The 115,343-nt window shown below is 44.4% G+C and carries 105 protein-coding genes (2 of these 105 only partly in view); 69 read left to right on the forward strand and 36 right to left on the reverse strand.

Annotated elements, in window-relative coordinates; genetic code table 11:
* The 3 genes in view from GJQ68_RS06240 to GJQ68_RS06250 are tightly spaced (at most 29 nt apart) and all read left to right on the forward strand, a layout consistent with a single transcriptional unit that may run on beyond the window.
* Positions 1-903, forward strand: the 3' portion of a protein-coding gene (locus GJQ68_RS06240; RefSeq protein ID WP_162416441.1) for an aspartate kinase. It extends 423 nt beyond the left edge of the window; 903 of the gene's 1,326 nt are visible here — the last part of the coding sequence; its start codon lies beyond the left edge, outside the window; its stop codon occupies positions 901-903.
* Positions 904-1,245, forward strand: coding sequence for a DUF6787 family protein (locus GJQ68_RS06245; RefSeq protein ID WP_162416442.1), 342 nt, complete (start codon positions 904-906; stop codon positions 1,243-1,245).
* Positions 1,246-1,274: 29 nt separating this feature from the next.
* Positions 1,275-3,086 carry an ABC transporter ATP-binding protein gene (locus GJQ68_RS06250; RefSeq protein WP_162416443.1) on the forward strand — a complete coding sequence of 604 codons (1,812 nt, stop codon included), beginning with the start codon at positions 1,275-1,277 and terminating at the stop codon, positions 3,084-3,086.
* On the opposite strand, the gene nadC is transcribed toward GJQ68_RS06250, so the two are convergent.
* Positions 3,043-3,921 (reverse strand): carboxylating nicotinate-nucleotide diphosphorylase, encoded by an 879-nt coding sequence (gene nadC, locus GJQ68_RS06255; RefSeq protein WP_162416444.1) that lies wholly within the window; start codon positions 3,919-3,921, stop codon positions 3,043-3,045. The genes GJQ68_RS06250 and nadC overlap by 44 nt on opposite strands.
* Before the next feature lie 45 nt (positions 3,922-3,966).
* Positions 3,967-4,368: a DUF4783 domain-containing protein gene (locus GJQ68_RS06260; protein ID WP_162416445.1), complete on the reverse strand. Its 402-nt coding sequence runs from the start codon at positions 4,366-4,368 to the stop codon at positions 3,967-3,969.
* Positions 4,369-4,622: 254 nt separating this feature from the next.
* Between GJQ68_RS06260 and gpmI the strand changes: the two genes are divergently transcribed.
* Positions 4,623-6,149 carry a 2,3-bisphosphoglycerate-independent phosphoglycerate mutase gene (gene gpmI, locus GJQ68_RS06265; protein ID WP_162416446.1) on the forward strand — a complete coding sequence of 509 codons (1,527 nt, stop codon included), beginning with the start codon at positions 4,623-4,625 and terminating at the stop codon, positions 6,147-6,149.
* Positions 6,150-6,151: 2 nt separating this feature from the next.
* Positions 6,152-6,721 carry a hypothetical protein gene (locus GJQ68_RS06270; RefSeq protein WP_162416447.1) on the forward strand — a complete coding sequence of 190 codons (570 nt, stop codon included), beginning with the start codon at positions 6,152-6,154 and terminating at the stop codon, positions 6,719-6,721.
* Positions 6,722-7,086: 365 nt separating this feature from the next.
* On the opposite strand, the gene GJQ68_RS06275 is transcribed toward GJQ68_RS06270, so the two are convergent.
* The 3 genes from GJQ68_RS06275 to GJQ68_RS06285 form a co-directional block, all read right to left on the reverse strand.
* A complete protein-coding gene (locus GJQ68_RS06275; RefSeq protein WP_162416448.1) occupies positions 7,087-8,607 on the reverse strand; it encodes a sodium:proton antiporter in 1,521 nt (506 codons plus the stop codon).
* 178 nt (positions 8,608-8,785) lie between these two features.
* The gene (locus GJQ68_RS06280) at positions 8,786-10,012 is read right to left on the reverse strand and encodes a Glu/Leu/Phe/Val dehydrogenase dimerization domain-containing protein (protein WP_162416449.1); all 1,227 of its coding nucleotides are present in this window, start codon (positions 10,010-10,012) and stop codon (positions 8,786-8,788) included.
* A gap of 27 nt (positions 10,013-10,039) precedes the next feature.
* Positions 10,040-11,131 (reverse strand): anhydro-N-acetylmuramic acid kinase, encoded by a 1,092-nt coding sequence (locus tag GJQ68_RS06285; RefSeq protein ID WP_162416450.1) that lies wholly within the window; start codon positions 11,129-11,131, stop codon positions 10,040-10,042.
* 103 nt (positions 11,132-11,234) lie between these two features.
* Between GJQ68_RS06285 and GJQ68_RS06290 the strand changes: the two genes are divergently transcribed.
* From GJQ68_RS06290 to GJQ68_RS06350, 13 genes are all read left to right on the forward strand, one after another.
* A complete protein-coding gene (locus tag GJQ68_RS06290; RefSeq protein ID WP_162416451.1) occupies positions 11,235-11,966 on the forward strand; it encodes a type III pantothenate kinase in 732 nt (243 codons plus the stop codon).
* Positions 11,967-11,973: 7 nt separating this feature from the next.
* Complete coding sequence (locus tag GJQ68_RS06295) at positions 11,974-13,242, forward strand: hypothetical protein (RefSeq protein WP_235941143.1); 1,269 nt, start codon at positions 11,974-11,976, stop codon at positions 13,240-13,242.
* An 11-nt stretch (positions 13,243-13,253) separates the two neighbouring features.
* A complete protein-coding gene (locus GJQ68_RS06300) occupies positions 13,254-14,558 on the forward strand; it encodes a hypothetical protein (protein ID WP_202927890.1) in 1,305 nt (434 codons plus the stop codon).
* 239 nt (positions 14,559-14,797) lie between these two features.
* Positions 14,798-15,385 (forward strand): LPS export ABC transporter periplasmic protein LptC, encoded by a 588-nt coding sequence (gene lptC / locus GJQ68_RS06305; protein WP_262888100.1) that lies wholly within the window; start codon positions 14,798-14,800, stop codon positions 15,383-15,385.
* A gap of 9 nt (positions 15,386-15,394) precedes the next feature.
* A complete protein-coding gene (locus tag GJQ68_RS06310) occupies positions 15,395-15,616 on the forward strand; it encodes a hypothetical protein (RefSeq protein WP_162416454.1) in 222 nt (73 codons plus the stop codon).
* On the forward strand, positions 15,609-16,868 hold the full coding sequence (locus GJQ68_RS06315) for a hemolysin family protein (protein ID WP_162416455.1): 1,260 nt from the start codon (positions 15,609-15,611) through the stop codon (positions 16,866-16,868). The genes GJQ68_RS06310 and GJQ68_RS06315 overlap by 8 nt, the downstream gene beginning before the upstream one ends.
* A gap of 96 nt (positions 16,869-16,964) precedes the next feature.
* Positions 16,965-19,079: a SurA N-terminal domain-containing protein gene (locus GJQ68_RS06320; RefSeq protein WP_162416456.1), complete on the forward strand. Its 2,115-nt coding sequence runs from the start codon at positions 16,965-16,967 to the stop codon at positions 19,077-19,079.
* 99 nt (positions 19,080-19,178) lie between these two features.
* Entirely contained in the window at positions 19,179-19,445 is a 267-nt protein-coding gene (locus tag GJQ68_RS06325) for a DUF493 family protein (RefSeq protein ID WP_162416457.1), read from the forward strand.
* An 11-nt stretch (positions 19,446-19,456) separates the two neighbouring features.
* The gene (locus tag GJQ68_RS06330) at positions 19,457-19,687 is read left to right on the forward strand and encodes a 4a-hydroxytetrahydrobiopterin dehydratase (protein ID WP_162416458.1); all 231 of its coding nucleotides are present in this window, start codon (positions 19,457-19,459) and stop codon (positions 19,685-19,687) included.
* Entirely contained in the window at positions 19,687-20,373 is a 687-nt protein-coding gene (rsmI, locus tag GJQ68_RS06335; protein WP_162416459.1) for a 16S rRNA (cytidine(1402)-2'-O)-methyltransferase, read from the forward strand. The genes GJQ68_RS06330 and rsmI overlap by 1 nt, the downstream gene beginning before the upstream one ends.
* A gap of 5 nt (positions 20,374-20,378) precedes the next feature.
* Positions 20,379-21,173, forward strand: a complete 795-nt coding sequence (locus tag GJQ68_RS06340) for an inositol monophosphatase family protein (RefSeq protein ID WP_162416460.1) — start codon at positions 20,379-20,381, stop codon at positions 21,171-21,173.
* A gap of 229 nt (positions 21,174-21,402) precedes the next feature.
* Positions 21,403-22,011 carry an NADPH-dependent F420 reductase gene (locus tag GJQ68_RS06345; RefSeq protein ID WP_162416461.1) on the forward strand — a complete coding sequence of 203 codons (609 nt, stop codon included), beginning with the start codon at positions 21,403-21,405 and terminating at the stop codon, positions 22,009-22,011.
* A gap of 160 nt (positions 22,012-22,171) precedes the next feature.
* Complete coding sequence (locus GJQ68_RS06350) at positions 22,172-25,177, forward strand: AsmA-like C-terminal region-containing protein (RefSeq protein ID WP_162416462.1); 3,006 nt, start codon at positions 22,172-22,174, stop codon at positions 25,175-25,177.
* Positions 25,178-25,179: 2 nt separating this feature from the next.
* Here GJQ68_RS06350 and GJQ68_RS06355 read toward each other — a convergent pair whose 3' ends face one another.
* Both GJQ68_RS06355 and GJQ68_RS06360 read right to left on the reverse strand, forming a co-directional pair.
* On the reverse strand, positions 25,180-26,103 hold the full coding sequence (locus GJQ68_RS06355) for an AEC family transporter (protein WP_162416463.1): 924 nt from the start codon (positions 26,101-26,103) through the stop codon (positions 25,180-25,182).
* 59 nt (positions 26,104-26,162) lie between these two features.
* On the reverse strand, positions 26,163-26,534 hold the full coding sequence (locus tag GJQ68_RS06360) for a UDP-glucuronosyltransferase (protein ID WP_162416464.1): 372 nt from the start codon (positions 26,532-26,534) through the stop codon (positions 26,163-26,165).
* A gap of 158 nt (positions 26,535-26,692) precedes the next feature.
* On the opposite strand from GJQ68_RS06360, the gene GJQ68_RS06365 reads away from it, so the two are divergent.
* The 5 genes from GJQ68_RS06365 (at position 26,693) to rpiB (ending at position 32,222) form a co-directional block, all read left to right on the forward strand.
* Entirely contained in the window at positions 26,693-27,052 is a 360-nt protein-coding gene (locus GJQ68_RS06365) for a hypothetical protein (protein WP_162416465.1), read from the forward strand.
* A 118-nt stretch (positions 27,053-27,170) separates the two neighbouring features.
* Entirely contained in the window at positions 27,171-29,438 is a 2,268-nt protein-coding gene (locus GJQ68_RS06370) for a TonB-dependent receptor (protein ID WP_162416466.1), read from the forward strand.
* Between the two features lie 210 nt (positions 29,439-29,648).
* Positions 29,649-30,917 carry a serine hydroxymethyltransferase gene (locus GJQ68_RS06375; protein WP_162416467.1) on the forward strand — a complete coding sequence of 423 codons (1,269 nt, stop codon included), beginning with the start codon at positions 29,649-29,651 and terminating at the stop codon, positions 30,915-30,917.
* 13 nt (positions 30,918-30,930) lie between these two features.
* Positions 30,931-31,776 (forward strand): twin-arginine translocase subunit TatC, encoded by an 846-nt coding sequence (tatC, locus tag GJQ68_RS06380; RefSeq protein ID WP_162416468.1) that lies wholly within the window; start codon positions 30,931-30,933, stop codon positions 31,774-31,776.
* An 11-nt stretch (positions 31,777-31,787) separates the two neighbouring features.
* Positions 31,788-32,222, forward strand: a complete 435-nt coding sequence (gene rpiB, locus GJQ68_RS06385; protein WP_162416469.1) for a ribose 5-phosphate isomerase B — start codon at positions 31,788-31,790, stop codon at positions 32,220-32,222.
* Between the two features lie 42 nt (positions 32,223-32,264).
* Here the strand turns inward: rpiB and GJQ68_RS06390 are convergent, their stop codons facing one another.
* Positions 32,265-33,632 (reverse strand): hypothetical protein, encoded by a 1,368-nt coding sequence (locus GJQ68_RS06390; protein ID WP_162416470.1) that lies wholly within the window; start codon positions 33,630-33,632, stop codon positions 32,265-32,267.
* A 121-nt stretch (positions 33,633-33,753) separates the two neighbouring features.
* Between GJQ68_RS06390 and rbfA the strand changes: the two genes are divergently transcribed.
* The 4 genes from rbfA to purU all read left to right on the forward strand — a co-directional run bounded on the left by rbfA (position 33,754) and on the right by purU (position 39,320).
* Positions 33,754-34,137: a 30S ribosome-binding factor RbfA gene (rbfA, locus tag GJQ68_RS06395; protein ID WP_162416471.1), complete on the forward strand. Its 384-nt coding sequence runs from the start codon at positions 33,754-33,756 to the stop codon at positions 34,135-34,137.
* A gap of 11 nt (positions 34,138-34,148) precedes the next feature.
* Positions 34,149-35,372 (forward strand): FtsX-like permease family protein, encoded by a 1,224-nt coding sequence (locus GJQ68_RS06400; RefSeq protein ID WP_162416472.1) that lies wholly within the window; start codon positions 34,149-34,151, stop codon positions 35,370-35,372.
* A gap of 110 nt (positions 35,373-35,482) precedes the next feature.
* Positions 35,483-38,419, forward strand: coding sequence for a DEAD/DEAH box helicase (locus tag GJQ68_RS06405; RefSeq protein WP_162416473.1), 2,937 nt, complete (start codon positions 35,483-35,485; stop codon positions 38,417-38,419).
* 46 nt (positions 38,420-38,465) lie between these two features.
* Positions 38,466-39,320, forward strand: coding sequence for a formyltetrahydrofolate deformylase (gene purU, locus GJQ68_RS06410; RefSeq protein WP_162416474.1), 855 nt, complete (start codon positions 38,466-38,468; stop codon positions 39,318-39,320).
* Between the two features lie 37 nt (positions 39,321-39,357).
* On the opposite strand, the gene GJQ68_RS06415 is transcribed toward purU, so the two are convergent.
* The 4 genes from GJQ68_RS06415 to GJQ68_RS06430 form a co-directional block, all read right to left on the reverse strand.
* Entirely contained in the window at positions 39,358-39,765 is a 408-nt protein-coding gene (locus GJQ68_RS06415) for an META domain-containing protein (RefSeq protein WP_162416475.1), read from the reverse strand.
* A gap of 82 nt (positions 39,766-39,847) precedes the next feature.
* The gene (gene alr, locus GJQ68_RS06420; RefSeq protein WP_162416476.1) at positions 39,848-41,002 is read right to left on the reverse strand and encodes an alanine racemase; all 1,155 of its coding nucleotides are present in this window, start codon (positions 41,000-41,002) and stop codon (positions 39,848-39,850) included.
* A gap of 4 nt (positions 41,003-41,006) precedes the next feature.
* Positions 41,007-42,140 (reverse strand): amidohydrolase, encoded by a 1,134-nt coding sequence (locus tag GJQ68_RS06425; protein WP_162416477.1) that lies wholly within the window; start codon positions 42,138-42,140, stop codon positions 41,007-41,009.
* Positions 42,141-42,166: 26 nt separating this feature from the next.
* Positions 42,167-42,838 (reverse strand): peptidoglycan DD-metalloendopeptidase family protein, encoded by a 672-nt coding sequence (locus GJQ68_RS06430; RefSeq protein WP_162416478.1) that lies wholly within the window; start codon positions 42,836-42,838, stop codon positions 42,167-42,169.
* A gap of 143 nt (positions 42,839-42,981) precedes the next feature.
* Between GJQ68_RS06430 and GJQ68_RS06435 the strand changes: the two genes are divergently transcribed.
* Positions 42,982-43,938, forward strand: a complete 957-nt coding sequence (locus GJQ68_RS06435) for a pyridoxal-phosphate dependent enzyme (protein WP_162416479.1) — start codon at positions 42,982-42,984, stop codon at positions 43,936-43,938.
* 33 nt (positions 43,939-43,971) lie between these two features.
* Here the strand turns inward: GJQ68_RS06435 and GJQ68_RS06440 are convergent, their stop codons facing one another.
* From GJQ68_RS06440 to GJQ68_RS06450, 3 genes are all read right to left on the reverse strand, one after another.
* Positions 43,972-45,120 (reverse strand): cysteine desulfurase family protein, encoded by a 1,149-nt coding sequence (locus GJQ68_RS06440; RefSeq protein WP_162416480.1) that lies wholly within the window; start codon positions 45,118-45,120, stop codon positions 43,972-43,974.
* A gap of 7 nt (positions 45,121-45,127) precedes the next feature.
* On the reverse strand, positions 45,128-46,519 hold the full coding sequence (glmM, locus tag GJQ68_RS06445) for a phosphoglucosamine mutase (protein ID WP_162416481.1): 1,392 nt from the start codon (positions 46,517-46,519) through the stop codon (positions 45,128-45,130).
* A 62-nt stretch (positions 46,520-46,581) separates the two neighbouring features.
* Entirely contained in the window at positions 46,582-46,812 is a 231-nt protein-coding gene (locus GJQ68_RS06450; RefSeq protein WP_162416482.1) for a hypothetical protein, read from the reverse strand.
* Between the two features lie 75 nt (positions 46,813-46,887).
* Here GJQ68_RS06450 and mazG point away from each other — a divergent pair, with 75 nt between their 5' ends.
* Positions 46,888-47,691 carry a nucleoside triphosphate pyrophosphohydrolase gene (gene mazG, locus GJQ68_RS06455; RefSeq protein ID WP_162416483.1) on the forward strand — a complete coding sequence of 268 codons (804 nt, stop codon included), beginning with the start codon at positions 46,888-46,890 and terminating at the stop codon, positions 47,689-47,691.
* Positions 47,692-48,023: 332 nt separating this feature from the next.
* Here the strand turns inward: mazG and GJQ68_RS06460 are convergent, their stop codons facing one another.
* The 6 genes from GJQ68_RS06460 to GJQ68_RS06485 all read right to left on the reverse strand — a co-directional run bounded on the left by GJQ68_RS06460 (position 48,024) and on the right by GJQ68_RS06485 (position 54,481).
* Entirely contained in the window at positions 48,024-49,541 is a 1,518-nt protein-coding gene (locus tag GJQ68_RS06460) for a GH3 auxin-responsive promoter family protein (RefSeq protein ID WP_162416484.1), read from the reverse strand.
* 16 nt (positions 49,542-49,557) lie between these two features.
* Entirely contained in the window at positions 49,558-50,289 is a 732-nt protein-coding gene (gene lptB / locus GJQ68_RS06465) for an LPS export ABC transporter ATP-binding protein (protein WP_162416485.1), read from the reverse strand.
* 2 nt (positions 50,290-50,291) lie between these two features.
* A complete protein-coding gene (recJ, locus tag GJQ68_RS06470; protein ID WP_162416486.1) occupies positions 50,292-51,992 on the reverse strand; it encodes a single-stranded-DNA-specific exonuclease RecJ in 1,701 nt (566 codons plus the stop codon).
* Between the two features lie 108 nt (positions 51,993-52,100).
* Complete coding sequence (locus tag GJQ68_RS06475) at positions 52,101-52,691, reverse strand: SPOR domain-containing protein (protein ID WP_162416487.1); 591 nt, start codon at positions 52,689-52,691, stop codon at positions 52,101-52,103.
* A gap of 133 nt (positions 52,692-52,824) precedes the next feature.
* Positions 52,825-53,703 (reverse strand): lipoyl synthase, encoded by an 879-nt coding sequence (gene lipA / locus GJQ68_RS06480; protein WP_162416488.1) that lies wholly within the window; start codon positions 53,701-53,703, stop codon positions 52,825-52,827.
* A 55-nt stretch (positions 53,704-53,758) separates the two neighbouring features.
* Positions 53,759-54,481: a hypothetical protein gene (locus tag GJQ68_RS06485; RefSeq protein WP_162416489.1), complete on the reverse strand. Its 723-nt coding sequence runs from the start codon at positions 54,479-54,481 to the stop codon at positions 53,759-53,761.
* A gap of 304 nt (positions 54,482-54,785) precedes the next feature.
* Here GJQ68_RS06485 and GJQ68_RS06490 point away from each other — a divergent pair, with 304 nt between their 5' ends.
* Genes GJQ68_RS06490 through GJQ68_RS06500 form a run of 3 tightly spaced genes read left to right on the forward strand, consistent with a single transcriptional unit; the run spans position 54,786 to position 57,631 of the window.
* The gene (locus GJQ68_RS06490) at positions 54,786-55,334 is read left to right on the forward strand and encodes an RNA polymerase sigma factor (protein ID WP_162416490.1); all 549 of its coding nucleotides are present in this window, start codon (positions 54,786-54,788) and stop codon (positions 55,332-55,334) included.
* Positions 55,315-56,643 (forward strand): outer membrane beta-barrel protein, encoded by a 1,329-nt coding sequence (locus GJQ68_RS06495; protein WP_162416491.1) that lies wholly within the window; start codon positions 55,315-55,317, stop codon positions 56,641-56,643. The genes GJQ68_RS06490 and GJQ68_RS06495 overlap by 20 nt, the downstream gene beginning before the upstream one ends.
* A 28-nt stretch (positions 56,644-56,671) precedes the next feature.
* Complete coding sequence (locus tag GJQ68_RS06500) at positions 56,672-57,631, forward strand: FKBP-type peptidyl-prolyl cis-trans isomerase (protein WP_162416492.1); 960 nt, start codon at positions 56,672-56,674, stop codon at positions 57,629-57,631.
* A gap of 52 nt (positions 57,632-57,683) precedes the next feature.
* On the opposite strand, the gene GJQ68_RS06505 is transcribed toward GJQ68_RS06500, so the two are convergent.
* The 4 genes from GJQ68_RS06505 to GJQ68_RS06520 form a co-directional block, all read right to left on the reverse strand.
* Positions 57,684-58,142 carry a hypothetical protein gene (locus GJQ68_RS06505; protein ID WP_162416493.1) on the reverse strand — a complete coding sequence of 153 codons (459 nt, stop codon included), beginning with the start codon at positions 58,140-58,142 and terminating at the stop codon, positions 57,684-57,686.
* Positions 58,139-59,065: a calcium/sodium antiporter gene (locus GJQ68_RS06510; RefSeq protein WP_162416494.1), complete on the reverse strand. Its 927-nt coding sequence runs from the start codon at positions 59,063-59,065 to the stop codon at positions 58,139-58,141. Before GJQ68_RS06510 ends, GJQ68_RS06505 begins: the two co-directional genes overlap by 4 nt.
* A gap of 14 nt (positions 59,066-59,079) precedes the next feature.
* Positions 59,080-59,730, reverse strand: a complete 651-nt coding sequence (gene upp, locus GJQ68_RS06515) for a uracil phosphoribosyltransferase (RefSeq protein WP_162416495.1) — start codon at positions 59,728-59,730, stop codon at positions 59,080-59,082.
* A gap of 70 nt (positions 59,731-59,800) precedes the next feature.
* Positions 59,801-61,075, reverse strand: a complete 1,275-nt coding sequence (locus GJQ68_RS06520; protein WP_162416496.1) for an OmpA family protein — start codon at positions 61,073-61,075, stop codon at positions 59,801-59,803.
* 182 nt (positions 61,076-61,257) lie between these two features.
* Between GJQ68_RS06520 and GJQ68_RS06525 the strand changes: the two genes are divergently transcribed.
* The 11 genes from GJQ68_RS06525 to GJQ68_RS06575 all read left to right on the forward strand — a co-directional run bounded on the left by GJQ68_RS06525 (position 61,258) and on the right by GJQ68_RS06575 (position 72,352).
* Complete coding sequence (locus tag GJQ68_RS06525) at positions 61,258-62,169, forward strand: aminopeptidase (protein ID WP_317174415.1); 912 nt, start codon at positions 61,258-61,260, stop codon at positions 62,167-62,169.
* 73 nt (positions 62,170-62,242) lie between these two features.
* Positions 62,243-62,776 (forward strand): hypoxanthine phosphoribosyltransferase, encoded by a 534-nt coding sequence (hpt, locus tag GJQ68_RS06530; protein WP_162416498.1) that lies wholly within the window; start codon positions 62,243-62,245, stop codon positions 62,774-62,776.
* A 26-nt stretch (positions 62,777-62,802) separates the two neighbouring features.
* Complete coding sequence (locus GJQ68_RS06535) at positions 62,803-63,375, forward strand: adenylate kinase (protein ID WP_162416499.1); 573 nt, start codon at positions 62,803-62,805, stop codon at positions 63,373-63,375.
* Between the two features lie 118 nt (positions 63,376-63,493).
* Positions 63,494-64,483 (forward strand): GTPase ObgE, encoded by a 990-nt coding sequence (obgE, locus tag GJQ68_RS06540; protein ID WP_162416500.1) that lies wholly within the window; start codon positions 63,494-63,496, stop codon positions 64,481-64,483.
* Between the two features lie 81 nt (positions 64,484-64,564).
* Positions 64,565-65,152, forward strand: coding sequence for a nucleotide exchange factor GrpE (locus tag GJQ68_RS06545; RefSeq protein WP_162416501.1), 588 nt, complete (start codon positions 64,565-64,567; stop codon positions 65,150-65,152).
* A gap of 6 nt (positions 65,153-65,158) precedes the next feature.
* Positions 65,159-66,268 (forward strand): molecular chaperone DnaJ, encoded by a 1,110-nt coding sequence (dnaJ, locus tag GJQ68_RS06550; protein WP_162416502.1) that lies wholly within the window; start codon positions 65,159-65,161, stop codon positions 66,266-66,268.
* Positions 66,269-66,340: 72 nt separating this feature from the next.
* Complete coding sequence (locus GJQ68_RS06555) at positions 66,341-67,228, forward strand: hypothetical protein (protein WP_162416503.1); 888 nt, start codon at positions 66,341-66,343, stop codon at positions 67,226-67,228.
* 53 nt (positions 67,229-67,281) lie between these two features.
* Positions 67,282-68,184 carry an ABC transporter ATP-binding protein gene (locus GJQ68_RS06560; RefSeq protein ID WP_162416504.1) on the forward strand — a complete coding sequence of 301 codons (903 nt, stop codon included), beginning with the start codon at positions 67,282-67,284 and terminating at the stop codon, positions 68,182-68,184.
* Positions 68,174-69,487: an ABC transporter permease gene (locus tag GJQ68_RS06565; RefSeq protein ID WP_162416505.1), complete on the forward strand. Its 1,314-nt coding sequence runs from the start codon at positions 68,174-68,176 to the stop codon at positions 69,485-69,487. Before GJQ68_RS06560 ends, GJQ68_RS06565 begins: the two co-directional genes overlap by 11 nt.
* A 131-nt stretch (positions 69,488-69,618) precedes the next feature.
* The gene (locus GJQ68_RS06570; RefSeq protein ID WP_162340904.1) at positions 69,619-70,821 is read left to right on the forward strand and encodes a sensor histidine kinase; all 1,203 of its coding nucleotides are present in this window, start codon (positions 69,619-69,621) and stop codon (positions 70,819-70,821) included.
* A 22-nt stretch (positions 70,822-70,843) separates the two neighbouring features.
* Positions 70,844-72,352, forward strand: coding sequence for a glycoside hydrolase family 32 protein (locus tag GJQ68_RS06575; RefSeq protein ID WP_162416506.1), 1,509 nt, complete (start codon positions 70,844-70,846; stop codon positions 72,350-72,352).
* 318 nt (positions 72,353-72,670) lie between these two features.
* Here the strand turns inward: GJQ68_RS06575 and pruA are convergent, their stop codons facing one another.
* The 3 genes from pruA to GJQ68_RS06590 form a co-directional block, all read right to left on the reverse strand.
* Entirely contained in the window at positions 72,671-74,302 is a 1,632-nt protein-coding gene (gene pruA / locus GJQ68_RS06580) for an L-glutamate gamma-semialdehyde dehydrogenase (RefSeq protein ID WP_162416507.1), read from the reverse strand.
* Positions 74,303-74,378: 76 nt separating this feature from the next.
* On the reverse strand, positions 74,379-75,074 hold the full coding sequence (locus tag GJQ68_RS06585; RefSeq protein WP_162416508.1) for a YjjG family noncanonical pyrimidine nucleotidase: 696 nt from the start codon (positions 75,072-75,074) through the stop codon (positions 74,379-74,381).
* Between the two features lie 6 nt (positions 75,075-75,080).
* Positions 75,081-75,464, reverse strand: a complete 384-nt coding sequence (locus GJQ68_RS06590; RefSeq protein ID WP_162416509.1) for an ArsR/SmtB family transcription factor — start codon at positions 75,462-75,464, stop codon at positions 75,081-75,083.
* Positions 75,465-75,647: 183 nt separating this feature from the next.
* Here GJQ68_RS06590 and GJQ68_RS06595 point away from each other — a divergent pair, with 183 nt between their 5' ends.
* Together GJQ68_RS06595 and pafA are read left to right on the forward strand one after the other, a co-directional pair.
* Positions 75,648-76,256, forward strand: coding sequence for a carboxypeptidase-like regulatory domain-containing protein (locus GJQ68_RS06595; protein WP_394351281.1), 609 nt, complete (start codon positions 75,648-75,650; stop codon positions 76,254-76,256).
* A 123-nt stretch (positions 76,257-76,379) separates the two neighbouring features.
* Complete coding sequence (gene pafA, locus GJQ68_RS06600) at positions 76,380-78,020, forward strand: alkaline phosphatase PafA (protein WP_162416511.1); 1,641 nt, start codon at positions 76,380-76,382, stop codon at positions 78,018-78,020.
* Between the two features lie 168 nt (positions 78,021-78,188).
* On the opposite strand, the gene GJQ68_RS06605 is transcribed toward pafA, so the two are convergent.
* Together GJQ68_RS06605 and GJQ68_RS06610 are read right to left on the reverse strand one after the other, a co-directional pair.
* Positions 78,189-79,184, reverse strand: coding sequence for an IS110 family RNA-guided transposase (locus GJQ68_RS06605; RefSeq protein WP_162416512.1), 996 nt, complete (start codon positions 79,182-79,184; stop codon positions 78,189-78,191).
* Positions 79,185-79,591: 407 nt separating this feature from the next.
* Entirely contained in the window at positions 79,592-79,819 is a 228-nt protein-coding gene (locus tag GJQ68_RS06610; protein WP_235941145.1) for a hypothetical protein, read from the reverse strand.
* Between the two features lie 279 nt (positions 79,820-80,098).
* On the opposite strand from GJQ68_RS06610, the gene GJQ68_RS06615 reads away from it, so the two are divergent.
* The 10 genes from GJQ68_RS06615 to GJQ68_RS06660 all read left to right on the forward strand — a co-directional run bounded on the left by GJQ68_RS06615 (position 80,099) and on the right by GJQ68_RS06660 (position 89,080).
* A complete protein-coding gene (locus GJQ68_RS06615; RefSeq protein WP_162416513.1) occupies positions 80,099-81,199 on the forward strand; it encodes a BF3164 family lipoprotein in 1,101 nt (366 codons plus the stop codon).
* A 402-nt stretch (positions 81,200-81,601) separates the two neighbouring features.
* Positions 81,602-81,823, forward strand: coding sequence for a hypothetical protein (locus tag GJQ68_RS06620; protein ID WP_162416514.1), 222 nt, complete (start codon positions 81,602-81,604; stop codon positions 81,821-81,823).
* Positions 81,824-81,912: 89 nt separating this feature from the next.
* Entirely contained in the window at positions 81,913-82,971 is a 1,059-nt protein-coding gene (locus GJQ68_RS06625; protein ID WP_162416515.1) for a BF3164 family lipoprotein, read from the forward strand.
* A gap of 5 nt (positions 82,972-82,976) precedes the next feature.
* Entirely contained in the window at positions 82,977-83,696 is a 720-nt protein-coding gene (locus GJQ68_RS06630; protein WP_162416516.1) for a hypothetical protein, read from the forward strand.
* A gap of 839 nt (positions 83,697-84,535) precedes the next feature.
* Complete coding sequence (locus GJQ68_RS06635; RefSeq protein WP_162416517.1) at positions 84,536-84,769, forward strand: hypothetical protein; 234 nt, start codon at positions 84,536-84,538, stop codon at positions 84,767-84,769.
* Positions 84,770-84,872: 103 nt separating this feature from the next.
* Complete coding sequence (locus tag GJQ68_RS06640) at positions 84,873-85,904, forward strand: BF3164 family lipoprotein (protein ID WP_162416518.1); 1,032 nt, start codon at positions 84,873-84,875, stop codon at positions 85,902-85,904.
* A 393-nt stretch (positions 85,905-86,297) separates the two neighbouring features.
* Positions 86,298-87,392: a BF3164 family lipoprotein gene (locus GJQ68_RS06645; protein WP_162416519.1), complete on the forward strand. Its 1,095-nt coding sequence runs from the start codon at positions 86,298-86,300 to the stop codon at positions 87,390-87,392.
* Positions 87,393-87,438: 46 nt separating this feature from the next.
* A complete protein-coding gene (locus GJQ68_RS06650) occupies positions 87,439-88,206 on the forward strand; it encodes a 6-bladed beta-propeller (protein WP_162416520.1) in 768 nt (255 codons plus the stop codon).
* A complete protein-coding gene (locus GJQ68_RS06655; protein WP_162416521.1) occupies positions 88,203-88,589 on the forward strand; it encodes a hypothetical protein in 387 nt (128 codons plus the stop codon). The genes GJQ68_RS06650 and GJQ68_RS06655 overlap by 4 nt, the downstream gene beginning before the upstream one ends.
* Positions 88,586-89,080 (forward strand): hypothetical protein, encoded by a 495-nt coding sequence (locus GJQ68_RS06660; RefSeq protein ID WP_162416522.1) that lies wholly within the window; start codon positions 88,586-88,588, stop codon positions 89,078-89,080. The genes GJQ68_RS06655 and GJQ68_RS06660 overlap by 4 nt, the downstream gene beginning before the upstream one ends.
* A gap of 708 nt (positions 89,081-89,788) precedes the next feature.
* Here GJQ68_RS06660 and tnpA read toward each other — a convergent pair.
* The gene (gene tnpA, locus GJQ68_RS06665; RefSeq protein ID WP_162416523.1) at positions 89,789-90,250 is read right to left on the reverse strand and encodes an IS200/IS605 family transposase; all 462 of its coding nucleotides are present in this window, start codon (positions 90,248-90,250) and stop codon (positions 89,789-89,791) included.
* Positions 90,251-90,614: 364 nt separating this feature from the next.
* A complete protein-coding gene (locus tag GJQ68_RS06675; RefSeq protein WP_162416524.1) occupies positions 90,615-93,023 on the reverse strand; it encodes a glycoside hydrolase family 95 protein in 2,409 nt (802 codons plus the stop codon).
* Positions 93,024-93,255: 232 nt separating this feature from the next.
* Here GJQ68_RS06675 and htpG point away from each other — a divergent pair, with 232 nt between their 5' ends.
* From htpG to GJQ68_RS06715, 8 genes are all read left to right on the forward strand, one after another.
* Positions 93,256-95,139, forward strand: coding sequence for a molecular chaperone HtpG (gene htpG, locus GJQ68_RS06680; protein WP_162416525.1), 1,884 nt, complete (start codon positions 93,256-93,258; stop codon positions 95,137-95,139).
* A gap of 688 nt (positions 95,140-95,827) precedes the next feature.
* The gene (locus tag GJQ68_RS06685) at positions 95,828-96,751 is read left to right on the forward strand and encodes an endonuclease/exonuclease/phosphatase family protein (protein ID WP_162416526.1); all 924 of its coding nucleotides are present in this window, start codon (positions 95,828-95,830) and stop codon (positions 96,749-96,751) included.
* A gap of 223 nt (positions 96,752-96,974) precedes the next feature.
* Positions 96,975-97,391 carry an RrF2 family transcriptional regulator gene (locus GJQ68_RS06690; protein WP_162340891.1) on the forward strand — a complete coding sequence of 139 codons (417 nt, stop codon included), beginning with the start codon at positions 96,975-96,977 and terminating at the stop codon, positions 97,389-97,391.
* Positions 97,392-97,510: 119 nt separating this feature from the next.
* Positions 97,511-98,236 (forward strand): phosphoadenylyl-sulfate reductase, encoded by a 726-nt coding sequence (locus GJQ68_RS06695; protein WP_162416527.1) that lies wholly within the window; start codon positions 97,511-97,513, stop codon positions 98,234-98,236.
* 37 nt (positions 98,237-98,273) lie between these two features.
* Positions 98,274-100,379: a HEPN domain-containing protein gene (locus GJQ68_RS06700; protein WP_162416528.1), complete on the forward strand. Its 2,106-nt coding sequence runs from the start codon at positions 98,274-98,276 to the stop codon at positions 100,377-100,379.
* A complete protein-coding gene (gene cobA / locus GJQ68_RS06705) occupies positions 100,376-101,167 on the forward strand; it encodes a uroporphyrinogen-III C-methyltransferase (protein WP_162416529.1) in 792 nt (263 codons plus the stop codon). Before GJQ68_RS06700 ends, cobA begins: the two co-directional genes overlap by 4 nt.
* Positions 101,160-101,735, forward strand: coding sequence for a precorrin-2 dehydrogenase/sirohydrochlorin ferrochelatase family protein (locus tag GJQ68_RS06710; RefSeq protein ID WP_162340887.1), 576 nt, complete (start codon positions 101,160-101,162; stop codon positions 101,733-101,735). Before cobA ends, GJQ68_RS06710 begins: the two co-directional genes overlap by 8 nt.
* A gap of 257 nt (positions 101,736-101,992) precedes the next feature.
* Positions 101,993-103,432, forward strand: coding sequence for an aldehyde dehydrogenase family protein (locus tag GJQ68_RS06715; RefSeq protein ID WP_235941150.1), 1,440 nt, complete (start codon positions 101,993-101,995; stop codon positions 103,430-103,432).
* A gap of 488 nt (positions 103,433-103,920) precedes the next feature.
* Here the strand turns inward: GJQ68_RS06715 and GJQ68_RS06720 are convergent, their stop codons facing one another.
* From GJQ68_RS06720 to lysA, 3 genes are all read right to left on the reverse strand, one after another.
* Positions 103,921-105,450, reverse strand: coding sequence for a cryptochrome/photolyase family protein (locus tag GJQ68_RS06720; protein WP_162416530.1), 1,530 nt, complete (start codon positions 105,448-105,450; stop codon positions 103,921-103,923).
* A gap of 92 nt (positions 105,451-105,542) precedes the next feature.
* Positions 105,543-105,782 carry a hypothetical protein gene (locus GJQ68_RS06725; protein WP_162416531.1) on the reverse strand — a complete coding sequence of 80 codons (240 nt, stop codon included), beginning with the start codon at positions 105,780-105,782 and terminating at the stop codon, positions 105,543-105,545.
* A 396-nt stretch (positions 105,783-106,178) separates the two neighbouring features.
* Positions 106,179-107,411 carry a diaminopimelate decarboxylase gene (gene lysA / locus GJQ68_RS06730; RefSeq protein WP_162416532.1) on the reverse strand — a complete coding sequence of 411 codons (1,233 nt, stop codon included), beginning with the start codon at positions 107,409-107,411 and terminating at the stop codon, positions 106,179-106,181.
* Between the two features lie 188 nt (positions 107,412-107,599).
* On the opposite strand from lysA, the gene GJQ68_RS06735 reads away from it, so the two are divergent.
* The 6 genes from GJQ68_RS06735 (at position 107,600) to GJQ68_RS06760 (ending at position 114,112) form a co-directional block, all read left to right on the forward strand.
* Positions 107,600-109,315 (forward strand): sensor histidine kinase, encoded by a 1,716-nt coding sequence (locus tag GJQ68_RS06735; protein WP_162416533.1) that lies wholly within the window; start codon positions 107,600-107,602, stop codon positions 109,313-109,315.
* Positions 109,312-110,001: a response regulator transcription factor gene (locus GJQ68_RS06740; protein WP_162416534.1), complete on the forward strand. Its 690-nt coding sequence runs from the start codon at positions 109,312-109,314 to the stop codon at positions 109,999-110,001. The genes GJQ68_RS06735 and GJQ68_RS06740 overlap by 4 nt, the downstream gene beginning before the upstream one ends.
* Positions 110,002-110,073: 72 nt before the next feature.
* Positions 110,074-110,454, forward strand: a complete 381-nt coding sequence (locus GJQ68_RS06745) for a RidA family protein (protein ID WP_162416535.1) — start codon at positions 110,074-110,076, stop codon at positions 110,452-110,454.
* A gap of 24 nt (positions 110,455-110,478) precedes the next feature.
* Positions 110,479-110,985 carry a hypothetical protein gene (locus tag GJQ68_RS06750; RefSeq protein WP_162416536.1) on the forward strand — a complete coding sequence of 169 codons (507 nt, stop codon included), beginning with the start codon at positions 110,479-110,481 and terminating at the stop codon, positions 110,983-110,985.
* Between the two features lie 104 nt (positions 110,986-111,089).
* Positions 111,090-112,490 carry a class II fumarate hydratase gene (gene fumC / locus GJQ68_RS06755; protein ID WP_162416537.1) on the forward strand — a complete coding sequence of 467 codons (1,401 nt, stop codon included), beginning with the start codon at positions 111,090-111,092 and terminating at the stop codon, positions 112,488-112,490.
* A 311-nt stretch (positions 112,491-112,801) separates the two neighbouring features.
* Entirely contained in the window at positions 112,802-114,112 is a 1,311-nt protein-coding gene (locus GJQ68_RS06760) for an ATP-binding protein (protein ID WP_162416538.1), read from the forward strand.
* 69 nt (positions 114,113-114,181) lie between these two features.
* On the opposite strand, the gene gcvP is transcribed toward GJQ68_RS06760, so the two are convergent.
* Positions 114,182-115,343 carry the 3' portion of an aminomethyl-transferring glycine dehydrogenase gene (gcvP, locus tag GJQ68_RS06765; RefSeq protein WP_162416539.1) on the reverse strand. The gene runs 1,736 nt beyond the window's last position, so 1,162 of the gene's 2,898 nt are visible here — the last part of the coding sequence; its start codon lies beyond the right edge, outside the window; its stop codon occupies positions 114,182-114,184.

The following is a 115,343-nucleotide window of genomic DNA, read 5'->3' on the forward strand; positions in this document are numbered from 1 at the left end:
CCTGCCCTGGAATTTATGAGTATCGATGAAAACGACGAGCCGGAATTATCACGGATAAGAGAGCGACTGGAGGCCATAATGGCCAGGTACCCGGAGGATAGTATTTTCATTACCCAGGGTTACATATGTAAAAACCATCGAAACGAGGTGGATAACCTGAAACGAGGTGGCAGTGATTATTCTGCCTCCCTGATTGGCGCAGCCGTTTCTGCCTCCGTTGTGGAGATATGGACCGACATCGACGGTATGCACAATAACGACCCCCGAATCGTAGAACAAACCAGACCCATTGCGCACTTATCCTTCGATGAAGCGGCGGAACTGGCTTATTTTGGCGCAAAAATCTTACACCCAGCTTCTATTTGGCCGGCACAATTGCACAACGTGCCGGTGAAATTGCTAAATACCATGGCTCCCGAAGCTGCGGGTACGACCATTACGGGAGCCGGAGAAGGTACCGTAGGCGTAAAAGCCATCGCAGGAAAGGATGGGATCACCGCGCTCAAAATCAAGTCCAGCAGAATGCTTCTGGCTTATGGGTTTTTAAGGAAGGTGTTCGAAATTTTCGAAAAATACCGCACCTCCATTGACATGATCACTACCTCGGAGGTGGCTATTTCCCTGACGCTGGATGATGTGACGCATTTGAAAGAAATTACCGCAGAGTTGCAAAAATTGGGTAAAGTGGAGGTAGATCACCACTTATCCATCATTTGCATTGTTGGAAATACCATCATGGAGGAACCTGGGGTACTCAACAAAATCATGGGTAGCTTGGAACAGTTTCCACTACGTATGGTTTCATATGGGGGTAGTAGGCATAACGTTTCTATCCTGATAGACGGAAAACATAAAGAACTGGCGTTGAAACGTTTGAATCAGGGTCTCTTTGATTTAGAATAAATGCAAGGTAGCACAGACGAAAAATCCGGCAATTTCCTGGAACGGTTGAAATCCAAGTGGAAACTTAGAAGTTTGTGGCAGGTCATACTTGTATTGGTCGTTTTTGCTTGTACGGGATTTACGATTCTAATCGTCAAAAAGCCCATTTTCGATTTCCTGGGGGTAGATACACAGGAGGGTGGTTTTTTTAAGACCTTATTGTATTTACTGCTGGTACTCCCTTTATATCAGGTATTTCTGTTGGTATATGGTTTTATTTTCGGACAGTTTTCCTTTTTTTGGGAAAAAGAAAAGCAGTTTATCCGCCGGATGGGAAGGCTTTTTACCGGAAGGAAAAATTAAATAGTATAGGTTTTGAACAAATCATATAGATGGCCAAACAACGAGGTTTACCCTTAGACGAAAGCGAAAAAAGAAGATTAAATAAGAAGAACCTGGATAAGCTATCTGGTATTTTCAGGTTTGCACTTCCCTATAAAGGATCTTTTATCCTGGGAATGTTATTTCTTTTCTTTTCCAGTTTGATGCTCCTTACGTTTCCTTTTGTGGCGGGAAAACTCATTGACGCTGCTTCAGGAAAAGACTGGATCATCAACGACATCAATGGAATTGCTTATATCTTGCTTGCTATATTGCTAGTGCAAAGCGTTTTTTCATTTTTCCGCGTTTGGCTTTTTGCACAGGTGAGTGAGCGGTCCATGCGGGACATTCGGGTGGCCCTTTACGACCGGTTGGTCAGACTTCCCATGACATTCTTTGACCAACGGCGCACGGGAGAATTAATCAGCAGGATCACCTCAGATGTGAGCATGCTGCAGGATACGTTTTCCATCACCCTGGCCGAGTTACTGCGCCAATTGATCACCCTGATCGTTGGTATTGGATTTCTTTTTTACACCACTCCGAGACTTACCTTATTTATGCTGGCCACGATCCCGGTTTTGGTTATCATAGCCATGGTGTTTGGCAGGTTCATTCGAAAGCTTTCCAAAACCACACAGGACGAACTGGCTGCTGCTAATGTGGTGGTGGAAGAGACACTTCAATCAATCATCACGGTCAAGTCGTTTACGGGAGAGGCCTATGAATCCAACCGGTATCGAAACCGGCTGGAGCGAGTGGTTACCATTGCCCTGAAGGCAGCCGGATTTCGGGGAGCGTTTATTTCCTTTATCATATTCGCTTTATTTGGCGGAATTGTTGCCGTAATCTGGTATGGAGCCACGTTGGTAAGTGCAGGCGAAATGAGCATCGGCGATTTGGTTTCCTTTGTACTGTACACCACTTTTATTGGCGGATCCATAGCCGGACTGGGAGATATTTACGGGCAGGTACAGAAAGCCATCGGCTCATCTGAAAGGGTGCTGGAAATCCTGGAAGAAGAAGCCGAACCAGAGTTGCCTACAAGTGAAGAAAAGCGGGTTTCAGGGGCAATATCATTTGAAGATGTGGTTTTTCACTACCCGACGCGTCCGGAGTTCCGGGTTTTGGACGGCCTGAACTTTTCCATCGCACCGGGAGAAAAGGTGGCACTGGCAGGACATAGTGGTGCCGGTAAATCTACGGTAATCCAATTGCTGCTTAAATTTTACAATGTCGGCCAGGGTGCCATTTTAGTAGACGGGGAATCCATCGGTCAATGGGACCCTCAGCGCTTGCGAAAAAACATTGGCATTGTACCGCAGGAAGTATTGCTTTTCGGCGGCTCCATCCGGGAAAACATTCTGTATGCCCGACCCGGCGCCAGTGAACAGGAGGTAGTCGAGGCTGCCCGGCAAGCGAATGCCTGGGAATTTATCGAACGGTTTCCAGAAGGATTGGACACGCTGGTAGGAGAACGGGGGATCAAATTGTCTGGCGGGCAGCGTCAGCGAATTGCCATCGCCCGGGCCATACTCAAGGATCCGGCCATACTGATTTTGGACGAAGCCACTTCTTCTCTGGATGCAGCCTCGGAAGCACTGGTGCAGGAAGCCTTGGATCAATTGATGCAGGGAAGAACGACGATCATTATTGCGCATAGGCTGGCTACTATTCGGAAAGTAGACCGGATATACGTATTGAAGGCCGGTAAAATTATCGAACAAGGAAACCATGAGGAGCTCTCAGCCAAACAGGGCGGACATTATGCCCATCTGGTTAACTTGCAGTTTGTGGATGATATCGCAAAGCCTTCAGACTAATATCCAGGCTTTTCACCTGGTGCGTCAGAGCACCGACAGAGATGTAGTCTACGCCCGATTCGGCTACAGGGATGATGGTCTGCTCGTCTATGCCTCCGGAAGCTTCTGTTTGATAGCGGTCTCCAATAAGGGCCACCGCTTCTTTCATTATTTTAGGAGCCATGTTGTCCAGCATGATGATGTCAACGCCTCCCGTTGTCAATACTTCCCTTACCTCATCCAGACTGCGGGTTTCGATTTCAATTTTCAAATCCAGCTGTTTCTTTTCCAGGTACTGCTTGGTAGCTTTAATGGCTTGAGCGATGCCTCCTGCAAAATCGATGTGGTTATCTTTAAGCATGATCATGTCATACAGTGCAAAGCGGTGATTCTTTCCTCCTCCGATGGCAACTGCCCATTTTTCCAGCATACGGAAGTTAGGAGTGGTTTTCCTGGTATCCAACAGCTTGGCTCGGGTATGGCTAATCAATTCATTCATCTGTTTCGTTTTGGTGGCAATGCCGCTCATGCGCTGCATGCAGTTCAGGACCAATCGTTCGGTAGTCAGGATAGAAGCTGCTCTTCCCGATACTCGAAGGCCAATTTCACCGGGTTGCACCCGATTACCGTCTTCCAGTAGCAAGTCCACATGAAGCTCCGGATCATGGTAGTTAAAAATTTTTTCCGCCAGAGACAGCCCGGCAATGATTCCACTTTCCTTAATAAGGAGCTGCGCTTTGCCCAGCTGCTCGGAGGGGACGGCGGCCAGGGTGGAATGATCCCCGTCTCCCACATCTTCCAATAGGGCGGACGCTATAAAATTAGTTAGCCGATCTTCCGTTACGTATTCCTGCATATTGCTCTAAAATTACGAAATATTTTGTAACCGGACAGCTAAAATTTAATGTCGGATAAAATCCATGCTGTAAATAAGAAATGGCTGGCCATCCTTCTTTTTACCGCGGATCAAAAGGCGAAAATCACCTTCGGCAGACTGATAGGTACCGATCAGATAAGAGAGGTTGGCACTGGATTTGCCTTCCTGCTGTAGCTGAAATCCTTTGGAAGGGTTATTTTTGAAAAAATCCCTTAGTACGATTTGCGCCTGACTTTTTGAAAAATCACGTTTGTCGTTATTAAAACTGATTTCGACTCTGTCATCCAGGTAGTTGACGATTTCCTGACTGGAGCCTTCCTGCAGTGCAACGGCTAGTGCCTTTCCTTCCTCCTGAGCTTGGACAAAGGAGAAAAGGCAACACCAAAATAGGCCCGCTACAAAGAGTTTGGGGATTAAACGTAACATGGTTTCAGTTTTTACAAATTTCAGGCCAAAAAAGAGTTCCTGTTTTATTAATACGGACCTTTTTTACCTGGGAGGGGACTAGTAATGTGACGGGGTAGATTATTGGGTTATTTGCTGACCGCTATGCTTAATTCTCTTATATTTGCGGGGCAATGAGCATACCCTGGTATGTTAAACTTTAGCGTGGTGCGAAAGGATTTGTAATCCTGGAATTCGCCGGTATTTTTGTTTGATTGTAACCAATTAGAAAAGTCATGAATAAAAAAGTTTTATTAATGATCCTGGATGGGTGGGGATTAGCCCCGAACCCGGAAGTTTCTGCGATAGATAAAGCCAAGACTCCTTTTATCGACAGTTTGTATGAAAAGTATCCCCATTCCAGACTGGATGCTTCGGGATTGGCAGTAGGCCTCCCTGAAGGACAAATGGGAAACTCAGAAGTAGGTCATATGAACATCGGAGCGGGCCGGGTTGTGTATCAGGATTTGGTTAAAATCAATAAAGCCGTAGAAGAGGGGGCATTGAAAACGGACCCTGTCTTGAAAGCGGCCTTTGCTGAGGCAAAAGCTTCCGGCAAAAAAGTACACCTAATAGGCCTGGTTTCTGACGGAGGAGTTCATGCACATATCAATCATCTAAAGGGCCTTTGTGACGCAGCCAAAGCAAATGGATTGGAGGATGTTTTCATTCATGCATTTACGGATGGCAGGGATACCGACCCTAAAAGTGGGTTGGGATTTTTGGAAGAATTAAAAAATCATTGCGAAGGATCGGTGGGAAAAATAGCTTCCATCGTCGGCAGATATTATGCAATGGATAGGGACAAGCGCTGGGAACGCGTGAAATTAGCCTACGACGCCATGGTACTTGGAGAAGGAGAAAAATCCAAGGACATGTTATCTGCTATTCGGAAGTCATACAGCAATGGCGTTACGGACGAATTTATCCGCCCCATCATTCAGGTGGATGAGGAAGGAAAACCGCTGGCTCCCATAGAGGAGGGGGATACGGTGATTTGCTTTAATTTCAGAACGGATCGGGGAAGGGAAATAACCGAGGTGCTTACGCGAAAGGATTTTCCAGACTACAATATGAAAAAACTTACCCTGAATTACATAACCCTTACCCTCTACGATGAAAATTTCACAGGAGTACCGGTTGTTTTTCAGAAAGATAATTTGAGTAATACCCTTGGCGAGGTATTGGAAAGGAATGGTAAAAAGCAGATCCGAATAGCGGAGACTGAAAAATACCCCCATGTGACATTTTTCTTTTCAGGCGGAAGGGAAAAGGTTTTCGAAGGGGAAAGTCGCATTTTATGCAATTCACCGAAAGTAGCGACTTATGATTTGCAACCTGAAATGTCGGCAAATGAAATTGCAAAAAAGATCAATCAGGAATTGCCCAGGAAAGAAGCAGATTTTATCTGTCTCAACTTTGCCAACGCCGACATGGTAGGACATACAGGGGTGTTTGAAGCGGCAGTGAAGGCTTGTGAGGCAGTGGATGAGTGTGCTTCTTCGGTTATTGAAACAGCACTTGAAAACGATTATACCGTAATTGTTATCGCCGACCATGGCAATAGTGATTGCATGATCAACCCGGATGGCACACCCAATACCGCCCATACAACCAACCTCGTTCCATGTATCATGGTAGATAAAAACGATCGGCTGGAAGTGAATGATGGTAAGCTGGGGGATTTGGCTCCGACTATCCTTAAATTGATCGGGCTGGAAAAGCCGGCAGAAATGACCGGTAATATCCTACTGAAAAGCTAATCATGATTACAGGGTACCGGAATTCACTACTGTTGATGCTGGCAGGGATGCTACTCCTTTCTTGTAAAGAGGAAGAATCCAGGCCATTTGCTAATCCTACCCAAATAGACACCTACTTTCCGGTTTCGGATTTTCTGGAGGAAAAAATTAAAAAGAGTGAGGGAGTGGCGGTTTCCAAAGTCATCCAATTCAATGAGGAATCGGAAGAAGTCCGCTTTCAACCGGATCAGGAAACCTGGAGAAAAGAACTGGATTTTTTTTTTCAGGCGGATATTAATAAGGCAGCTTTCGCCACGGCTTATTCCACCAGGGAAGAAGAGGGCCTATTGGTACATCGCCTTAAACCCGGAGAAAAGGGCACGATAAAAGAGATTCGTGTTCAGAAAAGAGGAGAGCAGGTAGCGTCCATTCGGATTGAAACATTGAATGATAATTTGTTTTACCACTCGGAGGTAAGCGGGGAAATCAGGTTGGATGCAGAGGAAAACCTGACCGCTTACCAGCTTTCGGGAAATCAAAAGGTATGGTTTATGTCCCCCACCCGCTTGATGGTAAATGCTGAAATAGAATAAGGTCTCCTCCTGCATCACTTGGAAAAGCCGGTGAATCCTTCATATTGGGGAAGCTTCACCGGCTTTTCCATTTTTACCAACCTTCTCATCCGTCGACGCTACCGAACTTGTTCTGTACCAGCGAGAGTTCGAGTTAAGAAAGTACTTAAAACCCGGCTATATCGTCAATTGTAATCTTTTTTTGTGGGCACGATGATCTGGCAGTCCCGTTTTACTAAAGATTCCCGCGGCTTCCTCCGCACATACCCACTTTGAGAGCCTCGGAATGACGGTTTTATTATGAAAATAGGTCGAACTCACACGTTACCAAATTGGCAGGCAAGGATGCTGCAGCACTGAAGGATGAACCTTGTGATTTATACAGGTTACCCGGCAAAGGCAAAAAACACCAGCCAGGTGATAAATAGAATGGGAAGCAAAATAGGGATAGAATACCTCAATATGTATCCAAAAAAAGAAGGCATCTTAATCCCACTTTGTTCGGCGATGGACTTGACCATAAAGTTGGGGCCATTGCCGATATAGGTCATGGCACCAAAAAACACGGATGCGATGGAGATGGCCATCAATTCGAAGGAAGAATCCAGGTAGTTATCCAGCGCAAAATCTTTTACCTGCTGGATGACATTAATATCAGCTCCCTGTGAAGCCATGGCAGCTGCGAGGAAATTGAGATAGGTAGGGGCATTGTCAAGAAAGCCGGACAACAGGCCCGTTCCCCAATAGAGGGTATTGTAGGTGATCATCGCAGCTCCTTCTTCCGATTGCGCGAATGTCCCTACCAATTCCAGGGCAGGCATCATGGTACCAAAAATGCCAATAAAGATGAAAGCGACCTCCCGAATGGGTTCAAAATTAAATTCATTTCCGGCAAGAGCCTTTTTGTCAGCAAACCGGAAGGAAAGATAGGCCACTGCAAACATGATGGTTTCCCGGATAAAGCTAAATTTTTGCCCGTCATAGTGAATGGCAGGAACCCATTCGAGTACGTTTGGGTCCAGAAAAACCGAGATGATGATCAGCAGCAACCACAGAAAATTCCGGGTGCCTGTAAGGGTAATTTTATTGGAATACCTAATTTCCTGATCCAGTTCCTGAACGGTCGCACCTTTTCCCATTTTCCGGTCAACAAGGTAAAAGAGAATGGAAAGGATCGTCAGGGCAAGGATCCAGGCTGGCCAGTTATGTTCCAAGGTCCAAAAGAATGGTACACCTTTAAGAAAACCAAGGAACAGTGGCGGGTCGCCTATGGGTGTCAACGATCCCCCAACATTGCTTACCATAAAAATAAAAAATATAATATGGTAGGGTTGAATGTTATTATTATTAAGTCGAATAAACGGGCGGATCAGCAGCATGGATGCCCCGGTGGTGCCGATAAGATTGGAAATCAGTGCTCCTATAATTAGAAGGATAACATTGGCCAGCGGCGTGGATTTCTTATCCACTTCGATCAGAATTCCTCCGGAAGCGATAAATAGAGAAGCGAGTAAAGCGATAAATTGAACGTATTCGGCCAGGGCATGTACCGGATTGTGCACATTGTGCAGAACAAATAAATAGTAGAGCACCACGATGATGGCAAGGCTTACGGCTATTTTGGGGTAGTTGTGGTGCCAGAAGTGTTCGTAAAACAGCGGGCCGGTGGCAATCATCAATAACAAAGCCACAAAAGGAATGACAAGCCAACCTGGTGCGTGGCCATGAGCAGCTTCGTGTTCCGGCTCGGCCACGACTTCCGAACTGACTTCATCCAATTGCTGGATGTCCTGTTGTCCTGTCAGTACAGTTAGGTCAGCGGCGGAAGCAGATTGAGCTTGAAGTGGGGTTGAAAGCAGGAGTACGCATCCTAATAGCAGGAACCATGAAGCTAAATAGTTCTTCATTCACTTAAAATTAACGTTTCAAGAATGGTTAAGTCTTGCGTTTCCAAGGATCTTGGAAGAACGGCCGGTTACAATAAATTTCCCTAAACTAGTTATTTTGTACCGTAGGAAGCAAATAAATAATGCAAGACGGTCAAAAAATGTGATATTTTTGACCGTCTTGCTTCACTAAAAAGTATCAACTAAGCTGCTCCAGGGCAATTTCTAACCCTTTCTGTGCGATCTGATTTTTTTCTGGATGAGCCTGATGGCATTTTTTCAGTGCCTTGTATATCGTCTGGCTTACATCCTGAAACAAAGCCTCATCGGTAAACACTACTTTTTCTGACATCAGGTAGGCTGCTAACCTTGAAATCCCCACGTTGGCGATGAAGTCCGGGATAAGAGACAAACTGTTATCCACCAAGGTGCTGACCGGCCCCATAAAAATATCATTTTCCGCAAAAGGGAAATTGGCTCCACTGACAATTAACGATACCCCGCCAACCATCAACTTCTCTAATTTTCCCTTGTCCACAAGACGAGACTTAGCAGCGGGAATAAACAGGTCCGCAGAAAGATTCCAAATTTTTTCATTTCCTTCCTCGAATGGAATGCGTTTCTCACTAGCCAATTTGTTTTTTTCCTTTGATAGAAATAATTGGGTAATGTCTGATTCATCCAAACCGTTTTGGTCAATAATGGCTCCCTCCAGTGATAAAATACCAACGATTTGAACCCCTTCTTTGGCAAGAAAATAGGCGGCTGCAGCTCCTACATTTCCCCAACCCTGAATAATGGCCTTTTTCCCTTTTGGGGATCCTCCCCATAGCTTATAGTAATGGGTCACCGCAGCAGCCAACCCGAAACCGGTAATCATGTCACTCACCCGGTATTTGGCAGTACCTGCCGGATAATAGGCTGGGTTTTCGATAATCTTGGCTAACCCTTGCCTCAGTTGACCGATTTTTCGGATTTTCTGCGGTTCTTTAGACTTGTAATGCCCGTTTACAATCCCTTCCTGCGGATGCCAAAGCCCATAGTTTTCGGTATGGGGTATCAATTCCCTATTTTCATGGATATGGATACCGGCACTGGTGCCAAAATAGCTCTTTAAGATGGGGGAAACCACTTTAAACCACCTATCCAGTACCGCATCTTTTCTCGGGTCATTGGGATCAAAATTGATTCCTGCCTTGGCACCTCCGATCGGAGGCCCTGAAATAGTGTATTTGATAGCCGTATTTTTGGCTAGCTGGATGACTTCTTTTTTTTCCAGCCCTTTTTTCATCCGGGTGTCCCCACCGGCAGCTCCCCCTCGGAGGGAGTCGATTACCAACCAGCCTTCTGCTTCCGTCTCGCTATCACTCCATTCAAAAACAATTTCAGGCTGACGGTTCTCAAATTTTTTAAGAAGTTCTCTCATTAGTTTTTAGGTTTTTTAAATTTAGTCTTACGGAAAAAGTCCAAAAACAGTGCCACCGCAGGAATCCCGGGAGGCACCGGTTACGGATGCCAGGCAATTGACTTCACCTTGCAGGCGGAGTACACCTAAAAAAGCAAATACCAAGGCCTCTTTAAAATCGATAAGTTGATTTTCCGGCAGGGTAAGGGTCACTCGGTGCCCTATCTTTTTGGAAAGGGTTTCAATAAAACAGGCATTGTAGGCGCCTCCTCCGGTAATTAAAAGTTTTTGTTTCTCTGAAGCGAGCGGGTTATCCGCACCAATAACCTCCGAAATACAATCGGCATAGTGCTCGATTAACGTCGCTAGTACATCTGGAACGGAATAATCCGCTTTTTCCAGTAATGGCAAAAAATCACGCTCAACATGTTCCCTTCCCAGGGATTTTGCTCCCGTTTGGGTATAATAGGGGAGTTGGCGCAGCGAGGTAAGTAATGCGGGAATCGCTGTGCCTTTTCGTGCGATATCGCCATTAGCATCAAAGGATTGTCCGACTTTTTTAGCAAAATGATTCATCAGCAGGTTAAAGGGACAGGTGTCAAAGGCAATCCGATGACCGTTTTTTTCCAGTGAAATATTGGCAATACCTCCGAGATTCAAGGCAAAGTCATATTGAGGAAAGAGAAGGGCATCACCTATCGGGACAAGTGGCGCACCCTGCCCGCCCAGAATCACATCCAGTTTTCTGAAATCGTTGATCACCGGTATTCCGGCGGCTTGGCAGAGGGCATACCCGTCACCGATTTGTCGCGTCATCCCTTTTTCAGGTCGGTGAAATACGGTGTGCCCGTGGGAGGCGATAGCGGTAGGCCGAATTCCCTGTACCTGGCAAAACTTCTGGACGACTTCCCCCATCCATGTTCCAAATTGAATGCTTAGCAATTCCAAAGATTCCGCATCTATCTGATGGGCAGCAGAAAGGGACTGCTCCAGGCTTTCAGGGAAAGGAACGGTTTCGGCATTTAAAATTTCAAAACGCCAACGGGTGTTTTTCTCAAAGGAGCAATAGGCCAGATCCAGTCCATCGCCTGAAGTGCCGGACATCAAGCCGATCAGCTCGTACCTATGAGGTTCTATCATGGGTTAAAGTTTGTTAAAAACAAGTTCATAAACTTAAAAATAGTATTTCGTCAAGCAGCCTCCAAAGTAAAATGACTAATTTTGAAAGGGTTTTTGGAATGACATGGTACCAGACAGCAAACATTGGGTAATAGACATCGGAAATACCAGAATCAAGCTGGGTATTTTTAATCAGGGGAAACTCCTGGAATCAACTACCCTTACCGATTTTGCATCCCTGGCCCCGAAACTTACTCCGGACGAATGGGATAAGATGTTGATTGCATCGGTAACCTGGTCAGAGCAAGAACTAAGGGAAAAAATAGCCTTTCCTTTTTTGTATTTTGACCATCAGACCCCTTTGCCGATTCAGAATGAGTATCAATCACCGGGTACCCTGGGATGGGACCGGCTGGCAGCCGTTATGGGAGCCAGGGCATTCGAATCCAAAGAACCGGTATTGTGCATCGATATGGGTACTTGTATTACCTATGATTTCCTGGACAGGGCGAACAGGTACCAAGGAGGAGCCATTTCCCCGGGGCTTGGTTTACGCTCAAAGGCCATGAATGCCTACACCGCCAGACTCCCCCTGGTGGAAGTGGCGAAGCAAATCCCACCGTTTTTGGGAACGGATACGATGGGAAGCATTAAATCAGGGGTTTATTACGGAGTCTTGGGAGAGATGAAGGAATACATACACCGGTTTACAGCCCGCTATGGTCAGGTGACCGTCTTTATTTGTGGTGGAGATGCTGAAATCTTTGAAAGCTTAACAAAAGACCACATATTTGTAATCCCCAATTTGGTCCTGTACGGATTGGACAGAATTTTAACATACAATGTCGAAAAATAAACTAGTCATGACAGCCCTGGTATTTACCCTGGGTTTTGCAGTCATTCACCATACCAGCTTTGCACAGTTTTCATCCTCTACCTACAGTTCCCTGGGGGTTGGGGTTTTCAATAATTCCGGGCTCACCCAAAACCAGGGAATGGGTGGAATGGGGATCAGTTTTGGTAATAGTTATAGTGTAAACCATGTCAATCCTGCCATCTCTGTAAAAAATGCGGCATTTGGCTTTCAGGCTGCCCTGAACTACAATCAATTATCCGCTGCTACAGAAGCTAACTCGGAAGTACTGGATGGAGGAGGCTTAAGTTACGTAGCCATGTCTTTCCCGGTGGTACCCCGAAGATTCACCATGGGGCTGGGGCTGAACCAATTAACCGGCGTGGATTATAACATTACCGTTAATTCGCCGGTTACCAATACAGAATTAACGTCTCAGAATATTATTGAAGGAAGGGGCGGTTTGAGTCAGGTATACCTGCAATCTGGTTTTCAGCTATACAAAGGCTTGAGTTTAGGCCTGGAGGGAGCATACACCTTTGGTTCAACGATTCGAAGCAATCAGCTGGACTTGCTGGACGAAGAGATGAACAGCGTGGGAATATCCTCCGAATATTACGAAAGGTTAACCTTTAGTGATATTACGTTTAAGGGAGGCGCTTACTATGCGCAACCGCTGGGAGACGAGAAATACCTGAATCTGGGTGCCATTTATCAGGTATTTGGAGATATTAATGGAAAAGAGTTTGCAAAAATGGGAGAATCGGGGCAAGCTAGCATTCCAAATTCACCTGGAGATGTCATCGCTGATAACGTTTCAGGAAGTGTTTTTCTGCCTAATAAGATAGGTTATGGTGTAACTTATGAAAAAATTAATAAATTTGCTATAGGACTTGAAGCGCAGTTTCAGGATTTTACCGAATATAGGGGCTTTAATGCTACTGAGGGAAATCTCGGAAATGCCTACAAACTATCACTGGGAGGCCAGTATATACCAGATGCCTTTTCATTGGGTAGTGTGTTTAGCAGGTCTACTTTCAGGGCGGGACTGGAGTATGAGCAGCTTCCCTTCCTGTTGAACGATAACCAGATTGATGATATTGGCATTAATTTTGGTACCTCCATACCAGTATACAGTTTATCGCTCCTAAATGTGGCGGTAAAGCTTGGTACCAGAGGAACCGTCAATGACGGCTTGGTGAGGGAAAATTATTTTAAAGTTTCGTTAGGAATATCTATAAATGACAACAGTTGGTTTTACAAAAAAGTATTTGAATGATGTTGACAACCATGAAAATTAAATCGGCAATTATCGGATGTTTGTCCTTCCTCGTGGTTGGACTGGCTCAGGCGCAGGATAACTGGAATTGGCCATCTGATCCTCAGATGGAGGACAAGGCCAGAGAATACAATGCAGCCTACAATGATTACATGAAATCAGGAGAGTTTTTAAAAGCCAAAAAACCGCTTCACTGGTTGCTAACGAATGCTCCCGATCTGAACGAGGCACTTTATATCAATGGTGTCAAAGTGTATGAAGGTGCGGCAGAGCAGGCAACTGATGAATCGGAAATCAGCAGTTTTCAGGATTCGGTGTTGACCGTTTATGACCTGAGGAAAGAGCTTTATGATAATGAACCGCGATGGATTGCCAACAAGGCTTATTATGCCTACAAGTTCTACAAAGGGAACAAGGATAAAGTCGATATTGCAACCAAACTTTTTGAGCGCACCATTGAGATTCATGGCAAGCTAGAGCCTTCATCTTTAAATGGGGCCTATTTCGATGCCATTTACCGAAATTTCGCCTACAATAAGGCCTATACGCCGGAAGAAGTGATAAACAAATACGAGTTTATCATGAGCAAGCTGGATGAAGACGAGGCTGCCGGTACCAACGTAGCAACGTCCAAAGCAACCTTGGATCAATTGCTTGCTGCGATGGAAATCATCAACTGCGACTTCATTGAAAATAACATGGGGCCAAAACTGGCTGAAGACCCCACCAATCTTAAGTTGGCGAAACAAATCTTTCAGTATGCAGTGAAGGAAAAGTGTACCAACAGCGATGTATTCCTGCTGGCACTTGAGACGATCGATAACGATAGTCCTACCTTTAGTACCTCTCAGGTAAGGGGCATGCGATACATGCAAAACTCAGAGTACGCCAAGGCTGGTGAATTGTTTGAGAAGGCCTTGACCCTGGCAGAGACAGACGAACAGAAAGCCGAAATCCACTGGGACATGGCAAAAGTGCATGCGAATTTGGGCAGAAAGAGCCAAGCCAGATCCTCTGCCCTGAAAGCAGGCGAATTGAACCCTGAGAGAGAGTCTGATGCACATTCTTTCATTGGCGGATTGATCATGTCTTCTTCCAATGATTGTAGAGGTGGTGAGAGCCGCGTAAAAGATTATTCTATCTTTATCGCCGCATACAACGCATATGCAAAGGCTGGCGATAGTCAGGGAATGGCGCAAGCCAAATCACGATTCCCTTCCAAAGAGGAGCTCTTTACTGAAGGTTATCAGGTAGGCGATACCATTAATACCGGCTGTTGGGTAGGCCAATCCGTAGCGTTGGCCACCAGGGACTGACAAACGAAGCACTCCCAACTCCGAAAAACAGATAATTCCAAGATTAGAGCGAAATTAAAAGGCGGTGTAACTACCGCCTTTTTTAGGTTTAGTTGCGGTTGGAAAAAAAAATTGTTTGCTTGAATATAACCTTTGCTGAATGGCAGCGTCGAAGGATACAGGAATGCAGTACAAAGATGTGCATTCCTCTTAAAATTGTGCGTACCTTTGCATTTGGTTAAATGGTGAGAAGGAAGTTCATGTCTAAAATGTCAGCGGGCAGTAATAAGCAATTCTGTAGCATAAAAGATTCCATCCGGTTTCTTTGCATCTTTTTGGGGATGGCCCTGCTTGCGGGCTTATTGTTTTCCTGTCGGGAGGATCTGGATAAAAGCCAACTGGAGAATTACGAAGGGCCTTACCGGATCAGCCATAACATTGAATTACTGCATAGTGACTCCGCTTTGGTAAGGACCAAGCTAATGGCTGCGAAACAGCTGGAGTATCTGAATCAGGATACGGAGTTTCCGGAGGGAATTCTCATTCATTTTTTCGAAAAGGATGGCACGCTGAGTACTACTATTCGGGCAGACAGGGGATACTATGATCGAAAAAACAACCTTTACCGGGGAGAGGGAGATGTACAGGTAGAGAATCTTCAAAAGGACCAGAAGTTGTCATCAGAAGAATTATTCTGGGATCCGGGAAAGGAAAAAATTTACACGGAGAAGTTTGTGACGGTGGAAGAACCTGATCGAATCATAAAAGGTACCGGCATGGAAGCCGATGAAGGTTTTAATGAGTATACCTTCACCAAAGTAACAGGGACAATTGATAATGCGCTTTAAAACTAAAAAATGAAATTAGCGAGTACCATTTTGTTGTCATTAGCCGCAGCCATGGTGGTGATAGGTGCGCACCTTACCATGAAGGCAGGAATAATGGCATCCTATCCCTTTTTTATGTTTGCCGTGTTGCTCTTGTTCTGGCACATGTATCGAAGAAATCAATCGGAGGAAGAAAGTAAGGAGCAAGAAAAAAAAGGAGGGAAACGAAAAAACAAAAAGTCCAATGGATGATCAGTATTTACTCTTAGTACTGGTAAGCCTGGTTTTTTCCGCCCTGTTTTCAGGGATGGAGATTGCATTTGTTTCTGCCAACCGCCTGCACATCGAGCTGCAAAGCAAACAAGGCAAAATATCCGGAAAGATTTTGGCCACTTTTATTCAGAATCCAGGACAATTTATAGGTACTACCTTGATGGGCAATACCATCAGTCTGGTTCTTTATGGCATTTTCATGGCCTATCTATTGGGGCCTCCGCTAGGGTACCTGTTGCCAGAGGCTTTTAATACGCAGGCTGGGGTAATGATCGTACAGACGGTGGTGTCTACCATAGTGGTGTTGATCACGGCGGAATTTATCCCCAAAAGTATTTTTATTTTGAACCCCAACAGCATGTTGACGGTTTTTTCGTTTCCTTTTGTGATTATTTATTACCTGCTATATCCGGTGGTATGGGTAGTGGTAGGCTTGTCGAAGATAGTCATTACCAAGGTGCTGAAATTGGAATACAATGAGGATAGGCCTGCATTTACCATCACGGACTTGAACAGTTTCATACAAAATTACCTGGATCCCAAAGGCGAGGATGTGGATATTGATGCCAAGATTTTCGACAATGCGGTGGATTTCAAAAAAGTAAGGGTAAGGGAGTGCATGGTTCCCCGAACAGACATCGTGGCGGTAGAAGCGACAGACCCCATCGGAGAATTGAAACAGGTTTTTGTGGAAAGCGGACATTCCAAAATCATCATTTATAAAGAGACCATTGATGATGTAATCGGGTACTGCCATCATCTGGAGCTGTTTAAAAAGCCAAAAGCGATCGAAGATATTTTAACCCCGATAATTATTGTTCCAGAATCTGCTCTGGCTAATGAACTACTGGTTCAATTTATCAAGGACCGAAAAAGCCTCGCCCTGGTGGTGGATGAATTTGGAGGGACCAGTGGAATTGTGAGCATGGAAGATATCATAGAGGAGATCTTTGGAGAGATTGAAGACGAGTATGATAGCGACGATTTGATCGAACAACAGGTTTCCGAAAACGAATACCTTTTAAGTGCCCGACATGAAATTGATTACATCAATGAAAAATACGAATGGAACCTGCCGGAAGGAGAATTCGAAACCCTGGCAGGGTTTATATTATCCCTTACGGAAAGCATTCCTCAAAAAGGAGAGTCGGTAAGTTTTGGGCCTTTTACTTTTACAGTGGTGTCCAAACAGGATCACCGGATAGATACAATCAAAATAAAAATAGAATAAAACCCGTGTAGCAGAAATACTTGATTTATAGATGGGGTAATATTTTGAATTTACCTTTAGATGTAATTATTTTGCGACACTGCAAAAAACAGGAGAATGGCATTAATAAAACAAATTAGACAAAGAACAGGTCTTGCAATCGGAGTGATTGCGGTAGGACTGATTTTCTTTTTGGTGGGAGGAGATATTCTGGGCCCCAATTCAATGATTTTGGGTTCCAGTCGGACCACCGTGGGAGAAATCGCCGGTGAAGACATCTCATATGATGAATATGTTCAGAAAATTGAACAAACCAAGATGAGGTTTCAACAAGAAACCGGCAGAAATCCAAGTGAAAACGAGCTATCTAGCATACGGGAACAAGCCTGGCAGGCACTGATTGTCGAAAAGATCTTCTCCGAGCAATACGAAGAATTGGGAATGGTAATATCCGATGAAGAACTTGTGGATATGGTCCAGGGGAAAAACATTATCGGCGAACTCAGAAGGCAGCTTACCAACCCTGAAACCGGTGAGTTTGACAGGGATCAGTTAATTACCTTCCTTCAATCCCTTCAGGATGCGGACCCACAGCAGCAAATGTTCTGGGCGCAGCAGGAGCAATTGTTTGCAGATTCCCGCTTACGCATCAAATACGACAACATGCTGGCAACTTCCGAATACGCTACCACAGCGGAAGCTAAACTACAGCACAAAATGGCGAATACCATTGCTGATGTGAGGCATATTCAGATACCCTATTATGTGGTTTCGGACTCATTGGTTCAGGTGACGGATTCGGAAATAAGGTCGTATATCAACAGCAATCAGGAAAAATTTCAGGTGGAAGAAAGCAGGGCGATACAGTACGTACGGTTTCCACTAGATCCCAGCCCAGAAGATTCAGCGGCCACGTTGGACCAAATCAACGGTTTGGTGGCAGAACTACGGGAAGCCTCCAATGATTCCGCTTTTGTCATGAGAAATTCCGAGGCTCAAAACCCATTCCAGACCCTAAATCCGGGCGATCCCCTTCCATCCAATTTCACCAATAATGTAGAAGAGCCTGAAGAAGGAGTGGTGTATGGTCCGTTTTTAAGTAATAATTCCAGTTACGTTGCCTATAAAATCAGCGAGCAATTTGAAGGTGATCCGCGTATGAGGGCCAGCCATATCTTGCTAAGTACAGAAGGAATGGAAGGCGCGGCCAAAGAGCAGGTAAGAGCTAGGGCGCAGGAAGTATTGGAAGAGGTGAACGAAACAGGCAATTTTGAAGTAGCGGCATCCCAATACGGGCAGGACGCTACCGCTCAGCGGGGAGGCGATTTGGGTTGGTTTTTTAGAGATGATTTTGTGACCGAGTTTGCAGATGCAGTATTCGATGCCAATTCCGAAGGGGTCATCAATGAGCTGGTGGAAACCGAATACGGGTTTCATATCATTAAGGTCACCGAGATGCCTCAAACGTTAACCCGAAAACTGGCCGTGTTAGAGCGGGAATTATTAGCGAGTGATATTACCAGAAACGATATATTCAGGAATGCAGATTATTTTGCTGCGAATTCTTCCAATCCAACCACCTTTGAGGCTAACGCTGAAAAGGAAGATTACGAGGTGATGGCGGCCAATGGTGTAGGGCCAACAGCGCGTTCCTTAAATAACATGGGCGGTGCGAGAGAGGTCATCCGATGGGCATTTAATGACGCTTCAATTGGTGCAGTTTCTCCTGTTTTTGAATTAGACGATGCCTACGTGGTGGCCTTACTTTCCAACAAAACGGAAGCGGGTGATGGCAGCATTAATGATCCAATCATCAAGGCCCAAGCCAGTCAGGAATTAAGGAACGAGAAAAAGGCTGCCTATATAAAGGAACAAATTGCCGGTGCGGAAAATTTGGAAGCCATAAAAGAAGTATTTCCGGACGCTTCCATAGGAAGCACTCCGGATCTTAGGATGAACGCGAGTGTATTGCCGGGAGTTGGATTTGCCCCCAAGGCAGTAGGTGCCATTTTCGGTCTTCAGGATGCCGGGCAAATGACAGATCCTATTCAGGAAGACATAGGTGTCATCGTGGCAGAACTGAATAGCATCATCCCCGCCTCTGAAATTGCGGATTATACCCGCTATCAAAATGAAATTACAGATAATGCCTCCCAAAGAACGGCCTACATGATCATGATGGCTATGGAGGAATTAGCGGAGGTAAAGGATTATCGGTATAAGTTCTTTTAAATCACTTGTGATACCGTATATAAATCCCATTCCGACTAAGGAATGGGATTTTTTGCTTTTAAGGGATTTAATTTCCCTGAAAAATGGTTGTTAGGATATATGAGTAGTAAATTCAATGCTATTTCCTTCAAGGAAAAACTGGAAAATCAAACCAGTTTCCCGGCCTTGTATATGTTTAAATTTATCGTTCCGAGTGGTAAGGAGGGAGAAGTAGCCGCCCTACTGCCGGGTAACGAGATGAAATTGAAAGTGTCATCGAAAGGCAAATACACCAGCGCCACCATCAAGGCCATGATGCCTGACAGTCAATCCATCATAGATATATATATAAAGGCCGCGGAAATTGAAGGAGTAATCGCATTATAAAAATCAATAATATGTGGAAAGAAGAAGATAGTAAATTAATTCAGACGTTTGAGTTTAAAGATTTTCAGGAGGCCTTTGCTTTTATGACGAGAGTAGCCTTTCTGGCAGAGGCGCATCAACACCATCCCAACTGGAGCAACGTGTACAACAAGGTGCAGATAGAGTTGACGACACACGACAAAGGAAACACCATCACCGAAAAGGATAGAAAATTGGCTAAGGCCATAGATGAAATAAACTAATGGAAGAAAGTACTTCCATTAGTTTGTATTTAGTACCTACGCCTATTGGAAATCTGAAGGATATTACCCTTAGGGCATTGGAAACCCTGCAAGAGGTAGATGTCATTTTAGCAGAAGATACCCGGACATCTGGGAAACTGCTAAAGCACTACGACATCAAACGTCCTTTGGAGAGTTATCATATTCATAACGAACACCAGAGCATTTCCAGGCTGTTGCACAGAATGGGAGAAGGGGTGGTTTTTGCACTTATCACGGATGCCGGTACACCAGGTATTTCTGATCCTGGCTTTCTCTTGGTCAGGGAGGCACTAGCCGCCGATTTAGAAGTCTGTAGCCTTCCCGGAGCGACCGCTATTATCCCTGCACTGGTTAATTCGGGATTGCCAAACGATCGGTTTGTATTTGAGGGTTTTCTTCCTCATAAAAAGGGAAGGAAGACTAGGGTTGAGTCTTTAAAAGAAGAAACCCGTACCATGGTTTTTTATGAATCTCCGTATCGTTTGCTAAAAACCCTGCAACAGTTTTCGGATGTATTTGGCCCGGAGAGACAGGTCTGTGTAAGCCGGGAGTTAACCAAGATTCATGAGGAAAACGTTCGAGGCAGCCTACGGGAAGTAATAACTTATTATACTGAAAATACCCTTAAAGGAGAAATCGTGATCACATTGTCAGGAAAACAATGAAAAGCATGGAATTGGAACGTATTACAGAGCAAGTAGCCAATCTAGCCCGGAAAGCCGGGGCCTTTATCAGGGAGGAAGGGAAGAATTTTAGCCTTGAAAAAGTAGAACAGAAAGGGTTCAATGACCTGGTTTCTTACGTGGATAAGGGAGCGGAGGAAATAATCGTCAAAGGCTTATCAGAAATTTTGCCCGAGGCCGGTTTCATTACGGAGGAAGGTACCAAATCGGATACGGATCAAGAGCTGACCTGGATTGTCGACCCCTTGGATGGAACCACTAATTTCGTTCATGGAATACCGATGTTTGCGGTATCCATAGCACTGGCGCAGGGGACCGATATTTTGTCGGGGGTGGTCTACGAAATTAATTTGGATGAATGCTTTGTTGCGTATAAAGGAGCAGCATCCACCTGCAACGGAAAACCTATCCGGGTTAGCAAGGCAGATCAGCTTGCAGATAGTTTGGTAGCAACCGGCTTTCCCTATAATGACGGGGGTAAGACAGCGAGGTACCTGGAATTGCTTTCTTATTTTCTAAAGAATACCCATGGGCTTAGAAGGCTTGGTTCTGCGGCTGTAGACTTGTGCTACGTTGCCTGTGGAAGGGTGGAGGGTTACCTGGAGTATAACTTGCAGTCCTACGACATTGCGGCGGGTACCTTCATTGTAAAACAAGCCGGTGGAGAAATTAGCGATTTCAGCGGAGGAAATAATTACCTCTTTGGAGGGCAGATATTGGCGAGTAATGCGAAGATTCACAAAGACCTACTCGCAGCAATTGAGTCACATTTTGAACTTTAGGAAGAATTAATTGACCTATTAAATTTGTGATTAACTACAAAAAACATAATTCAAAAAAAATAATTCAGTCTGTGAAAAAAAAATTTGTATTTTCGCTATAATTGATTAGCTTTCAATTATTTAAAGTATTATTCTTTTTGACAACCAAATCACCCAGTCCTTGATTGTATCAAGGTTTAAAAACAAACGGTTGTCAAATTAGTTTCACTGACATAATAACATAGATAAAATGAATATAGGAATTTTAGGAGGCACCAACCTGGCGACCAACTTGGGAAATAAGTTTATCGCGAGAGGAATGGATGTGGTGTTTGGCGTTCGTGAAGGATTCAGTACCCGTAAAGTGGAGTGGAAAATTCTTAAAATGCAAAACCACTACGTGCTCAATTACGCAGACGCTATTTCCGCTTCCGACGTGGTGATTATCTGTTGTGAAAATGAGTTTTTGCCAGTTGTTTGCACCTATTTAAAGGAATATGGGTCGCCCGATAAGTTGTACATCGATAGCACCAACGGAGTGCACGATGAGACCCTGGGCTGTAATACTACCTATATTCGAGAGGAAACCGGACATCAAAAAATATTTAAAGCATTTAATAATTTAGGGTTGGATTATCCCAAATCCGATCCGCTGGAATTAATAAAGGAAACCTACTTTTGTGGAGATAGTCCTAAAGACCGGGTGCTACTCAAGAAATTAATCGAACTCATCGGATTCAAAGCCATCGATGCAGGTCTTATCAAAAATGCTTGTCTACTGGAGGCAGTATACCATTTAAGTAAGGAAATCTCTATGGCCAAATCAGGTGACTGTCATTTTCGGTTAATGTCAGTCTAACCCTTTGCCTGGAAAGTGATTTTTTTACTCTTATTGTATCATTTTTATTGCAACCGTTAATCGGTATCGTTTTTGCAACCATATTATATAGCTGCTAGTTACGGATTCCCGTATACATAGACAGTACCCTTTTATTCTAATTTTTAAGATTGATAATACCATGAGAAAAATCTTATTTGTCGGCTTTGCTTTATTTGCCTTTGTGCTTTTGGCACTGGCAGCGGTTCCTTTTTTCTTCAAAGACAAGATTTTTGATAGTTTAGATAAGGAACTAGCCAATGCAGTGAATGCCCAGGTATATTACGACCGGGATGAAATCGGCTTAAGTGTTTTCCGAAGTTTCCCACAGTTATCTGCTACCATGGGTGATTTTGGGGTCAGGGGAAACCCTCCTTTTCAAGGGGATACCCTGATCCATGTGGGATACCTGCAGGTAGATATAGATATCTGGTCTGTATTGTTTGATGATAATCCCAGTTTGAAAGGCGTTCATTTGGAAGACGGGCAGATCTATGTGAAAGTGATGGAAGATGGACAGGCCAATTACGATATCGCCAAAGCGGTAGAAGAGGAAGTCGATCAACCGGATCCGGACTCATCATCGTTTCAGCTGGGGGTGGATTTTATCGAGGTAAATAACCTGGACCTGATTTACGATGATCGTTCACTGGATTATTTGATGGTGCTTTCCGACATGAACCTGCAAGGGAGCGGTGATCTGACCCTGGATGTTTATGACTTGATGGTAAGAGGAGACGCACAGGTGGTAAACGTTACCTATGAGGGAGTGGAGTACCTTTCAAATAAGCTCCTTACTCTGGATTCAAAAGTCAATGTGGATCTTGAAAAAATGCGTTTTGCTGCGAATGATGCCTTTCTAAAATTAAACGAATTTGGCTTTGAAATAGAGGGTTACCTGGCAATGCCGGAAGAAGACATAGAAATGGATTTGGCCTTTTCCGGCGAAAACAATGATTTTAAGAGTGTTTTATCGCTGGTTCCGGGAATTTACTCTGATTCTTTTGATAACCTGACTACTTCAGGACAGATGGATTTTTCAGGTAGTGTCAATGGCCTGTATAACGAGACCAGTTTTCCAGGATTTCAATTTGCACTTTTGGTAGACGATGGCATGTTCCAATTTCCGGACTTGCCAAGACCCGTTCAGCATGTCAATCTGGACTTAAAAGTATCCAACAGTAGCGGAAATTTGGACCTGACCACCATTGATCTATCCCAATTTTCGCTCGAATTTGGAAATCAACCTGTTTTGGGCCGCTTCTATTTAAAGGACCTGGTGAGTTACGAAATGGATGCCGGACTCAAAGGAAATATCAACCTGTTGGAACTCACCTCTATTTTTCCTCTGGAGGGACTTGAACTCAAAGGAAAACTTTCACTGGACATGAGTGCGAAGGGCAGGTACGATAGTGCGGCGCAGATTATTCCCACTATCAATGCGCAAGTCGGACTGGATGACGGATATATAAAGACCAGCGAATACCCAGCGCCCATAGAACAGATTAATTTCCGGGCAGAGGCCTCAAATTCCACCGGGCGCATGCGCGATTTGAGTCTGGATGTGCCTTCTTTTGGCTTTAAACTGGAGGAAGAGACGGTTACGGGAAGTTTGCAGGTATCAGATCTGGAGGATTTAAATTACAATTTTTCCTTGCATGGAGCAGTGGATCTGGCCAAAATGGCTTCGGTATTACCCATGGAGAACACCCTACTGGAGGGCAGGATTCAAGCCGATATTGATGCAAAGGGGAGTTACGATGCCATAAAGACTAACCGTTTTGCTCAGTTGGAAACCAGTGGAGAAATGCAGGTTAACGATTTTTATTTTGCCGATAAAGATTATCCTCAGGGAGTCCGGATACACGAGGCACGTAGCAATTTCAGTCCACAATCCATCAATTTGACCAAATTTGACGCTCGATTGGGGGAAAGCCCCGTCCAGGCCAGCGGTTCGCTTTCGGATTACATGGCATATCTGCTTGGAGACGAAGCAGAAAGTCTGAAAGGAAATCTTGATATCTACTCCAGTAATTTCAACGTCAACGAATGGATGACCTCCTCAGAAAGTCCGGAAGAGGATACGACTTCATTGGAGGTGGTAGCTTTGCCAGAGGATATTGACTTTACCATGAGAGTAAAGGCAGACCGGATTATTTATGACAACCTGTCCCTGGCAGATGCCAGTGGTGTAGTACGTCTAAAGGATGGTGTGCTGAATCTGGAAGGGTTTAAGACCAATACATTAGGAGGCTCCCTTGGTTTTGACGGCAGCTACAATGCCACGGATATTACCCACCCTACATTTGACATGCAGTTGGATATTTCCGGTCTGGGTATTCAGGAGGCGTTTCAATCATTTGTTACGGTCAAGGCGTTTGCTCCAGTGGCCCAGCATGTGGTTGGAAACTTTTCGACAAGCTTTTCTTTTTCCGGATTGCTCGGACAAGACATGATGCCGGTTTTGTCAAGTTTGGATGGAAAGGGGCTCATAGAAGTTACTGAAACAGCCGTTAGAGACAGTCCGTTGATACAGGGCATTGTCAACTTGACGAAGCTAAACGATGCTTCTTCCCTTCGATTGAAACCCTTGAATATCGGTGCTGAAATTGTCGACGGCATGTTAAACGTGGCCCCTTTTGAATTGCAGTTGTGGGATTATCCTACTACTATTCAGGGTAGCACCGGCTTTGATGGCCGGATTAATTACCTGGTTTCCGTGGATGTGCCGGCAAGTAAATTTGGCTCCCAGGTGAATAGCCTGGTGGCCGGTATCGCCGGAACAGATCTTTCCTCTACGACCATTCCTTTGGCTATTAATGTTGGCGGTACGTATGGGAGCCCGAACATTTCCCTTGCAAACTCAGAAAGTCTGGATAGTTATATTTCGAATGCGCTTAAAAGTCGCCTGTCAGGTGAAAAAGAGAATGCGAAGGAGAAAATCGCCGCTGATTTCAAGGCAAGGGAAGATAGCCTGAAACAAGAGGTCAAGCAAAAGGCAGAGGTAGCCCGGGATAGTGTGGAAAAAGAGGCGACCAAATTGGTCGATGAAACCAAAGAAAAAGCTGTGGATGAGGTGAAAAACTTGCTAAGGGGCTTTACAAATAGGAAAAAGCCTACAGAAGAGCCTAAACCGGATCCTGAGTAAAATCAGCGAATCAACTCCAGCAAGTAATACCAACCCGTCAAGGTAAGAAAAGATAAAGGGATTCCGATACCTACCAGCAGCGAGGCGAGCTTTGGTCGTAGGTTATAGTTGGTAGCGATAATAGAAGAAGTGATCATGGGGGCCATGGCGGCCTCCATCACACTCACTTTAAAAATCAGATTCTGTTCTGGCTCAAGACTTAGTATCCAGTGATATACCAAAAAGATAACGAACGGGATCAAAAGCAACTTATGGATTAAACCAATCCATAGAAAATTGTCTTTAATATCCTTGAGTTTTATTTTGATCTGCAGCCCCACGGCAATTAGGGCAATAGGGGTGAGGGTTCCGGCAAAACTTTCCAGAATATCCTGCACGACACCGCGGATTTCTACCTGAAAAACGTTGAGCAATAGGGACAGAATGAAAAACAGGAACGGCGGAAATAGCAACATCCTTTTAGAAATATCCCTTTTACGCATTTTTTCCGCTCCGTAGAGAGAAGCCACAATGATTGCCAGGCTGCTGACTACTAAAAAAGATCCTGGCTGATCCACCAATACAGCTATTTTCAGTCCTTCCGCTCCGTATATAGCCTCGATGATAGGGTAGCCAACGAAGCCCGTATTGGATAGTCCTCCACAAATAATAAGACAACCAATGGTGTTTCTCTTCCATCCCAGTTTTTTACCGAGGTATCCAAACAACACCCAGCTTAGCGAAAACACGATCCAGGCCACAGAAATGGGCAAAAGCAAGGAAGGGCTTAAATTAAGTTTGGAAATATACAAGAGCGATACAGCAGGCAAAACCACATAAATGAGGTAGGCATTGAGCGCCTTGGGTGCTTCGGTTGGAAATTCTTTTATTCTCTGTAGGAAGATGCCGACAAGAATGGAAGTAATGACAAGTAGTATATTGGACATGGGATTAACTTGAGAGCAAAGTTACGGAATTTATGGGCGTGTAGTGAACGTGAACCTGCCTAAAGATATCCAAAATGGGCACGTTTTTGGGAGAAATATTCCTCCAGTTGGGGGTACAGGTTGCTTTCCGCCATCGGAATTCCGGAGAGTGTTTGGTTGATATTTCCTATTTCCGTTTCCGGATCTACTTCCAGGGATTCTACCAGAAGGATGAGCTCCTGCAAGGCAAGGGGCTCCTTACTCGCTACCGGTTTGGTAGCGTATTCATTACCATAAAAATCAACAATTTCGAAAAAAATTTCGCCGTCCAATGCCGTGGCAAAAATGCAAATCTCTTCTCCCCATTGGCTTTCGGGGTAGGTCAGCTTGACGAGGAGGGAACTTGCTCCAGTCCCGTTGAAGTACGTTTCAGGTCTGTAATCAAAATCCATCGCTCGCAAATATAAGCGATTATAATCCCATTTCGAAATCAGGAATCGATTCAGTACATTTGTTAGACAAGACTAATTAAATTATGAGACATATCTTTTAATTCAGTTGGTGACGGAGTAAATATTGTTTAATTTTGTTTTTAATCGAACGCTGGTTCTTGAAGTCTTTCCGAAACATAGTGCCCTTTGTAAGCTACGGCTTACTGGTATTGGTCATCCTGATGCAGGTCAACAGCGTGGTTTTTTACCATGAGCACGACCTGGAATCCGGGGAGACTATCCGGCATGCACACCCGTTTCTTTCTGAAGAGGAGGAACAAAATCGGGATCATTCGGAAAATGAGATCCTTTTATTGGATATGGTTACCCATGTTCACTATTTTTTACCGGAGGTGTTGGGGTTTATTTCCGGAATTCAGGAAGTATACGAAGTTCCCCGGCCCTTTTTACTTACAGAAAGCCCCGGCATCCAATTTCGGGAAATTTTATCGTTACGGGGCCCCCCTGTCATTGTTTAATTCTTTTCCCCAAAAGCTGATTTTCAAGCAAGGGGCCACTTATTAACAATCTTTTTCTATTGCCGCTTGGTTGCCGCATTGAAAGGGGTTGCTTCTTCACTATATTAATACGATTTTTATGAAATACGTCATAACCCTGGGATTATTCCTACTGGTTTCCATTTCCTTTGTCCAGGGGCAGAACCTATCTTTATCAGGCAGCGTTCGGGATGCCAGCACTGCCGAACCATTAATTGGAGTGACCATTTTTGTACCGGAATTGGGCAGGGGCACTGTCTCTGATAACCAAGGCCTTTTTGCTATGGAAGGCCTTCCTGCACGGAACCTTACGATTCAATTTTCCTATATTGGATACGCTACAGCGCTTAAAAAGATCAATCCTTCGGAGCAAGGCAGACTTGATGTCCATTTAACCTCCGCCACCGCTTCGGTGGACGAGGTGGTGGTTTCCGCTGCCTATGTAATGAGTAAAGAGCGTTCTCCCATTTCTATCGAAAAAATAGACCGGCAATCCATATTGAGAAACCCTTCTCCCAGTCTCATGACAGCCCTGGCAAAAACACCAGGTGTAAGTGAGGTATCGCTGGGGCCGGGGATCAGTAAGCCGGTGATCCGGGGGCTTTCTTTTAGCCGGGTTTTGTCTGTATATCAGGGTGCGCGATTTGAAAATCAGCAATGGGGAGCAGACCACGGGCTGGGGCTTACCGAAACCGGCCTTTCCGGAATCGAAATCATCAAGGGGCCAGCTTCCATTATCTACGGTTCCGGGGCCATGGCAGGCGTGGTCAACCTGATCGAGGAGGCCGACGCACAGGCAGGAGAGGTTTCGGGTGACTTGAACCTACGCATGTACAGCAATTCCCTGGGGAGGAGATTGGATGCGGGTGTAAAAGGAGCCGGTCAGCAAGGATTTTTCTGGTCTCTGAGAGGTGCTTCCGAATCTCATGCAGACTACCTGGACGGGTCGGGAAGTCCCGTTGGAAACACCCGTTTTCAAACCCAAAATATGAAAGCAGGGATGGGCCTTCGAAAGGGCTGGGGAGACACCCGGATTCGCTATACCTTTCTGAAACAAAAATTAGGGATTTTGGATGAAACCAATCAGGAGCTATTGGTAACCAGCCGAAACGACCGAGTGCTTCAGTTGCCGTTCCAGGATGTAACGGACCATTTTTTAAATTCGGAGAGTAACGTGTTTTTGGGGGATGATAAACTAAAAGCAACTTTTGGTTACCACTGGAATTTTAGGGAGGAGACGGAAGACGAATTCAACCAAGTTGACTTGGGATTACAGCAATCGAATTTTATGTATGACATCAAATATTACAAATCCGTTTGGGAGCAAACCGAGTTAATTTTCGGATTGCAGGGTTTTTATTTGAACACGGTAAATTACGAAAATGCAGCAGAAATATTAATTCCCGATGCGACCAAGGATGACCGTTCCTTGTATGCGCTGTTCAATTACTCGAATCCGGAATGGGTGGTACAGGGAGGAATAAGGTATGATTACCGAAAGGTGACGGCAGATGCCAGCGGCCAAAACTTTCTGGATTATGGTTTTGAGCTGGAAGGTTCCCCGGAAAGCAGGACGCTTAGCAGGTCTTTTGATGGGATGACCGGGAGTGCCGGAGCCACTTTCAGGCCCTCCGAAAACTGGCGATTCAGGCTAAACGTCGCATCCGGATTCAGAGCACCAGATCTGGCCGAATTGTACTCAAACGGACCGCATCCCGGGACGGCCAGGTTTGAGCAGGGAAGTGCTGATTTTGTCAGGGAACAAAACATCCAGTCGGACCTGGGGCTGCGCTACCGGCAGGCCGATTTCGCCATTTCAGTTGAAGGGTTTTATAACCGGGTCAATAATTATATTTATTTTTCTCCCACCGATGAGCAGATGGGAAACCTGACGATTTGGAGGTTTGAGCAGGACAATGCCGGCCTTTACGGGGGAGAGGCGTTGCTTGACATTCATCCTTCGGGAATGCCCTGGGTTTCTGGGAGCACTTCTTACAGTATGGTTATAGGGAAACGAAGATCGGACCAGAGCTATCTTCCCTATATTCCTGCCTTTCGATGGAATCAGGACCTTACCTTTACCTTAAACGAGTTAGGTGAATTAAAACGGCCTTATCTGAACCTGACAGGAAGTCTCGTATTGGATCAAAACAGGCCCGCATTACTGGAAGAATCCACCCCGGGTTACTTTATCATGGGGCTTCATCTTGGAAGTGAATTTACCCTATGGCAACAGGAATTGAATGCCTCCTTATCTGCCAATAATTTGTTGAATGTGCACTACCTGGACCACATGTCTCTTTACCGTCCATTCGGCGTCAGGCAGTTAGGTAGAAATATTTCACTTAGCCTTCAGTTTAAATTTTGATCATAGAAACTGGATTTTAGAACGGGCATCTCAATAGAAGACCAAGCCCGATTTTTCTTGAACATATGGTCAATCAATTTGAAAAGACAATTGGATTATACATAGTTTAGGAGTAATTTTGGCATTCGAAATTGAAATCAACCGGATTGCTACTTTCAAGTTTTCCTTTCAGAGAGGAATGGGAGTAAAGCAATATGACTGGATCACCACATGAAACGAGACCAATTAGTATTTGACCTGATCGCCAGGGAAGAGGACCGACAAAAGAGAGGAATAGAGCTAATCGCTTCAGAGAACTTCACCAGCAAACAAGTCATGGAGGCGGCTGGCAGTGTACTCACCAATAAATATGCAGAAGGCTTACCGAAAAAACGGTATTATGGCGGCTGTGAAGTGGTGGATGAAATTGAGCAGATTGCCATCGACCGGGCCAAAGAGCTTTTTGGTGCTTCCTGGGCGAATGTGCAACCCCACTCGGGCGCACAAGCAAATGCTGCCGTGTTTTTAGCCTGCCTGAATGCTGGAGATGCGATTTTGGGTTTTGACCTTTCTCATGGAGGACACCTGACCCACGGTTCTCCGGTCAATTTTTCCGGAAAACTTTACGACCCTCATTTTTACGGGGTAGAAGAAGCTACCGGAGTAATCGACTATGATAAGGTGGAGGAAAAAGCGGTTGCCGTGAACCCCAAACTACTGATCTGTGGGGCCTCGGCCTATAGCAGGGATTGGGATTACGAAAGACTTCGGCAGATCGCTGACCGGGTAGGAGCGATTTTACTCGCAGATATATCCCATCCCTCTGGCTTGATAGCCCGGGGATTGCTAAAGGATCCGTTGGAGTTTTGTCATGTGGTGACCACCACCACCCATAAGACCTTGCGAGGACCCCGTGGAGGACTGATCTTGATGCGGGAAGATTTTGATAATCCTTTTGGCATCAAAAAACCCAAAGGAGAACTTCGCAAAATGTCTTCCTTGCTGGATTCAGGAGTCTTTCCGGGAACACAGGGAGGCCCTTTGGAGCACATCATTGCCGCTAAAGCCATCGCCTTTCAGGAGGCGCTTACAGATGAGTATATGGATTATGTGGTGCAGGTAAAGAAAAACGCCTCCGTAATGGCCGAGGCGTTTGTAGCAAAAGGGTACCAATTGATTTCAGGAGGTACGGACAATCATTTGATGCTAATTGACTTGCGAAACAAGGAATTAACGGGTAAAATCGCCGAGGAAACCCTTGGAAAAGTGGATATTACCATCAATAAAAACATGGTTCCTTTTGATACAAAATCACCCTTTGTAACTTCCGGAATGCGAATTGGGACGGCAGCGGTGACAACCCGTGGACTCAAGGAGCAGGATATGAAAAAGATTGTCGAGTTGATAGATCGCTCCCTGATTCATCACGGGCAAGACGATCAACTGGCGACAATCAAGGCTGAAGTAAACGAGTGGATGGTTCAATTTCCCTTATACTAAAAAATAAACCTACGTGGCACTGGATCAATATAACGAAGAAGAGGAAGAAGATAATGGCATGTCCTTCCTGGACCATTTGGAGCAACTGAGGTGGCACCTATTGCGATCTATATCCGCCATCTTGGTATTTATGGTACTTGCTTTCCTGGCCAAAGGCTTTGTTTTTGGGCAGGTGATCCTCGGCCCCTCCAAGATAGACTTTGTTACCTACCGGGTTCTTTGCCAGTTATCAGATTTCTTTTCTCTTCCTGCGCTGTGTATCGAAAAGCTGCCTTTTATCATTCAAAGTCGGCAGATGACAGGTCAGTTTTCCATGCACATCACATCCAGTTTGGTGATTGGATTGATTGCGGCCTTTCCTTATGTTTTCTGGGAAGTGTGGCGGTTTATCAGTCCTGGACTGTACGCTAAGGAAAAAAACGCAGCCCGCGGTGCCGTGTTTTTTGTAAGTTTACTCTTCTTTTTGGGAGCAAGTTTTGGGTATTACATTCTGTCACCACTTTCGATTAATTTCTTATCTAACTACCAGTTAGATCCCTCCATTGCGAATGAATTTGACATTACTTCTTACGTGTCCACCTTGTCCATGTTAGTATTGGCTTCAGCCGTAATGTTTCAATTGCCCATAGTCATTTATTTTCTTACCCAGGCAGGCCTGGTTTCATCGTTGATGTTAAAAACCTACCGGAGACATGCCATCGTGGTCATATTAGTATTGTCTGCGCTCATTACGCCACCGGACGTGATTAGTCAAATACTTATTGCGATGCCTATATTGGTGCTTTATGAAGCAGGAATAATCATTGCCAAAAGGCTAGAGAGAAAGCGCAGGGAAGAAGAATTAGAAAACGGATTTTAACCTACCCAGTAATGGCTAAAAAAATTGCGATCGGCGGAGATCATGCAGGCTTTGACTACAAAGAAAGATTGATAGGGATATTAAAAAAGGAAGGGTATGAGGTCCGGGATTTTGGGCCCTATACCGATGCCTCGGTAGATTATCCGGACTATATCCATCCCTTGTGCGAAGCGGTGGAGGCGGGTGAATTCAAGCAGGGTGTCCTTTTGTGCGGTAGTGGAAATGGGGTTGCCATTACGGCAAATAAGCATCAGGGTATTCGTGCCGCTATCTGTTGGAATGAGGAGCTGGCTGCGCTGGCCCGGCAGCATAATGATGCCAACCTGATTTCCATACCCTCTCGCTTTGTGTCTTTCGAATTGGTCGAAAAGATGGTTTTTCGGTTTCTTAACACCGAATTCGAAGGGGGGCGGCATGCTCGCAGAGTGAACAAAATACCTTGTTAAAATTGTCTTAAGGGGGACCAGGAAGTGCTTTTATAAAGCAAGTCAATTACTGATTTTCCGGATGACTCCATCCTTTTCGGGACGGTACAATGTTTCTAAGGAAGGGATATTCCTTGACCATTCCAGGTATAACCCTTCCTCGTCGATGATGACATCGGGAGATTCTTTCTGGAGGTCACTTAAAAATTTCATTTTTCGTTCCATGGCATTCATTTGCTCAAAATAGACCCGGGTCAGCCTGAAATTTAAATAAGGATTAGCGGTCCCGGTGCGGGTGTATTTTTCGAGGTTTTCTCCCAGAACCATGATTTTCTCCGAAGCGGGTATTCCAGATAATACTTCCTGGCGAACCACATAGGTGTCAAAAGAAGGTGATTCGATTTGATAAAATACCCAACTGTATCCAATAAGCGGAAGAAGGATCAGGTAGCCATAAATCAAGGTTTGCTGCAACATGCGCTTGTTGCTCAGGTTGAATAAGTGTGTGGTAAAGTAAGCCAGTGCGGGTAGCATGGCCAGAAACTGATAGGGACTGACGCGGTCCACCAAGAAAAAAGAAGCCAGGTTCACCAAAAGAAAAACCAGCAATAATTGATTCTGTTTTTGTTGTGTAACATTCATCCGGCGAAGGAGGTTGTTTTTAAAATACCCAAAAATGGCCAGTAAAACCGGGAAGGAAAAAATAAATAGCAGGTCGCTGAGCGAAACGTGTTGGACCGGCACGGCTTGAAAGCTCAGAAACAGATAGAGGGTGATAAATTCAGATAAGCCCTCCTGCATAAAAAAGAAAACAGCGCAAAAAGACAGCGGCAACAGGTAGGCCGTAAGTAAAAGGCATAACTGTTGGATAGAAAAACCGATGATCAGCACGGCAGCTAAAATCAGAAAGGGAAGGAAGACCAGGTAAGCAAAGTGGAAACAAAAGGCCACCCCCGCACAAAAACCCATCAGGAGAATAGCAGGGACAGTATTGGCATTGATAGTGGTTTGCTGCAATAGATGGCCGAGCGCCAATAATACAAAAGTACTCCCCATTAAGGCTGGCGAAAGGGTCATAAAATCAAAGGAAAGCTGAAATAAAATGGTCATAACGAATGCCGGAATGAAGTTCGACTCCTCGTAGGCATTTATTTTTATCAACAATTCGTTGGTGTAATAGATCTGAAATAGGATGATCAAAAAGGAAATTACCCGGAAGGAAACCAGCGAGTTGGCGGCCAATAGGTGGTTTAACCAGTAAACCGAAACCGAAAATGGCCCGGTCCCGTCTATGGTATCGACATACGGAAGGTTTCCGGAAGCTGCCCGCTCACCAATCATTTGCCAAAGCAATTCTGGCTGGGTAAGGGGTATGTCCATTAAAAAATAAGGGATACGAAAAACCAGTAGGAGAAAAAGGATTCCTACCATTCGTAGAGGGTCATTAATTTTGAAAAATTCGAGCAAGGCCTATCTTTGTTTAAAACTCAATTTACGAAATTAAAGGTTACCCGTATATTTCACTAAATTTGTGAAGAATAAAAATGTCAGCATGGAAAGTAAGCGTCAACAAAAATATTCCAAATTAATTCAAAAGGAGCTTGGAGAGCTTTTTCAGCGTGAGGGAAGACCATTGGTTGGAAAGGCCATGGTAACGGTCACCCGAGTATTGATGAGTCCGGATTTAGGGGTAGCCAAGATAAATTTGAGCTTTTTATTAGCTGATAATCAGCAGCTTTATTCCCGAATAAATGATAACAAAGGTCAGATCCGGAAGTTTCTGGGAAACCGGATCGGAAAATCCGTCCGGATTATTCCGGAATTGGTTTTTTACCTGGATGAATCGGCAGCTTATGCTCAGCACATGGACGATGTCATTTCCAACCTGGATATCCCTGATGCCCCGGATGAGGACGACAATGATCCTGAAAATTAATTCCTGCCAGGTTGAACTTATCCTATTTTATAGCGGCCCGGTATTTCAGGAGTGAAGCAAAGAAGAACTTTATCACCGTACTGTCAAGGATCTCCATGATCGGCGTAGCCGTGGGGACCATGGCATTGGTCGTGGTTTTGTCCGTCTTCAATGGATTAGAAGATTTAATCAAAGGATTGTATGCTTCCTTTGATGCAGACTTGAAAGTCATGCCGGTCCTGGGAAAGTCCTTTCCGGTGGATGAAGCCTTCCTTTCGCCCCTGGAAAGGATGGAGGGAGTCGCTATTTTAACGGAAGTTATCGAAGACAATGCTCTGGTACGCTATGGAGACCATCAGGTGGTCGCTACTATCAAGGGGGTGTCGGATAATTTTCTCGATCAGAATAGGTTTGAAAACGGACAGCTCGTGGGAGAAATGAGCCTTGGGGAAGCAGAAAGGCCGCAAGCCATTCTTGGTAGGGGGCTTTCCTACTTTTTGCTGATGGATTTAGATGATGAGTTTGAATTGATGCAGGTGTTTTATCCCCGGGAGCCCAGGGCAGGAAGCATTGACCCTAGTAGTATGTATAACCGGGAGCTTATTCGGCCGGCCGGTATTTTTAGCGTTGAGAAACAATACGATGACGAATACGTGATTGTGCCGTTGAATTTTGCCGCCAGTTTGCTGGAATATGGGGACCGGCGAAGTGCATTGGAAATAATGGTAGCAGATGGTTATTCTATTCAGACAGTTAAGCGGGATTTGCGGGAATTGCTCGGTCCGGATTTTACGGTGAAGGACAGTGACGAACAGCATGCCAGTCTCTTGATGACCATACGGCTGGAAAAACTATTCGTATTTCTGACGCTCACCTTTATTCTGGCAGTTGCCTCATTTAATATCTTTTTTTCATTAAGTATGTTGGCCATAGAAAAGAAAAAGGATATCGCCGTATTGATTTCCATGGGAGGAACCCGGAGGTTTATCCGATCCATTTTTTTGAAAGAAGGAGCCATTATTGCCTTTTCCGGGGCATTGGCAGGCTTGATCCTGGGTTTTTTAATCTGCTGGGTTCAGGACAGGTTTGGTTTGGTCTCGCTGGGGATTACTTCCTCTGTAGTAGATGCCTACCCGGTAAAAATGCAATGGACGGATTTTCTGTACACCAGCCTGAGTGTTATTGTCATTACCATGCTGGCCTCTTACCGTCCTGCCCGGATCGCTGCAAAAGTAAATACGACGCAGCATTTGTAGGCGATTAAATGGATGATCTGTTTAATTTTTTTAAATATTTCTGTAATTTGCAAACTGCCAATTTCAAAAACCAGCAGTAATAATTTTGATTTTGTTCAAAAACAGCATCCATGAAAGTAGCTTCTGACAAGCCATTTGAAATCGTTTATTCCCTTTTCAGCCATGAGTTTCTGGGGATCCTTTTTGAATCCTTCGCTGTACAGCTGGATGAAAAGGGAAGGTTATCTTTTGCCTATCAAAATATTTCGTATCAAAATGCCAGGGAATTCGAGGAAGGGTTGGATGATACCGACCTGGAGCTGATCCGACTGATGGACAGTATGCAGCAGGAAGCCATTGTAAAGAAATACAATGCAAAGAACACCAAGCCCAAGGAGTTTCTGCGAAAAGTCTTCGATCAAAACCAATCCACTCAGGCCAATAAGGAAATTCAGAAACTGATCGAAGGAAAGCTGGAGATAACGCGGTCCAAAATTCTGGATAATATCAAGCATAAGCGACTGTTTGAAATGGGCAATGATGGGAACCCGGTCTGGAAAGAAATCCAGATCATGCCGGAAAAAGCGTCGGTTTTATTTCATTTTAGAAGAAATGAAGACAATACCCATTATTTCCCTACCCTAAAGTATCAAAGCGAGAAATTGGAATGGCAATACATGGGAAGTTACCTCATTTGTCACCAGCCTGCCTGGCTGGTAGTAAGTTCCCGGCTTTTTAGTTTTGAGAAGGATGTAGATGGGAAAAAATTGTTGCCCTTTCTGAACAAGAAATTCATCGTCATCCCCAAAAAAGTAGAAGAATCGTATTATCAGAAATTTGTAACCCAGCTGGTCGCCTCCTTTGATGTATTTGCCAAGGGTTTCACCATAAAGGTGGATCGGTCCAACCCGGAGCCGGTCCTGTTTTTAGGAGATTTGCCTGGCAATCCTACGGTGGACATGTTTGGAAAAAATACCGGTATGGAGGACGAGGAAAAGATGGTGTTTGACCTTCGGTTTACCTATGGAGATTTTACCTTTCGTGCAGACCAGGCCAAGCCCACCAATGTGGAATTGGAAAAAAGAGGAGACGATTACACCTTTTATAAAGTGGTTCGGGATCTTTCAAAAGAGAACTTTTACAGTGATTTTCTAAAATCCAAAGGCTTGCCGGTACGGAATGGCCGCTTCCCCATGAACAAACGAGATGCCTACGACTGGATTATTAATCACAGGCCGGAACTGGATGATTTAGGCATAAAAATCCATCAGGCGTCTCAGGAGAAAGGGAAGAAATATTTCATTGGTTCGGCTAAGATTAATGTAAAAATTGCCGAAAAGATTGATTGGTTTGACGTTGAGGCTACGGTTACTTTTGGAGATCATGAAATTTCCTTTATGAAGTTCAGGAAATTATTGATGAAGGGAAAGACGGAAATTGAACTTCCAAATAACGAGGTAGCCATTATTCCGAAGTCCTGGTTTGTAAATTATGCAGAGATTTTTTCTTTTATGGAAGAAAAAGAAGCGGATCAGGGTAGTTTTAAATTGAAGAAACACCACATAGCCCTGGCCCAGGAGCTCGAAAAGGGAAATCTGATTAATCTTTCACTGAGCGAACGATTAAAAAAACTAAAGGATTTTTCTACAATCGACGACTACGAATTGTCGGGTTATTTTAAAGGAACCCTCCGTCCTTACCAGAAGGCGGGGTATAACTGGATGCGCTTTCTCAATGAATATCATTTTGGAGGATGCCTGGCAGATGATATGGGCTTGGGAAAAACGGTACAAACCCTGGCGTTTTTGGCCATGGAGAAGGAGCGATCCGAGGGGACCACTTCCCTGCTGGTAATGCCTACCTCCCTGATTTATAACTGGGAGCTGGAGGCTAAAAAATTCACCCCAAAACTCAAAATTCTTATCTATACGGGTACCCAACGCGTCAAAGACAGCAACCAGTTTGGGCAGTACGATCTGGTGCTGACTTCATACGGAATTACCCGGCTTGATATTGATATTTTGAAAGCATTTTATTTTAATTATATCATTCTGGACGAGTCCCAGGCGATCAAAAATCCTGATAGTATTATTTCAAAAGCGGTCATTCAGCTAAATAGTAACCATAAATTAATCTTAACAGGAACTCCGGTAGAGAACGGTACCATGGACCTGTGGTCACAGATGAATTTTATTAATAGAGGCCTTCTTGGCGGGCAGGCAGCATTCAAGAAACAGTTTTTGATGCCTATTGAGAAAAAGAATGATAAGGATAAAATCCTGAAATTAAATGCCATGATCAAACCCTTTATCCTGCGTAGGCTTAAGTCCCAGGTGGCAACCGATCTACCCGAGAAGGTTGTCAATGTAAAGTACTCCACCATGACGGAGGCGCAGGAAAAAGCCTATGAAGAAGTCAAAGCCTATTACCGGGATAAAATCATTAACGAATTGGCCATACCTGGCGTTTCCCAAAAATCCCTGACGTTGCTTCGAGGATTGACGCAACTCCGCCAAATGGCCAATCATCCAAAAATGGCGGATGAAAACTATCAGGGCGATTCCGGTAAGCTGGAAGATATTATGCATATGGTTAAGTCTACCGTAAGTGAGGGGCATAAAGTATTGATTTTTAGCCAGTTTGTCCGGCATTTGAGCATCGTCAAGCAGTTTTTAAAACAAGAGAAGATGCCTTTCGCGTATCTAGACGGAGCTACCAAAGACCGGCAGGCGCAGGTTACTCAATTTCAGGAAGATCCGTCGATTCAAGTGTTCCTTATTTCACTAAAGGCCGGAGGTGTGGGGCTTAACCTGACAAAGGCAGAATATGTATTTCTACTCGACCCCTGGTGGAACCCCGCAGTCGAATCCCAGGCAATAGACAGGGCTCACCGGATAGGCCAGCAAAATAAAGTCATGATTTATAAATTCATTACACGAAATTCAGTGGAAGAAAAAATCATGGCCCTACAGGAAAGAAAAATGGCACTGGCGGGTGAATTGATAAGTACCGAGGAAAGTTTCATTAAAAGCCTATCGAAGGAAGACATTTCTGCACTGCTGGCATGATTCAGGCTATTTGTTCTTAAATTTGCGCTAACCAACCTTCCCTTCCATGCATACCGCCATACTTATTATTCAATGTAGAGACCATAAAGGAATTGTCGCAGCGGTCTCCCGGTTTTTGTATGAAAACAATGGCAATATTCTAGCCATCGATCAATACATAGATGAGGAGATTGGTGATTTCTTCATGCGCGCTGAATGGGAGCTCGAAACCTTTGGTATTGGTAAGGATCAGATCCACGAGAAATTTGGCCTTCAGGTAGGCAAGCAATTTGGGATGAATTATACCTTGTCCTTTAATTTCCCCAAGCCAAGGATGGCCCTGTTTGTTTCCAAGTTATCGCATTGTCTTTTTGATATACTCAGTCGGTACTATTCAGGGCAGTTTGAAGTGGACATTCCCCTGGTGATTTCCAATCATGAGGATCTGGAACCAGTAGTGAAGGCTTTTGGGATTCCCTTTCACCATATTCCGGTAAGCAAAGACACAAAACCTGAACAGGAAGCCAAGCAGCTCGATTTGCTCAAAGAAAATAGAGTCGATTTTGTAGTCCTGGCGCGCTATATGCAGATCCTCTCAGGCGATTTTATTTCACATTTTCCCAATCGGATCATCAATATTCACCATTCATTTCTGCCCGCTTTTGTTGGGGCAAAACCCTATCACGCAGCCTATAAAAGAGGGGTCAAAATTATCGGAGCCACGGCCCACTATGTTACCGAAGACCTGGATGCCGGCCCGATCATCGAGCAGGACGTGGCCAGGGTCAGGCATCATAATACCATCGATGACTTGGTACAGATAGGGCAGGATGTGGAAAAGGTGGTACTTTCCAAGGCTATAAAATACCACCTTGCCCAGAAAATTAAAGTAGTTGGTAACCGAACAATAATTTTCAGTTAACCTGTCAGGTTCGTTAGCGGAGTACCGTTCCTGGGATCTATTCGTCCTTTTCCATCTCTACTACTATATTTCCACCGTCGTCATACAGGACCAATGTGCCCGCGCTATAGGTGTAACTGGTACTGGATTCCAGGTTGGAGAGGTATCGCTTTTCCAGGTTAATATCTTCACAGGAAGCGTTATCGGAATACAGAGTGGAAAATTTAATTTGTTTCTGGTTAAAGGTTGCGGCTCCCCGGAAATCATTGCATCCGGCAAATCCTCCAATTTCCTGATCTTCTTCAAATACGAGCGTGAGCGTTGCCAGTTTATCATCGGTAGCCCCGCTGCCAGCCAGGTCGGTCACCTTCCAATCGTGGTCGGAAAGGGTTACCGGCTCGGAATTGCATGAAAGGAATAAAACAGATAATACGAATACAGAAGCTAGTGTTGAAAATAATTTCATAACGGTTGTTTTTTATTTGAAATACAGGATCTCAGAATCCCAGATATGTTTAATTTCAAGCAAAGACCATTCTAAAAATGGTTTAGGAGATAATTTTCCTCGGGATATCGTGCGGTAAGCGCGTCAATAGCTCGTAATTAACCTGTTGCGTAGATTCACCAAAGGAAGCGACTGTTATTTCATTTCGTTTTTGCCGACCGATGATGACGACTTCATCCCTTTTTTGTATGTCTTTCAGATCCGTAACGTCTACCGAAATCGCATTCATGGTTACCGTACCCACCACCGGGAGGATTTTTCCATGAATCAGTACCTTACCCAGGTTACTGAGATTTCGGCTAAACCCATGGCAGTATCCAATCGGTACCAGGGCGATGGTCATGTTTCGGGAAGCCATATAGCTGTTGCCATAGCCTACAAATTCACCCATTTTCACTTTTTTAATACTCATCACCTTGCTTTTCCAACTGATGAGTCTTTTGAGTGGATTTTTCATGTTGGGAGCCAATTGCTTGAATTTTAGCATGTACGTTTCCTGGCTCGGCCAGAAACCGTATTGCGCGATTCCAATCCGTACCATGTCCATAATGGTTTCCGGATAGCTAAGGGAAGCTGCCGAACAGGCGGTATGGTATTTTTCAAAGTGGAGGCCTTTTTCCTGAAACCACTGTTTGAACTCCATGTATGTTTTAATCTGGCTTTTGATCCGGACAAAGTTGCCAATGCTCTCAGCTCCGGCATAATGGGTACAAAGTCCAGCCAGCTGCAGGTTTTCCCGGTTTTTTATCAGCATTTCAGCCACCTTTGTTCGTTCTTCCCATTCGAAGCCAGTCCTATGAAACCCCGTTTCCAATTCCACGTGGATTTTAGCCTTCTTACCAAGGGAATTGCTGGCTTGAATGGCCGCTTGCAGGCGGTCCAGATCGAAGACATAAAAACTGATTTCATTTTCAATCAGGTAGGGGATGCTGTCATTGTCCACCATACCCATAATCATGATTTCACTATTTTTTGTGGAAGTAGTTTTTACGCGGATAGCCTCATCGGTACTGAAGGTACTGAAATGCCGAATGCCGGCACTTTCAGCTATGTTAACGGTATTTTCAATACCATGCCCATAGGCGTTTCCCTTAACCACCGAAGAAATCGTCACATGCGAACCTACCTGGCTTCGAATGAACTTCAGGTTGTTTTTATAGGCACTTTTGCTGATTTCAATATAGGAGGTGTGAACCATGTAATTAGTGGTTTAATTTTTCGATGATTCGGTTGAAAATTGAAACGCCGGTGGCCATAATGTCGTCCGGAAAATCGTAATGGCCTTCGTGTAATTGAGGTTGATTTTTACCCGCCCCCAGTCCGAAAAGCAGGCTGTTGGTTTGGGAAGAAAATTTACCGAAATCCTCCGACCAGCGAAAGGGTGTCCGTATGTGTTTCGTTTTTAATTTCAGTTCCTTGGCGGCATCATTTACCAGTTCCCAGGGGACCGGGTCGTTTATCACCGCTTCAAATTCTTCGCAATAACTGATATCGTGCTCCAGTCCGTATTCATTAGAGATCAATGCCGCTAGTTTTTCAGCGTTACTGCTCAGTGATTTCATAGTTTGATTATCGAATGTGCGAAGAGTGGCCATCACCTGCGCCAGTCCAGGAGTGGTTCCGAAGGCAATCTCACCCAATTGGGCATGAATAACCGTTACCAATGTAAATTCAGAAATGGTCTCGGTTAATTTTTCCATGCCAATAATCAATTTACACATGGCTTCTGCCGGACTAAGGCCATCTTCAGGATGCGCAGCGTGGCTTGTCTTCCCCTTGAGATTGATGGTGATTCCCTTAGAGGCGGCTGTGAATGCCCCTTTTTTCAGAACAATTTCGTTTTTCGGGTATCCGGGCAGATTATGCAAGGCAAAAGCAAAATCCGGTTGAATTTTCTTGAAATTTTCTGACTGGATCACTTGCTCGGAGCCCATACCCGTTTCTTCGGAAGGCTGAAATACGAGAACCACTTTCCCTTTGGATGGCCTTTTTTTAGCGAGGAGCATACCCAGCCCGCAAACGATGGCCATGTGCCCATCATGCCCGCAAGTGTGTGATACTCCCGGGTTTTTGCTTTTATGGCGATGCTTTCCATTTTCTGGAATGGGCAATGCGTCCAGTTCGGCCCGGATCATGGTGGTAGGGCCTTTTGTTTTGCCTTTAAAAACGATTCCCAGCCCATAGGGCCCCAGATCTTCAATGATTTCATCTGGCTCCAGCTCTTTAAAAAACGCTTTTATTAAGGCGGAAGTTTTCGCTTCTTTTCCGGAAACTTCAGGTGTTTGATGCAATTTTTTCCTAAATGCAGTTAATTTTTTTAACGCGTCAGCATTCATAATAAACCATTCAATTCGTTAATTTACTACCGAAAAGAGAGCTCCCCCAACCAAAGGCTGGGATCGGGGCAATTAAATAAGTAGCTTTCTTTTTCGCTTTCGGAGCACACCCCCGGGTAATCGCCTTTTCTATTTCCCAGATCGTGGATAATCTGGAAGTGGACGTGAGGAGGCCAATGCCCGTTCTCTTTCGTCTGCCCCAAATGTCCGATTTTTTCTCCGCTAAGAAAAATTTGTCCGGGTTTTAGCTGCTCCAGGTCTTTTTGACTAAGATGGCCATACAGGCTGTGTATCTTTTGTCCCCGCCAAAAGTGTTCCAGAATGACGGTGGGGCCATAATTTCCGAAACCGGCGTTGTCCTGAAAACTATGAACTTTCCCATCTAGCGGGCAAAAAACCGGTGTTGCTGCTGCTGTCCAAATATCGACTCCCAGATGAATGTTTCGGTAGCCGATGGAATTGTCAGCAAAGACCATGCTTCGTTGGTATATGGACCTGTTTTCGGCATAGCCGCCAATACCGTATTTTTTACCCTTACCGGCCAAGATTTCTGCCACAAATGACTCAAAGGCAAACGTGTCCATCAAATCAATTCGCTGCAAGGCCAAATTTCCTGCACTCATATCCAGGATGAGGCAGTTTTCACAAGTGAGCTCTTCTCCCATAATGGGAAAGAAATTATCCGATTGGATAGACATAATGAGTTGGCAACTGGTTACCGTCAAAAAACGGTTTCAATATAGGGATTTTGTGCGAGGAAATGGAAATCCAATGGTTTCCTTAGAGAAATGAATTGGTTCAGGCTATTGCTGCTAAGGGAATTAATATGCATTTTTAACGCATGAATGCTACACCGGAAATTAACTCAGACAAAATAAGAGAAGCCAGAAAAAGAATCGATGCAATGGTGCATTGGACTCCTTTGATGCGTTCCTCCGCTATTGATAGACTGGCAGGATGCGAGCTGGTTTTTAAATGCGAAAATTTTCAAAAGGTAGGTGCTTTTAAAGCCAGAGGCGCGGCTAATGCTGTATTGAAGTTAGATCCCTCCCAACGAGTAAACGGTGTAGCCACCCACTCTTCCGGCAATCATGCGGCAGCATTGGCGCGAGCGGCAACAGCGGCAGGTATCCCGGCGTTTATAGTCATGCCATCCAATGCTCCGGAAATAAAAAAACAAGCCGTAAAGGAGTATGGGGGGCAAATTTTTGAGTGCGAGCCCAACCTGCGGGCGCGGGAGGAGGGTCTGAAAAAGGTGGTGGATACCTATGGTGCCGTGTTTATCCCTCCGTACGACCATTGGGATGTGATCGAAGGGCAGGCAACCTGTGCCTTTGAAATTTTTGAAGAGGGCTTATCACTGGATGCACTACTAAGTCCGGTAGGGGGAGGAGGCTTACTGGCAGGTACGGCATTGTCGGCGCATGCCTTTGCACCAAATACGAAGGTGATCGGTGCAGAACCAGAAGGAGCGGACGACGCCAAAAGATCCTTTCTTGCTGGGCGGCGCATTCCTGTCGATCAACCGAAGACCGTAGCCGATGGATTGCTTACTTCATTGGGAGAAATTAATTTTGGAATCATATCACAGCACGTTACGGATATACTCACGGTCAGCGATGAAGAAATAATTGCCGCGATGAAACTGATTTATGAGCGGATGAAGCTGGTCATAGAGCCCAGTTGTGCGGTCCCTTTAGCGGCCGTATTGCGCAATAAATCGCGTTTCCAAAATCAAAAGGTGGGTATTATTTTGTCAGGAGGCAATGTTGATTTGGCTAACTTACCGTTTCGGTAAGTTGTTTTATTCGTTGGAAACCCCTAAAAGATATCAGTTGGTATAGAGTTCTTGTAACTGGCTGATGGTGTAGTCTACTTCTTCCCGCGTATTGAATCGGCTGAAGGAAAATCGAACACATTCTCTTTCCGGGTCTGCACCAATGGATTGCAACACATGGGATCCCAGTCGGGCACCGCTGTTGCAAGCGGAACCGCCCGAGACGGATATTCCCTTCAGGTCCAGGTGAAACAGCAGCATGCCTCGGGTAGCTTCATTTGGAGGAAAGCTTACGCTTAATACCGTGTAAAGGCTTTGGGAAGAATGTGCAGATAATCCATTGAAGGTTACCTGAGGTAGGACTTCCAAAATCCTGGAAGCAAAATAGTCTTTTAGCCCGGAAATGTATTGTTGATGCTGCTCCTGTTCCTCCTGAGCTAGCTCAAGGGCTTTTGCCATACCGATGATGGATGCGATGTTTTCCGTTCCTCCTCTCCTGTTCCGCTCCTGGGAACCTCCTTCTATAAAGGGAGGTAATTTTTTATTGGAATTGATATACAAAAAACCCACACCCTTGGGGCCATGAAATTTATGGGCAGAACCGGCGATGGCGTGGATGGACAGGCTTTGCAAGTCCAGTGGATAATGGCCCACTGTCTGCACCGTATCCGAATGAAAATAGGCTCCGTGCCGTTGGCAGGTTTCCGAAATGGTTTCCAGATCGTTCAGGTTACCGATTTCGTTATTGCCGTGCATAAGGGTTACCAGGGAGTTCGGCGTTTCCTGCAGTAATTGGTCCAGTTGTTCCAAATTGACTGCTCCTTCGGCTGAGACCTCGAGCAGGCGGCGTGGAATTTGGTGACGGCTCGCAGCATGTTCGGTCACGTGTAAGACGGCGTGATGCTCAAGTGGAGAGCTGATTATTTGTTGGATACCATAAGCAGGGATAGCTCCCCAGATGGCCGTATTGTCCGCTTCCGTTCCTCCCGATGTGAAGACGATTTCTCCCGGGTTGGCGTGTAGTAGGGCAGCGATTTTTTTCCGGGCTTTTTCCAGTTCCACCCTTGCATTTCGTCCATGGCTATGAGTGGAGGACGGATTGCCGAAATTATGGGTAAAGAAAGGCATCATGGCTTCCAGCACCCGTTCGTCCATAGGAGTGGTGGCGGCATTGTCGAAATAGAGGGAAGGCATTGTAGCCATCGGGGAATTAGTTTTTCTCAGCAATTATTTCTTTGATGTCCAGCATGATTTTTTTGGCCAGATGTTCGGCTGTAGCGGCTGTTTCGGATTCCGAATAGATACGGATAATCGGTTCGGTATTGGATTTTCTAAGGTGCACCCATTCTTTTTCGAATTCTATTTTCACCCCATCGATGGTATTGATAGGGAATTTCTGGTATTTCAATTGAATTTTCTCCAAAATGCTGTCTACGTTGATGGCAGGGGTCAGCTCAATTTTGTTTTTGGAGATAAAATAATTGGGATAGCTGGCTCTGAGACGACTGGCAGATTTGCCAAATTTCGCCAAATGGGTGAGAAATAGGCCAATTCCAACCAGTGCGTCCCGCCCATAATGGGATTCCGGATAAATCACGCCTCCATTTCCTTCCCCTCCGATTATGGCATTGGAGGATTTCATCTGGGTCACCACATTTACTTCTCCAACAGCAGCAGCTTGATAGGTCCCTTCTCTTTTTTCGGTCACGTCTCGTAAGGCACGTGTGGAACTTAGGTTGGAAACGGTATTTCCTTTTTGGCAGGAAAGCACGTAATCCGCCACGGCTACCAGCGTGTATTCTTCTCCAAAAAAACTTCCATCTTCATTCAGGAAGGCCAATCGGTCCACATCCGGATCTACCACGATGCCCAGGTCAAAATTTCCATTTTCCAACTTCAGGGAAATGTCCCGTAGGTGCTGAGGAAGGGGTTCCGGATTATGAGGAAAATCACCTGTAGGATCACAAAAAAGGCATTCTACCACTTCCACTCCCAGGGCTTTTAATAGCTGCGGAACTACCAGACCTCCGGTGGAGTTGACACAATCCACTACAATTTTAAACTTCCGGGCCGCAATGACTTCCGGATCTACCAGGGCCAAATCCAGGACATGCTGAATGTGAAAGTCAAGGTAATCCTCGTTTTTGCTATAATTTCCTAATTTCCGAACCTCGGCAAACTGATAATCATCCTGAGCTGCTTTTTCCAACACGTCTTGCCCTTCCCGTTCAGAAATGAATTCCCCCTGTTGGTTTAGTAACTTCAGTGCATTCCATTGAATGGGATTATGACTTGCCGTCACGATGATGCCTCCTCCGGCATTTTCCCTTGGTACGGCAAGTTCCACCGTAGGGGTGGTACTCAGGCCAAGGTCCACCACATCAATCCCCATTCCTAAGAGGGTTTGGGCCACCAGTTGAGCGACCATCTCTCCGGATAACCGGGCATCTCTGCCGATTACTATTTTTTTCTTCTCGGAATTTTCCAATACCCAGGCCCCGTAGGCTGCGGAAAATTTTACAATATCCAAGGGAGTCAGGCCCTCTCCGGGTTTGCCGCCTATGGTACCCCGTATTCCTGAAATTGATTTAATTAATGTCACAGAAAAGAATTTAAGAAAGCATGTATAAAAGTGAGTTTATTTCCCCTGAAGGCCGCGGGTAATTACTTAAACCGGGCCAGGACCTTGTCAACCTCATTGTCGGGGTTGCCACAGGAAGCATCGGGATCTACTTTTTTTCCGCAATACCCGCAGGTGCCACCGTCCTTGTTCAGGTAGGGGTTTTGGGAGGCACAGGTGCCCTTAAACTGCCCGTTTTTAAGGAAGATGATCCTTACGGACATCAAAATGAAAAAGATGGCCAGGAAAGCCAATGTTAAATATACGGTTGTCATATCAAATATATTTCTGCAAATTTACGTATTACTTTCAAAACGTTCACACCTAATTTTAAGTTTCCTATCAATTTTATGAATCCATCTGAAAAGAGGAAATCGCAGCTTGCCGCTTTCGATCGCTTAATGACCATCATGGAAGAACTCAGAGAGCAGTGTCCCTGGGATCGAAAACAAACCATGGAAAGCCTGCGGCACCTGACCATTGAAGAAACCTTTGAGCTTTCCGATGCTATACTGGACCGGGATCTGGAAGAGATCAAAAAGGAATTAGGGGATATTTTACTTCACATAGTGTTTTATGCGAAGATGGGAGACGAAAAGAATGCGTTTGATATCGGCCAGGTGATTCAACAGCTAAACGAAAAATTGATCCGAAGGCATCCACATATTTATGGGGATGCTGTGGCGGAGGATGAGGAGGCAGTCAAACAGAATTGGGAGAAGATCAAACTGAAGGAGAAAGGAAACCAAAGTGTTCTTGGAGGAGTGCCCAGGTCGCTGCCAGCTTTAATCAAGGCCATGCGGATCCAGGAAAAAGCCAGAGGAGTAGGATTTGATTGGGAAAACAGGGGCCAGGTATGGGAGAAGGTGGACGAGGAACTACGTGAATTTAAAGAAACGCTGGATGCGATGGAAGACGGGCTTCCGGATAAAGAAGCAACCACCGCCGAATTTGGAGATTTACTTTTTTCCTTGATTAATTATGCCCGATACCTGGAAGTAAACCCGGAAGAAGCCTTGGAACGCACCAATAGAAAATTTATCCATCGGTTTCAATATTTGGAAGAAGCCGCAAAAAATGCCGGAAAATCCCTGGCAGATATGAGCCTGGCGGAGATGGATGTATACTGGGAAGCAGCTAAAAAAATGGAGTAAAAAGGGCATTTGGGAAATATAATTCCGGCAACCAGGTTATCCACCTCAAACGACCTGTCAAAACCCTAATAAAATTTGGATACTCTTAGTTTATCCACAATTTAAGGTTTTTTTAAAACTTATAACATGCTATTAATGAGCCTGTTATTATCCCTTCGAAAGGGTGTGTGAATAACCTTCGTAAAATGTGGATAAAAAAAGCTTGATTTTTTCATTCATCAAATCCATTCAAATAAGAGGGTTTTTTGATGAATTATTGCTTATTTTTCCGATCCGTTTTCCGCTGTTTTTTTAGGCTGAGATAGAATTAAATTTTGTACCGATCAGGAGCGTCATAATAGTTTGGAAACCTCTTCCACATAATCCCGGTTATTGGATAATCGGGGTACTTTGTTTTGTCCACCCAGTTTCCCCTTCGACTTCAGCCACTTTTCGAATAGGCCTTCCGATGCAAAATGTACGATAGGTAATTTTAATACCATATCCCGATACCGCTTAGCGTCATAATCGGAATTTACTTTCCGTAATTCCTCGTCCAGCACCCGTACAAAAGCATCCTTATCCCGGGGCAATTGGATAAATTCAATGATCCATTCGTGGGTTCCTTGCTCCTGATTATCACCGAAATAGACGGGAGCTGCGGTAAAGTTGCTGATGTCAGCCCCAGTGATTTTACAAGTGTTTCCGATGGCCTGTTCTGCATTTTCCACAATAAGCTCTTCCCCGAAGGCATTAATAAAATGTTTGGTGCGACCTGATATTTTTAAGCGGTACGGGAGGGTGGAGGTGAATTTTACGGTATCACCTATCTTGTATCGCCACAAGCCGGCGTTGGTGGAGATAAGCATGGCATAGTTTATTCCGGTTTTTACCTCGTCTAAAGGGATAATGGAAGGATTTTCGCTTTCCAGATCTTCCATGGGCATAAACTCGTAAAATATACCATAATCCAGCATCAGGAGTAGTTCGTCACTGCCGATCTGGTCTTGTATGCCAAAAAATCCTTCGGAGGCATTATATGTTTCCATGTAATGCATTTCGGGTGAAGGAATCAATTTTTGAAATAAATTTCGGTAGGGACCAAAGGCGACTGCTCCGTGAAAAAAAACTTCCAGATTTGGCCAGATTTCAAGGATATTATCACACTTGGTTTTTTCTATTACCTTATTGATCAGTACCAATGTCCAGGTGGGTACCCCGGTAAGGCTGGTTACATTTTCCTTCATGGTTTCGTTGGCCATCTTGTCAATTTTTTCCTCCCACTCGCTCATTAGGGCAATGTCCAGACTGGGGGTTCTGGCAAGCTGTGCCCATTTGGGAAGGTTGCGCATGATCACTGCCGAAATGTCGCCGTAGGAGCTGCTTTTGTTATAGTCAAGGTTATTGGTCTGAAGACTTCCACCGATGGTAAGGCTCTTTCCGGTAAACAACTTGGTATTGGGGTAGTTGGTCACATATAAGGAAAGCATGTCTTTGCCTCCTTTGAAGTGGCATTCTTCCAGGCTTTCCGGCGATACCGGAATAAACTTGCTTCGGGAGGAGGTGGTTCCGGAGGATTTTGAAAACCAGTGAATGGGGGAAGGCCATATCACGTTTTGCTGGCCCTGCATGGTTTGCTGGATGTAGGGCCTCATACTTTCGTAATCATGCACCGGAACCCATTGATTGAAATCCTTGTAGGAGGAAATTTGTCGGAAATGGTGTTTTTTTCCAAATTCGGTACCTCGGGCCGTATGTACCAATTTAAACAAGATCTCGTGCTGGACTTCCAAGGGATTGTTTTTGAATTTTTCTATTTGACCAATGCGGTTCTTGAAGATCCAGGTCATGAAGGTATTGATGACTTCCATTTTGAAAGGATTCCGTTTAAATTTTTCTTTTTAACTCAAAGTTTTTGCCAAGGTAAACCTTTCTAACCTGCTCATCCGCTGCCAATTCTTCCGCGGTTCCCGCCTTGAGAAGCCTTCCTTCAAACATTAAGTAGGCCCGGTCGGTGATAGAAAGCGTTTCATTGACATTGTGATCGGTTATCAGTATGCCAATATTTTTGTCCTTGAGCTTAGCAACAATGGATTGGATTTCCTCCACTGCTATAGGGTCTACTCCGGCAAACGGCTCGTCTAGTAATACAAACTTTGGGTTGACCGATAGTGCCCTGGCAATTTCTGTTCTTCGCCGCTCTCCTCCTGAAAGAACCATGCCCAAATTTTTCCGTACGTGTGTCAGGCTAAATTCTTCCAGTAACTGATCCACTTTATCTTTCTGTTCGTTTTTAGGAAGGGAGGTCATCTCCAAAACTGCCATGATGTTTTCTTCCACGCTAAGTTTACGGAATACGGAAGCTTCCTGCGCCAGGTATCCAATCCCGAACTTCGCTCTTCGATACATGGGAAGGGGCGTAATTTCCTCCTCGTTCAGAAATACCTTGCCTCCATTGGGCTGAATCAGGCCTACGATCATGTAAAAGGAGGTGGTTTTGCCAGCACCATTGGGTCCCAAAAGTCCGACAATTTCCCCTTGCTCCACGGATACGGAGATGTCGTTTACGACCCTTTTTTTCTTGTAAATTTTTACCAGGTTTTCCGCCCGAAGTATCATAGTTAGTCAAATTTGATATCCTTTACGTACAATTGCAGACTGCTCGTGTTCCTAAAGGTGTTTTCTCTTATTTCAAATGCGATATTAAAGCGCATTTTACTATTTAGCAATTGGTAATATTCTGCAAATCCAAAACCAATACAGACCGGCCGGGTATTTTGGCCATCTTGTATGATTTCAAAGCGAAGGTGTTTCTCTTTTAATATTCTTACGTTTTCTGCATGTACCTGATTTACGCAGAAGACAGGCTCCGGATTGCCGGGGCCAAAAGGAGTCATCTGTTTCAGAATGTTATAAAATTTGTAATTGATTTGGTCTAAAATCAATTCATCGTCAATTTCCTGAATTGGTTTGAGATGAATTTCATTGACCCGTTCGCTTACCACCCTTTCAAATTTCTTCTGAAAAGCCGGTACATTTTCTACCGGAAGGGTTAACCCTGCCGCATACTTATGGCCACCAAACTGCTCCAGCAGGTCGCTACAGGCCTCTATGGCTTCGTATATATCAAAATCGAAAACCGAACGGGCACTTCCGGTTGCTTTGTTATTGGATTCGGTCAAAATAATCGTGGGCCGGTAGTATTTTTCAATGCAGCGAGAGGCGACAATTCCGATTACTCCCTTATGCCAATCCTCCTTAAACAACACCGTACTTTTAGAAGCTCCATTTAATTCAAGGTTTTCAATCATTTCCAGAGCTTCCCGGGTAATGTTTTCATCAAAATTCTTTCGGGCAGCATTTACGTCTTCCACAAGTTCAGCTCGTCTTACCGCTTCGTCCAGACTCCCTGAAATCAATAACTCCACCGAGGCCTTGGCATGTTCGAGACGTCCTGATGCATTGATACGCGGACCAATCTTAAACACAATGTCGGTAATGTTGATGTCCTTTTCTACTTTTCCTTTTAAAAGCAGGGCTTTGATTCCCGGTCTTGGATTGTTATTAAGTCTTTCCAGGCCGTAATAGGCAAGAATGCGGTTTTCTCCGGTAATCGGTACGATATCAGAAGCGATGCTAACCGCTACCAAATCCAGGTAAGCATACAGGCTGGCCTGACTTCTGCCGGTAAATTCACTGAAGGCTTGCACGAGTTTAAATCCCACCCCACAGCCGCTCAATTCTTTGTAGGGATAAGAGCAATCTTTCCGCTTGGGATCCAATACGGCGATGGCTTGAGGGAGCGTTTCGCCTGGCGTATGGTGGTCACATATGATACAATCGACTCCCAACTCATTCGCTAGTTCAATCTTATCCAGGGCTTTAATACCGCAGTCCAGTGAGATCAGTAGTTTGAAGTTATTTTCTGCGGCATAGCGCACTCCTTTCTCGGAAATACCATACCCTTCTTTGTACCGGTCCGGAATGTAGAAGGAGACGTTGGCGTAAAAAGATTTGATAAAACTATAAAACAGGGCAACGGAGGTGGTGCCATCCACGTCATAATCCCCATAAATTAGTATGAATTCTTGATTTTGAATGGCAAGAACAAGTCTTTGTACGGCCTTATCCATGTCTTTCATAAGCATGGGATCGTGAAGTTTATCCAGGTCAGGACGAAAAAAATCCTTGGCTTGTTGAAAATTTTGGATGCCACGATTGACCAACATGTTGGCCAGGGTCGGGTTTACATTGATTTCATTGCTGAGGTATTCTACTATCTCCGGCCTCGCCTTGCTTTTAAGTTTCCATCTAAAGTCCATACAGGTGTAAATTACAAAAGAAACCGGCGTTACTACGAAAAAAATTCCTTTATCCGCTCGAAAAAAGCTGTCAATTGGCCCAAATATCAGGGTAAGAGCGGCTTAAAATTAGTCGATCACTTCTGTGAGCACTTCCTTTAATGGTACCCTTTTTCCGTCTTTATAGGGCACGATCCAGGCTTCATTGACACCAATTTTCCGTAGTTTTTTCTTGAACTTGTCGGCCATCTCGTAGTCCCTAAACTGACCCAGAACATACTTAATATAGCCGTCCTGATCGATGATTTTGAGATCACTCCCGTTTTCGGTGAGCTCGCGCAGGTCAAAATCATCAAAGGCAGCCAACTGTACTCTGAATGCCACTCCTGTATCCCAGGGGTCTGCCGCATCGGAGGCCGTATTTTGGTTCGGACCTTCCGATTTTATTTTTGAAACCTGGCTCGTGAGACGATCGATTTCATTGTCTTTTCTTTCAATTACCTGATTCAGGTAGGTCTCTTTTTCTGAAAGTTGAAGGTTTTCTTCGGAAAGGCTGTCATTTTCTTCCACAAGAGCTTTATAGTTCTCAGGAGTCAATTCTTTCTTCTTCTGTTTCCAGACATCGTATTCTTCTTCACTCAGGCCGCCCATGGTTTTTGGAGAGCAGTGAAATAAAATACCAGCCATAAGGACAAATAAAAATGTTTTGATTGCATTCATTTTAAAGCCTATTTAAAATCCGGACTACGATAACCGGTTACATCCTTAAATTACAAAAAATAAACCATTATTCTTTTTTTCCTGGAAAAATCAATTAAAAAAAGCGGTTCCTTTACTAAAGAACCGCTCTATATCAAACGTTCACATGCCGTTCGGCATGATAGGAAGACCGGACCAATGGCCCGGATTCCACGTATTTTAATCCACGTTCCAGCCCGGCTTCGCGATAGGCTTCAAATTGTTCCGGATGAATAAACTCAGCCACTTCTATATGCCTGCGGGTAGGCTGCAGGTATTGGCCGAGTGTTAAAATATCACATCCATGTGCGACCAAATCATCCATTGCCCGGTGAACTTCTTCCTCTTTTTCTCCCAAACCAAGCATGATTCCCGTCTTGGTTCGTTTGCCAAATGCTTTGGTTAACTTGATTTGTTCCAGGGAACGATGGTATTTCGCCTGGGGTCGTACCCTCCGATACAGTCGTTCAACCGTTTCTACGTTATGAGACACCACTTCCTGCCCCGCACTGATCATCCGGTAAAGGGCATCCCAGTTACCTTTTACATCTGGAATAAGGGTTTCGATGGTGGTCTCCGGAGAAAGCTTTTTGGTTTCGATTACGGTATTGTACCATATCTCTGCTCCCCGGTCCTTGAGCTCATCCCGGTTTACCGAAGTAATCACGGCATGCTTCACCTGCATTAGTTGGATCGCTTCGGCCACTCTTCTGGGTTCGTCCTCATCGTATTCCGGAGGTCTCCCCGTAGCCACCGCACAGAAGGAGCAGGAGCGGGTACATACGTTTCCCAGGATCATAAATGTGGCCGTACCTGCACCCCAGCATTCGCCCATATTGGGACAGCTACCACTTTCACAGATAGTGTTCAGTTTATGTTCGTCCACCAGTTTGCGTACTTTGGCGTATTCTTTACCGAGCGGCAATTTTACCCTCAGCCAGTCGGGTTTTTTCTTTTTGGTTTGTGATTCTGATATTACCGGTAGTTCTATCATATCGGTCGTTTAAATCTGTCTAAAATTAATGTTTACGCGGCGAATCCCGGCTCGGCTACCTTCTGAACCCATAAAAGAGGGTGAAATAAACGGATTGAAAAACCTGTCTGTTTTCGGTCGTTGGCATCAACGGGATTTCTTTGGTAAAACCTTCTAATTGATATCCCAGTTCCACTCCGGTGACATTCGATTTAAAAAAACCAAATTCAAAGGTCATGGCAGCTTTGGCATTGCCACCAAATGCGATCTCTGAATCACCAATGCCTTCAAATAGCCTTCCCGGTCCCAGTACATTAAATCTGCTCTGGTGTACAGATGGGTCGTATTGCTCCCGCGTCGTTTCGGTGCGATTAAACGAGTATTCAATAAAATAAGGTGCGATTAAACCAATGGAAGGACCAATCGCTCCCAGAAGCGAAATCTGGACTCCCTGATGCGGTGCTTTTTTGAACACAAGGATTTCCCGCCCGTATTGGGGCCTGATCGCATACAGGTAATTGGATTTTCCGAAAATGAAGCTGTTACCCAAAACCGTGGTGTACCGGACTTCCTTGGGGTTTTTGACATTTGCCAGTTCGAGATTAAAGAACTGAAATAAATTATCATCAATTCGGGATCCCATCTTGAAACTTACCCCTCCGATTAGTCCTCCATTGGTGTTTTTGTTAATACCAAAAAGCACTTCATTGTCGTAATCATAGTCACCGGCTTCTCCCCGTTGCGCATGCAATGAATTCATTGTAAGCAGGGCCAAAGCCAGCATTAGTAAATATTTCATTTTATCCCTCATAGATGATCATGGAAATAAACGCTATTTTTGTGCGCATTGTTACCATTGGAGGACTAAAAATAATCAGATTATACCAACAAACAAAAGGTAGCCTGCCCGAAACCGTTATCCAGGCTTTTAACAAAGAAAGGGTTTGGTATTAAAGGAAGGTTTGAGGAGCGGCATATAGGTATCAAAAACCCGAAGGCCGCTTCCTGGGATGCGGCTAAGAAAAAAAATATTCGGGGTATTGTAGCGTTTCCGGCACGGTTTGCGTCTGGAGAGCGAACCCATTCATATTAAAGAGAGGCTTTTGGAGAAAGACCTTATACAGAAAGCGCAGAAACGAGATAGAAAATCGTTGGAAAGGCTTTACAGGCACTTTTATGGCTATGCTATGAGCATTGCGCTGAGGTATTCCGGGAGCAGGGAGGAAGCCTGTGAAATCGTAAACGATAGTTTTATGAAAGCATTTGACAAGTTGGATCAGTTTTCGTTGGAAAACTCATTTAAAGGATGGTTTCGCAGAATTATCATCAATACCTCTGTGGACTACTACCGAAAAAATCTCAAACACTATTCGGCCATGGATATTGATAAGGCAGGAGCAGAAACCTGTGATCCTGGCGTAATAGAGGAGCTGTCCAGGGAAGATATCCTACGGTCTTTAGGCGAACTGCCGGAAACATTGCGACTGGTTTTCAACATGTATGAAATTGAAGGGTACAAACACCATGAAATTGGTGAAAAACTTGGGATTCCCGCCAGTACCTGCAGAACGTATCTGGCGAGAGCCAAAGAAAAATTAAGAGAAAAAATAATTGCAATCAATCAAATAAAAAATGAAGGAGCAGTTCGATAAGAAACTGGTGGAGAAAATAAAAGCCTCCTTCAGCACATATGAGGAGCCTTTTGACCCTGCGGAATGGGAAAAATTTTCCAATGCCTACTTTAGACCAAAGAAGAAAGGCTGGATGGTTTTTTGGCCATTCTTAGGAGCAGGGATTGCGGCTAGTTTGCTTTTTTTCTTTATATATTATCCGGAACAGGAAAAAATTGATGAGAAAGTTCGGGCCTTAACGGACACCATTTCCATTGAGAATCCTGCCTTTTCCGAGAAAGATAACCTCGCTACTCAGGATTCCGGAAAATTCAGGGAATTGGAAGGTATTCCGGGGAATTCTATTAATTCAGGGAATTTAGAGGAATCTCTTACCCTACAGGATAGGGAACCCCACAACTACGAAACAGGTACTAATAGACTACCTTCGGAGCAAGTACCGGAGGTAAAGGTAGCCGGAAGGAATTTCTGGGCCACCGCTCTCTCTGAAACATGGGATGGGTTTCAGAAGGCAGTAACCCAAAAAATCGATTCCAATTTCCTTTCCGGGGAAACTGTCGACCCCATCGGAATGACCTCCCTGTCTGAGACGGATGCGGAGCGAATGATAGAACAATGGAAGGCAGAGGAGAAAGACGCGGAATCCCAAACCGGGTCCAATGAGTCCAGGGCATTTAAAGTAGGGCTAATGGTAAGTCCTCAATCCAACTCCAATCCGGTATCCGGAATGAATCTGGGAGCCGGGCTGATGTCCGAAATATCGCTAAGCCGAAAGCTGAAGCTGGATGTGGGCCTGGCCTATGCCAGCCAAAGCGTCTCACAGCAAAGCCTGCAGCCACTGGCACAAGAAACCGCATCCCCAAGCTTTGATATGCGAGCCAACAGCAATATAGTTGATACCGATTATCAGCTAAATTTTGCTTCGCTGGATATTCCGATTAACCTAAAATACAAGGTGTTTGACCGGAAGCAGACAGGCATTTATTTGATCACCGGTTTATCCAGTATGGTTTACCTGGAACAGAATACGGTGGAAACCTATGAAGCGCAATCTTTGTTTTCAGCTAATAGTCTTAGTGGAACACTTGAATACGCCCCAAACACACAGAAATTCAGCAACGTCATTACCCCAGAGGCTGGGAACCGGGGAGCCGACCTGGCCGGATTATTAAACATCTCCTTTGGATACGAATACCAATTGAGTGACGAGTTTTATTTTTCCCTGGAACCTTTTTATAAAGTACCATTGAGTAATCTTACGTTCGCAGATCAGCAATTTTCCATTGGGGGCGTGAACCTACGCATGAATTTTAACCTTAAGAATAAATAAACCATATTATTAAATTAGCTATTTTACCATGATTTTATCCAACAGATTCGGCTGGTCAGTAGGACTGGCCGCCATTTTAATGACATCCTGTATTGAGGAAACCGAAACAGACCTGGACCGGGCCATTACCAGAGACAACCTTGTGATGGAAGAATACATTACTTCCAATAATATCGATGCCACCAAAGCTCAATCTGGTTTCTACTATGAAAAAACGCAGGAAAACCCCGATGCCCCTCAGTTTGTAAATGCAGATTATATTGGGATATACTACGAAATCAGAACCATTGACGGACAACTGATTGATTCCTATCTGGATGAATCAAAGGAGCCCAAGTTTTTTCGGTACAGTCAGGACGGACTTTGGCCCATTGCGATTACCTATGCTGCCGGACTGGCCAGGGAAGGTGAAGAAATGATGCTATACACTCCTTCCTATCTGGCCTTTGGCAATTACAGTTACCAGCAGCTGATTTTGCCCGCCTCGAACCTGGTAATCCAATTGAAGTTTGATAAAAAGTACAGCGAGGAAGAACTTCAACAAAGGGAGGTTGACATGATTCAGGCCTATATTGAGGAAAATGAACTGGAGGGGTTTGAAGAATTGGCAGAGGGTGTTTATTTCAGGTCGGTGGAACCGGGGGATGACTCAAAATCTGAATCCAAACTGGGAAGTAATGTATCGGTAGATTTTGAGATGTTTGAATTAGGGGCAACCGAACCCGTTTTTGAATCATATACTTCCAATCAGCCTACCACCGTTTCAATCGGAAATTCGGGCTTGACATTCTTAAATGAGGGATTGAAAGGAGTGTTGCCGGAAGAGAAAGTAGAGGTAATGGCTACCTCATTTGCCGCTTATGACAATTCCATTCAGATCCTTCCGGAAGAAATCAGAGAAGACCTGATCGAAAAGGGAGAGCAGATAGATCTGGTAAAGCCCTTTACTCCGGTTTGGTTTAAAGCGGAAGTGTTGGCCGTACAATAAATAAAAAATAATAAAACAGTTTGGGCGGGCTTTGGTTTAAAGCCCGCTTTTTTTAGGTCCACATTTTTTTTAGAAAAGGGATTTCCAGTAATTTCTCAATGCTTAAGCCAAATAAAGTCGCCCAAAAGAGAGAGCTGATGAGCATGGCGATCAGGATTTTTTTTTTGTCGATACCAAAAGACGTGAGCACCACTGTTCCTCCGATAGGAGTCAAAATGACCGGTGTTAGGAATGCGATGCCCCAAACCCCGAATTTATGCCATACCTTTATGATACTCCGGGTTTTTTTGGAAAATTTTTTCGATTTCTTTCGAGTAATTAGGACCCAATTTTTTTTGAACCATTCCCCTAAAAATGAAAAAAGCACCACAGATGTCATCATTCCGGAAACAGTGACTGCCACGATTTCCCATAACCCAAAACCCGCTGCATAACCTAACAGAGGTCCCGCGATAAATTTAAACAGGCAGAGAAAATAGATGCCCAAAAAAGTAATCAGGTATTCACTCATGCCACCAGCAGGTATACGTACACCAAGTACCCCAAAATTAAGAAGCCTCCGTTTAGTCGGGAAATAATGTAATTTATTCGCATGATGGGCAGCAGGAGAATCGTAAACCCGAGCATCCAAATAAAATCCGAGGAGATAAAATTGGGAGTGACAGCGATGGGCTTGAGCACGGCGGTAAAACCTATGATGGAAAATACATTCATGATGTTACTCCCCAGAATGTTTCCCAGGGCCATTGCCGTTTCCTTTTTCAACGCGGCAAGTACAGACGTGACCAGCTCAGGAAGGCTTGTTCCAATGGCTATAATGGTCACCCCTATGATCCGTTCACTGACCCCCAGGGCCTGGGCAATAGAGGTGGCATTGCCTACCACCAGATCCGACCCAAAATACAGACCTGCTGCACCGCCGAGCAATTGTAATATAGCAAGCCAAACCGGCTGTTTTTTCATTTGTGCTGCATCCTCTTCTGAAAATTCCACCCGCTCGATGCTTTTGAAGAAATACCAATTTAGGGATACAAAGCAAATCAATAATATGACACCCTCGGTAAAGGAAATGAGGCCATTCAAGGCAAAAACAAAAAAGAGCAATGAGCTGAATAACGTAAATGGGTAGTCCAGCTTTAAGGTAGATTTCTCAATATAAATCGGATAAATTACAGCACTTATTCCTAACACGAGTGTGATGTTTGAAATGTTACTTCCTACCACATTACCGATAGCTATGTCACTAGCCCCTCTAAGTGCCGCCGTGATACTCACCAATAATTCAGGTGCAGAGGTACCAAACGCTACGATGGTAAGCCCGATTAACCCAGGACTCAACCCGAGGCGGGAGGCCACTGAGGAAGCGCCATCCACTAAAAATTTCCCACCAAGTAACAGGACTAGCAGACCAATTGCCAATAGTAAGTAACTCATGTTCTGAAATTCCGTTAAAGTTTAGGACCAAAAGCAAGATCACCAGCATCTCCCAGTCCGGGAATAATATAAGATTGTGAATTTAACTTTTCATCCAAAGCAACCGTCCAGAACCGATGCGGGAGGTCCAGGTTTTGTTGAATGTAGGCAACGCCTTCCGGAGCGGCAATAACACTTGCAATTTCAATTTGCTTTGGTTTTCCATTTGCAAGGAGGTGCTGGATACTTTTTATGAATGATTTTCCCGTTGCAAGCATGGGATCTACCATGATCACGGTCCGGTTCTGCAGGGATGGTGCAGCCAGGTAATTTAAACTAATCTCTATGGCTTCATTTTTTTCATCATTCTCTACGCGGTAGGCACCCACAAATCCGCTTTCAGCCTTATCAAAAAAATTGAGAACTCCCTGATAAAATGGGACGGCCGCTCGGAGAATGGAAATAATGACCGGCTGTTCGGTCAGTAAATCCGTTTGAATGTCACCAAAGGGCCCCGAAATGACGCGCTTTTTGTAAGGAAGTGTTTTAGAAATCTCATAGGCGAGGATCTCACCTAGTCGTTCCATATTTTTTCTAAATCGCATCCGATCTTTTTGGACCGAAGCATCCCTTAGCTCCGCCAGGTAATGATTGGCAATTGAGTTTTGATTGTTTAAAATATGCATGCTGAAACAAATTAAAACAAAAAAACCCGATCTATTAAGATCGGGTTTCATTTTTTAGTTGATTTCGTGCTTATTTGATCTCAAAACTTACTCGTCTTGCCATTTGTCGGGCATCTGCAGATGATTTGTCTACGCTGGTATCCTCACCATAGCCTTTGTAAGTCAATCTAGATTCAGAAATCCCGGAGGCGATTAGTAAGTCATATACCGACTTGGCTCTCCTTTCAGAAAGTTTGATGTTGTAATCTTCAGGGCCTAACTCATCTGCATATCCTTTAAGCTCTACCTGTACGCCAGGGTTTCGCTTCATGAAGTTCGACACATAATGAGCGGAAGATGCAGAATATCCAAGTGGCTTGGCACTGTCGAATGCAAAGTATACGTTTACGTAGCCATCATTGATTGCCTTAGCCAGGTAGTCGATCTCCTCTGTATCATCAGGAGCGCAACCGTCTAAAGAAGCAGGACCTGGTACGAATGGACACTTATCTACATGATCAGGGATACCATCACCATCAGAATCCATGGTTGCACCATGAGAGTCTACCCTTGCTCCAGCTGGAGTGTTAGGCTCTTTATCCAGGTAATCCGGAACACCGTCTCCATCAGAATCCTTCAACATATCCTTGATCTCGCCAATCTGCGTGGCTAGCTCTTCTTTAGTAGCATATTTACTGTCTCTAAGATACCAGTCTGCATGAGAAGCATTGCTACCCAGGTAGAAAGTTAAACCTACAGTTCCTGTCCACCAAACAGAATTCGCACCATAGTATCCATTTTCAGAGGCAGGATTGATCGAAGAAGCACCATCAAAGGCCACGTCTTGTCTTCCTGCCACGATGTTGGAAATATCGCCATTAAGTGCAATGCGGTCGCTCAGGCGAACTTGCAGGGTCATTCCAGAGATAATATTGTACTGATTATCCTGAAAATCAGCCCACTGATTTTCTTGGGGAGTTAATCTTCCGATTCCTCCGCCAAAGTGGCCAAGTAGGTTGAACGTTTGAGAAAAGGTTTCCCAATTCATTATTCTCCCGAGATTGGCTACTCCTTGCAGGTTTAACCGGTAATAGTTGGAAGAAAAATCCGGAGTATCGCTAGCGCTACTAAAGCTACCGAAACCAAAATCAAGTTTGGTTCCAAATTTTTCGTTGAACATATACCGGGCTCCCAGATCCACATGGCCCAGATTTAATGTCGGAGAATAATATCCCGGCGTCATTGGCGCCATTGGCTTATTAAACCCTCCATTTACTTCTATGGACCATTTGTTGAAGTCGTCTTGAGCATTAGCGCCTAATGCTAAAGCACCAACCATTAGTGTTGATAGTATTATTTTTTTCATGATAAAAAATTTTTTACAACATTCAGTGTTTTAATTGATTTTGATTGCTACTAGTTTTTTTACTCGGTTTGTGATACAAATGTATATTAAATTATGGGAACTTTAAACATCTATCTCAATTGTTTCGATAAAAAGGATAGCTGACCCGAAATTTATAAAATATTTTAACATAAACTATGCCAATGGAAAATTTATTGAAAGAAATTCTTTATTTAAATAGCGTTTCAGGTGATGAATCCAAAATAGCATCGTATCTAATCGAACAAATTCTAAAACGAAGAAGCGCATGGAAGGTTTCACCAGAACTTTTTTTTGGTCCAGATTTTCAGGATAATATCATCCTGGCTTTTGGTAATCCGGAAACGGCCGCTTTTGCGCACATGGATACGGTAGGGTTTACAAGCAGGTATGAAAACCAACTGGTTCCAGTAGGAGGTCCCGAGGTTTTGGAAGGTACCTGGTTACAGGGGCGGGATCAGGCGGGAGACATCCGTTGCAGGCTTTGGGAAAAAGAGGGAAATCTTTTCCACGATTTCCCCAGGGGCATTCAGAGAGGTACCTTACTGGCGTTTGAACAGGATATTAAGCTTTCCGAGGGCTTTATTCAAGCCGCTTATCTGGACAATAGATTGGGCATTTATGCGCTCTTGAAACTGTGCGAAACCCTGGAAAACGGATTGGTTGTATTCAGCACCTATGAGGAACACGGAGGAGGGTCCATGCCTTTTCTTCTCCGGTTTATTTATGAGAAATGGGGTATCCGGCAGGGGTTAATCGCAGACGTTACCTGGGTGACCGATGGGATTCACTTAAATGAAGGAGCCGTGATTTCGCTAAGGGATAGTCACATACCGAGAAAGAGTTTTTTGGACAGGATTATTCAAAAAGCAGATGAAAGTACTGTCCCCTACCAATTGGAGGTAGAAGCTTATGGGGGGAGCGACGGAAGGGAAATCCAGTTGTCCCCCTATCCCATAGACTGGTGTTTTATTGGTATCGCCGAAGAAAATCCGCACACCCCCGCCGAAAAAGCCGCATTTTATGACTTGGAATGCATGGTTAAATTGTATCAATATTTAATGCAAAATTTGTAATGGATTCGAAAATGTCTTTTATTCGAAAATAAATTTTGAAAGTAGCCTTGCTGCTCAGGGAAATCGTAGTTACATGATTAAAATCCACGACCTTTTTTTTAAGCCATTTATCTCTGAAGAGCAACTTATAAATCGGGTAAACCAGTTGGCGGATGCCATAAATGAGGATTATAAGGACAAATCACTGGTAATTTTGGCCGTTTTGAACGGTAGTTTCATGTTTATGTCTGATATTTGCAAGGCGATTGACCTTCCGATGGAGGTATCCTTTGTAAAGTTAGCCTCCTATTCGGGTACCCAAAGTACCGGAAATGTCCGTGTGTTGATGGGCTTGGATACCGATTTGGAAGGAAAGGATGTATTAATTGTAGAAGATATTGTGGATACGGGAAAAAGCATGTCTTACCTGCTGGACCTGCTTGGCAGCAGTAATCCCGCCAGTCTGGAAATAGCGAGCTTGTTTTTGAAGCCGGATGCATTAAAAGAAAGGATAGGTATCCGATATACTGGATTTGAAATCCCAGATTTATTTGTGATCGGTTATGGATTGGATTACAAAGGACAGGGGAGAAATCTTCGACAACTTTATCAAAAAACAGAATTCTAATAATCCATTTTAAAAAAAATGAACCTATGTTGAATATTGTTTTATTTGGCCCTCCGGGAGCCGGAAAGGGAACCCAAAGCGAGAAATTGATTGAAAAATATAAAATTGAACACATATCCACCGGGGATTTATTCAGGAAGCACTTGGGTGAAGGCACTGAATTAGGGAAGCTGGCCCAAAAGTACATGGATGAAGGAAACCTTGTCCCCGATGAAGTAGTCATCGGCATGGTGGATGATAAAATCAACTCGACCGCTGACCTGACCGGGTTTATTTTTGACGGATTTCCACGTACAGTTGCTCAGGCCAGGGCATTGGATGAATTGTTGACCAAAAAGGGAACGCGCATTTCCGGGATGATCGCATTGGAAGTGCCGGAAGAAGAACTTAAAAAGCGAATCAGAGAACGGGGGAAAACGTCCGGAAGGGCAGACGATCAGGATGAGGAGAAAATAAATAACCGGATAAAGGTATATAACGACGAAACCCTTCCAGTGGCCAACTATTACCAGGAACAGGGAAAATTAGCCAAAATAGATGGTGTCGGAGCGATCGATGAGATTTTTCAAAAAATTTGTACTGTTATAGATAATTATTAATCTGTACCTTTGCAGCATTGTTTCTGGCTAAGCTTCAGCGCTTAGCCATTTTCTTTTCCGGGCGGTTGAATGTCAATGAGCTGGAAAATGAAAAAAACGTACAGTAAATAAACACGAGGTGGCAGGCTCTAATTTTATTGATTATGTGAAGTTTTGTTCCCGTTCGGGTGCAGGGGGCAATGGTTCCGTGCATTTTCGTCGGGAAAAGCACGTGCCCAAGGGCGGGCCTGACGGTGGAGATGGGGGTCGTGGCGGGCATGTCATTCTGAGAGGTAATGCGCAGCTTTGGACACTGCTACATCTCAAATACAAAAAGCATGTCATCGCAGAAAGAGGAAAGAACGGAGAAGGCGGTAGGCGGAAAGGTTCAGATGGACAGGATATCGTTTTGGAAGTTCCGATCGGAACCGTTGCCAGAGAATCTGAATCGGGACAAGTCAGATGTGAAATCACCGAAGATGGTCAGGAATTTATTCTTACGCCTGGCGGAAGAGGAGGCTTGGGAAATGATCATTTTAAGACGGCAACCAACCAGGCCCCGCATTACGCGCAGCCCGGCGAAGAGGGCGTGGAAGAATGGATTATCCTGGAATTGAAATTATTGGCAGATGTGGGACTGGTGGGGTTTCCTAATGCAGGGAAATCCACTTTGTTGGCCAGCCTTTCAGCTGCCAAACCTGAAATTGCTGATTATGCCTTTACCACCCTCGTGCCCAATCTGGGCGTGGTAGATTACCGGGGAGACCAATCCTTCGTTATGGCTGATATTCCGGGAATAATCGAAGGAGCTGCCGAAGGAAAAGGCCTGGGCTTACGGTTTCTTCGCCATATAGAAAGAAACTCCATATTACTTTTTCTGGTCCCGGCAGATGCGGCACATCTGGGGGAGCAATATCGAATTCTGGTATCGGAACTGGAACAGTACAATCCGGAGTTATTGGATAAACGGAGAATTTTAGCCATATCTAAAGCAGATTTACTGGATACCGAACTGATGAAGGCCTTGGAAGCTGAAGTTCCAAAAGGCGTGCCCCATTTGTTTATTTCCTCCGTAACCGGGTTTCAACTTCCCGAACTCAAAGACTTGATTTGGAAGTCATTGCAGTAAGCGTGTCAGAATGGCATACATGAAAAGAATGGCAAGTTAATTGTTCCATGGTAAATGGATTTTTGAAAAACAGAAATAAAAATGACAGATAGAGCGAAAGAAGATAAGGAACAAGGTCTGGAACAGACGGAAACGGCAGAAAATCCTGTAAATGAAGGAGACGTGAACCAAGAGATGGAGAAGGAAGTTTCCAATGAATCCGAAGCGTCCGAAACGTCTGAATCAGCCAAATTGGCAAAGGAAAACCAAGAGCTGAAAGACAAATATGTCAGGTTGTACTCTGAATTTGATAATTTCCGGCGAAGGACGGCTAAGGAGCGATTGGAGTTGGTAAATACCGCCTCTCAGGACTTGATTCAGGAGATATTACCCGTTCTGGACGATTTTGAACGATCTTTCAAGGCTGAAAACAACGCCAATGATGAAGAACAAAAGGATGCCGGGAGTAAATTGATTTATAACAAGCTATTGCGTATGCTTACCGCCAGGGGATTGAAGCCCATGGATGAATTGGTAGGTAAGGATTTTGACGCTGAATATCATGAGGCAATTACCCAAATACCTGCCCCGTCAGAAGAATTAAAAGGCAAAATTGTAGACGTGGTGGAAAAAGGCTACACACTGGCTGGTAAAGTGGTGCGTTTTGCCAAAGTGGTAATTGGAAAATAAATAGTTATGGCAAAAAGAGACTATTACGAGGTACTCGGCATATCAAAAAGCGCGAGCCCTGAAGAAATAAAAAAAGCATACAGAAAGTTGGCCATTAAACATCACCCGGATAAAAATCCGGGCGATCCCACCGCTGAAGACAAGTTTAAGGAAGCAGCGGAAGCCTACGAAGTATTGAGTAATCCGGAAAAAAGACAGCGGTACGATCAGTTTGGCCATCAGGGTGTCAGCGGAAATGGTGGATTCGGTGGCGGTGGAATGAATATGGATGACATATTCTCCCAGTTTGGAGATATTTTTGGAGGTGGTGGTTTCGACTCTTTCTTTGGAGGAGGAGGCAGAGGTTCCCGTAGAACCAAGAAAGGAACCAACCTTCGTGTCAAACTCAAACTTACTCTGCGGGAGTTGGCGCATGGCGTAGAAAAGAAGATCAAAGTCAAGCGGCACATGATTGCCGATGGCGTTACCTTTAAATCCTGTAGTACTTGTCAGGGTAGTGGCCAAATCAAAAAGGTGGTGAATACCATGCTGGGTCAAATGGTTTCTGCCAGTACTTGTCCTGCCTGTGAGGGCAGTGGCCAAACCGTGGATAAAAAGCCTGCCAATGCTGACAGTAGAGGCTTGGTCATAAAGGAGGAAATCATTCCGATTAACATTCCCGGAGGTGTTGCGGATGGAATGCAACTGAGCCTGACCGGGAAAGGAAATGAAACCCCCGGAGGCGTTCCTGGCGACTTGCTGATACTCATCGAAGAGATCGCAGATGAGGTGTTGGTAAGGGATGGAAATAACGTGGTCTATGATTTATACTTGAGTTTTGTGGATGTGGCTCTGGGAGTATCGCTAGAGGTACCTACCATCGATGGTAAAGTAAAAATCAAAATCGAGCCCGGTACCCAGGCAGGAAAAATCCTGCGCCTGAAAGGGAAAGGTATCAAGGAACTCAATGGATATGGCAAAGGAGATCAGCTGATCCACGTGAATGTGTGGACTCCGAAGGAGCTTACCGCAGAGGAGCGAGCAAAATTAGAATCTCTCAGAGGTTCGGAAAACTTCAGACCCAATCCTGGAAAATCCGAAAAAAGCATCTTTGATAAGGTAAAGGAGTTCTTTTGAAAGTGAACGGCCGGATACCGGCCTTTTTTGTTTCTAAGAAACCTTTTGGAAGCCCAATCGTATTAATTCCGTATGTTTAAGGGATTGATTGTAGCGATAAGTTTGGTCACTTGCCTGATCATTTCCACCGAGGGACAGATTGTGAGGCATTTTGAGGTGAAAGAAAGGGAAGGAATCAACCTTGTTAACCTTTCCTTCTCCAGCTACAAAGGGGTTTCCACGATCCAAAGAAGCTATGCTGGCATGCCTTTTCAAGCAAATGCGGAACTAGGAAAAGTGAATATTTTGCCTTCCTTTTCCCACCATTTTGCGGATGGTGTTTTATATGCAGCGTTGGAACACAAAAATGTCGAATCCGAAAGCCTGAGCAAAAACCTTTCCTACCGGTTATTTTCCAGTGGTGATGATGATTTTGATCACGAATGGGAAGTTGGATTGGATGCCAGTTTTTTATACGATCTACAACTTCATTTCGGGATTGGCAAGGCCCGACTGGATTTTGCAAATCTCCCGATTTCCAACTGCGTGATAAAAACCGCTTCCGCGGATGTGTACCTGGCCTATTCGAAGCCGATACCCAATTCGGTAGCCATGGATACCTTGGCCGTAGGCATTAATATGGGTTCGCTGTATGCTGAGGACCTGCAGCTATCAAACGCCAGGTTATTGCTGCTTGACATCAACTATGGCTCCTTGAACCTTTCTTTTGGTGACACCATGGCCGGGCCTACCACGGTGAACGCAATGATGGGAGCAGGGTCGGTGAATATCAAACTGCCTTCCCGGAATCTCCCTTATATAGTAAAGATCAAATCTACTGCCATGTGCAGGACAAAGGTGCCTGGCCACCTCAAAGAAATCGGAGAAAAAACCTATGTAAGCCAGGGATATCAGGCAGATGCCAAAAACCTCATGACCTTTTTGATAGATGTTTCCGTGGGATCTGTATCTTTGGAATGAAAACAGGAAAAGCCTGTGTCCGGGCTGATTTGTATCGTTAAAAAAGATTTTAGTTGGAGTTATTAAGTGTTCAATCTTTAAATAAATCCTATGGGGCCCATGTGGCACTCAAAGACTTCGACCTGTCGGTAGGGCAAGGGCTCATATTTGGACTTTTAGGGCCGAATGGTGCAGGAAAGACGACCCTCATTCGAATCGTCAATCAAATCATCGAACAGGATTCCGGACAGATTCTGATAAAAGGACAACCGCTAAAAATGCGGCATGTGCGGAATATCGGGTATTTGCCTGAGGAAAGAGGACTCTACAAAGCCATGAAAGTCAAGGAGCAATTGCTCTATTTTGGCCAAATCAAAGGGCTTAAAAAGCAGGATGCGAAGGAAAGGATAACCGCCTGGCTGGACAAACTGGACCTGAGTAGGTGGAAAGAAAATAGAATCCAGGACCTTTCCAAAGGAATGGCCCAGAAGGTGCAATTTATCGCTACCGTGCTTCATCAACCCGATCTGCTGATTTTAGACGAGCCCTTTTCGGGTTTTGATCCCGTAAATGCTGAAATCATCAAAAATGAAATTCTGGAATTAAAACGGCAGGGAACAACCATTATTTTTTCCACCCATCGCATGGAGTCGGTGGAATTGCTATGTGACCATATTGCGCTGATAAATCAGGCGCAAAAAATCCTGGACGGTCCGGTCAAGACCATAAAAAATCAATCCAAAACTAACCGGTTCCGGGTGAAAATGATTCGAAAGGAGGAAGGAAATGCGGTTCCCTGGGGAACTATGGAACAGAAAGAAGGGTATGAGGAATTCACCATGGACCTGAATGGGCGCCAACCAAACACCCTGCTTACCGAACTTATGGAATACGGTGAAATACTGGGATTCGAAGAGATTATCCCCAGCATTGAAGAAATTTTCATCCAAAAAGTAAACGAGAGCCATGTCAGGTAAGATTTTTCTAGTGATCAAAAGAGAATATCTGGCCAGGGTGAAAAAAAGATCCTTTTTACTGGCTACCCTCATTACGCCACTTATTTTCCCCACGATATTGGGGCTCTTTCTTTGGATAGCCCTGTCGGATACTTCGACAGAGACCCGTAAATTGATCGAAGTGGTGGATGAAAACAACGCTTATTTTCTGGAGAGTAACGAAATGTACACCTTTTCCTATGGCGAGCTGAGTCCTGAGGAAGCTAAAAACCTGGTGCAGGAAGGGAAGCGCTTTGGTTTTTTATACATTCCCGAGTTGAACCTGGAAAGGCCACAGGGCATTTCTTTCTACAGTGAAGAAACCCCTGCGCTCTCCATGATCAGCAGCCTGGAAGCTTCCCTAAAACAAAAAATTGAAGAGTTTCGGCTTTTTGCATCCGGTATCGACCCGGCGGTCTTGTCTTCATTAAAGACCAATGTCAATATTCAATCCATCATCGTCGGCGAACCGGGAGGGGAGCGGGTTTCCAATTCCGTCGTCAATTATGCCGTCGGCTTTATAGCTGGGATTTTGATTTACACCTTCATCTTTGTCTATGGAAATCAAATCATGCAGGGTGTCATCGAGGAAAAGTCCAGCCGGATTATCGAAATCCTGGTGTCCTCCCTCAAACCATTCCAACTAATGATGGGTAAAATCCTGGGGATTGGAGCGGTTGGCTTGACCCAGTTTTTGATCTGGATTGTGCTGATCAGTGCCATTTCTTCCCTGGTAATGGGCTATTTTGGAATGACCATGCCTCAGCAGCAAATGCTGGAAATGTCCGGGCAGCAGGAGCTTTTTCCCGATACTGGGCAAGAAGGTCTGATGGAAATGGTCCAACTGGTACAGGGGATCGATTTTTTTCAACTGACCCTTACTTTTCTGATTTATTTTATAGGAGGATATATGTTGTATGGTGCGTTCTTTGCCGCCATCGGTGCAGCAGTGGATAGTCCCTCGGATGCCCAGCAATTTATGTTTCCGGTGACCATTCCCCTTTTGATCGCCTATATGGGCTTGTTTATTTTTGTTTTGGACGATCCAAACAGCCGCGTGTCTTATTGGCTTTCTATTATTCCATTTACCTCTCCTGTCGCGATGATGGGAAGGGTTAGCTTTGGGGTACCCTGGCATCAACTTGCCCTTTCGATTGGGCTGCTGGTGGCTGGGTTTCTCTCCACCACCTGGATGGCAGGCAAAATTTACCGTATTGGTATCCTGGTGCATGGTACCAAGGTGGGATACAAAGTGTTATGGAAGTGGCTTAAGGATAATGGGTAAAGCCCCGGATTTGTAGCCCTTTGGGCAATGCATCCTTTCCCAGGTATTTTTTTCGGTTTTGCAGGCAATAATGAGGGAGATCTATTGTTTCTGTTAATGAACTTCTTTAAGTTGGGACACACGTTTAATTAATGAAGAACAAATTTCAAGACCTGACCTCACTGGACCTTTACCAAAACAGGGGAAAAGTAAAATGGGGGGTATTCGCCTTTTCCATCATCATTGGATTGGGCTCCATCTATTATACCAATACCCTGGTAGAAGAACTCAAAATAAGAGAGAAACGGCAGGTAGATTTGTATGCGGAAGCACTGGAGTACGCCTCGTTAAATTCCGATAACCTTACCTTTATTTTTCAGGTAATCATTCAGGAAAATAAATCCATCCCCGTCATCACCGTTAATGCCGAAGGCGAACCCATAGAATATAAAAATGTTCACTTCAGGAAAAATAGTACGGAGGAGGAAAAAAGGGATCAGTTGCTGGAAGAATTGGCAGCGATGAAGGACCTTTATGAACCGATTCGCCTGTCGGACGATGCCTTTATTTTTTACCGAAATTCTGATCTGCTTACCCGCTTGCAATACTACCCCTATGTACAGTTATCCGTTATTTTGGTCTTTGGGGTACTGGCTTATGCCTTTTTTAACCAAAGCAAAGTAGCCGAACAAAACCGGCTATGGGCCGGACTGACCAAGGAAACCGCGCATCAGCTGGGTACGCCCCTGGCCTCCCTGATGGCCTGGGTCGATTACCTGAAAAATTCCCCGGTGTTTGAAGAAAATCAGGAAGTGATCACGGAACTGGAAAAGGATACCCGAAAGCTAAGCATGGTTACCGAACGATTTAGCAATATCGGAAGCACCCCGGTCATTAAACCCGAAAACGTATACGGAGTAGTTGCAGATGCTATCAATTATCTTCGACCACGGATTTCCAGTAAGGTTAGCATTGATCTTAATTCCCATGCCGAAAATATTTACGCCCAGATGAATCGCTCCCTGTTCGAATGGGTAATCGAGAATATTTGTAAAAACGCAGTAGATGCCATGAAAGGGCAAGGAGCTATTCGGATAAACATCGTGAAGGAAAGCGAAAAATATGTCTTTATTGATATCAGCGATACCGGGAAGGGCATGGAAAAGAAAATGTTCACCAAGGTATTTAATCCGGGCTTCACCACGCGTCAACGTGGCTGGGGGCTGGGACTCACCCTGGCCAAACGGATCATTGAAGGATACCATAGCGGAAGGATTTTTGTCAATGCGTCCGAATTGGGCAAAGGCACTACCTTTCGGATCGTATTGCTCGGTGTGAGGGATTCGGAAGAATGAGCCAACAGAAAATAAATAACCAATGAATCAACTGGTAAAACATATTACAATTGCCTTGGCCTTATTTTTGGTCTTTTCTTGCCAAACCGATCAGTCGGAAACGGTTTCCGAATCTTCCGGGAACACCTATCAGGAGCCGCATCGACCTCAATTTCACTTCAGTCCGAAAGCCAATTGGATGAATGATCCCAACGGCATGGTTTATTTCGAAGGGGAATACCACTTATTCTATCAATACTATCCGGATAGCACCGTTTGGGGACCCATGCATTGGGGGCATGCGGTAAGCACGGACTTGGTTCATTGGGAGCAACTTCCTGTAGCGCTTGAGCCGGATGAATTGGGATGGATATTTTCAGGGTCAGCAGTTTTTGACGCTGAAAATACCAGCGGCCTGGGTACGGAGGATAACCCTCCGCTGGTAGCCATTTACACCTACCACGATCCGGTAGGAGCCGATGCCGGCCGGGATGATTTTCAGACGCAGGGAATCGCCTTTAGCCTGGATAAGGGTAGGACCTGGAAAAAATATGAGGATAACCCCGTTTTAGCAAATCCAGGGATACGGGATTTTCGAGACCCCAAGGTGAGTAAAATTCAGGTAGAGGGTCGGGATAAATGGATGATGTCCCTGGCAGTAAAAGATAAGATTAGTTTTTATTCCTCTGAAGACCTGCTCCAATGGACACATGAAAGCGACTTCAATCCTCCCTGGGCGGCCTATGGAGGTGTTTGGGAATGCCCCGATCTGTTTCCCTTGACGACTCCCGATGGTCAGGAAAAATGGGTGTTACTGGTAAGTATCAATCCGGGAGGACCGAATGGAGGTTCCGCTACGCAATATTTCATAGGAGATTTTGACGGACAAACCTTTTCCACCGATCAAAACGAAATAAAATGGCTGGACTACGGGGCCGATAATTATGCCGGCGTGACCTGGTCCAATATTCCCGCCTCAGACGGAAGGAAGTTGTTTATTGGATGGATGAGCAACTGGCTATATGCCAATGTAGTACCTACCGAAGTATGGCGATCGGCCACTACCCTTCCCCGGGAGTTATTGCTTTGGGGCAAATCACCGGAATGGCACCTCGCTTCCCGGCCGGTAAAAGAATTGCAAAAATTACGAAAAAGCAGCCATGAGATCTCCGGAGATACTATTTTACTGGAGGAAGAATTGGCCGAACTCGTACTGACTCCTGATGAGGAAACTTTTAGAATCGTTTTCAATAATTCTGAAGGGGAACAGGTAATTCTGGAAAAAGCGGATGGGATACTGATACTGGACAGGACGCAATCGGGTTTGGTGGATTTTAATGAACGTTTTCCAGCTCGACACCAGGCACCGCTGGGGGATCTAACGGTTCAGAATCTCCGTATTTATCTGGATCGGTCTTCCATCGAGGTATTTATCAATGAGGGCGAATTGGTGATGACGGATTTGCTGTTTCCAGAGCATAGGTATACACAAATCGAACTAAAGGGCTTTGCTGACGAAAACCGGTTGCACTACCTGAATTCCATTTGGTAACCAGAGTTCGTTAATAAAATAGTAACCTAAGTTCGATCTATGTTCCGTAAAAAGGTTCAACCCCGTCTGGGGTTGGAGGTTCGTTTTTGTTAGCTTTCCGCAGGTTGCACCCACGGTTATTGTTCCGAAACAAATGGGTAATCACCTGAAAGGGCAATCATCTGGGCATCCATCCCAATCTCCTCTTCATTGACACCGCCTTAAATAAAGAGTCGCAGAGGGGGCAAAGATTAGCATTTACCGAAAGGGAATACTAGTATATTTCACGCAGCGCCCGCCACGTATCCGCCGCGGTCGCCACGTGAACTAATTCTTTTATTATTCTCCCAGAAAGGGATAACGATAGTCAGTTGCACTAACAAAGGTTTCCTTGATGGTTCGGGGAGAAACCCAGCGCAGCAAATTCACCATGGAGCCTGCCTTATCATTGGTGCCGGAAGCCCTGGCTCCTCCAAAGGGCTGTTGCCCTACTACTGCACCCGTGGGCTTGTCATTAATGTAGAAATTTCCGGCGGCATGACGGAGTTTGGTGGTGGCCAGTTCGATGGCGTAGCGATCCCGGGAAAACACCGCTCCGGTAAGGGCATAGGGAGAGGTCTGATCCACCAGCTCAAGGGCTTCTTCAAAATGATCCCCCTGATACACGTAAATGGTCAATACGGGTCCGAAGATCTCCTCGACCATGGTTTTATAAAGCGGATCCTGAACCAGTAGTACCGTAGGTTCTATAAAGTAACCTTTGGACTTGTCGTAATTCCCACCGGCAATCAGCTCCACATGGGCCGATTTTTTAGCTTCTTCAATGTAACCGCTAATTTTGTCGAAGGCTTTTTCATCAATGACGGCATTGATGAAATTTCCGAAAACTTCCGTTCCTCCCATTTTCATGGACTTCAGGTCGGCTGTTAAAAAGCCCTTTACCTCTTCCCACAAGTTAGCCGGAATGTAGGCACGGGAAGCGGCACTGCATTTTTGTCCCTGGTATTCAAAGGCTCCCCGGCTGAGGGCCGTGGCTACCGCCTTCGGGTCGGCCGATTTGTGGGCAATGACAAAGTCCTTTCCGCCAGTTTCCCCCACGATTCTGGGGTAAGATTTGTAGCGCGAGATGTTTTGCCCGATGGTTTTCCATAGATGCTGAAATACGCCGGTGGAGCCCGTAAAATGCAAGCCTGCAAAATCGGGATGCGAAAAGATCACTTCTCCGGCATCCGGTCCATCCACATAGATCAGATTAATGACACCATCCGGGACTCCTGCTTCCTTAAATACCTGCATCAATACATTCGCAGCATAAATCTGTGTATGCGCCGGTTTCCAAATGACGGTATTGCCCATCATGGCGGGTGCCGTTGGCAGGTTACCGGCAATCGCCGTGAAATTAAAGGGCGTAATGGCAAATACAAACCCTTCCAGCGGCCGGTGTTCCGTCCGGTTCCACACGCCATCACTGCTGATTGGGGGCTGCTGCGCATAGATTTCGCTCATGAATTTTACATTAAAACGCAGAAAATCGATCAGCTCGCAAGCGGCATCGATTTCCGCCTGGAAGGCATTTTTGGATTGCCCCAGCATGGTGGCGGCATTGATCTTGTCCCGGTAGGGGCCCGAAAGCAAATCGGCTGCTTTTAGAAAAATAGCTGCCCGTTGCTCCCATTGCATGTTTTCCCAGGCATGTTTGGCACCAAGTGCAGCATTAACCGCCTGGGTAACATGGCCCTTGTCTCCTACATGATAATGTCCCAACAGGTGTCCATGATCATGCGGGGGGTGAATGGGTTGGGTACTTTCGGTCCGGATCTCTTCGCTCCCAATATACATGGGGATGTCCGCTACCTGAGACCGGGCCGACCGAATAGCTTCCTGTAGGGAAGTTCGTTCTGCGGATCCCGGAGCATAGTTCTTAACGGGTTCATTGGTCGGTTCGGGTACGGTAAAAAAGCCTTTAAGCATAAAATGTAAATGTTTTGTTAAAAGAAATGGTTTTATCAGGATTTCATTTTATAAACGAACTGCTAAGGCGCAGGGTTCACAGGAAGCTCTTTAGTTCTGACAGGTGCCGAATGGTAAAAGTGGCCGGAACCGGGCTTTGGATATCTCCGGGGTTAAAGTGGACCTGGTCGATAGCTGCGTTTTTTGCTCCTTGTATGTCCGAATTGGGATTATCGCCAATCATCAGGCATTCCTCAGAAATAGTGCCAATTTCGCGGAGCGTATGGGCAAAAATCCGTTGATCGGGTTTGCGGAATCCGGAACTTTCGGAGGTAACAATTACCTTGAAATGCCTTTCGAGGTCAGAGGCCTTTAATTTGGCATATTGGCTCTCATTAAATCCATTGGTGACAATGTGTAGGTCGTATTTTTCCCCCAGGTATTGCAGGATTTCCACGGCCTGATCCATTACTTTTGCTTTGGAAGAGGTAAGGCTGATAAAATCATCTTCCAGGGATTTGGGGATTTGGGAAGTAGCTAGCCGGGCTTTGGTAAAAACCTTCTGAAACCGGATGGCCCGCAGCTGGTCTCGATCTACCTGACCACTGTTAAATTGATCCCAAAGTTCGAGATTGGTGGCCTGGAAGGCCTCAAAAAAGGTTTCAAAATTTGATTCGCCCAGTTCGGCCAGGCGGTGCCGTGCAAACAATTCTGTCAGGGAATCCCTGACATTGCTGTCGTAATCCCATAAGGTATGATCCAGGTCAAAAAGAAGGTGTCGGTAGGCTTTCATGGAAAGTTACTTTCGGTACAGGTTGTTTTCAATTTTGTTTTTGGCCAATTCCCGGTTGGAGTAAAGGATATCGTAAATTTCCTGATCCCGCAATAAGTTTTGGTCCTTTTGGATAAATTTCAGGATCTGCCCCAGGATTTCCTGCGCTTCTTCCAAAATATAGTAGAAAGTCCATTGGTCGTTTTTTCTACTTCCTATTAAACCCGCATGTTTTAAATAGGTTACATGCCGGCTTGTTTTCGTCTGCGTAAAATCAAGTATGTGCTCCAGGTCAGAAATACACAATTCCTTATTTTGAATCAGCAAATGGAGGATTCGTACCCTCGGCTCCTCTGAAAGGGCCTTGAAGACACGCATCCCATAGTTTAAACTTATGTTTTTTAGCCGCATTTAATTAACTTTAACAAATTAAACGGATTGAAGTTAATGAATTCAGGGGTTTTTCTCTTATTATCGTAAAAACATTGACTTTGTTACTAAACAGGCCTGGTTTCTTCTCGTTATGTATAGAAGCAGGCTAACGGAAAAATGAATCACGTGAAACCATCTATAAAAATACTATTTCTATTTTTAATAGCTTATGTAGGAATAACCTTACAAGCCCAGGCTCAGGATGACCCGGATCAGAAAGTGGTACAGCTTTCGGGAGTCATTCTTAATGCAGATAGCACCATTGCCATTCCCGGGGTGAACATTTACGTGCCCAAAAAGGGCAGGGGCACCAGTAGTAATCGATTCGGGTATTTTTCCATGCCGGTGTTGGCCGGAGATAGTGTGGTGTTTTCCTTTATCGGCCTCAAAAGGCAGACCATCACCATTCCTGAAAACATCGAAGAGGATAAAGTTAGTTACATTCTGACCATGGTGGAGGATGAAATTGCCTTGCAGGAAGTACAGGTGATGCCGTATCCTACGGAAGAGGAATTTAAAAATGCCATTCTGGCCGTGAATGTAGATGCAGAACCACCGCTCAACCGGGGCAACCTGAGTCCGCAACTGCTTCTGCGCTGGGCGGAAGAAATGCCCGCATCCGGCAATGAGAATTTCCGGCAATTTACTAACCAGCAGACCCAGCAAACCCTGGACCGATACGGGCCAAGACCGCTGCCCCTGCTTAACCCTTTTGCCTGGGCCCAATTTATCAAATCCATCAAAAACGGAGACCTGAAAAACAGGGATTGATTCCGACAAAGCTTTGAATCACTTTCCGTCCGTTAACCCAAATTTTTGGAATTGCAGCACCTTTTATGCATTTCTTGAAGGGGCAATCCGGTATATTTGCGCAAATCAGAAACCAATAGCATTATGAAAAAAATAGTTGTTCTGGGATTATTGATCCTTTCTCAAGTGGGGTTTGCCCAGGAAGAGAAATCAGGTTCTTTGCAACGACCCAAACTGGTCGTAGGGATCGTGGTGGATCAAATGCGTCAGGAATATTTTTACCGCTACCAGGACAGGTTTGTGGAAAACGGGTTTAAGCGTCTGTTGAAAGCCGGCTTTGTGATGGAAAACGGACATTATAATTATATTCCTACCTACACCGGACCGGGACATGCCTCTGTTTACTCAGGGACTACCCCGGCCACACACGGTATTATCGGTAATAACTGGTATGTAAGGTCATTAGGGCGGTCCATCTATTGCGCCGAAGACAGTACCGTTACAGGAGTGGCTGGCACCGCTTCAAGCGGCGAGATTTCTCCCAAAAACTTATTGAGCAGTACCATTACGGACGAGCTGATATTTGCTACCGGAAAGCGGTCGAAAGTGGTTGGGATCGCCATCAAGGACCGAGGGGCGGCCTTGCCAGCCGGACACATGGGGGATGCCTACTGGTACGATGCCAAAACCGGGGAATTCATGACATCCACCTATTACTACGATGCCTTGCCGGATTGGGCCAAGGCCTTTAACGACAGAAAATTACCTCAGAAATATTTGTCCCAAACCTGGGAACCACTATTTCCGGTAGAAACCTATGTGCAGGGGGCAGCGGATGACAATGTGTTTGAATCGCCCTTCATCGGCATGGAAACACCTACTTTTCCCTATGATCTGCCCGCTTTGAAGGAGGACAATGGAGGACTGGGCCTGATCAGCACCACTCCCTACGGCAATACCCTCACCCTGGACCTGGCCTATGCCGCTCTGGAAGGGGAGCAATTGGGGAAAAGAGGGGAGACGGACTTTCTGGCCGTAAGTTTTTCTTCTACCGATTATATCGGACACCGGTTTGGCCCCTCTTCGGTAGAGGTGGAGGACAATTACCTACGCCTGGACCGGGAATTGGCGGAATTTTTTGATTACCTGGACCGGGAGATCGGCGAGGGCGAATACCTGGTGTTTTTGACGGCAGACCATGGCGTGGCGGATGTGGTCAGTTACATGCAGAGCGAACGGGTGGCCGCAGGAAGCTTGGATACGCGCTTTGTACTGACCCAATTAAAAGGATTTACCAATCAGCAATTTGGGGAGGGAGACTGGATTTCCAATTACTCCAACGAGCAGGTATTCTTAAACCGGGAGCTGGCCAAAGAGAAAGACCTGGTGCTGGCCGACATGCAAAAGGAAGTGGCCGATTTCCTGCTGCGCTTTGACGGGATCAAGGAAACCTACACAGCGGAGGACTTGAAGCGATTGGAATACAACCATGGAAGGAAGCATTTGCTGCAGATGGGCTTCAATCACAAGGCTTCCGGGGATGTGCTGGTCATATTGGAACCGGCCTGGCTGACCAATTCCGTCCGGGGCACCACCCATGGCACCGGCTATACCTACGATACGCATGTGCCGATTGTATTTTACGGTTGGGGCGTTCCGGCCGGAAGCAGCAGCCGCTATGCCACCATCACCGATATTGCCCCTACGCTGGCCATGCTGCTAAAAACCAGGCTTCCCAATGGAGCTTCCGGTCAGCCGATCGGTGAGATTTTGGATACAAAATGATTGGTTATAAGGGGGATTTGCTTTCGAGATTTCCTTATGGCTGAATGGGGAAAGGTCAGCACCGTTCATTATGTACGGCAGCTGGCAGGTATTTACTTACCTAAAAAATCCGACCGCTGAACGAAATCCCTCCGTATTCTAAGGTTAAAACAAGGACAAAAGGAAATTTTATGCGGCATATTTGAAAGTGTCTACATAGCTGGATTTTCGGTTGATTACAGCGAAAGCTCTGGCAATGATTTTATTTCTAATGATGTTGAGTGTACTCATTTTGTTTTTCCCTTCATTGACTCTTCTTTCATAATATTTCTTCATTTCTGTATTGTATTGGATGGAGGTGCTTGCACACATCGTCAACAGTGACTTAATCCTTTTGTTGGCTAATTGGCTTGTCTTGGTTTTTCCTTTGAATGTCCCTGACTGATTGGGGAAGGGAGCTGTACCAGCGTAACTGGCGAATTTTCTCCAAGTACTAAACCTAGAGAATCCTTCTGTCAAAATAATAAGTGTTAGAGCGGTCTGTGGACCCACTCCCTTGATTGAGTTGATCAGGTTATATTGCTCAGTCAGAAAGCTGTCTTTTTTAAGAAGCTGCTCCATTTCATTTTCAATGGTTTTGATTTGTTCATTCAAGCAGGCTATAACTGTTTCATGGGAGCTTTGATAAACTTTCATACCATTTTCAGGTATCACAGAATCATATTCTTTAAGCCGTGTTTTAAAAGCTGCTCTCTCTTTAACCAGCCTTTCCCGGTAGGACAGCAGCTTTTTTAAGCTAAGAATAGTCTGGGAGGGGAGCACAGTTGGAGTGATTTTTTCCTGCTTTTCGTAGAGATATTCTGCAATATCTTTCGAATCTGCTTTATCTGATTTTCCTCTTCTTATCCCTAAGGAACGCTTGAGCTCAAGGCCGGACATGATGTAGAATGGCAACCCGTATCTCTCAAGAAACGAAGCAATTTGTGAAGAATAGATACCGGTGGATTCGAATCCAAAAAGAAGCTCTTTGGCCAATACCAAGCCGGAGTTTTCCATGACCCATTCCACAAGCTCCAAATACCCCTTTTCGTTGTTTGAAAAGGTAGCATGAGAATGATTGATTTTAAGGTAGGCATCAAGAGTAGATTTACTTATATCGATTCCGATAATTGATTTGAAATTCATAACTTGACTATTAAAGTTTAACAAATGAGAGTTGCGGAAACTAAAACCTTTAACAGGCCTTGAAGCCTAAAATTCTAACTGGTTATTTGGCAACTCAATTAAGAATGGGGACTGATACGGAGAATAGGTCACTAACCTTGCCGCGGCGAAAGTTCACCCCATTCTTTTTTAATATATTAAATATTTGAATTGACTCTAAATCAGATAGATATTACATCCATTTTTCACCTAGTAATTCTATAATGCAAACCTAAAGGCCGCGGCGGAGGGCAAGGGGGATTTTTTCGATGGTTTCCACTATTCAATATACTGGTTTATTGGTAGTTACCTAAGTAAGTCCCCTTTCTCTTATGGTTTAAGCTTGTCACGACCAAAGTCGGGAGGGATTTTTTCGTTCCCAAAAACAATCACTTATTAAAATCAGGGGTGGGGATTACATTATAACTCGTTGAGGAAGTCATCGGTCGATTGCTTGGTGAGTTTTCCTTCCTTCGTTTTACTTGTATCAGGCTATTTTGCAGTTCTTCCAATGCCTTTTCTTCGCCATCTTCCGCCTTCACATCATCCAGGGTTTTGATGAACTCCAGGAAAACTTCGAATTTATTGTCTGCGATATTGATCGTAAGCTGCTTCATGTTTTGATAACCAATTGCCATTTTTCACCACCCGGTTTATTGCTTTTTTTCTTTAGCTAAAGGTTTAGTGTCAGTATATGCTATTCCAATAACTGGGAATCAACGAAAAGCCACCGTTGATTCTTTAAAATAAAGGATCATTGTTAATTTTTAATTAATTAGTTGTAACTGTCAGCTTTTTTTCTCAATTTAAAATCCGTTTAATCAATGTTTTAAATAAACTAAACTTGGTTTAACAAATTAAAAATAGGAATGGTAGCAACAGAAATTGTATTCTAGATGTTAGTAGAGGGCTGGAATTTTGGTGTTAGGTTATTAGTACTCCTCGTTTTTGGTTTTCTTTTTTCTTGTGGAAACCCACCCGGAGAATCACAGGACACCGACTATATTATCCGCACCTTTGGTCCTGAAGATGTTCCAGCGCTGGATGCTCTTCAAGGTAAAAAACTTAACCTTACTGCCTTGTTAAATCCCAATGCTATACTTTGGACAGGGAAATACCTGGTGGTGGGGGAGCGTAAAGCTTTTGACTACCACCTCCACGTTATCGATCCTGACAGCGAAACGCTAATCAAAACAACGGGAAAAGATGGTATGGGTCCCGGAGAAATTGTTGCCGCCTATCAATTACAGAAAGGAAAATCGGTAGATGAATGCTGGGTTTACGACCATACCCAAAAATTGATGGCTTTGTTTGATTTAGAATCACCAGATGCCTTGTACCAAAAGGCTTTTAGGCAACCTCAAAATATGTTCTTAGCTGTTGACATGCTGTGGAAATCAGATAGTACGCTTATGTGCCAATTGGCAGATGGGGACGAAAAGTTTGTGCTATATGATACGCTAGGTAACCGGCTCTCCACTTATGGCACCTGGAGCCAAATGTTGGAGGATCGTACACCTCCTCCCAATGTGGTAAGTTCTGTTCATCAGGGGAAAACCTCCATAAGCCCAGACCATAAAAAGTACGTACAGGTAGGGCTGTTAAGAGATTATATTGAAATTCTGGACATTCCAAGCGGAAAGATCATCTCTGTCCGTGGGCCGGAACACAAGATCCCGGAATTTGAGGTAGACTATTCTGCAGGATATCCCATGGCGCAATTCACGGATATGAGCAGATCACATTATTATAAGGATGTTGTGGCAGGAGAAAAATACATTTATGCTCTATATTTTGGGAAGTCCATGGATGCTTACTTTCAGGAAGGTGAAACGGCCAGAGAAATCTATGTGTTCGATTATACCGGCAGTTTAGTAAAAACTTATACGCTGGACCATGCCCTGTTTTCCCTGGCAGTGGACGAGAAAAACAAGCGCTTTTTTGGTATTTCATCCGATAAGGATCCGAATGTGGTGATATTTGAATACACTGATTAGTAGTAAATGCGGCTTTGTTTTCCCTTAAATTTAAGCCAAACAAGTAAGCTGTTTGGATGAGGGGTATTTTGAAGCAATTTTCCAATAGGAAAGCCAATTCAACTGTCAGGGTAACTGGTTAACGCATAAGATTTCCTATGCTGAAACGTAAATCCCCCAGTATACGATTTAAAACAGATTATTTGTAATTTATTTTATATTTTTTTAAAAGAATAGTTGCAGGTATCGTTTTTTTTTATCAATTTAAGTGCCATTAAATCAATGTTTTACCTGATGTTCACAAACCTGTCAGGTTTTATCGGCTTGTAATCAGTTAATTACCGGATTGTATGGCAGATTTACGGTTTTCCTTGATCTCGAATAAAGATGTGAGGCAATGGATTTCCCATTAATAAAAAGAAAATGGCAGCCCTTGGGGCTGTAGCGGTTATGCTGGTGGCCGGCTGGCAGTTTGGGGTTAGTGGTACGGAAGCGCCCTTTCCGGAAAAGGACGTGGCCTTGGAGAAGGCGATTGCGGGGAGTGGTAATGGAATTTGTTGTGAAGTTGATATTATTGCAGACGTATGTTATACGCAAGTTTATCCGATTGTGCGTGATTTTTGGGGCAAGCCCTATCTTTGCTAACCTTTCTGGTTTTACAATCACCGGAACGACAAGTTTGCGTTCCGGTGATTTAATTATAATTAAGTATTTTGATAGATAAAAATTGTAGAATGATTACAAATAGATTGTTGAAATATTTATCCTATTCCGGGTTGATGTTTTTTTTATCCTGTTCTGATAACCCCAAAGGGGATAGTTTTAATGATTATTTTTCTGAAACTGAGTTAATAGAAATCCAAGGTAAGGAGGTTCCACTTAGAGTGCAGGGAAATCCTTTAAGTTATATGTTCAATATGGCCTTTTTCGATAGTCTAATATTAGTCAATGAATTTCCAGACAATGAATATACTTATAAATTAATTGATTTAAGAAATAATACGGTGAGCCCGTTTGGAAAAAAAGGTGAGGGACCCAATGAACTTTTGACTGATGCCTTTTCTTTTTCCTTTGACCACAATACATCCAGGCTTTTCCTCACGGACAATATCCATTACTATGTACATGATGTTAGAAATTTAAAGAAGAATGTGTATGACCCGATAGAAAAATTCACTATTGACCAAAAGGAAACAAGGTTTGTTTCAAGTACAGTTCATGTAGACGGTTATATTGTAGGTAGTATGTATCATAAAAGGTTTTGTGCATATAATATTGAGCGTGAAAAATTCATTGAAAAAGAAGAATATGAGGGAGGTCCATCAATGGCACTTGCAAATCAAGCTTTCTACATGAATCATCCAACCGGAAGAAAGGTAGTTTATTGTATGAGTAGGGTTCCTGAATTTGGAATTATAGAAATCAAGGGTGGAGATTTGTCGATAAATAAATTTTCATGGGGAAAGACAAAGCTTGGTGTTCAACATGGTGAAGGAACCATGGCTGTGTTAGATAATGATGAGGCCAAGTTTGAGTTTATGTCAGTTGCAACTTCTGAAGATCATATATATATATTATACAGTGGAAAAAAGCCCGCTAGTAATACAAGGGATGACCGTGTAAGTGCTGCATTGACAAATATAATCTATGTTTTGGATTGGAATGGAAATCCTTTAAAAAGGTATCAAATTGATAAATATTTGAGATCAATAGCTATTGATGGCAAAACCAACACTTTATACGGTTCATCTTACGAAGAAAATCCTTCCCTTATTTCCTATAAATTGAAATAAATGAAATGAAATATATTTATTATATATGTATTATCTGGTTTTCCTTTTCCCATTTTGCAATTTCCCAGGGTTTGGATTCAAATAGCACTTTTATTTTGCCTCGAAATGATGCTAAAATCCATAATGATTCAGATATCGATCCTTTAATTAAGCGGCTAAAATTGGTTACTATAGTTGATAGTAGATCCTGGTCAATTGATAGAGAAATGGAGGTTTGGAAAGCTATTATGGGAAGTGTAGACCTGGAGCATATCGGGTTTGTTTTTTTAGTACAACCGCTAGAGAAAATCGATGTATTTAAGAAATATTGGTTTGAACAGAAAAAGATGGATTATCCTTTTTATTATGACGAGGGAAATAAACTATTTGAGTCTAATCGCTTTTCGGAGGAAAAATCGAGGCAAACGATATTGATAGATGAAGACGACTCAGTAGTATTAGTTGGGGGTAGTCCAATAAGAACAGATCCTTTTAACTTATATCGAAGTACCTTGCATCATTTAACATCAGAAATGGGAATAAAGAGGGCAGTACGAGGTGTAATCGTAGAAGAGAAGGATGGCATTGTAAAATCATTTTATAGTTCAGATCCTGTATATGTGACCGAAGAGGGTGGGGTGCTACCAGCTAAACGGGCAAAAGAATTTATTATATCCAAAAAATTTATTCCCCAAAGTTCTCCACTTACGGACACTGTTCTATTAATAAAAAGAAACTTTCGATAAATATTTTAATCTTATAGTTTTGAAGTTCAAGGAGAACGTTCACTGACTTTCAATAGATTTTGAAATCTGGCTATTGTTCATTAAGTCGATAAACCTGTAGTGTTCGATAGTTCTTAACTATTACGGCAAAATCTTTTGGTTGATTATAAGGATAATCATTTTGCATGTATTTCTGGTACTCTTCATTGGAACGAAAAGTAAACAGGCTAAAGAAAAATTCAGCATCTTTCAAATCGTTCACAAATCCCAGCCTTTCGGCATCCTGTTTTGAAAAGACCATCGTATTGATTCTTCCTACAAAATCCCGACTATAAATTTTAAGGGATTTTTCAGGATAGCGTTGCAATAATCGTGATAAACCTTCCTTGTAAGAAACTCCGTAATAGTCCCTTTGAGTGGTTACAATTCTTTACAGAAAACAGCAGATAAATGCAGGCCAGAAAATATAAGGAGCTCACCTAAATTAAAAAATATTTAGGTTTGATGCATTAGCCTGAAGTTCAGTACTACCCCCGTTACATCTTCCCTTACCGACTGAAGGTTAGCTGAACTTGAAGTGTTTAGTAAAAAGTTTGATTTCTTAACCTAAATCCCCAGTATGCGCTTTAAAACAGATTACTTGTAATTTTCTTTATATTTTTTTAAAAGAATAGTTGCAGCTCTCGGGTTTTTTTATCATTTTAAGTGACATTCAATCAATGTTTTATCTGACGTTCACAAACCTGACAGGTTTTATCGGCTTGTAATCAGTTAATTACCGGATTGTATTGCAGATTTACGGTTTTCCTTGATCTCGAATAAAGATGTGAGGCAATGGATTTACCATTAATAAAAAAAGATTGGCAGCCCTTGGGGCTGTAGCGGTAATGCTGGTGGCCGGCTGGCAGTTTGGGGTTAGTGGTACGGCAGCACCGTTTTCTGCAACCGAAGTGGCTCTGGAGAAGGCGGTTGAAGGGAGTGGAAGTGGGCAATGGGTTTGTTTTGGTACTACTTATGAATCATTTTGTACAGATATGGATGGTGACGCTTGCCATAATTACAAAAGAGTAAATGATGTATATACTTGTACGTAAAATGAGAAAAAATTATTGTGCAATTGAAAGTATTGGCTGTAAAAGTCACTATTTTCTTTTCTGGTCAAGATTTATTCTTAGTGCAGGAAATCTTTTTTGTATTTTGGTAATTTTACTTGGTGCTTGCAATTCAAGTAAAGACAAACCAAATGAAAAGATATTCACATGGAACTCCATTTCTTCTCTCGAAAAGAAGATATATGGGGAGAAAATTGTCGTTGAGGAATTGAAAATGCCCAAAAGACTACTTTATAAGAATGATAAATTACTAATTACTGAATCAGCCCCGGGAAATAACTTTGTACACGTTTTCGATGGGAAAAACCTTAAATACCTTTTCCCAACCGGTGCGGTAGGTTATGGGCCAGGGGAAATGCCCAATGCCTGGACAATTGAGAGTGGAATTGATGAGAACACCTTTTGGGTGTATAGTCTGGAGGGAAAAGTTTTTTCGGAATATGGGCTGAAAAATGTCAATGATTCCAAAGCCTTTACCCAAGTGCGTCAAAAAGAAGATTTTTACCTCGCTATGGGCCTCACATGGAGCTCAGATAGCACTTTCATGACTTTTTTAGTTCGCGGTGAGGACAAGTTTGTTGAATTTAGTACCGATGGAACGAGGGTTAAAAGCTATGGCAAGTGGAAAGGGTTGGTTCCAGGCAATTTTGAAGACCATGTCATAGCAGATCTTCATCAAGGAAAACTAATGGGTGATCCTTCAGCTGGCAAATTTATCAAGGCCAGCATATTTAGAGACCATTTGGAAATCCTGGACAAGAAAAGCGGACAGATAATTGGAATCAACGGGCCTGAAAATTCCATACCCGAATTTCAAGCAGTCGATGCGGGTGCTGTAGTCACTTCCGACCATCCCTTGGCTTATATGGACGCATTTTTAGGTAAAGAGCATATTTTTGGATTATATTCAGGCAAAACTGACAAAGAAATCAGGGAGCAAGGAAGAGGGGAAACGGATCTGTTTGTCTTTGATCTTTTAGGAAATGTGAAAGCAGTTTTAAAGCTGGATACACCTATAAGCTCCTTTACGGTAGACGAAAAGGGCCAACGAATCTTTGGGATAACCACAGATAGAGAACCCGGCGTGGTGGTTTTTGACTACAATCTTGAGAAATAGTAGTTGATAAGAAAAAAATATGAAAATAGTACCATTATGGAAATGAAGTCTCATATGGGTCGCTTCAAGTATAGTATATCGTATTTTCTAATTGGCACGCTTTCATTGCCAAACAATTTTACTCACTACCGGCTGGCAGTTTGGGGTTAGTGGTACGGAAGTGCCTTTTTCTGCAACCGAAGTGGCGTTGGAGAAGGCGATTGCGGGTTCTAATGAATATGGAGGCGTATGTTGCTCGTGGAATGACTTCTGTCCGCACCCAATTGGGTTGAAATTTGCAGACTCCATTTGGGTTCCAAATGATGATACCTGTATTTAACTAACTTTTAATGGAGTAGGCTTCAAAGATGTCCTACTCCCTTTCAACTTGATTTTGAAATCAATTCTCAAGAAATGATGCGCAATAAATTAACCCTTCTAGCCGGATTTTTAGCTTTAGGCTTTGCCTGTTCTCCCGCATCGGAGGAAAACGAAATCGAAGAAATCGTAGTTTTTGATGAAAAGGATCTTCCGGATCCGATAGCCTTGGTCGGGAAAAAATACAATTTCCCCAACATAACAAACCCGAGAAATATTTTGTGTTTGGAAGATTTCCTGGTGGTAAGTGAAAGAAGCAATGGGGATCTTTTGCATATCCTAGACATACAATCCGAAAAATACATCCGCAGTACCGGGAAGAATGGCCTTGGTCCGGGAGAAGCAACCTTGGTATGGAAATTGGAACCCGCCTTTGAAAAAGAAAGCTTCTGGTGCTACGATTTGGAACAAACTTTTTTTTCAAAGTACTCCGTTAATGAAGGGACTTCCAAATTGGCAGAAAGCCAGTTGAGATTGGGAGAGATTTTCCATTATGTAGCTGATTTGACCTGGGCATCAGATACCAGCTTATTGGTTACGATGGTGGATGGTAACGATAAGTATTTTGAGGTGTCGCTGCAAGGGGATACATTGGCCGCCTACGGTACCTGGGACAGTATGATTGATCGCAAAGATGTTCCTTACAATGTGATAAGCAGTATACATCAGGGAAGATTAAAAGCCTCTCCCGATAAACGTAAATTTATTGCTGCCGGATCCAGACGGGATTTTATCGATGTATTGGATAAAGAATCCGGTAAGATCCTTTCCATCAGAGGCCCTGTAGATGAAGTTCCCGAATTTGAGGTGGACTACAGTAGGGGCTATCCCATGGCAGCTATGAACATGAAAACACTTACGGTAAAGTATTTGGATAGTTTTGCCGGGAAAGATCGAATATACGGGCTTCACCTGGGTAAAAGCTTTCGAAACATCAGTGATCCAGATGAATTGAATCGGATTTTTGTTTTTGATTACCAAGGAAAAATTGTACATCAGTATTCGCTAGACTACCCGCTAACCGGATTTACCGTGGATGAAGACAATAGTATCATCTATGGACTCACCGTAGATGAGGAGCCCAATGTTGTTGCCTTTGCCTTGCCGGAGGGTTCGCTGCTCACAGAGTAGGCAGGTAATAGGCTAGTTGAAGCGATTTGATTTTAAAGCACTTACTATGATAAATCGACATTACAGCATTTTTGTGATCATTATTTTTTTAGCCGCCTGTGAAAAGCCTGTCACTTATACAATTGAAGGTGAGGAAAGCCAGCATATTCTGTTTCAAGATTTAGAAATAATTGCCCTGCCTTATAAAATTGATAAAATAGTTCCTTTGGAGACAACAGGAAATAATTTTTTATCCGACAATCTAAAGGTAAAGCTCACTCCTGATTTTATTTTTGTTTTTGATGAAGAAATCAGAGATGCCGTGCATCAATTTGACCACAGTGGCCAATATTTGGGCGAAATAATCAGCACAGGAGACGGCCCGGGAAAAGTCAGCCGGATTTATGACTTTACGGTTTCCGAAAAGGGGGTAGAACTTTTGGTGGGAAGGGGCTCCTATTCAGAGGTGGTGGTGGTTGCTATAGCGGATAAAAAGATCATTGAAACGCTTCAGCTCGATGTCATTGGTTTTTCATTTGAAAAAAATAATGACTATTACTACGTTTACTCAAGTTACAATTATCCGCTTGCTGAATACCGGGTTTCGAAAATAGATTTGGAAGGGAATACAATAGTGGGTTTTTTAAAGAATGATTATTCCGGGAAGATGGTGCCCATGATTGAAAGGAATCTTTATGGGATGGATGAAACGGTTTTTCTTGTTGAGTCTTTTAATAACCGCATCTATGAACTTACGGATGAACAACTAACTTGCAAATTTATTCTTGACTTTGGAAGCTATAATTTCCCTACGGACCTATTGGACAGGAAATGATGGTGACTTTTGAACAGTTAAATGCGGATGGTTTCTTTAGTATCCGCCATCATTTTGAAAATAATGGTATTTCCCTGACCGGTATCCAATTCCAAAAAGAGCGTAGTAGCCAATCCTATCACCTGATAATGTATCAAAACTCAAATAAACCCATAAAAAACAAACTGGAGGAAGGCTGGGGGGATATTTTTAAGCATCCTGGGGGAATAACGGGTTTGGACAAAATCGTTTTTTCAACCCATCCGCTAAATCTGATCCGGAATGCGGCATTTTTTGACGGAAACCAAGTCGTGAAATCAGCATTAAAGAAACTTGAAAATCAGGACAATCCTGTTTTGATCTATTCCAACCTTCAATTCAATACCAAAAACAATTCCCAATGAACGCCAACTATCTGATAGAAAACATCATCTTTTTTTGCTTCGTTTTGACCATTGCTATTGGCTGCAATTCATCCGGTAAGGATGGAAAACAAATGGTTTTCCCAACCGATTTAACCGTAATTGAGCCAAGCGATTCCGTTAAATTTGATAACAGCTGGTTTGACAGCAAATACAAAGTTGCAGTATATATGAATAAAGTCGGCCGTTCCATAACAACCCTGGACTGGCAACCTGCGATATCAAACAATAAGGAGGTCGCCTTCCTTTTCTATATCTCAGAAAAAGACCCTTCCAAATTGATCCGCCAATTGAAAGAAAACAATTTTTCGCACCCAGTCCTTCACGACCCGAATAAAGAATTTTATAAAGTGAACGGTATCGGGGAAGTATCCTTTATTTCATTTTTGCTAAAAGATGATCGCAAAGTAGAAATGGGAAATCCCTCCTTTCCCAACTTTCAGGAGAGGCTTGAGGCATTGACCAGGGAATAATGGGGTAAACCAAACGGTTAATCCATTAGCAAACCTGACTCGTTTTGTTGGTAACCCGATTGTCGGAGAAATCAACGGTATGAAAGAGAAATTTTTTACTCGAATAGTTTACAGAAATTTATATATTTCAAATAAACATTTCATAGCTACACAGGCTCCAGGCCCGTTTGTGACAAGCCAATTGAATCATTTCAATTTTCTGGAATTTAGTATAGGAAACAGTTAATCCTTCTTTTGAATTATACCCATACGGGTCCAATTCGTAGATAACTCATTTTCCTCATAACAGCAATGCAGTTGCCACAAATTTAGCTTTGTTGGACTGTGAACGGGCAATCCTTGCTAATTTTTCACCTCACTTTGAATAAAGTGGGGCAAAAAACTGTTTTAGTAGCAACTACAATGGCCCTATCTACTCAATAGAGCAAGTTTTAAGGAACTTGAGTAAAAAGTCCCACCAATTAATTTTGTGACTAAACCCAGGGGCGTAGCCCTGTAATCTTAGTAGAAGAAACCTGCGTCGACGAAAATGAGGGGCGTTAGCCCTGAAATCTATTCCGTCCTTCCGTCAAGACAACAATTTGGAGTCAAAGCCCTCACAGAATTGTTCAGGCAGCAACCCACATTTATCATTGAACGGTTGTCATTTCCTAGTTAGCATAAATCTATATCCAGCCGAAATCCAGGGACGTATCCCTGAGACCTAAGTCAGTCGTACCATTCAAAAAGATATTTGGGATCATATTCAACACCGAATTTGTCAAGCAACTTCAAATACTCATCCCTAAACGATTGCTTCTTATGGTGTTCGGGTTGGTTCAAGACATATTTTACGACCCTATCAATGTGGGACCTGGAATAGGAAAACGCCCCAAATCCGTCCTGCCATGCGAATTTACCAGGAACAAGCTTTTTTTGGTTCAGCCATGTTGTTGAACCTGACTTGACCTGTTCCATTAGTTTGGAAGGGGAAATAGTAGGGTGTATACTCGCAAAAAGGTGTGTATGATCTGGGTTACAATAGATAGCATACGTTTTACATTTATGGTTGGAAACGATTCCACACATGACCTTCTCCAATTCGTCACGGTAAGACTCCCTGATAAAGTTTCCCCTGCCCTGGACAGAGAAAACGAATTGGACGTATAGTTGTGTATATGTATTTGCCATTTTATGATGTCAGGGCTGAGCCACTTTGGATCCTTAAAACTAATTTAGTTCTACAAAGATTAAGTACCAAAGCTTTTGCAAGTTGTTTTACATTTCCGCAGTAAAAAGATTTCAGGGCCATGCCCCTCTGATTCCCGACTTAAATTCTCTTCTACTAAGATATCAGGGCTACGCCCCTATGGTTCGTGATACTAACTACGATCTAGAACGGTTTGGGAAAAAAGCTATATTTCTAAACTTGAAAATGGAAGAGCTAATATACAACTATCGACTTTGATACGAATTTTTGAACAGGGGCTAAATAAGAAGCTTGGATTAACTTTTTTGTAAATGGATGAAAAGGGATAGTACCTTGCCTTTACCCCTACCTACTCGAATCCGGAAAGAGTGACTCCGACTCCCCTTCTTGTAGGTCTATAAGCCATTCCCTACCCCTATAAAGCACCTTGGTTTTGCCCCCGCTCAGTGCCAGAATAGTTGCTTTTTTAAGGTTACCGTTTTCCCATTCCATACCTACCTCAAAATTCCCTCGTGCTTTCAGTCCGGTTACCTGGCCCCTGGACCATGCCTCGGGCAGTGCGGGTAATAAGCGGATGATTCCTTCCTCATGTGACTGTAAAAGCATTTCGGCAATGCCTGCTGTGGCCCCAAAGTTGCCCTCAATCTGGAAAATCTTTCCGAGCAGATCAAACATATTGGGAGCCAGTTGGGTGGCCATCATTTGGTGGATGTGATCCAGGGCCTCGTCTCCCTGCTGTAAACGCGCATAAAAATTGATAATCCATGCCCTGCTCCAGCCGGTTTGTCCGCCGCCACCGAAGGCCAGTCGCCTTTCGATGGTTTTTTCCGCAGCCTGGAACAATTCGGGTGTTGCTGCAGTGATTTGATTGGACGGGTACAAGGCATACAAGTGAGACATGTGCCGGTGGCCCGGCTCCGCCTCTTCATAGTCCTCGTACCATTCCTGAAGGGTGCCGTCTTTGCCAATTTTTATTGGGGGTAATTTAGTGGTAGCTTTTTCTATTTCCGCTGTCAATTGCTGCGCTCCCAGGATTTCCTCTGCTTCCAGGCAGGCCTTAAAGATGTCATTTATTATTTGGATGTCCATGCTGGCAGCCGTGGTGTTTCTCGTGGGCTTACCGGTAGTTGGATCGATATAGGCGTTCTCCGGTGAGTAGGAAGGAGACGTGACCAATTCGCCTTTTTCATTCTCCTTCAGGAAGTCCAGAATAAACCGGGCAGCACCGGCAATCACCGGGTAGGCCGTTTCTTTTAAATAATCTCGATCCTGGGTAAATTCATAATGCCTCCATAAGGAAAGGGACATCCAGGCACCTGCCAGGGGGTTGGAATAACCGTTGGTGACCTGAGATTCCTTGGTCGAGCCCGATGGCGTAGTCCTTCCAAACGGATTGCTTACGTGATGGGCCATCCAGCCAGAGGAGCCAATAAAATTTTTTGCGGTAGTGCTTCCTTTTTCCGCCAATTTTACCATAAAATGGGACAGGGGAACAAAAGCCTCGGATAAATTGGTCAGGTCGGCAGGCCAGTAATTCATCTGTAAATTAATGTTCAGGTGAAAATCCGATTCCCAGGGAGCCCACATTTCCTTGTTCCAGATGCCCTGTAAGTTGGCAGGAAGAACGGCCCTGTTGACAGAACTTCCCATCAGGAGGTACCTTCCGTATTGAAAAAACAGTTCTGTGATGTGGTTGTCATTCGTACCTTCCCGCACTTGTTCCAGCCGCTTGTCGGTCGGAAGGATGTCCCGATGCGGGCTGCCTAAGGAAAGCGTAACCCGGTTAAACATGTCACGGTGCTCAGAAACATGCATTTCCCGGGCTGTCTCGTACCGTGTTGCTTTTGCTTCTTCCAGTAGCTGTAACGCAGTCGCTTTGGCGTTTATGTTTCTGTCAAAATTCAGCTTTGCTACATTATAATCCGTTGCTGCACTTAGGATCAGGGTATACCCAGTACTGTTTTCGATGGTAAACGTTTTTTCATTTCCGCGTATCGTTCCATTATCCAAAACAGCTGCGATTTGGGAGGAAAACTTCATGTGATGCCCCGGTGTTCCGGAACCGCCCACGTTATCATCGTACCCATTGGGATCATCAAATACCTGTCCGTCTACGAAAAGAATTTCTTCTTCTCCGATGTGTTGGACAATGTCTTTCTTCCGTTCAAAACGAATCGTGCTGCTTACCGGCGCTCCATCCAGGCTCTCAAAGCGGTAAAAAATGACATTGTATTTGTTGGAGGAAAAAGCCTCTCTGCGGTACCTTTTCCCTGCGATGGAATAAGTAGCCGTGACCAGGCCCGTCTCCATATCAAGTGACCTTCGGTAATGATCCAATGATTTTTGATGGTCGAATGATATATGCAATTCACCTAAAGGCTCATAGGACCGTATGGAGGTAGGGGAGACGGCCAGGTTTTCCATGGCGTAGTCCAGGGCCTCTTGATAGTTTCCTTCCAGATTTAACCGCTGAAATTCAGCATAATGCTGGCGCACATCTTCAGGGTAGGGGTCCTCTGGCATGCCGGCCCAAAGGCTTTCCTCATTAAGTTGAATTTGCTCATGTTGCACCCCTCCATATACCATGGCTCCTAATCTCCCATTGCCAATGGGAAGAGCTTCCAGCCATGCGTCGGCAGGGGAAGTATACCAAAGTTCCATCTTTTGGGATGGGCTTTCGCTATGGCCTGTGATTTGGCAGTGGCCAGCAAACGGTGAGATGGTGATAAATAGAAGCAGGAGCTGATGTCGCATTTTGGGTTAGATTTAATAATTTTGCATAATACCAAAATATTCTGAATTGTTTAAGGAAATCACTAAACTGAAACCTTGGAAAAGAATTCTTTTGACGCATCCTGCGGATGAATATTGCATTAATTAACCCTGACCGGAGACTGACAATTTGACACGAAAATAAATTTGGAACAAGACTTGAACAAGGCAAGAATACAATAAGGACTTTGTTTACATAAAAATAAAAAATACCATGCAGGAAAAAGGTACCATTTCGATTCATACCGAAAATATTTTCCCCATTATCAAGAAGTTTCTCTATTCGGATAATGAAATTTTTCTCAGGGAACTAGTGTCCAATGCGGTGGATGCCACGCAGAAAATCAAAAGGATGGCCGCTTTAGGGGATTACAAAGGAGAACTGGGGGATCTGACCATCGATGTCAGCTTTGACAAGGAGAAAAAGACCATTACCGTATCGGATAGGGGCCTGGGCATGACTGCTGAGGAGATCAAAAAATACATCAACCAGATAGCCTTCTCCGGCGCATCCGAATTTGTGGAGAAGTTCAAAGATGCTAAGGATGCCAATGAGATCATTGGTAAGTTCGGTCTGGGCTTTTACTCTGCCTTTATGGTGGCCGACACGGTAGAAATCCATTCCCTCTCCCGCGAGGAAGGGGCGGAGCCGGCCAAGTGGGTTTGTGATGGCAGTACAGAATTTGAAATCAGCCCCGGCGACAAAACCGACCGTGGAACGGATGTAATCCTACATATCAACAGCGAGTCCGAGGAGTTTCTGGACAAGTGGAAGCTGCAGGAAATCCTGGACAAATACGCCAAGTTCCTTCCCGTGCCTATCCGCTTTGAAACCAAAACCGAAAGTGTAGAAGACGGGGTAGATGATAAAGGGGAGAAAAAGTGGAAATCGGTAGAGGTGGATAATATTATCAATACCACCAACCCAATCTGGACACAGGCTCCAAGCGAGTTAACAGACGAGGATTACCTGAAATTCTACAAGGAGTTGTATCCCATGAGTGAGGATCCGCTTTTCTGGATCCACCTGAATGTGGACTACCCCTTTAACCTGACCGGCGTTCTCTATTTCCCTAAGGTCAAGAACGACTTTGATCTGCAGCGAAATAAAATCAAACTATTTAGCCGGCAGGTATTTATCACCGATGAGGTAAAAGATATCGTGCCGGAATTCCTGATGCTATTGCACGGGGTAATCGATTCTCCAGACATTCCGTTGAATGTTTCCCGAAGCTTCCTGCAGTCGGATAGCAACGTTAAGAAAATCAACAATTACATCACCAAAAAGGTAGCCGATAAGCTGGGCGAATTATTCAAAAAAGACCGGAAGGTTTACGAAGAAAAGTGGAAGGACATCGGCCTTTTTGTGAAGTACGGGATGATCTCAGAGGACAAATTTTACGAAAAGGGCAAAGACTTTGCCCTGCTCACCAATACTAACGGGGAGCATTTTACTCTGGATGAATACCAGGAAAAGGTTAAACCCTATCAAACCGGGAAAGATGAGAAGGTGGTGTACCTGTATGCTACCGATGCCGACAAACAAGATACCTTTATCCAATCGGCAAATAAAAAAGACTACGATGTGCTCTTGATGGATTCTCCCATAGACAGTCATTTTATCCAAAACCTGGAAGGAAAGTTGGAAAACGCCAGCCTTAAGCGGGTGGATGCCGATGTAGTGGACAAGTTGATTGATAAAGAAGGAGGATATGAAAACCTGCTGACTGATGAGCAGTCCAAAAAGGTCAAGGAAATATTTGAAAAAGCCATTGGAAGCCAGACCTATAATGTGGAGGTAGAAGGTTCCAGCCCCGAAGAATTGCCGGTGACGGTCACCATGGATGAATTCATGAGACGCATGAAGGACATGGCGAAAAACGGCGGAGGAATGGGCTTTTATGGTGCCATGCCGGATAATTACAAGGTAGGCGTGAACGGAAACCATCCGGTGATCGATCGGATTTTGAAATCGGAAGATGCCGCCGAACAGGAACGCCTCGCCAAACAGGCCTTTGATTTGGCCTTGTTGTCTCAGGGACTCTTAACGGGCAAAGAACTGACCGCATTTGTTAAACGAAGTGTGGAGTTGATCTGAGCGAAGAATATATTCGTAGAAAGGGAAAGCGGGGACAGTGCCTTGCTTTCCCTTTTTTGTTTACACGTCGATCGTAGAAAGATTGGAGTTGCTGAATGGCAGCATAAAGCTGAATTGGTGCCATTTCAACGGGCTTAGAAAGTCTCACGGTAATACCCTAACCATAAATCCGTACGTACCCAAATCCCCCTTACCAAGGGGGCAGGGGGGATTTATTACCAATGTTCTGACTCGTCCTGAAAAAAGTTTACAGGTTTAAATTTTATTCATTGTTAGTCCTACCACAAATTTACATTCTCGAAAAAATCCCCCTCGCCCCCTTAAAAGGGGGATTTGCTGAAATGCCATTTTAAAGCTGAATTGGTGCCCTTGAGACGGGCTGCGGCAACTAGCAGGCAATATTTGAACTGCAATCTACAGGAATCCAAATCCCTCCGCCGCGGAGGGAATTAGTTCAAGTTGAGCTTTTAGATTCGTTTATATTAATGCGATTTGTTTCAGGAATTTAGGATTAGCCAGGGGTACTATCGTGCATGGAAATCCGAACGATATCCAATTCCCCTTGCCGCCAGGATGAAATTAAAAAAACAGCGATTGGCCGGAACAGATAACATGTGTATATTTACAAGCGGCCGCTTTTCATCAAAATGAGCGGCCTATTGCATCCACCATTTCTGAACGTAACCCGATGAAACGAATTGTACTGTTTGCCTGCCTTGCCGCTGTTTTACTTATGCAAACCGATGCCTGGGCGCAATCCGATACAAGGACGCTGAAGGTGATGGCCTGGAACATTTTGCACGGCGGAAACGATCTTCCCGATGGCCCCGCCCGGGTGATAGACATCATCCGGGAGATTGACCCGGACCTGATACTCATGGTGGAAACCTATGGCTCCGGACCCCATATAGCGGAGACCTTAGGGTATCATTTTCATCTGATCGCACCTGAGGGGACCGACCCGGATGACGAAAGCGTCAACCTTTCCATCTATTCCAAATACCCCTTTGGGGAGCGAATCGATACCGGCTATCCGTTTTATCTGGGAGGCCGGGAAGTCTTGGTCGATGGGGAAAAAATAAACGTTTTTTCCAACTGGTTTTACTATTTGCCCTGGGAGGATGCACCGGAGCAGATGGGAAAATCGGTCGAAGAACTGCTGGCCTGGGAAGCCGCAGGCAAACGTACCGAAATGATTCAAAACGTGCTGCCCTACCTCGAAAAATACGCTGCTGCCACCGATTCGATTCCCATGATTTTGGGTGGTGACATGAATTCCCCCTCCCACCTTGACTGGAACGAGGAAACCAAGGTGCGCCATAATGGACTGGTGGTACCCTGGTATGCAACAAAGGTATTGGCGGATATGGGCTTTAGGGATTCGTTTCGGGAAGTGCATCCCAATCCCATCTGGCATCCAGGTATCACCTGGGATGTAAAGGGAAAAATGGACTCCCACCGCATCGATTACATTTTTTATAAAGGGGATTTAAAACCGTTGGCTTCTACCTCCTACATGGCCTATTTTGGTGAAACCCTTCGGATTAACCACAAGGAAATTACCTACCCTTCGGACCATGGATTTGTGGTGACCACCTTTTCTCTGAAATAATCTTTTTTAAAACGTGTGAATCCAAACTATAATCGCCTGATTCAATGTAAAAAAATACCTACCTTTTTACCTCCATTGGAAATTATCCATCATCCGGTCTTATACCATACTGGAAGGATTAAATTCCATAAGATCCCCTCTTTTTTCATAAATCATCCGATAAACTGCTCATTTTTACCGAAAGTAATTATCTTTAATCAATACAACCATTTTTGCACGACGCATGCTTTCAAAAAAGACCAAATACGCTTTTCACGCCCTGACTTATCTGGGAAAAAACAAAGATCAGGGGGCCATTTTAATTCAGGAGATTTCAGAATTTCACAATATATCCCATAAATTTTTAGAAAATATCCTGCTGGAACTGAAAAAAGCCGGTTTTTTGGGAAGTAAAAAGGGAAAAGGTGGGGGATATTACCTTATCAAAGAGCCGAAAGAAATTCCCCTTTCACGCATCATCCGATTGCTGGATGGTCCGATTGCCTTGCTACCCTGTGTGAGTCTCAATTATTACGAACCCTGCGAAGAATGCGAAAATCAGGAGCAATGTGGCCTGAATAAGGTGATGATAGAGGTGCGGGATGAAACGCTCAAAATATTGGAAATGAAGACCTTGCAGGATATTTTATCTAACGAGTAAATTTTTTTCCATTTACTCTATATAATTTGTAGGTTTTATGTACTTTTGTATTTGCAGCCCTGTGTAAGAAGCAGATAGCACGACCGGAGGGGCAACCCTTAGATTAAAACCGAAACACCATGATTGAAGCGAACGAAATGAAGGAACTGACCCGGCGAGTAGAAAAATTGCCTGTTGCAGAGGGTTTGACTTTATTGACTGATCTCTTTCCCGGAGAAGTGGTTTTTTCCACCTCGCTAGGCCAGGAAGATCAGGTGATTACCGAAATCATTGCCAAACACCAGTTGCCAGTCAAAATTTTCACGCTGGACACCGGCAGGCTTTTCTATGAGACCTATGATTTGCTGGCCAAAACCATCGTTAAGTACGGATTGGATATTCAGCCTTATTACCCGGAGACGGAGGCTGTCCAGGACCTGGTCAACAAAAATGGCATCAATGGTTTTTACCAGTCCGTAGCGAATAGGAAGGCATGTTGTTTCGTACGCAAGGTAGAGCCCCTTAAGCGTGCCCTGAAAGGGAACCGTGTTTGGGTTACCGGTCTTCGGGCCAGCCAAAGTGCTAACCGGAAGGGGATGCCCTTATTGGAATGGGATGAAGGGAATCAAATCCTGAAATACAACCCCTTGCTGCACTGGACCATGGATCAAATGCTGGATTATATCAATGAGCATAAGATCCCTTATAATCCCTTACATGACAAGGGCTTCGTCAGCATTGGATGTGCTCCCTGTACCCGGGCCATTTCTCCGGGAGAGGATCCACGAGCCGGTCGCTGGTGGTGGGAGGCTTCTCATAAGGAATGCGGACTCCACGAGCCGGGTCAGTTGACCAACAAATCCTAATCAACTTTAAAAGGTTAAAAACCGAAAAATTAGTACCATGCAAAGTTTCAGAACCGAAATAGAAAATCCAGTTGTAGAAAAAGACATCGTCGAATTAGCCGATAAAATCAACCTTTTTCGCAACGGAAAAATAGACGAAGAAAAATTCAGAAGCCTACGATTAGCCCGGGGAGTGTACGGACAACGGCAGGAAGGCGTGCAAATGATCCGGATCAAACTTCCATTTGGCCGGGTGACATCCTCACAGCTCAACCGAATCTGTGATGTCTCCGAGAAATATTCTACCGGCAGGCTTCACATTACGACACGTCAGGACATTCAAATTCACTATGTCAGTCTGGACAGGACACCTGAGCTTTGGTCCGAACTGGAAAAGGATGATGTCACCATACGCGAAGCTTGTGGTAATACCGTACGGAACGTGACAGCTTCAGAAACAGCGGGAATTGATCCTGCGGAGCCATTTGATGTAACGCCCTATGCGGATGCTACCTTCCGGTACATGTTGCGTAATCCCATCTCTCAGGAAATGGGGAGGAAATTTAAGATAAGCTTTTCTTCCAGTGAGGAAGATACCGCACTCTCTTACCTGCATGACCTTGGTTTCATTGCTAAAGTGAGAACAGGAGAAAATGGCGTGGAAGAACGGGGATTTAAAGTCCTTCTGGGCGGCGGATTGGGCTCTCAGCCCCGGCACGGAGATGTGGTGCATGCGTTTTTGCCTACCGACCAACTGATTCCGTTTATCGAGGGAGTGGTTCGCGTTTTTGACCGACATGGTGAAAGAGCCAAGCGGATGAAAGCCCGAATGAAATTTCTCATCAATAAATTGGGGGTTGAGGAGTTTTTGGCATTGGTGGCGGAAGAACAAACTGCCTTGCAGCATCAATCGTATCCGATTGATGTGACCGAATTTGAGGCATCCAAATCCTTGCCGGACCCGGCTTTGCCCGAGTTTACTGTTCCTGCGGATGAAAATTACAAACGATGGAAGCTAACGAACGTACTGCCTCAAAAGCAGCCGGGCTATTTTGCGGTAGGGGTAAAAATCCATTTAGGAGATTTTTATACCAAAGAGGCCCGTCAGTTGGCAAAGCTCGTTAAGGACTTTGCCAATGACGAATTGCGGTTCACCCTGCGACAGAATTTTCTGATCCGGGACGTGAAAGAGGAATTGCTACCTTTCTTTTACCAGGAGCTTAAAAAACTGGGGCTTTCCGACTATGGTTATAATTCCATAGGCGACATTACGGCTTGCCCCGGTACGGATACCTGTAACCTGGGAATTGCCAGTAGTACCGGTGCTGCCGATGTAATGGGGAAAGTAATTCTGGACGAGTACCCGGAATTTTTGCTGGACAAACACCTAACGATTAAGATTTCCGGATGTATGAATGCATGTGGGCAGCACAATATGGCTTCGATCGGATTTCAGGGTATGTCCATGAAAGCCGGTAAGTCTGTTTTGCCCGCTTTGCAGGTATTGCTGGGCGGTGCCACTTTTGGTGACGGGAAAGGCCGTTTCTCAGACAAGGTGATCAAAATCCCGAGTAAAAGAGGTCCTCAGGCCTTGCGAATCCTTCTGGACGATTACAAATCCCAGGGGGAGAAAGCAGAGAATTACGCTTCCTACTACGAGCGAAAAGGACAAATGTATTTCTACGAATTACTCAAGCCCCTTGCGGGAACAGACAACATTACCGAGTCGGATTTCATCGATTGGGGCAATGAGGAGCCCTATGTCAAAGCGATTGGTGTGGGTGAATGTGCCGGTGTGGTGATTGACTTGGTTTCCACCTTATTGTTGGAAGCCAGGGAAAAGCTGGCCGACTCGGAGGATAGTTTGAAAGCCGAAAAATGGGCTGATGGGATTTACCAGTCCTACACGAGCATGGTAAATGCCGCCAAAGCCATTTTGACAGCGGAGGGCGTAAATACCAATAGTTACGCCAGCATTGTTTCTGAATTTGAAAATCAGTTTATTGCCAGCGGAAAAATTAACCTGGGTAAACCCTTTGCAGAGCTGGTGTATCAAATCAAACAAAATCCGCCTACCGAAGCGTTTGCCGCTGCATACTATCAAACTGCGGAAAAAGTATTTGAGGCGATTAGCGAATTCAGATCAAAAGAAGTACATGCATGAGGAATGAGGTCAGACCAAGAGTGACATTGGTAGGTGCCGGACCGGGAGATCCGGAATTGATTACCCTGAAAGGGGTCTTGGCACTAAACAAAGCCGATGTGGTGCTGTTTGATGCATTGATTGACCGTTCGTTGTTAAATCATGCTCCGGACAAGGCACTGAAGGTATTTGTAGGGAAGAGGCATGGCAGTCTCAAAAACCCACAGGAAGATACCAACCGGCTTTGTGTGCGCTATGCTCAGGAATACGGTCACGTGGTCCGTCTGAAAGGGGGCGATCCGTTCGTATTTGGCAGAGGAGCCGAGGAATTGGATTACATCCATCAATTCGGGATCAGCACGGATGTGGTTCCTGGCATTTCGTCCACGGTAGCCGTCCCTGCTGCTGCGGGAATTCCGGTTACCAAACGAGGAGTTTCTGAGAGTTATTGGGTGATCACGGGCACTACCAGTAGCGGCGAGCTATCTCATGACCTGAAGTTGGCCAGCCGCTCAAAAGCGACCGTGGTGTTGTTGATGGGAACGAAAAAACTGACAGAAATAGTAGGAATATACGAGGCTCAGGGCTTGGTAGACAAACCCATTGCCATTATTGAACGGGGAACTACCGTGGAGGAAAAGGTAGTAGCCGGTACCATGGGGGACATTCTGGACAAAGCCAGCAAGCAAAAGGTGGGTGCCCCAGCGATCATTATCATCGGTGAAGTGGTCCGGGAAAGTCCCCAATTAAAAGCGGTTTACGAGGAGGTACTTTGTGAGCATAAACTGATTTCTTTACACAATGAATGAATTGTATCCTGTTTTTTTGAAAGTTCACCAATTGGAAACACTCTTGGTAGGTGCGGGATTTGTAGGGCTTGAAAAGCTCACCTTTTTGCTTAAGTCCAGTCCCCATGCCACCGTCACAGTGGTATCCGTGGAGATTTCGGACGAAATCCGTGAAATCGCCCGAGACAATCCCCGGATTCGGTTGATACAGGATGCTTACCATTCCCGCTACCTGGAGCAAAAACACATGGTGATCGCTGCGACCAATTTTCCCGAGGTCAATAAAACGATCTACAAGGATGCCAAAGAAAGGTATTTACTGGTCAATGTGGCTGATACGCCGGAATATTGTGACTTTTACCTGGGTGGAATAGTGACGAAGGGTAATGTAAAAATCGCCATCAGCACCAATGGCAAAAGCCCTACTACTGCCAAGAGGCTGCGGCAGATGTTAGAGGAAATCATCCCGGAAGACATCAACGAGATGGTAGAAAACATTAACAAGTATAGAGATACCTTAAAAGGAGATTTTGAATACAAAGTAGAGGCCTTGAATAAACTAACAGAAGGGCTTATAAAAAAGGACTAATTCATAGAAACAAAAAAAGGGGCGTTCAGCCCCTTTTTTTACGTTCATTTTTTAAGTTTTCAATGTAGGTCTTAATTACTCTCAATTTTTCGTTTTCATTCAAGCCCGGATAGGGCTGAAAAAACGCATCTATACTCCATTGCATTTTTTTAATTGTTTATTTTACACGTTAATATACGCTTTATTTGGTTATTTAGATTCAATACCGACGCTTTTTTTTCTTATCTTGTAAAATAAGGGGCTAAAAGAGTGTCAAAATGGTGATGGGAAATGAAATTCATGAAGTCAGCGATACCTGGATGGAAGAATCGTTTGTGCTTCAGCGTAAAGCTGGATTGAGGAACAGGGCCGCTCCGCTTCAGTACAGAATTGACCGATTGGAGGCCTTAAAGGACTGGATCAAGTCCAACCAAAAATGGATAAAGGAGGCTCTATATCAGGATCTTAAAAAATCCGGGACAGAGGCAGCCATTACGGAGATATACGTGGTCTTGTCTGAAATACAGCATGCCCTCCGTAATTTACCCAAATGGGCAAAACCGGAAAAAGTAAAAACTCCCTTCTCCCTGCTGGGAAGCAAGTCTTATGTGCAGGTCGAACCTAAGGGAACGGCACTTATTCTTTCCCCCTGGAACTACCCCTTCAATTTATCCGTAGGTCCTATGGTTTCAGCAATCGCTGCAGGTTGCACGGTCATGCTCAAGCCCTCTGAAATGGCTCCACACACCGCCGCTTTGCTTGAAAAGATGGTCGGAGCGTTGTACGGAAGGGAACAAGTGACGGTGCTTACCGGTGGGGTAGACCTGGCGCAAAAATTGTTGCAAAAGCCTTTCGACCATGTATTTTTTACGGGCAGTCCGAAAGTAGGTAAAAAGGTGATGGAAGCAGCCGCTCAGCATCTGAGTAGCGTAACCCTGGAGTTGGGAGGAAAATCCCCCGTGATCGTGGACAAAGGGGTGGACCTGGAAAAGGCAGCGGAGCGGATCGTTTGGGGGAAGCTTATTAATTGCGGGCAAACCTGCCTGGCACCGGATTACCTGCTCGTTCACGAGACAGATAAAGAAGACTTGATTTCCTTGCTGAAGCAAAAAATAAATGAGCTCTACAACCCCAGAGACAAAGGGATTATTGCCAATCCGGATTACGGTAGGTTAATCAATATCGGTCACCTGAATCGGCTTCAGTCGCTTTTGACTGAGGCCTTGGTTGGCGGCGCCACGATTATCGTAGGTGGGACGGTAAATGAAGAAGAACGGTATATGGAACCTACCCTCCTTGAGGGGGTAACTACCGGAATGAAGCTAATGGAAGAGGAGATTTTTGGTCCGATTTTGCCTCTTTTCACCTATAGAAACATCGACGAGGCGATTGCCATGGTCAGTGCCCAGCCAAAGCCACTGGCCCTGTATCTATTTTCCGAGGAACCTCATTTAACCGATCATGTTTCCACCCACACGAGTTCGGGTACCGTGGTCGTCAATGATTGCGCGGTCCAATTTGGTCATCCCGGCCTTCCTTTTGGTGGAGTGGGACAAAGTGGCCTGGGAAAGGCCCATGGTAAGTATGGTTTCCTTGCTTTTTCCAATGAAAAGGCCGTTTTGAAGCAGAGATCCGGCCGGACGGCACTTCGTGTGTTGTACCCTCCCTATGGCTTAAAGGAAAAGAAAATCACCCAGTTTCTAATGCGCTGGCTGTAACGGAATGGCTTAAAATAAACAAATAGTAGGGGTGTGTAGCGAATCTCATTAAAAGGTTGCACCACCGATGGCACACAAAAAATGGTTAAATAAAGATCTAAATCACAAGATAGAGTAGCTTTTCAGGGCACCCCAAATCTGAAAAAAAATTGTGAAAATCGGTGCGAGTCTGTGGTGAAAAATGGCATCGCAGATTAGCACAGATAGATGGACCCTACCGGGGATTACAAATTCGGCGAAGCTCCGCTGTTCGACATTTACAATGTCAAACTCCAGATAAACAGGATTTGAAATCCTGTTTTCGTGACCAAATTTGGATCTATCACGGATCCCTTAGTTAAACATTGATAAATGGACGGCTCCCGGGGATTACAAATCCCCTTAATCTGAACCACGGAATTATAAATTCCGAGGAGCGCGTTCCTTAAATGTTCTTATATTCCTTATATGGTTTTAAACTTTTCAACCAAAAATAAGTCTAGAACCTCTTAAAGCTCCTCCAGCCTCTCCAAATAACTTTCCGCCTGTTCCAGGATTTCATCCTTTTGCTTCATTTTCGAGAGGGTGTTGTACACGAAGCCGATTCGGGGATTATTTTCCAGTTTTTCCCGGTTTCGCTCGTAAAAGGCCCAATACAAACTGTTGAAAGGGCATGCCTTATCCCCTGTTTTTTTGGTTTTGGAATAATGGCAGGAACCGCAATAGTTGCTCATTTTGTCGATATAATTGGCAGAGGAAACATAGGGCTTGGTGCCCACGATACCTCCATCAGCAAACTGACTCATGCCCCGTGTATTGGTGATTTCCACCCATTCAATGGCATCTACATATATGCCCAGGTACCACTGATCCACCTCATCCGGATCAATTCCGGCCAGCAAGGCAAAATTTCCGGTAACCATCAGCCGCTGTATGTGGTGGGCATAGGCATGCTCCAGGGATTGGCCGATGGCATGTTTCAGGCAATTCATTTTGGTGTTTCCATTCCAAAAAAAGGAGGGTAGGGGTCTTTTGTGGCCAAAGAAGTTCATTTGGGCATAATCCGGCATCTTTGCCCAGTAGACTCCCCGCATAAACTCCCGCCAACCCAGAATTTGCCGGATAAAGCCTTCCACCTGAGCCATTCCGTATTTTTCCGGGTTTTTCTGCAGGCAGCTTTCCGCTTTCTGAATCACTTCCAGTGGATGGAGCATCTTGCTGTTCAGTGCAAAACTGAGCCGGCTATGAAAAAGAAAAGGCTCTCCGCTATGCATGGCATCCTGATACGACCCAAAATGGGGCAATAAATCCTCCAGGAAGGATTCCAACAAGGTAACCGATTCCTCCCGGGAGCAGGGCCAGGGAAAATTTTTAGGGTCCACGGTTCCGAGGGTTTCTATTTCGGCCTTTTCAATGATTTTCAGAAGCTCGCTGAGATCCCGGCCAAAAGCCGGTAAGGGGGGAACCGGCACCTCTTCCCGGTATTTATTCCGGTTTTCCTGGTCGTAATTCCATTTCCCTCCCAACGGCTTTTGGCCATGCATCAGGATGTCTAACGTTTCGCGCATGGACCGGTAAAACGATTCCATCAGGTAAGTTTTCTTACCCGAGAAAAAAGTTTGTACCGACTCCCTGTCGCTTAAAAAATGTTCGGTATCAAAACTTTTGGTTTTGATGTTTAGCTGTTTACAGATCTTTTGAAGCTGTATGTCAAGCCGGTACTCATCGGGTAATTGGTATTCAAACCGCTTAAACTTTTCGCTTTTGACTACATGCAGGATGTTATCTTCCAGATGCTGCCGATTTTCTTTATGATCGATGGGCAGGTAAATGACTTGATGTCCCTGCTTTTCCAACCAATCAGCAAAGTTTCGCATGGATTGAAAAAATGCCAATACTTTTTGTACATGGTGCTTTACATAATCCGTCTCCTGTCTTATTTCCATCATCAGGTAAACCACCGACTCCTCCTTTTTCCCAAACCAGGAGTGTTGTTGATTTAGCTGATCCCCCAAAATAAGCCGTACTGTTTTTTCCATTTTTTGCTTTATTTTCTTCTTAAATAAAGCAACTTTTTTCCTCCTTTGTTTACGTTTTGTTTCAAATGAAAGTAGCTGTAAGCCGGATACCTTTATGAACTGATTCTGTGATCGGAATCCAGCAGCTCAATGTAATCTCCAAAATAATAGTTGAACGTGATGATCAAATGGTTTAAATCACCAGATTGCATCTCCCTTTGGATTTTCAGGGTGTCCATGCCCAACGCTTCGCTTAAAGTCTCAGCGTATTCCAGCAGGTCCTCGCCTATAATGCGCGCATCTTTCTGGTCCAGGTGGATCTGCATAATCGCTTTTGTTTTGGACGCCATCATTTCTATGATATGTTAAAAGTTAAATTGTTATTGTTACCTCATTTTTCGGATACCAGGTATCCGACCCACTTGCCGGCCGGCATTTCCTTCCAGTATTTCCATTTTAAACTTGGATTTCTGTTTTACATAAAATCTTTTTTGCAATTTGTTTTTTGAAATATTATTTTATGTAATTAGAATACTTTTAAATGAAATACTACAAACATGATTTATTTCTATAAATAATAGAATAAAATTCGAATTCACAAATTCTCTGAAAAATTATTTAACGATGGCTTTTTGGGCAAAAAACCATTTTTTCTTTGGACGGATGAAAAATGGATTTACTAGTTGGAAATTTGAAATAAATACCAAAAAATTAATAAAAAAAGTGGGTAATTTTTTTACCCACTTTTTTTAAAATTCGATTATGGTCTGGTTTCTAATTAAGTCTTCGAAAGTTTCTCGCTTTCGAATGAGGTAATCGGCACCGTCTAAAACCAATACTTCAGGAGGCCTGTATCGGGAATTGTAATTGGAGGCCATGCTATATCCGTAAGCACCGGCATTCTTTATGGCCAATACATCTCCTTCTTTTACTTCTTTGAGTTTACGGTCTGCTGCGATGGTGTCCGTTTCACAAATATATCCTACAATGGTATATACCCTTTCCGGACCATCCATTTTGGAAATATTGACCACCCCGTGATAGGCGTCGTACATCATCGGACGAAGCAAATGATTAAGCCCGGAATCCACTCCAACGAAAGTAGTCGCGGGTGTAGGCTTGACCACATTGGCTTTTACCAGTAGGTAGCCGCTTTCGCTAACCAGAAATTTGCCCGGCTCAAACCAGATTTCCAGTTCCGTTCCATATTCCTTACAAAAATCCCGAAACGCAGCAGAAACCTTTTTACCCACCTCCTGAATATCGGTGGTAATGTCGCCCTCCTTGTAACCGACCTTGAATCCGCCACCAAAATCTAAAAATGCCAGCCCTTTAAACTCCCGGGCAGCATCAAACAGGATCTCAGCACCTTTCAGAAAGACTTCCGCATCCAATATATCCGAACCAGTATGCACATGCAAGCCCACGACGTTCAACTCATACGCCTGCACAATTTTAAGCACATGCTTTAATTGCAAGATCGAAATACCAAACTTGCTATCGATATGTCCTACCGAGATCTTGGAATTGCCTCCCGCCAGAATATGGGGATTAAGCCGGATGCATAAGGGTACCTGATGGCCGAATTCAGTACCGAAATGTTCCAACATGGGTATGTTGTCAATGTTTACCATGACACCCAGTTCCACCGCCTGCTTGATTTCTTCAAAGTCAACACCGTTTGGTGTATACATGATTTCTTCGGGTGAAAATCCGGCATGAAGACAAAGCTGAATTTCCTCAACGGAAACCGCATCCACACCCGTACCAGCTTTCCGCATCAGCTGAAGAATAGAAATATTGGAGAGTGCCTTGGTCGCATACTTGATTTTCATCTTTACCCCGGAAAAAGCCTGCTTGAGTGATTCCACCTGGGCCAAAATCTTATTTCCGTCATACACATACACCGGTGTGCCGTATTTATTGGCGATATCCAACAAGGGAATTTCCTGAATGCAATAGCGTTGGTTGTTGATTTCCATTGGTTCTGATTTAGCTGGCAAAGATAGATAAAGCAACTTAAACTTAAAATCAATTTTGAGCGACAGTTTTAGCAGGGAATTTTGAGGAGAACAGACATGTTATTCAACCAATAGCAGCAAGTAGGTGGTGCCCTGTTAAAAAAGGTTAAGGAAATGATTTCCTGATGGATATCGTTTAAATTTGTATCATGTCAAAAACCAGTATTAAAATCATTGTCTTTTTGATGAGCCTGGCCAGTCTGGGATTAATTGGGTTTCAGTTTTACTGGGTCGGCAATGTATTAAAGATCAACGAAGAACGTTTCGAGCAAAACGTCTTTCAGGCATTGGCTTCGACCTCCGAAAGATTGGAGAAAGGTGAGGCCAGCGATATATTGCTCAGCTCCCTGGCCAGAGACACCTTGTTTCAAAAAGCCCTGTTAGAGCCGATCGAGCCCATTCAGGTACAGGTCCGGCACCGTCAAGTAGCCGTAAACCGCCCCTCCATGGTGGATTCCCTTTTCGACCAAAACCTGCCTCAGATTTCTTCTACTTTTCGTAAATTGATCGCCTCCAAGGAGGGGGAGCCCAAAAGCTTCAGCCAAATTGAAAAATATTTTTACATGTCACCCTCCGTGGCTTCCACGCTTTTTACCCCCGACGAACTGGCCATTCTGCTTCAGGAAAAGGAAAGGTATCTGGAGTTTTTAAGCAACAAAGACAATTATATCAGTAAAAGGCAATATGCCAGCAACCGGCAGGAATTCATCATTGAGGAATTCAATGTATCCCAGAACGTGGCCGAAACGATTGTGCAGGCCAACATGAAAATTGAGTTGGTAGAGGTGGTCATCCACCAATTATTGTCGCAGGGAAACCAGCATATTCTAGGCCGGTTAGATACAGCAATGGTGCGATCGGAGGTCAGGGACCAACTGTTTAACCGAAACATCGACCAGCCTTTTGAATTGGGCATTATTGATGGAAATAATCGAATCGTAGGGATTGGAGAGGTAGCTGATCTGGATTTTTTAAAGACCCAGGGAATTCGGGCGGAGCTTTTCCCCAGTGATCTGTTAGGACTCGAAAATTTTCTCGTCATCTACTTCCCCACCAAGGAAAACTACCTGTTGCGGCAGGTATTTTTGCCGCTATCCAGTTCCCTGCTGTTTATGGTGATTATTATTAGTTGTTTTGTTTATGCCATCAAGGTAATCATCAGGCAGAAGAAAATTTCTGAAATCAAGAATGATTTCATTAATAACATGACCCATGAGTTCAAAACCCCCATCTCCACGGTAAGTTTGGCGATAGAGGCTCTTCAGGACCCGGATCTTCTGAATCAAACATCCATACGGTCCCGGTATCTGGGAATTATCAAAGACGAAAATAGCCGCTTGGGGCAACAGGTAGAGCAGGTGCTACAGGCCGCAGCCCTTGATAAAAAGGATTTCAAACTGGAAATGAAATCCATTAACCTGGTAGATGCCGTAGAAGAAGCTAAAAAGCATTTTGAACTGCTGGTAGAAAAAAGAGGTGGGTCGATTACCACCCATTATCAGGTGCAAAGTGGCTACTTAGAGGCGGATGCCTTCCATATGAATAATATTCTCAATAACTTACTGGACAATGCAAATAAGTATTCCGATCACGCGCCTTCGATACACGTATCCCTGATAGAAAAACAGGAGGGGTATTCATTGGCAATTCGGGATACGGGAATTGGTATGAGCAAAGAAGCACAGAAACGAATATTTGATAAGTTTTATCGGGTTCCAACCGGGAATATTCATGATGTGAAGGGCTTTGGTCTGGGACTGTCCTATGTAAAAACGATGGTGGAAGCCCACAAAGGCAGTATTCAGGTGGAAAGTGAGCCGGGGCAGGGAAGCATTTTTACGATCAACTTACCCAAAAAACAATGAGCAAAACGAAGATTTTACTGGTGGAAGATGATCCCAATCTGGGGGAAATTTTGAAAGAATATTTGGGTGTAAAGGGCTTTGAAGTAACCCTGTGCCGGGACGGCGAGGAGGGGTGGAATAAGTACAAGAAGGATTATTTTCAGGTGTGCATCCTGGATGTAATGATGCCCAAGAAGGATGGATTTACCCTTGGAAAAGAAATCCGAAAAGTAGAGGAGAACGTTCCCATTATTTACCTGACCGCCAAAAATCTAAAAGAAGATGTGATCCAGGGCTTTCGCATAGGCGCAGATGATTACATTACCAAGCCGTTTAGCATGGAGGAATTGTTAATGAGGATTTCTGCCATTTTGCGAAGAACCCAAAACCAGGGTGAAAAAACGGCCTTGAAAACCTATACGTTTGGAGCCTTTGTTTTGCACTACGACAAACAGCAACTGGAGGGGCCGGAAGGTTTCCATAAACTGACCTCCAAGGAAAACGAACTCCTCCGTCTGCTAGCCGCTTCCTTAAATGAAACGGTGAGTCGCTCCTTTGCGCTCAAACAAATTTGGGGAGATGACAGCTATTTTAATGCCCGGAGCATGGATGTCTACCTAAGTAAAATCCGTAAATTGCTGAAAGCAGATGGCGGAGTACAGATTATTACCTTGCATGGAGAGGGATTTAAGTTGGTTTCCAACTGATATCTTTTCTCCTGAAATTGATTTATTCCCTGATTAAAGTTTAATTTGTGCTTCATTAAATCCAGTAAGCACATGGCCAAAGAAATTATCCATTCCTCAGAAGCCCCCGCCCCCATCGGCCCCTACAGTCAGGCAGTAAAAATCAATGGGATGCTCTTCGTCTCCGGGCAGATTGCGTTGGATGCAGAAAGTGGCGAACTCATCAATGAAAACATTACGGAGGAGACTCATGCTGTGATGAGAAACCTGGAAGCCATCTTGCGGGAGGGCGGATCTTCCTTTGATAAGGTGGTCAAGTGCAGTATTTTCATAAAAAACATGGATGATTTTGCGACTGTAAATGAAGCCTATGGGCAGTACTTTCATCAGGAACCACCCGCACGCGAAACCGTAGAAGTAAGCCGTCTTCCAAAGGACGTAAAGGTGGAGATATCCTGTATAGCAGCGTTATAAACTTTATTTAAATCTGTTTGTTGTTTGATGGTGAGATTGGTGCCAAAATACAGTGAAACGTTTGTGTCTACCTTGGACAGCAGGCAGGTAATGAAAAAACTGGATGGGATCACCCAATGGGTGAATTTTTTGGACCGAACCGGGACCACCCGGCAGGAGACGGCGGTGTTTAATGGAAGTCTTAAAGAAGATTGTTTTCGGATCTCTAAAAAGATCGATAAAGCCGATAGTTTTCTTCCCCTGATAAAAGGAGAGGTGGCACCTCTGTCCAAGGGATGCCTGATATCCCTTGAGTATTCCTTTTTTCCGAGTACGGCTTTTTTACTTGGATTCTGGGGAATTATTAGCTTTGCACTTACCGTGGTTTTTCTTTCCGTAATGCAGGATTGGAAGTTGGCATTGACAAGCCTGCTTGCTGGCATGGCCAATTATGGCTTTGCTTTTTGGCATTTTCGGAGAAAAGTCCGCGAAAGCCAGGCGCTTTTTCATGAGGTGATGGGACTGAAAGCGGGGAAAAATGCTTCCTGGTAAAATTTCAGGTTTTTGGAGCAAGATTATCCCTGGATTTATGGATTATGCCCCGCCTGTTGTAATTTAGCAGTTGAATCATTTTAATTAGTCAAACAGCCCATTTTATGGATTACAGAATAGAAAAAGATACGATGGGGCCCGTTGAGGTGCCGGCAGAAAAGTACTGGGGAGCGCAAACCCAGCGCTCTGTGAATAATTTTAAAATCGGCGGTCCCAGGCATCAGATGCCTTTGGAAATCGTCCATGCTTTTGCCATCCTAAAAAAATCTGCTGCCCTCACCAATGCGGATTTAGGGGTATTGGATCAGGATAAGGCTTCCATCATTGCCAAGGTTTGTGATGAAATTCTGGAAGGGAAGCTGGATGACCAATTCCCCCTGGTAGTCTGGCAAACAGGTTCCGGCACCCAGTCCAATATGAATGTCAATGAAGTGGTGGCCTATCGCGCCCATGTGTTGTTGGGAGGTAGCCTGCAGGACGAAAAGAAAAAGGTCCATCCCAATGACGATGTAAATAAATCCCAGTCTTCCAACGACACCTTCCCTACGGCCATGCACATCGCTGCTTATAAAATGGTCGCAGAAACGACCTTGCCTGGCGTGCAAAAGCTCAGAGATACCCTCAAAGCAAAGTCAGAAGCTTTTATGGACGTGGTCAAAATTGGACGTACCCATTTTATGGATGCCACCCCGCTGACGCTGGGTCAGGAATTTTCCGGATACGTAGCGCAGTTGGATCATGCCATGCGTGCCATCAAAAATACCCTTCCGCACCTTTCAGAATTGGCATTGGGGGGTACTGCCGTGGGTACCGGATTAAATACGCCAAAGGGCTATGCTGAAAAGGTAGCCGAAAAAATCGCCCACTTTTCCGGTAATCCGTTTATCACCGCTCCGAATAAATTTGAATCTTTGGCGGCCCATGATGCCATGGTAGAAACGCACGGAGCCCTGAAGCAACTGGCGGTCAGCCTGATGAAAATTGCCAATGATATCCGCATGCTCTCTTCCGGGCCGAGATCAGGAATCGGCGAAATATTGATTCCAGAAAACGAGCCCGGATCTTCCATCATGCCGGGAAAGGTCAATCCTACCCAGGCTGAAGCCATGACCATGGTCTGCGCGCAGGTAATTGGAAATGATACCGCCGTTTCCGTAGGAGGGGCCAATGGGCATTTTGAGCTGAATGTGTTTAAACCCATGATGGTCAATAACCTGCTGAGCTCTGCCCGCCTGCTGGGGGATGCCTGTGTGTCTTTTAACGACAACTGTGCCATCGGAATTGAGCCCAACAAGCCATTTATCCAGCGTCACCTGGAAAATAGTTTGATGTTGGTGACCGCACTGAATACCCATATCGGCTATGAAAATGCGGCCAAAATAGCTAAAAAGGCCCATAAAGAGGGAACAAGTCTCCGGGAAGCGGCCATCGCATTGGACCTGCTGACCAGTGAGCAATTTGACCAATGGGTCAAACCGGAAGATATGACCGGAAGCCTGAAGTAACATTCCTTCTGATCAGAAAAATAAAAAGCCCCTTCAGCATTTCCTGCGAAGGGGCTTTTATACTGTTCCACTACTTTTTTATACATTCGGTAAAACCCGTTATCAAAGTAATTATCAACAATCAAATTATTCAAACATACAAGATTTTTTATGCCCGTATTAATAAATTAAACGCAGCCGAAAAAACAATTGTACCATTAAATCATCGCATCATTGAATCATCCCTACGCCCCTGCATTTGCTGGAGTGGAATAGGGGTGTTATATTTGATATCGTAATTAGAGTTACGGTAATTTAAATTACGATAATGGATGAGATTTTATAACAGGGAAAAAGAGCTTGAACTTCTGCTGGAAGTTCACAAACGTTCAGCTTCTTCCGCACAAATGACCTTTGTGGTTGGACGCAGGCGTATTGGGAAAACACGTTTATTGGTGAGTGCCTATAAGGATATAAAGGCGGTTTACTTTTTCATTGCCAAAAAAAATGAAGCTTTATTGTGCGCTGAATTCAGTGAGGAGATCCGACAGCAGTTACAAATTCCCATTTTTGGTGAAATAAAGTCCTTTGAAGCCATATTTGAACTATTAATGCAAGAGGCAAAACGGCAGGCCATGACAGTCATCATTGATGAATTTCAAGAGTTTATATCGGTAAATCCTTCCGTCTATTCGAGTATGCAAAAAAGTTGGGACGCAAACAAAGAGGAGAGTAAAATCAACCTTGTGCTATGTGGTTCAGTTTATTCGATCATGTACCGCATCTTTGAAAGTGCTAAAGAACCTTTATTTGGAAGAGCAACCCAACGGATGCATGTCAAAGCATTCGACATTGAAACGGTAAAGGGGATTTTAAAGGATCATGCGCCCCGGCACACAGCAGAGGATTTATTGGCCTTTTATATGGTCACCGGCGGTGTGGCCAAGTATGTGGAACTATTGGTGCAGCAAAATGCCCATTCCAAAGCCGCTATTTTGGAATGTATATTTGCCGAAAACTCTCTTTTTCTGGACGAAGGAAGAAATGTGTTGATAGAGGAATTTGGAAAGGAATACGGGAATTATTTTTCTATCCTTTCATTGATCGCATCAGGCAAGACCTCAAGAGTGGAAATGGAATCCATTTTGGAGATGGACCTGGGTGGGTTTTTGAATCGTTTGGAAAACGAATACAACCTGGTAAAAAAAATACGTCCAATACTGAGTAAACCGGGTAGCAGAACTGTTAAGTATAAAATATCGGATAATTTTTTATCCTTTTGGTTTCGATTTATCTATAAATACCGTAGTGCGGTGGAGGCAGGAAATCTGGAATACCTCTTGAAGATCGTCCACCGTGATTACACAACTTACAGCGGAAAGGTCTTGGAAGATTATTTTATCGAAAAGATAAAGGCCGAAAAGCGGTTTAATCTTTTGGGGACTTACTGGGAAAAAAGGAATACCAATGAGATTGATATTGTAGCGGTCAACGATTTGGAAAAAAAGGTATTGTTTGCAGAAGTAAAACGGCAGAAAAAAAATATTAGCATAAGCGTTTTAAAGGAGAAAAGCAAAACGTTACAACAGCGGTTTAAAGGTTATGAATTTTCATTTGCTGCCCTGTCTTTAGAAGATATGTAGTTGAAAATTTTTTTTATCAGAGAAAGCCCCTTCAGCATTTCCTGCGAAGGGGCTTTTACTTGTACTATACTATTCTACTGCCTCTTTTTCTTCTTCATAAACCTCCGTAGGAATACAGCTACACATCAGGTTTCGGTCTCCGTAAGCCGCGTCAATTCGCCCAACGGAAGGCCAAAACTTATTCTCTTTCACAAAAGGTAAGGGATAGGCCGCCCTTTCTCTGCTGTAGGAATAGTCCCAGGCATCCGCAAGGAGCGTGGCTGCCGTATGGGGAGCATTTTTTAATAAATTAGAGGTGCTATCTACCTGACCTTCTTCAATTTCACGGATTTCCTGGCGGATGGCAATCATCGCATCGCAAAAACGGTCCAATTCGGCTTTGGATTCCGATTCAGTGGGCTCCACCATCAGGGTACCTGCCACGGGAAAGGAAACCGTCGGCGCATGAAAACCGTAATCCATCAGGCGCTTGGCAATATCTTCCACTTCCACGCCGCAGTCCTTAAATCCGCGACAATCCAAGATCATTTCGTGGGCCGCCCGGCCTTTGCTACCGGTATACAAGATGGGATAGTTGCCCTCCAGACGCTTCTTGATATAATTGGTGTTCAAAATGGCCATCTTGGTGGCATTGGAAAGGCCTGTTTCTCCCATCATGGCGATGTAAGCATACGAGATGGGCAGGATACTGGCACTTCCAAAGGGTGCAGCAGAGATGGGACTGATGGCAGCAGTTCCCCCGGTACGGATAAATGGATTGCCTGGCAGAAAAGGAGCCAGGTGTTTGGCCACGCAAATCGGCCCCATGCCCGGACCCCCTCCTCCGTGGGGAATGCAGAAAGTCTTATGCAGGTTCAGGTGGCAAACATCCGCCCCGATCATTCCGGGGCTGGTCAGTCCTACCTGGGCATTCATGTTGGCACCGTCCATATACACTTGCCCGCCATATTCATGTACCAGCTCGCAGATTTCCTGAATGGCCTCCTCAAAAACCCCGTGCGTGGAGGGATAAGTCACCATCAATGCCGAAAGTTTGTCCTTGTGTTCGGTGGCTTTTGCCTTGAAGGCCTCCACGTCGATATTGCCTTTATCGTCACAAGGCACTATGACGACCTTCATACCGGCCATTACCGCTGATGCGGGGTTGGTACCGTGTGCGGAGGAAGGGATCAGGACGATGTTTCTGAAATCCTCTCCACGGCTCTGGTGATAGGCCCGGATGACCATTAAC

This window comes from Cyclobacterium roseum (assembly GCF_010119225.1).
GTDB lineage: Bacteria > Bacteroidota > Bacteroidia > Cytophagales > Cyclobacteriaceae > Cyclobacterium > Cyclobacterium roseum.

Bases quoted from the DNA above. Each gene is read 5' to 3' on its own strand.
- GJQ68_RS06245 (WP_162416442.1), top strand. From the start codon at position 904: ATGCAAGGTAGCACAGACGAAAAATCCGGCAATTTCCTGGAACGGTTG.
- GJQ68_RS06250 (WP_162416443.1), top strand. From the start codon at position 1,275: ATGGCCAAACAACGAGGTTTACCCTTAGACGAAAGCGAAAAAAGAAGA.
- nadC (WP_162416444.1), bottom strand. From the start codon at position 3,921: ATGCAGGAATACGTAACGGAAGATCGGCTAACTAATTTTATAGCGTCC.
- GJQ68_RS06260 (WP_162416445.1), bottom strand. From the start codon at position 4,368: ATGTTACGTTTAATCCCCAAACTCTTTGTAGCGGGCCTATTTTGGTGT.
- gpmI (WP_162416446.1), top strand. From the start codon at position 4,623: ATGAATAAAAAAGTTTTATTAATGATCCTGGATGGGTGGGGATTAGCC.
- GJQ68_RS06270 (WP_162416447.1), top strand. From the start codon at position 6,152: ATGATTACAGGGTACCGGAATTCACTACTGTTGATGCTGGCAGGGATG.
- GJQ68_RS06275 (WP_162416448.1), bottom strand. From the start codon at position 8,607: ATGAAGAACTATTTAGCTTCATGGTTCCTGCTATTAGGATGCGTACTC.
- GJQ68_RS06280 (WP_162416449.1), bottom strand. From the start codon at position 10,012: ATGAGAGAACTTCTTAAAAAATTTGAGAACCGTCAGCCTGAAATTGTT.
- GJQ68_RS06285 (WP_162416450.1), bottom strand. From the start codon at position 11,131: ATGATAGAACCTCATAGGTACGAGCTGATCGGCTTGATGTCCGGCACT.
- GJQ68_RS06290 (WP_162416451.1), top strand. From the start codon at position 11,235: ATGGTACCAGACAGCAAACATTGGGTAATAGACATCGGAAATACCAGA.
- GJQ68_RS06295 (WP_235941143.1), top strand. From the start codon at position 11,974: ATGACAGCCCTGGTATTTACCCTGGGTTTTGCAGTCATTCACCATACC.
- GJQ68_RS06300 (WP_202927890.1), top strand. From the start codon at position 13,254: ATGAAAATTAAATCGGCAATTATCGGATGTTTGTCCTTCCTCGTGGTT.
- lptC (WP_262888100.1), top strand. From the start codon at position 14,798: ATGTCTAAAATGTCAGCGGGCAGTAATAAGCAATTCTGTAGCATAAAA.
- GJQ68_RS06310 (WP_162416454.1), top strand. From the start codon at position 15,395: ATGAAATTAGCGAGTACCATTTTGTTGTCATTAGCCGCAGCCATGGTG.
- GJQ68_RS06315 (WP_162416455.1), top strand. From the start codon at position 15,609: ATGGATGATCAGTATTTACTCTTAGTACTGGTAAGCCTGGTTTTTTCC.
- GJQ68_RS06320 (WP_162416456.1), top strand. From the start codon at position 16,965: ATGGCATTAATAAAACAAATTAGACAAAGAACAGGTCTTGCAATCGGA.
- GJQ68_RS06325 (WP_162416457.1), top strand. From the start codon at position 19,179: ATGAGTAGTAAATTCAATGCTATTTCCTTCAAGGAAAAACTGGAAAAT.
- GJQ68_RS06330 (WP_162416458.1), top strand. From the start codon at position 19,457: ATGTGGAAAGAAGAAGATAGTAAATTAATTCAGACGTTTGAGTTTAAA.
- rsmI (WP_162416459.1), top strand. From the start codon at position 19,687: ATGGAAGAAAGTACTTCCATTAGTTTGTATTTAGTACCTACGCCTATT.
- GJQ68_RS06340 (WP_162416460.1), top strand. From the start codon at position 20,379: ATGGAATTGGAACGTATTACAGAGCAAGTAGCCAATCTAGCCCGGAAA.
- GJQ68_RS06345 (WP_162416461.1), top strand. From the start codon at position 21,403: ATGAATATAGGAATTTTAGGAGGCACCAACCTGGCGACCAACTTGGGA.
- GJQ68_RS06350 (WP_162416462.1), top strand. From the start codon at position 22,172: ATGAGAAAAATCTTATTTGTCGGCTTTGCTTTATTTGCCTTTGTGCTT.
- GJQ68_RS06355 (WP_162416463.1), bottom strand. From the start codon at position 26,103: ATGTCCAATATACTACTTGTCATTACTTCCATTCTTGTCGGCATCTTC.
- GJQ68_RS06360 (WP_162416464.1), bottom strand. From the start codon at position 26,534: ATGGATTTTGATTACAGACCTGAAACGTACTTCAACGGGACTGGAGCA.
- GJQ68_RS06370 (WP_162416466.1), top strand. From the start codon at position 27,171: ATGAAATACGTCATAACCCTGGGATTATTCCTACTGGTTTCCATTTCC.
- GJQ68_RS06375 (WP_162416467.1), top strand. From the start codon at position 29,649: ATGAAACGAGACCAATTAGTATTTGACCTGATCGCCAGGGAAGAGGAC.
- rpiB (WP_162416469.1), top strand. From the start codon at position 31,788: ATGGCTAAAAAAATTGCGATCGGCGGAGATCATGCAGGCTTTGACTAC.
- GJQ68_RS06390 (WP_162416470.1), bottom strand. From the start codon at position 33,632: ATGGTAGGAATCCTTTTTCTCCTACTGGTTTTTCGTATCCCTTATTTT.
- rbfA (WP_162416471.1), top strand. From the start codon at position 33,754: ATGGAAAGTAAGCGTCAACAAAAATATTCCAAATTAATTCAAAAGGAG.
- GJQ68_RS06405 (WP_162416473.1), top strand. From the start codon at position 35,483: ATGAAAGTAGCTTCTGACAAGCCATTTGAAATCGTTTATTCCCTTTTC.
- purU (WP_162416474.1), top strand. From the start codon at position 38,466: ATGCATACCGCCATACTTATTATTCAATGTAGAGACCATAAAGGAATT.
- GJQ68_RS06415 (WP_162416475.1), bottom strand. From the start codon at position 39,765: ATGAAATTATTTTCAACACTAGCTTCTGTATTCGTATTATCTGTTTTA.
- alr (WP_162416476.1), bottom strand. From the start codon at position 41,002: ATGGTTCACACCTCCTATATTGAAATCAGCAAAAGTGCCTATAAAAAC.
- GJQ68_RS06425 (WP_162416477.1), bottom strand. From the start codon at position 42,140: ATGAATGCTGACGCGTTAAAAAAATTAACTGCATTTAGGAAAAAATTG.
- GJQ68_RS06430 (WP_162416478.1), bottom strand. From the start codon at position 42,838: ATGTCTATCCAATCGGATAATTTCTTTCCCATTATGGGAGAAGAGCTC.
- GJQ68_RS06435 (WP_162416479.1), top strand. From the start codon at position 42,982: ATGAATGCTACACCGGAAATTAACTCAGACAAAATAAGAGAAGCCAGA.
- GJQ68_RS06440 (WP_162416480.1), bottom strand. From the start codon at position 45,120: ATGGCTACAATGCCTTCCCTCTATTTCGACAATGCCGCCACCACTCCT.
- GJQ68_RS06450 (WP_162416482.1), bottom strand. From the start codon at position 46,812: ATGACAACCGTATATTTAACATTGGCTTTCCTGGCCATCTTTTTCATT.
- mazG (WP_162416483.1), top strand. From the start codon at position 46,888: ATGAATCCATCTGAAAAGAGGAAATCGCAGCTTGCCGCTTTCGATCGC.
- GJQ68_RS06460 (WP_162416484.1), bottom strand. From the start codon at position 49,541: ATGGAAGTCATCAATACCTTCATGACCTGGATCTTCAAGAACCGCATT.
- lptB (WP_162416485.1), bottom strand. From the start codon at position 50,289: ATGATACTTCGGGCGGAAAACCTGGTAAAAATTTACAAGAAAAAAAGG.
- recJ (WP_162416486.1), bottom strand. From the start codon at position 51,992: ATGGACTTTAGATGGAAACTTAAAAGCAAGGCGAGGCCGGAGATAGTA.
- GJQ68_RS06475 (WP_162416487.1), bottom strand. From the start codon at position 52,691: ATGAATGCAATCAAAACATTTTTATTTGTCCTTATGGCTGGTATTTTA.
- lipA (WP_162416488.1), bottom strand. From the start codon at position 53,703: ATGATAGAACTACCGGTAATATCAGAATCACAAACCAAAAAGAAAAAA.
- GJQ68_RS06485 (WP_162416489.1), bottom strand. From the start codon at position 54,481: ATGAAATATTTACTAATGCTGGCTTTGGCCCTGCTTACAATGAATTCA.
- GJQ68_RS06495 (WP_162416491.1), top strand. From the start codon at position 55,315: ATGAAGGAGCAGTTCGATAAGAAACTGGTGGAGAAAATAAAAGCCTCC.
- GJQ68_RS06500 (WP_162416492.1), top strand. From the start codon at position 56,672: ATGATTTTATCCAACAGATTCGGCTGGTCAGTAGGACTGGCCGCCATT.
- GJQ68_RS06505 (WP_162416493.1), bottom strand. From the start codon at position 58,142: ATGAGTGAATACCTGATTACTTTTTTGGGCATCTATTTTCTCTGCCTG.
- GJQ68_RS06510 (WP_162416494.1), bottom strand. From the start codon at position 59,065: ATGAGTTACTTACTATTGGCAATTGGTCTGCTAGTCCTGTTACTTGGT.
- upp (WP_162416495.1), bottom strand. From the start codon at position 59,730: ATGCATATTTTAAACAATCAAAACTCAATTGCCAATCATTACCTGGCG.
- GJQ68_RS06520 (WP_162416496.1), bottom strand. From the start codon at position 61,075: ATGAAAAAAATAATACTATCAACACTAATGGTTGGTGCTTTAGCATTA.
- GJQ68_RS06525 (WP_317174415.1), top strand. From the start codon at position 61,258: ATGGAAAATTTATTGAAAGAAATTCTTTATTTAAATAGCGTTTCAGGT.
- hpt (WP_162416498.1), top strand. From the start codon at position 62,243: ATGATTAAAATCCACGACCTTTTTTTTAAGCCATTTATCTCTGAAGAG.
- GJQ68_RS06535 (WP_162416499.1), top strand. From the start codon at position 62,803: ATGTTGAATATTGTTTTATTTGGCCCTCCGGGAGCCGGAAAGGGAACC.
- GJQ68_RS06545 (WP_162416501.1), top strand. From the start codon at position 64,565: ATGACAGATAGAGCGAAAGAAGATAAGGAACAAGGTCTGGAACAGACG.
- dnaJ (WP_162416502.1), top strand. From the start codon at position 65,159: ATGGCAAAAAGAGACTATTACGAGGTACTCGGCATATCAAAAAGCGCG.
- GJQ68_RS06555 (WP_162416503.1), top strand. From the start codon at position 66,341: ATGTTTAAGGGATTGATTGTAGCGATAAGTTTGGTCACTTGCCTGATC.
- GJQ68_RS06565 (WP_162416505.1), top strand. From the start codon at position 68,174: ATGTCAGGTAAGATTTTTCTAGTGATCAAAAGAGAATATCTGGCCAGG.
- GJQ68_RS06570 (WP_162340904.1), top strand. From the start codon at position 69,619: ATGAAGAACAAATTTCAAGACCTGACCTCACTGGACCTTTACCAAAAC.
- GJQ68_RS06575 (WP_162416506.1), top strand. From the start codon at position 70,844: ATGAATCAACTGGTAAAACATATTACAATTGCCTTGGCCTTATTTTTG.
- pruA (WP_162416507.1), bottom strand. From the start codon at position 74,302: ATGCTTAAAGGCTTTTTTACCGTACCCGAACCGACCAATGAACCCGTT.
- GJQ68_RS06585 (WP_162416508.1), bottom strand. From the start codon at position 75,074: ATGAAAGCCTACCGACACCTTCTTTTTGACCTGGATCATACCTTATGG.
- GJQ68_RS06590 (WP_162416509.1), bottom strand. From the start codon at position 75,464: ATGCGGCTAAAAAACATAAGTTTAAACTATGGGATGCGTGTCTTCAAG.
- pafA (WP_162416511.1), top strand. From the start codon at position 76,380: ATGAAAAAAATAGTTGTTCTGGGATTATTGATCCTTTCTCAAGTGGGG.
- GJQ68_RS06605 (WP_162416512.1), bottom strand. From the start codon at position 79,184: ATGAATTTCAAATCAATTATCGGAATCGATATAAGTAAATCTACTCTT.
- GJQ68_RS06610 (WP_235941145.1), bottom strand. From the start codon at position 79,819: ATGAAGCAGCTTACGATCAATATCGCAGACAATAAATTCGAAGTTTTC.
- GJQ68_RS06615 (WP_162416513.1), top strand. From the start codon at position 80,099: ATGTTAGTAGAGGGCTGGAATTTTGGTGTTAGGTTATTAGTACTCCTC.
- GJQ68_RS06620 (WP_162416514.1), top strand. From the start codon at position 81,602: ATGGCAGCCCTTGGGGCTGTAGCGGTTATGCTGGTGGCCGGCTGGCAG.
- GJQ68_RS06625 (WP_162416515.1), top strand. From the start codon at position 81,913: ATGATTACAAATAGATTGTTGAAATATTTATCCTATTCCGGGTTGATG.
- GJQ68_RS06630 (WP_162416516.1), top strand. From the start codon at position 82,977: ATGAAATATATTTATTATATATGTATTATCTGGTTTTCCTTTTCCCAT.
- GJQ68_RS06645 (WP_162416519.1), top strand. From the start codon at position 86,298: ATGATGCGCAATAAATTAACCCTTCTAGCCGGATTTTTAGCTTTAGGC.
- GJQ68_RS06650 (WP_162416520.1), top strand. From the start codon at position 87,439: ATGATAAATCGACATTACAGCATTTTTGTGATCATTATTTTTTTAGCC.
- GJQ68_RS06655 (WP_162416521.1), top strand. From the start codon at position 88,203: ATGATGGTGACTTTTGAACAGTTAAATGCGGATGGTTTCTTTAGTATC.
- GJQ68_RS06660 (WP_162416522.1), top strand. From the start codon at position 88,586: ATGAACGCCAACTATCTGATAGAAAACATCATCTTTTTTTGCTTCGTT.
- tnpA (WP_162416523.1), bottom strand. From the start codon at position 90,250: ATGGCAAATACATATACACAACTATACGTCCAATTCGTTTTCTCTGTC.
- GJQ68_RS06675 (WP_162416524.1), bottom strand. From the start codon at position 93,023: ATGCGACATCAGCTCCTGCTTCTATTTATCACCATCTCACCGTTTGCT.
- htpG (WP_162416525.1), top strand. From the start codon at position 93,256: ATGCAGGAAAAAGGTACCATTTCGATTCATACCGAAAATATTTTCCCC.
- GJQ68_RS06685 (WP_162416526.1), top strand. From the start codon at position 95,828: ATGAAACGAATTGTACTGTTTGCCTGCCTTGCCGCTGTTTTACTTATG.
- GJQ68_RS06690 (WP_162340891.1), top strand. From the start codon at position 96,975: ATGCTTTCAAAAAAGACCAAATACGCTTTTCACGCCCTGACTTATCTG.
- GJQ68_RS06695 (WP_162416527.1), top strand. From the start codon at position 97,511: ATGATTGAAGCGAACGAAATGAAGGAACTGACCCGGCGAGTAGAAAAA.
- GJQ68_RS06700 (WP_162416528.1), top strand. From the start codon at position 98,274: ATGCAAAGTTTCAGAACCGAAATAGAAAATCCAGTTGTAGAAAAAGAC.
- cobA (WP_162416529.1), top strand. From the start codon at position 100,376: ATGAGGAATGAGGTCAGACCAAGAGTGACATTGGTAGGTGCCGGACCG.
- GJQ68_RS06710 (WP_162340887.1), top strand. From the start codon at position 101,160: ATGAATGAATTGTATCCTGTTTTTTTGAAAGTTCACCAATTGGAAACA.
- GJQ68_RS06715 (WP_235941150.1), top strand. From the start codon at position 101,993: ATGGTGATGGGAAATGAAATTCATGAAGTCAGCGATACCTGGATGGAA.
- GJQ68_RS06720 (WP_162416530.1), bottom strand. From the start codon at position 105,450: ATGGAAAAAACAGTACGGCTTATTTTGGGGGATCAGCTAAATCAACAA.
- GJQ68_RS06725 (WP_162416531.1), bottom strand. From the start codon at position 105,782: ATGATGGCGTCCAAAACAAAAGCGATTATGCAGATCCACCTGGACCAG.
- lysA (WP_162416532.1), bottom strand. From the start codon at position 107,411: ATGGAAATCAACAACCAACGCTATTGCATTCAGGAAATTCCCTTGTTG.
- GJQ68_RS06735 (WP_162416533.1), top strand. From the start codon at position 107,600: ATGTCAAAAACCAGTATTAAAATCATTGTCTTTTTGATGAGCCTGGCC.
- GJQ68_RS06740 (WP_162416534.1), top strand. From the start codon at position 109,312: ATGAGCAAAACGAAGATTTTACTGGTGGAAGATGATCCCAATCTGGGG.
- GJQ68_RS06745 (WP_162416535.1), top strand. From the start codon at position 110,074: ATGGCCAAAGAAATTATCCATTCCTCAGAAGCCCCCGCCCCCATCGGC.
- fumC (WP_162416537.1), top strand. From the start codon at position 111,090: ATGGATTACAGAATAGAAAAAGATACGATGGGGCCCGTTGAGGTGCCG.
- GJQ68_RS06760 (WP_162416538.1), top strand. From the start codon at position 112,802: ATGAGATTTTATAACAGGGAAAAAGAGCTTGAACTTCTGCTGGAAGTT.